Below are 115,343 nucleotides of genomic sequence, written 5' to 3' on the forward strand. Positions count from 1 at the left end.
AATCCACAGCAGTCCAAGCTCGTCCAGCGCATAATGCAGCGTTTTGATCGAGCGCTGCAGAACGGACGCGTAAGCGGCATCGAACGTATAAGCCGATTCGCGCAGGATGCGTCCGGCGTCTTTGGCTTCTTCGATGCCCTGCTCCGTCAGGTCGACGTCCGTCCAGCCGGTAAACAGATTGCGTTTGTTCCACTCGCTTTGACCGTGTCTGATCATGACTACCCGATACATAGAAGCATCTCCTTTTGGCAAAAACTTAACAGGTCTCTCGGATGGATTACAAAAAGAAAAAACTCCTTTCCGCCGGGCCGAAGCCGAAACGGAAAGGAGCGCTTGAACGGATTACTCGGCGGCTTTGATGTCGGTAATCGTCAGGATTTTGGTCTCGGCATCAAACTGTTCTTCCGTATACGTGAACGTGACTTTGGCATCCGCGGGAATCTTGCCGATCTGCGCCTGCGCTTCTTCGGACAGCTGGTAGGCTACCGCTTTGCCTTTGACTTCGATCTCGGCGGTGTGGCCGTCTGCCAGACCGACATATTCGCCTGCCGCCGTTTGCGCGGCTGCAGCGGTATCGGCCGGCTTGGTCTCGGCCGGCTTGGTCTCGGCCGGCTTGGTCTCCGCGCTGCCGTCTTTGGAAGGGGTCGTTGCGGCTGCGGAGCTGTCTTTGTCTTTGTCGTCGTCGCTTGGAACAGGAGTTTCCGTCGTATTGCCCTGCGTCGTCGCGCCTTCATCGATCGTGATGCTCGAATCCTTGGCGTCCGGCAGCTTTTGGGAATCCTTGCTCTCCGGTGTGCCGCCGTTGTCCGTCGTGCCGGCGGCCGGTGCGTCTTCTTCGATGTCGATGTCCGTCTCGTTGGTCGGATGGTTCGAATTGTCTTCCTTGGTCTTGGTTTCTTCCGGAGGCAGCGTAGTCGCATCCGATTCCGATTGCGAGGCGGGTGCCGGCGAATTCGCTTCGTCGCTGCCGCATGCGGCCAATACGCCCGTCAGCATCAAAGTCAGGGCCAGATAGGATAAAGATTTCATTTTATTCATTTAGTCAAACACCTCCAAATGGTTATACGCCAAAGTCTCTCAAAAGTTACACGGCGGCCGGCCGCCGCAGAAACGGCAGGAGTGCGGCCGCGTCTCCGAAGTTTGGGAGCTTCGCGAAAAGTCTTCCTTCGTATTGTTACCCAAAAAGCGAGCCGGATGCAAACTTGCCGCCCCGGAAGAACAAGAAAAGCGGGCTGCGGCTGCGAATTTGTTGGTGCACGGATCTCCATTCCTTCTGCTTCTATAATAGAAGCAACCTAACAGCCAATATCCGGCTGCCTGTCCGGTTTGGACGAATCGGCAGCTTCGGGTTTCGCATTCGCCTTCCGATTGGGTACAATGAATAGGAGTGTTCATTATGCGAATGCCCGGTACCCCCGATCAGGCGGGATGCGCCGGGCGACAATCGAGAGGAGCGTTTGACGATGACCCAAGAGCAGGACCCACAACGACAGCAGCAGGTGCGAGAGGCTGCGGATCTGGCCGCGCATTTCGACGTGACGGTCGAACAGGCGAGAGAAATGCAGTTTGCGGAAGGGCAGACGCTGATCTGGACGGAAGCGTTCAAGCTGGACAGCTGGCTGATTCTGATGAAGCCGACCGACGATCCCCAGCAGCCGGAGCCTTTCTTCGGCAATATGGACGGACACGGTTGGGCCTTTTTGTTTACCGATCCGATGCACGCGCAGGTATTCGGCCGCAACAATAATCTGATCACGCCGGGCGGCAACGTGCTGATCGCCAAGATGAAAGTCGACGCGATGATCGATTGGCTGGAAGAGATCGGCCGGTCGGGGCTGTACGGCGTACGCTTCAACGAAGGCGAGCAGGGCTGGTTCACACCGGTGGACAGCCTGCGCGCCATGCAGGATTACGTGGAGATTCAGGAGACACGCCGGAAAGAGCTGGAAGCGGAAGAGTAAACGGATAGAAGGCTGCGACGAAAAAGGCGACACGGCATTGGGCCGTGTCGCCTTTTTATCTGGGAAGAGATGCAGAAGCTCTCAACCGGGCAGTCTCTTTTATCCGCTTATTCCGACAAGACCGCGGGCATGCCCGTCTGCGGAAGCGTGAACGACCAATCCGCGTCCCGGTACGTATGGTTGACCATCACGCGCCGGAGCGTCAAGGCGCGCGGCGCTTCAGCCAGGCCGCTGACGATGAATTCCCCGTCGAGCGGTTGGTCTTTGCCCATGCCGAAAGCACCGGAATACTTCGCTTCGTAACGTTTGCCGGTCTCGTCTTCCGCGACCCAATCGTTCAAGCCGAAGAAGTTGTTGGACGTGCCGGTTACCCCGATCACCAAAGCCATTTCCGAAGGCTCCACTTCTTTTTTGTGCGCGATGGGAAGAGTCGGATTGCGCATGATTCGCGCTCCCGTCAACACAAGCTTGTCGCCCGAATCTTCGAACTTGGCCGGCTTCTCGGCGGAGAGGGCGGAGGGATCGAACGTTACCGAGGCATCGGATTGTTCCCGGATGACGTAGCTGTCCAGAACGAATTTGATCTTTTGCCGGTCATAATCGAGATTGTCCAATACCTGGAACCAGCGGGCATGTTGGGTCCAGCGGTCGAGGTCGAACGGTTTGTCCGGTTCGTCTTTGGTATCGCTGCCCTGAATTATGCTGCCGCTCTCGTCTTCCAGATGATAGTCGAGCTTGTGGTAAGCCGCCGTGCCGCCGGCCGCTTTGGCGGCGGCTTTGGCGTTCAGCGACGTCTCGTATTCCAGCGAGCCGCCGCTTGGCGTACGCGTCGCTCCCCTCATCTGAATGACCACGCCTTGAGGCGTCGTGTAGCTGTCGGGAATCGGAGTCTGGATCGTATGTGCGGTCGCGTCGCTCAAATCGACGTCGATCGAAAAATTCCAGTTGCCGGAAGCCTGCCGTTTGGGCTTGTAATCGACCCACTTGTCCACCCGGTTGATCTCGGCTTCGATCTGCATCTTTTCGGTCAGGACCGGACGCGTAAAATGCAAATTGTATTTGCTGGTGCTGCCGTCGATGATCTCGCCGCTCCACGTGGCGATCTCCGCGTAATTGCCGTCCGTGATCCGGAACCGGGGATTGACGGAACCGTTGAACGGATCACCGTTCTTGTCGGTAATCGTGAGTCCGACGACGATCCGGTTGGCATCGGCGATCAGCTCGTTGACGGCGATCGTGAAGCCCTGATCTTCGACCCGGATCTGCGGATCCAGCACTTTCCCCGCTGCCCGGACGGCTTTCATGCCCTGATCGGGAGCCATCGGCAGGTCCGTCGCGAACAGCGAGCGGACGCGGTCCGCGATCGTCGGCTGCGCATAGAGCAGCGCTCCGCCGACCAGCAGAATCGCAAGCGCCGCCGCGATCCAGGAGCGCGTCCGCCGGCTTCGCGGCGAAGCCGCCGAAGACCGACGCTTGTCGTCTTGCGGTTCCGCGGCTGCGCTTGGCGGTTCGGGCGCTTCGATCTCTATCCCGCCTAGTTCCGCCATGAACCGGTCGGTGAAGTCTTCCGGCAGCGGCTCTTCGGACAACAGCTCCGTCCAGCGGGCGTCTTCCGCTGTCCCGGTATCCCGTTTGGGCGTATGCGGCGGGACGCCGCCGGGTCCGTTGTTCGCCCGGTTCTGCCCAGCACGGCTGTGCCCGCCAGTCCCGGATGTGTCTTTGGGGTTATGAGCGGTTTTTCCCGCTTCGGTACGCGGCCGAAAATTCATAGGTATGCTCCTCCTTCGCCGTCATCTTTTTACGCAGGCTCCGCTTCGCCCGGTGCAGCGCGTTGTTGACCTGCGGGGCCGTCATGCCGGTCAGTTCGGCAATTTCTTCATGGCTGAGCTGTCCGACATAGCGCAGGACCATGGCCAGCCGGTAATGTTCCGGCAGCGTATCGAGCAGCCGGTCGAGTTCGCTGCGCAGTTCGCGCCGCAGTGCGAGCGACTCCGGCGCGCCGGCTTCCGGGGCGGCTTGATGGCCGGATTCGGCCTGCGGCACCGGCACCATGCGCCGGCCCCGGTCGCGGTACAGATTGAGCGCGATCGCGTGCAGCCAGCCGGAGAAACTTTGTTCCGGCCGGTGCGAAGCCAGCTTGCGGTACGCTTTGAACAGCGTTTCCTGCGTCAGATCCTGGGCGTCCGCTTCCGGCAGGCCCATTTTGCGGAAAAGTCCGTACAGTTTGTTTTTGTAGCGGTCGACGATGCCCGCGTAGGCTTGTTTGTCGCCCGCGAGCACTTCGCCGACCAGCGTCCGGTCATCCGGCAGTTCCATGTGCGCTCCTCCTTTTTCCCATCGGTATACCGATAAGACTCCGCTTCCCGCAAACTCCTCTCACCGGAGCCCGAATTTTTTTGCCGGCCGTTTTGGTATATAGTATAGAGGATTATTTACCGGGCATCGCGAACAGAGAACAACGTGAAGGAGTGAAGTGAATGCGAAGCGCCCTGGAACATATCCGTGCCCACATGGCGGAGCAGGAAGAAGGAGCCGGACCCGCGGGTCCGGACGAAGGCGGCATGCCGGCCTGGCTGCAAATTCTGTCTTCGGCGGAAGAGTATATCGTCAATTACGAACGGATCGGCTCGATCGGCGAAATGGAACGGCTGAATCCGGTGCTGGCCTACGTGGAGCGGAGCCTCGGTCTGCTGGACGGGCAGCGGCTGTCTTTTTGGATCAAGGAACTGCTGGAAGAAGTGCTGGCCTGGAGCGAGACGGCAAAAGGCGGGACAAGGATCGACCGGATCGGCTGGCAGCGGCAGGGCATCAATATTTTCGTACATAACGAAGGGTCGGCGGATCTCTACCTGGCCAAATCTCCGGGAAGCATCGGCGACCGGGAACGGTTGGCCGCGCTGCTGATCCGAACCCACGGACTGCTCGGCCAGTATCTGCGCGGCGAGGTGCCGTTCACTGCGAATCTGCCGCTGCGCGGACCCGTCGACGAGGGGCTGCTGAGCGAGACGGAACTGGCGCGTCTATTGATGGCGCTGAACCGCTGCGTGATCGGCGCCGTCTCCGAAGAGCTGTGGCAGAGCGTCGAACGCGATCTGGAAAACTGCGTGCTGCATGTCTCGCTCGGCACGGTGCCGGAAGGAGACGGACTTGCGCGCCGTCTGCGCAGACTGCGTGCCGACGCGATACTTCGCGGCGAAGATTTCGACGGGGAACTGGCGCGGATCGACGAAGAGCTGCGGGCATCCGGCTCTTCGGGCGGATTGGAAGAAGCTTTTGCGAGACTCGGCGACAAGACGCTCTGGTATGTGGAAGCGGCACTCGGCGAGTTCTCGCTTGAAGAGTTCGCCAAGATGATGCAGCTTGCGCTGCGCGGGGCCGAAGAACGTCCGGAAGCCCGGCATATCAGCTTCGAGCGTCTGATGCACGGGCTGTATTACGACTACAAAGGCATCAAGAAAATCAATCTGTACAAAAAACGGATCATCGAAAAATATTTGCGCGAACTCGATTGGGCGGCGGTTCTGGGCGGAGGCCTGCATACCGACAGTCCGCATCTGCATCACCGGACCAGCCGGGTGAACGGCAACCCGGATACGTGTTTCTTCGGCTTCGCCTTTTCCCCGGCCGCGGAAAAGCTGATCGATTTCTGCGTGGAAGCCGAGAAGTCGCCGCTGTACGAACGGGCCGTGCTGATGCTGATGGACCTGTTCGGACTGCGGCGCGACGCCTACGACCGTTTTCACAACGAAGAAGAATATCTGGAGACGATGAACGGATCCGCGGACGACAAAAAAGTGCTGCTGTCTTACATCGTCGGCTCGCGCGTGCTGGATATCGGGCCGGGCGGCGGGGTGCTGCTGGATCTGATCGAGCGGGAGCTGCCGGAAAAAGAAGCGATCGGCATCGATATCAGCGAGAACGTGGTCGAAGCGCTGGAACGCCGCAGACGGCTGGAAGGCCGAAGCTGGCAGGTGCTCAAGGGAGACGCGCTGAACCTGACGCAGACGATCGAACCGGGCCGTATCGACACCGTCGTTTTTTCTTCCATTTTGCACGAGCTGTATTCCTATATTCCGTTCAACGGGCAAAAGTTCAATCTGGATACGGTACGGGCGGCGCTGCGAAGCGCGTTCGAGCTGATCCCCGCCGGCGGCCGCATCCTGATCCGCGACGGGATCATGACCGAACCCGCGGATCAGACGCGCCGGCTGCTGTTTCGCGATCCCGGAGCCGTGCAGCGCCTCGAACGGTACGCCGCCGATTTTGGCGGACGCCGGATTTCGTTCGAGCGTCTGGGTCCGCAGGAAGTGCGGATGCCTGTCAACGACGCGATGGAGTTCCTGTACACGTACACCTGGGGCGAGGAAGCGTATGTGCATGAAGTGCAGGAACAGTTCGGCTATATGACACCGTCCCAATATGAAGGCTGTATCCGCGAGCTGTTCGGGGACGCGGCGAAGATCGTGTTCAGCCGGTATTTTTTGCAGGAAGGCTATACGGTCGCTCTGCGGGAAAAAGTAACGGTGACGGACGAAGCGGGAAGCGAACTGCCGCTGCCGGACAGCACCTGCCTGATCGTCGTCGAAAAAGTACGCGAAACCCCGGAGACGCCGCGGGCGTAACATAACGGGGACAAAGAGAAACGCTTAACGAATCTCGCCTATCCATCTGTTCAAGGAGGTTCTTCCATGCCAAAATGGGCAAAAACGGTGCTGTACCTGGTGATTGCGGCGGTGCTGACCCGGCTGATTCCTTTTTCGTCGCTGTTTCGCAATCTGAATACCATGATCCACGAATTCGGGCATGCGATTGTGGCGCTCGCCACATCCGGCCGGGTCGCGGGGATCAATCTGAACGCGAACCACAGTGGGGTCACCTATGTCACGACCTTCTCGACCTGGAGTTCCATCCTCGTCTCGCTGGCCGGTTATCTCTCCGCTTCGCTGTTTGCCGTGCTGCTGTTCTACGGCTACTACAAGCGGCAGCAGAAGCAGGGGCTGATCCTGATGACGGCGGTCGCGCTCATTATGCTGATCCTGTACGTGCACGACGGGTTCGGGGTCATCTGGCTGATCGGATTCATCGCACTGAATGCGCTGATGTATTTCGTCTGGGAGCCTGCGCGCAATTTCTATTACATGCTGCTGTGCTTCCTGACGCTGGAAGAGTCGATCTTCAGCTCGCTGTATCTGGCCTGGCTGTCGATAACGTCTCCACGATCGGCAGGCGATGCGGCGCTGCTGGCACAGGAGACATTCGTGCCGGCGATCGGCTGGTCGATCCTGTTCGTGGCGTTCTCGCTGCTGTGTGCAAATTGGGCGATCCGGCTGTTCGTGAAGACGCACGAGACCCGCTCGTCCGGACGGGGCTCCGGCAGCGGGACACGCCGATCCAAATCGAAAGTCCGGGCTTAAACAGCCTTATCCAACAATCAGGCGGCAGCCAAAGGGGAGTGTGCAAGATGACGGATAAAAAAAGCTGGCGGGAACGCGTGACCGATTACGGACGAGACAAATTCGGGGTAGGCGTAGGCAGCGGCGATCCGGCGGCCAAAGCGCAGGCGGAGAACGCGGCGGCACAGCCGATCGACGAAGCGGAATTGAACAAGCGGATCAAAGGCTACGGCAAAGAATATTCGGACGAATCGTTCTGGGACAAGGTCAAGACGGTCGGCAAAAAGGCAGGCGTCAAAGTCGTATACGCCGCGCTGCTGCTGTTCTACACACTCAAGGACGCGGACGTTCCGCCGTGGGCGAAGTCGGTCATTATCGGTGCGCTGGCCTACTTTATCGTTCCGCTCGATCTGCTGCCCGACTTTATTCCGGTCGTGGGCTTCGCGGACGATTTCGGTACGCTGGTCGCGGCGGTCGCGGTCGTCGCCAAGCTGATCAACGACGATACGCGCGGCAAAGCCCGGGCGAAACTGGTGGCTTGGTTCGGCGAGAGCGCGACGCTCGATCTGGGCGAGGTGGAAGCGAAGCTTGCGCCGGTATCGGTCGACCGCGAAGCGATCGTGAAGGAAGCGGACGCAGCGGAAGCCAAAAGCAAAGGACAGCCGAAACCGTAATTCGCCGCCCCGAAGGGAGTAGGGGGTACATGTCCGAAAAGGCCATCTGGAAGCCGGATTTGACCCGAAAAGAATACCAGGTTGCATAAAAAGCAGCGTAGAAGCTCGTTTGGGCCCGATTAGGGGCCGGAACGGCGGCTGCGCTGCTTTTTGGGATACGTAAGTTTAATTATACGCGCTGAGCGGGCTGTACGTTGACAAAAAGGCAATCAAGCTGGCGCATGTATCGGGCTGTTACCCGACCGCTCAGCCCTGCGCGGCTTCGATCCCCAGCGCCAGCGACCCGGCCAGCCCGGCGTTGTCGCCGAGTGCCGGCGGCACGATATAGCGGTCCATGTCGTCCAATACCGCCGAAGCGACGTAGCCGTTCAGGTTCCGCGCAACCTTGGACCGGATCAGCGGGAACAGCTGGCTCTGGTGCATGACGCCTCCGCCGAGAATGATTTTCTTCGGCGAGAGCAGCAGGATCGCGCCGGTCACGGCTTCGGCCAGATAATGCGCTTCGATCTCCCAAGCCGGGTGGTCTTCCGGCAGACTGTCGCTGCCTTGTCCCCAGCGCTTGGCAATCGCCGGCCCCGCGGCCATGCCTTCCAGGCAATCGCCGTGATACGGGCACGCGCCTGCGAACGTGTCGTCCGGATGGCGCCGCATCGGGACATGGCCGCCTTCGGGATGCACCAGTCCGTGTACCCGCCGTCCGCCGACGTATACGCCTACGCCGATTCCGGTGCCGACCGTGTAATAGACGCAGCTGTCGAGGCCGCGCGCCGCTCCCCAGCGCGCTTCGCCGAAAGCGGCCGCGTTGACGTCGGTATCGAATCCGGCCGGCACGTTCAGCTTCTTTTTCAAATGCCCCAGCAGGTCGTAATGGCTCCAACCAGGCTTGGGTGTCGTGGTCACATGGCCGTAAGTATCGCTCTGCGGATCGAGGTCGAGCGGGCCGAAGGAACCGACGCCCAGCGCTTCGATATTTTTGCCTTCGAAATACTCGGCCGCACGTTCCGTCGTTTCTTCCGGTTTTTCGGTCGGAAAGCTGACTCGGTCCAGAATCTCTCCGTTTTCACTGCCGATCCCGCAGACGAACTTTGTTCCGCCCGCTTCGATTGCTCCGATGATCATGATGGTGTCCTCCCGCAAATCGTTTTGGTTTGTTGCCGTATCCTTTGTTTTCGATCCTTTATCTATTATACCTGTACCCGTTTCGCGCATTATGCTATTTTATTGAAGAATGAGGGAAGCGTTATCTTGAAAGGAGCGTACACACATGAGCGGGAACGGCAGCACAGATAATCACGGGACGGACACGATCGAACTGGGAGGAAGCTGGAGAATCAAAGACTTCGCGCCGGGAACGACACCTGCGCAGGAGAACGCGGCGGCGATGCTGGACGACCGGTACTGGATGACCGGCAGCGTGCCGGGCGACGTCCACGGCGCGCTGATCGAGCGGCGGGTGATCGAGGACCCGTATTTCGGGCACAACGATCTCAAAAGCCGCTGGATCGAAGAGCGCGAATGGTGGTACCGCCGCGGGTTCGAATACGGCGGAGCGCTGACGCGGGAACCGGGCGAACGCTTCGAGCTGACGTTCGACGGGCTGGATACGTTCGCGACGGTGTTCGTCAACGGCCATGAAGTGGGCACGTCGCGCAATATGCTTATGCCGCATACGTTCGACGTCACGCGGGTGATCCGGTCCGGCTGGAACGTGATTGCCGTCCGGTTCGACCCGCTGCTCCCGCATCATCAGGGCAAAGAGCGGTTCGATTGGTCTTCGTATACGAAAGAACGTCCATGGCTGCGCAAAGCGGCAATGAATTTCGGTTGGGACTGGGGCCCGCGCCTCGTCACTGTCGGGATCTGGGGCGGAGTGACGCTGAAGCGGCATCGCCTGGCGAAAATCGAAAGCGTATTCGCCCAAACGCGTTCGATCGAAAACGGCGCAGCGAACCTCGCCATCTCGACAGACGTGACGACGTACCGCGGCATGCCCGACGTTCCGCTGACGCTCAGGTTGAGCCTGTCGGACGAGGACGGGCGCCGCGTGTACGAAGCGGAAGTCGCGGAAGACGGAGCGGATCCAAGCCGCTCCACCGAGACAGGCAGCGCGGCCGGGCACGATCCCGGTTCGTCCCCGGCCGCCGAATCGGATGTCCGGCCGGAATCCGGCGAACGCCGTCAGGGCGCTTTGTCCGCAAGTCCGGTGACGCCGGGCCGGCGCTCCGCGCTGCGGCGCCGGGCGGCTTTTCGCACCGAGGCGCTGCTGCCGGACGCCCGGCTGTGGTGGACGCATGATCTAGGGAAGCCGCATCTGTACACGCTGACGGCCGAACTTTATGCGGGAGACGAGCGAATCCATACCGATACCCAGGCGATAGGCGTGCGCACGATCGAACTGCGGACCGAAGACGAAGAGGGGCGCGCGGCGTTCCGCTTTTTCCTCAACGGGAAGTTCGTATATGCAAGAGGGGCCAACTGGATTCCCGCGGACAATAGGATCGGCAGCATCCCGGATTCGCGTTACGGCGAACTGATCGCGCTGTCGGCGGAATCGGGCATGAACATGCTGCGGATCTGGGGAGGCGGCATTTACGAAAAAGAAATCTTCTACGACGAATGCGATCGGCGCGGCCTGTTGGTCTGGCAGGATTTCGCTTTTGCGAACGCGCTGTTCCCTGATTTCAACGCCGACTTCATGGACAATGTGCTCGACGAAGTGGAAGCCAACGTCAAACGGCTGCGCGGACGCGCTTCGCTTGCGCTCTGGTGCGGCAACAACGAGATTGACTGGCTGTACGATATGAAGACGGCAAGCGGCGATATCAAGAGCGACTTCTACGGCGAACTGATCTACCACGAGCTGATCCCCGAAGCGCTGGAGCGGCTCGACCCCAACCGCGCGTATTGGCCGTCCTCGCCGTACGGCCGAAGCGGCGATCAGGACGACAACGATCCGGACGCCGGCGACCGGCACAACTGGCAGGTATGGCACGGTTCCGTCTATCCGAGGGCTTTCGGCGAAGCGCCGGTGCTGGACTACAGCATCCAAGGCGTGACTTTTAAAAATTATAAAAAGGACATGGCGCTGTTCAGCAGCGAATTCGGCATGCACGCGTCGGCCAACCGCTACACGCTGGAGAAAAACATGCCGGAAGACAGTCTGGTCTGGGGCGGGGAAGAGATGGCGTACCGCAACAAGGACACCAACCACCGCAAAGGCATTCTGCTGATGGAAGGCTACACCGGCATCCCGCGGAATATCGAGGAGTATATGAATTTCTCGATGCTGACCCAGGCGGAAGGGCTGCGTTACGGCGTCGAGCATTACCGGCGCAATCCGCGCAGCGGCGGAAGCCTGATCTGGCAGCTCAACGACAGTTGGCCGGGGACGAGCTGGGCGATGATCGATTACGAACTTCTGCCGAAAGCTTCCTATTACTATGCCAAAAAGTTCTACGCGCCGCTGCTGCTGTCGCTCGAACACGAACCGGGCGGTCCGCTGCGGGTCTGGGCGGTCAACGACGGACCGGAGCCTGTCGAAGCGGAAGTCGTACTGGAAGTTTGGCGTTTTGACGGGGAAAAGGTTGGGGAATATGTTTTCCGTTCCGGCGGCGCTTTCCGAGGACCGGTGCTGCTGGGCGAGGTGAGCGAAGCGGACGCGTTAAAAGGCGGCGATGCGGCGGAGACGGTCGTCCGGCTGCGTTTTGCGAAAAGCGGCGGATCGGAAGATCCGGCAGAAGTATTGCGAACGGGTACGGCGGAAGCCGCCGGAACGATGCCGGAATACGAGCAGTTCTATCTGCTGCGCGATCAGCGGGAAGTGAAGCTGGGCCGGTCGGTGCTGGCATGGAGCGTTTCGGCTGAAGAAGATCGAACCGAAGGAACAACGACAGGGGACACGGCAGAAGCCGAACCGCCCGCCTCTGCGGTTAAAGTGACGATCCAAGCTGCGGGTACGCTTGCGCGTATGGTCAAATTGGAGCTGCCGCTCGGCCGGGTACGTTTCAGCGACAATTTCTTCGATCTGCTGCCCGGCGAGCTGCGGGAGGTAGCGCTGTCGCTGCTGGACGGTTCGCCGCTGTCGGAAGAGTCCGTGCGGCACAATTTGCGAGTGAGCGCGATGAACGGTGCAGCACACTCGGAAGTAAGCGCGTTAGAGAAGCGATAAATGGCGGCAGGTAATCATTATGCTGCAAAAGGATAAAAGCGCTTCTGCCATTGAGGGCGGAAGCGCTTTTTGAATTAATCGTATGCGGCCTGCATAAGCCATATATTTATCGCTTATTAAGAGGGAAACCGTACACGCGCGCCTGATATACCGTGATCAATGCGAATGCAATGAATAGAATATTCGCCCACGGAAGAAAAACGGCTCCTAAGACATTGAGCAGGAGAGCTCCAATGACGCTTCCTCCGGCGATTGCAAGATTCCATGACGTGACCAGCATGGATTGCGCGAGATCGGCATTTTCTCCGCCCGCATCCGACACGGCTGTCTGAAGCAGCGTAGCGGCTCCGCCGAACGTCAATCCCCAGATCGCCATCGCCAAGCAGATCGCAAAAGGATGGTCACTAAAGAAAGCGAAGGCTAAGGAAGCTATCCCAAATCCGGCAAGGCTAAACATCACCAGCCGCCGCAGTTTCCCGTCAATCGACGCCCCCGTGCCGATAATGCCTGCCAGAGCGGCGGCTCCGAATAAAAGCAGCAGCAGATCGACACGGCTGTCTAAGCCAGATAGCGTCAAGTAAGGCGCGATATACGTATACAAAATGTTGTGAGCCAGAATCCAAGCGAGCACGGTCAACAGAACCGGCCGTACACCGGGTAGAACGAACACCTGTCGCAGCGGCATGCGCCGTTCCAGAGTCCGCCCGGGAAAGTCGGGTAAGCTTCGCAGAGCCCACAGCAGGAGCAGCAGAGCCAGCAGAGACATCAATCCGAAAACGGCGCGCCAGCCGACGAATCCTCCGATAAAGGTTCCGAGTGGGACGCCAAATGCCAGTGCCAGCGGTGTTCCCGACATGGCTACGGCCATTGCCTTACCCCGTACGGAAACAGGAGCCATTAATCGGGCATATCCGGCTGTAACACCCCATAATACGCCGGCTGTTACCCCGGCGAGAAAACGGACAGCCAGGGTAAGCATGTAATTCGGAGAGAGCGCGGTAACCGTATTGAATACGAGAAATCCGGCGAGGCACAGCAGCAGCAGTCGCTTGCGCCGCCAACCTTGCGTGGCCTGTGTTAGGGGAATCGCAGCAAGCAGCGATCCCAACGCATAAGCCGTCACAAGCTGGCCTGCGGACGCTTCCGAAACACGGAGGCTTTCGCCGATCGGCAGCAGAAGTCCGGCAGGGACAGCTTCCGTCAGGATGCAGACGAAGCCGGACAATGCCAGAACGATGAGCCCGCTCCATGGAAAGCGTTCGACCGCCGCCTCGAAATTTTTCTCGAACATTTTCATCCGTACACCGATTCAGTCAGTTCGGCCGTGAATAGACCGGACATTCCTTCGAAAGCTGTGTTTGTCAGAGATACGACAGTGAGCTTCTCGGCCGGATCGACAAACCAAGAGTGACCGTAAGCGCCGCCCAGTCGCCAGGTTCCGGGCGATTCCTTTGTCTCGGCTGCTGCCGGGTCTCTCAATACCGTGAAGCCCAGTCCAAACCCCCGGCCAGGCCAGCCGTCCAAATGAAGATCCCCTGTCTGAATGCGCGACATTTCGTCTTTCCATTCTTTGGGCAGCAGACGATGGCCTGTTCGAAGTTCCTCAAGAAAGCGCAGGAAGTCCTGTGCGGTCCCGACCATCCCGGCACCGCCGGACGGATAGGCGCTTGGTAGGAAAGCTCGTTCCGGTTGAAAACGAATCCCGGCCGTATGCTCGAATACCTGGGCAATTTCAGTGTCCCCCATTCGTGCGGCTGCAGAATTGGTATTAAGGTACGGAACGGTCGTTTTTCGTCGGTTCGTTGTGAAAAAAGAAGTTTCCGTCATGTTTAGCGGACCCGTTACCTTATCTTGAACGATGTTTTGCAGCGGCGCTCCATATGCTTTTTCCAGCAGCGCTCCCAGAACGTCGGTAGCGATCGAATAGCCCCAAGCCGTACCCGGCATATATTTTAGCGGAGCGGAAGACAGCCTTATCAAGTTTTCTTCCAATGAAAAATCGACCACATCCATGCCGTCTGACACGCCGGCTCGTGCATAAGGTCCGCCTTTTTCGGATTCCAAAAACCCGTATCCCAGTCCGGCCGTGTGCGTAAGCAGCTGCCGTACGGTAATAGTCGGTTCTTGGCCGTTTTCAAGACGCGGCCTAAATTCCGGAAGCCAACGGGTCACTGGATCGTCAAGCTGCAGCGTTCCCTGAGCTATAAGCGCTAAAGCCGCCGTGGAAACGATCGGCTTGGTCAGCGAAGCCAGACGGAAAAGAGCATCTTCCTGCATGGCGATGCCTGCTTCCCGATCCGCATATCCGGCTGCCCGGCTGTAGATCCGCTTGCCATTTCGGGAGATGAGAGTGACAGTACCGACGATTTTTCCTTCTTGGAGCGCTTGGTCGATTACGCCGGCCACCTTTTCAGCCAACGTTTTTTTATCCGAATTTACTATGGTCATTCCTTATGCCTCCTTTTCAATTTACGACTGCCTTAATTGTAGAAAAAGAAGAAAGAGGCTTATATAAGCAAGCATCGAAAAAAAGGGGAGTACGCAAAGGAAACCGGCTTATTTTCATACCTTTTCTTAGGTTTTATCAGCCCTTTACAAATAGCGCTTTCATTTGATTTTTTTAAGACGCTTTCTGTTGTGTTTATTCGAGTACATTGACGGAACGAAGTCAGGAGGACTAAAATCACCCATACAAGAATCATTCAAAGGTACAAATGGTAGATAATCAGCCTATAGGAAAAGGCAAGGAGGCATGAAATGGACAGCGTGGACAAAGATATTCTTATTCAGCTGCAGCAGGACGCGCGGTTATCGATGACGGAGATTGGAAGACGGGTGGGATTATCTCAGCCGGCAGTCACCGAACGAATCAAAAGACTGGAAGAACAAGGAGTTATTGAGCACTACCGTACCGTAATTGCGGGAGAAAAAGTCGGCAAGGCTACCGTTGCTTTTATCTTATTTCGTACCACGCAATGTCTCGATTTCGTTGAGTTTTGCAGGAGCAGCATGCAGGTCGTCGAATGCCACCGTATTAGCGGAGAGTATAATTACTTGGTCAAGATCGTGGTGGAATCCAATCGAGACATCGAGCAATTTGAAAACGAAAGTATGCCATACGGCAGCTCAACGACGCTTGTTTCTTTATCTTCTCCAATCGGCTGTAAAACGCTGCTTCCCGCAGAATCGTTAATCAAGTTATAAAGCATGCTGTGACAGGAAGATGGAAAAGGCTGTCTTTGTCATCAAAAGTGACAAAAACAGCCTTTTTGTTCAGGAAAACTTCTGGTCATATCGGAGGGGATTAAAAAGGCAGGTTTAGCGTTACCGCTTGTCTCCCGGTTCGTCCGGCGGCAGGACAATCGTGACTCCTTCCATATGCCGGCGCTCCATTTTACGGCGTTTTTTGCGGTTTTCTTTGGAATCGAGTACGATGCTGAGATCGTAATCTTCCGGATACAGCGATTCGCGCGGAATATGGGGCTGCAGTCTTTTGCGGGCGATCCGGATTTTTTGGCCCTGAATCTGCAGGCCGATCGTACCCATGGCGTCTTCTTCGGAGTAGACGATGCCCGTTTTGCCGAGATACGGCACGGACACGCTGTCTCCGATACGGAAAAAGTCCGTTTGGCTGCCGGAGCCGTCTTCTTCGCCGCTTTCCGCCTTGTTCTCGCCTGGCGAACCGTTCGTGTCCGGAGCCGGGGGCTGCGGTTCGGCGCGCCGCAGCGAAGCGCCGGGAAGAAGGGCCGGATCGTCGGCCGGCCGGTCTTCCCGCGCTTGGAAGAGTGCGGAGGAAGATTCTGCAGGAGCCGGATTCGCCCGGGGCGCCGCCGCTTCGCTTGAGGCGCGGGAGTCTTCCTTCGGCGTCGGCACGGCGGTGCCAACTGCAGCATCGCCTGTGCCGGAAGCGTCCGTCTGTTCCGGCTTCACTTGGCTCCGCCGCGTCAATTCTTCCGCCCGCCGGGTAACGGCGTCCGGAATGCCGAGCTTCTTGGCGATCGCGAACGCGTAGCTGCGCCCGGCTTCGCCGATCGTCAGCCGGTAGAGCGGCTGCAGCGTCTCGGCATCGAATTCCATCCGCGCATTCTCGCAGCCCGGCGTGGCCGAAGCGAAGGTCTTGATCTCGGTGAAGTGCGTGGTAACGACGACGCAGGTACCGCGCCGGTGCAGTTCTTCAAGCACCGCGATCGACAAGCCGACGCCTTCGCCCGGATCGGTACCGGAGGCCATCTCGTCGATCAGGACCAGGGTACGCCGTCCGGCCGTTTCGAGAATGCCTTTGATGCGGCGGATATGCGCCGAGAAAGTGCTGAGCGCCTGCTCGATACTTTGCCCGTCGCCGATATCGGCTTCGATCCTGTCGAATACGGACAATTCGCCGCCTTCTTCGGCCGGAATCAGGAGACCGGATTGACCCATCAGGGTCAGCAGGCCGATCGTTTTGAGCGCCAGCGTCTTGCCTCCGGTATTCGGGCCGGTGACGATCAGCATCCGGAAACGTTCTCCGAGTTCGAAATTCAGCGGAATCATTCCGCTGCCCATCAGCGGATGCCGGGCGCCGCGCAGACGGATGAGTCCGTGTTCGTTCAGCTTCATATTGACGGCATTCAGCGCCAGTGCGTAGCGGGCTTTGGCGAACAGGAAATCGTATTCGCCCACCAGTTCGGCGTTTACCCGCAGCTCCTGCGCGAACTGCTCCGCCGTGCCGGTCAGTTCGCTGAGAATCTTCGTTTCTTCGCGTCCTTCTTCGGCGCGAAGCAGCTCCATCTCGTCATGGAACTGCCGGATCTCTTCCGGTTCAATATAGAGGGTCTGTCCGCTGGAGGATTCGTCCAGCACGGAACCTTTGACCAGCTTCCGGTACTCTTTGCGGACCGGAATAGCAAATCGGCCGCCGCGCTGCACGGCCAAGTTCTCCTGAAGGATCGAGCGGTGTTTGGCCATCAGTTCGGCCAGGCGGCGCGAGCCGCGTTCTTCGACCGTCGCCATGCGGCGGCGGACTTTGGACAATTCGCGGCTGGCCGAGTCCAGCACGCGGTTGCTGCGGATGCAGCGCTCGATCTCTTCGCGCAGCCGGTCGAGCCGGTGCATACCCGAAGCGTAAGCGGCCGCGTTGGGCGCCCAGTCGGCTTTTCCGTGCATATAGTCGATCAGTTGGGCGCAGCTGCGCAGGAACTGATGCAGATGCGTGAAGTCCTGCTCCTGGAACACATAACCGGAGCCGAGCAGATCGAGAATCTGCTCCATGCCGGTCAGGGAAGGCAGGGGAATGCTGGCTCCGCGGCGCAGCACGCCGGCGGCTTCGTCGGTCTCGTCCAGCCGGCGGCGCAGCGTACGGGCATCGATGATCGGCTGAAGCGCGGCGATATGGCGTTTGCCGAGATAGGATACGGCGTAAGTGGACAGTTCGGTCTTGATGCGTGCGTACTCGAGACGTTCGAGTGTTTGCGGATTAATGTGCGGTTGTACGTTCATTGTGGGTATCGCTCCTTGTGTGTTCGGATGGGAGAAACGGTGCGCCGCCGGCCGTGCAGGTCCGTAAACGCAAAAAGGACGGAAACCGGTCGGTCAGGGGACCGCCGCCGAATCAGGGAAATCCCTGTTTCGTCAGCGGTCTTAAGACCAGCTGGTTTCCGTCCTGTGGGGCCAAGCTTGAACCCTGCCATCTGCCGGCAGGGCTCGCGCCTTCGGGTTCTCGATCTCCGGGCGTCTTCGATCCGCTGCAGCAGCAGCGGCGCCGAACATTCCGAAGGTCTGTCCTTTCGAATGGGACTTTTTCGGCCGGCACCGCTTTCCGCCGCGGCATCTGCCTGCTCCGCTTTCCTGCGCTCGCCGGCAGATGCCGACGAGTGCGGGGAACACGCGGAATAGCCAAAAAGGGCCGCGCTCAGAAAGCAGCGCGGCCCGAAAAGTCGAAAGGATAGGTTGAACCCACCTCAAGCTTATAGGAAAATGATTCGCTGTTCTTAACTGAATTCCGGACAGATTCGAACAGGCATCGCAAAATCAAGCCGCAAATCGCGGGTTGTGCGTGTTTCCCGATGAATGTGTCCCATATGGAATTGATTAGTTAAGAACATACCCCGTCATCAAATTTTCCCCTTTTCACTTGAAAGTTACCCTTATCATAAAAGCGTTTGCCTGTCCGGTCAAGTCCGAATTATTCGTCCTCGTCCGTATACACTTCGTCTTTGTAACCCTGGTCCGTTTCCGAGTCGATCAGATTTCTCTGAACGTCGTCCGGCAGCGAAGCGGGGAACGAACCTTCCCGGAACAGTCCGCTTTCCGGATCGGTGTCACGTTCCGTAATGAGATCATGATTGGGATGATTCCCGTTAGCGTGCTGTACATCGCGGTCGCCGTCCGTAATCAGCGGCCGTGCCGGATCTTCCGATTCGGCAGCCAGCTCGCGGCGTCCTTCTTCGCCTCCGGCTCCGTTCAGCAGATCGGTGCCGTGCGGTTCGTCCTGGGCGGGAGCCGCCGGGTCGACCGGGCTGTCCGGATGAAGGTCGTCAGCGTCCGGCACATCTTCGAGTGTCGGCGAGCCGAGATGCGGATCTTCTTCTGTCCGGTTCGGATACGCTTCCGGATCGGTCAGTGCGGAGTCGGCCGGGGCCGCAGTCTCCTGCACGGTATCGACGTACTCCAGCTCGTCGGCCGGAATATCCCGCTCCGTGTAGTCGTTGTCGCGGGTCAGATTGAAGCGCTCGTGGGCGCGATCGGATTCGTTTCGCGGATCGTAAGCCATGGTTATCGTCTCCTTTGGATGCGTTCTTACATACGCTTTACCCGAATAGGCGGCTTCGTAACCGCCTTCCTTCGCAGCGCCTGCCGCCGCGGAAGAAGAGAACGGTTTCTTCGAAGCTCCCCGGCGCGGCGGAATAAGCCGAATCCGTCCGGATTCAGGAGTCCGGCGCCGCGATTCCCAACAGAACTGCGTTTACCGGAGCCTACCGGAACCTAAGGCTCCAGACGGCTGTTCAACTCTCCAAATCGCCCGGCGTTCCATTGGAAAACGAAACCCAAAGGGAGTAAAATTAACAAGTTGAAAAGATTAGGACGTTTGAAGCGTGACGATTGGGCCGGCGGAGGCATCTCACGCATCTGGACAAACGCCAAATCGGGAAAGAACGCAAGCCGAAGCTTCGGGAAAGGTTCCGCGTGCGCTTCGGGCCGGTTCCGGCGCAGCGGACACCGTTCTCGACAGGAAGGGATGTGCTGACGGATGGAATTTTCATGGAAAAAGAATTTGGTTGTATTATGGGCCGGCGTGTTTTTCTGCAGCATGGCCTACTCGATATCGATCCCTTTTCTGCCGATCTTTATGCACAGCGAGCTCGGCGTCGGGGAAAAATATTTATCGATCTGGGCGGGGTTGGCGTTCGGCATTACGTTTCTGTCGAGTGCCCTGATATCTCCGTTCTGGGGATCGCTGGCGGACAAGTACGGGCGCAAACCGATGCTGGTCCGCTCCGGATACAGCCTGGCGGCGCTCTACTTTATTAATTTCTTCGTTCAGGATCCGGTTCAGCTCGTGCTGCTGCGGCTGTTTCAAGGTCTGCTCGCCGGATTTATTCCGGCGGCGATTGCCCTGGTCGGAACGAATACGCCGGAAGAGAAAACGGGGTATGCGCTGGGCGTCATGTCGACCGCCAGCGCTTCGGGCACCATTATCGGACCGCTGCTTGGAGGCTTGATCAGTTTTACGCTCGATAACCGGAGCGCTTTTCTGTTCTCGAGCGGGATCGTGCTGATTTCGGCGCTGGTCGCGACTTTCCTGGTACACGAAAAAGAATTCAAGCGTCCGAAGGTGCGTTCGAAAATCAAGGACGATCTCAAGCAGGCGGCGGGCATTCCGATCTTCTTCGCGCTGCTTGGACTTGTAGCCATGAGCAACTTCTCGGTCATGATTCTGGAGCCTCTGATCACGATCTATGTCAAAGACATGGGCGTTTCGTCCGACCGTACCTCGCTCGTGTCGGGCATCATCTTCTCGGCGGTCGGCGTGGCGACGGTGATTATGGCTCCCCGGTGGGGCCGGATCGGCGGGAAGATCGGATACGGGAAAGTGCTGCTGATCGGCCTGATCGGCGGCGCGGTCGGCAATCTGCTGCAATTTTTCGTGACGGGTTATGTCGGATTCGGCATTCTGCGCTTCGTGTACGGGCTGTTCTTCGCCGGGGTGTTCCCGGCGGTCAACGCGATGATCGTGCAGGTGACCAAGCCGGAATTCCGGGGCCGCGCCTTCAGTCTCAACCAGTCGGCGACCCAGATCGGCACGATGGCGGGTCCGCTTGTCGGCGGGGTGCTCGGGGCCTTTATGCCGATCCACTGGATCTTCGTCGTGAACGGCGTGGCTCTGCTGATCTGCGCTTTTATCGCCCACTACAAAAAGATCGACCAGACCGCGCCTTTCCGAAGCACGAAAGCGGTCGAGGGCAAATCGCAATAAGCGGGGAAATCCCCGTGAAAACGGCGGTTGACAAGACAGCCGCTTCGTCTTACCATTACCGGAGACTGCGGCGCATTCCGTTAATCGGATAAAGCGCCGTCCGCGCTTCGCGGAAGCCGGGAACGACCGGCTTAACTATAGAAGACCCAGGAGGCGCTTGACAGATGACGACGATACCCAAGGTTTTGACGATTGCCGGTTCCGACACGAGCGGAGGAGCGGGCATCCAGGCCGACCTCAAAACGTTTCAGGAGCTTAACGTATACGGAATGACGGCGCTGACCTGCGTGGTCACGATGGATCCGCAGCGCTGGAGCCACCATGTGACTCCGATGTCGGCGGAACTGCTGGAAAGCCAGCTCGACACGGTCTTGAACGGAATTGGCGTGACTTCGGCCAAGACCGGTATGCTGAGCACGGTCGAGATTATCGACGCGGTGGCGCGCAAGATCGAACAGCGTCCGCTCGAGCACTTCGTGGTCGATCCGGTCATGATCTGCAAAGGCGAGAACGAAGTGCTGAACCCGGATACGGCGGAAGCGATTCTGGAGAAACTGGTTCCGAAAGCGACCGTGGTGACTCCGAACCTGTTCGAAGCTTCGCAGTTGGCCAAGACGGCACCGATCCGGACCATCGAAGACATGAAGGTCGCGGCGGCGAAGATTCATGAACTCGGCGCCAAGCATGTCGTCATCAAAGGCGGAGGCAAGCTGCTGCACGAGAAAGCGGTCGACTTGATCTATGACGGACAAGAGTTCGAACTGCTCGAGTCCGAGCGGATCGAAACCAATTATATTCACGGAGCGGGCTGCACGTTCTCCGCGGCGATCACGGCCGAACTCGCAAAAGGAGCAGACGTACGGACCGCGGTTCAAAATGCCAAAACGTTTGTCACTTCCGCGATTCGCCACGGTTTCCCGATCAACTCTTTCGTTGGACCGACGCTGCACGCGGCTCATCGGCTGTACCGGGATTAAACCGGGCACAAGAACCGAAATAAGCAAAAAGACGAATTTCCGAAGCGGTTCCCCGCCGGAAATTCGTCTTTTTTTCGTCTGCCCCGCCGAAGGAACGTTTGAACACTCCGGTTTTATGTTTACTGGAACATCGGGAACACATAGCGGACGAGGAAATAGAGAATGCCAAAAGTGATGATGATATAGGCCGCATATTTGATAAAAGTTGAAGCAACCAGGCTGGAGTCCGACTTTTTCTCGATTCTGCGTTCTTCGACGTCCACGTCTCGATGCGAATTGTTCATGGGGTTATACCTCCTGGAGCGGCCTCTTTCGCCTTGCGGCGGGCCGGGATCGTGTAAGATGCTTATTTATACACAGGGCCGGACCCGCTGAAACAAGGGCTTTTTGGGTCGAAGGGTACAAAAGGCGAAGGAAGCCGGCAGGGAACGGGGAGTCGGACGGCGAATGTTGAAGGTAGACGGCAAATTGATGCCGGATCGGCTGCAGGGGGTGTTTATGAGAACTTTACCGAAAAGGCTGGCGATTCTGATTGGCATACTGGCTGTCGTCTTTTTGTGCGTGGACGCCTATCCGAGAAGCGGCAGCGAAGCCGAGACGGCCGAGGTCGGGGAATGGCAGTTTCTGTGGGATCCGGGACATTCCAATGCCGTAACGGATACGCCTCCCGAGCAGGTGCTCCATGCTTCAAACTGGACATCGATGAACGAACATACGATGCCGCCGGCGCGTCCGCGGGGAGCGGCTCTGGCCTGGGTACGAATCGATATTCCGCAGCTCGGCTGGCCGATTCCCGCCGTGCTTGTCGAAAAATCGTCCGGCCGCGATGTCGTCGCTTATACCGAGTACCGCAAGCTGTTCGAATCCGATCGAAAATACCGCTATACGATGAACGAGCTGCTGCTGCCTTTGAGAGCGGAAGACGCCGGGGGCTCGCTTTATATTCGCATGCAGATTGCCGAAGAAGGAGCGGGTATCGTGCAGCATATCGCATTCGGAAGTTTTTACGAGCTCCTGACCGTTTATTTGACGCGGGACATGCTCGATATTATGCTCGGCGGTTCGTTTGTTCTGATCGGGCTGGTCATGCTCGTCTGCGCGATCTTCCTGAACCGGAATTATCTGAAGCCGTGGATGTCGCTGGTGTTCGTGATTCTGTCGATCGGTCTGCTGGTCGTCTCGTATTCGCCGTTTTTGTTTACGCTTTATCCGGCTTACGGCGGGATTCTGCAGCGGCTCTTCGATGTGGCCCTGTTTGCGCTGCTGCCTTCGTTCCTGTACTTTTTCCAGACGATCTTCGGCAAAGGACCCCGAAATATCGTCTTCTACCTGGGCCGCTTCCAACTGGCTTACTCGGCGTTCTGCCTGCTTCTTCTGCTGTTGAACGTACTGACCGAAGAACGCTATTTCTCGCTCTATTATCTGCTGACGACAACGGTTCTGGGCGTACTGATGCTTGTCGAACTTCTGACGATGCTCGGCTGCTCCGTTTTGTACAGTCTGCAGCGCAACAAGGATGCTCTCATCTTCAATGGCGGCCTGGCGATTTTTGCGGGAGTCGGCATTCTCGAACTGGTTCTTTATTACGCCAGCAAAGAGCAGTACGATCTGTACTGGTGGAAATGGGGAATGGTCGCTTTCGTGATCTCGCTGATCGTCGTGCTGGGCCGCCGGTTTGTCGAGACGCACAATCAGGTGCTGGAGTATTCCAAAGAACTGGAAATGTTCAACAACGAACTGCAGCGCGCCGAGAAAATGGAGATCATCAGCGAGCTGGCGGCTTCCGTCGCGCATGAGGTGCGCAATCCGCTGCAGGTGACCCGCGGGTTCCTGCAGCTGCTCGGCGAACGGTCGGCGGTATCGGAGAAAGCGTATATCGGGATGGCGCTGGAAGAACTGGACCGCGCTTCGGGCATTATCACCGACTTTCTGACTTTTGCCAAACCGGGAGCCGAGAATATCAAGACGCTGTCCGTTTCCGAAGAATTCCGGCATATCGAAGGGGTCATGACACCGCTCGCGAGTATCCATCACGGCCGGATCCTGCTGGAACTGGAACCCGATCTGTACGTCAGAGGCAATTCGTCCAAGTTCAAGCAGGCGTTTATCAACATGATCAAGAACAGTATCGAAGCGCTCCCGGCGGAAGAAGGCGTCATCAATGTCCGGGCCTCCAAAGAAAACGGGTCGATCGTTATCCGGATTCGGGACAACGGCATGGGCATAGGACCGGAAGAGCTGAAACGTCTCGGGGAACCGTATTTTTCGAACAAAACGAAAGGGACCGGCCTGGGGCTGATGGTTACGTTCCGAATCGTGGAATCGATGCAGGGGACTTTGGAATTCGACAGTGAAAAAGGAGCGGGAACCGAAGCGACGGTCCGTTTTCCCGAAGCTTCCGAGTAAAGACGGAGAGCTTCGGGAAAGGACGCCGCGGGTTTCCCGCTCCTTGCGTGTGAAAGGATACAAATCTCAATGGGGAAGGGTCAGCTTCCGGTGCCCCACATGGCGGCGGGTTCGATCACGAGCCGATCGGTATTCGGCAGAATGGCCGAAGGGGGAGGCGGAATGACCAGGAAGAAGTCGTTGGCCGACTCTTCGACTGCCGTCAGCCGGATATGGTCCGGCAGCTCGATCCCGAAAGCTTCGCGCAGTGCGGTTTTGGGGTCGGCCAGCAGGCTGGCGCGAAACGCCGGATCTTCCCATGCTTTTTGAATCACCTGGGTTTTAATCAAAGCTTCCGTTGTTGTAACTGCCATAACGAATCATCCTCTCGCGTGCGAATGTGGGAGATCGGACATGCGGCGTCGAAGCGATAAACCGTCGAAAATAGGCGACAAAAAGACTTCGGTTTGTGGTGATTGTAGCATGTGTTTTTCGCGGAAGCAAGCCGTTTGCGGCCTTATTCGGAAGGTTCTTCGCGGCCGAGCAGCCAGTAATTGAATCCGCCCAGCGAAAGGGAGTTTTTCTCCTGTTCGATCCCCGCGGCAATCCGTTCCAGATCGCCGGCCAACGCTTCATGAAAGCCGACCAGGGCGGGGAAATCTTCCCGGTAAGCTTCCAGTTCGCGCTGCCGCCGCGCGGCAAGTCCGGCATACGGACTCAGCAGGCCGCGGACGTAGACCGCATCGTCGATTTCGGCGGCCGTAACGGGAACTTCCTCCGGGATCGCATACTCTTTTCTGTAGAAGGAAACGAGGCAGTTGGCGGAGCCTTCGCGCAGGTCTTCGGCGTAATCCGCCCAATCGTCGGCCATCTGCAGGGTGACGAGCGTTTCCCGGACGGCATGCAGCGCACGCCTGCGCCGGGATTCGTTTTCTTCGAACAAAGCAAGCGGACAGAGCAGCAGCGGAGCGGAGCGCGCCGCGATGGCCCGGGGCCGTTCGAACAGCAGCCGATGCTCCTTTTCGGCGGCCAATCCCGACGCCCACTCGGCCGTGCAGAGGCGAAGAGCCTCGCCGAAAGAGGCGGAAGAAGAGAACAGCGAAGCGTAACGGATGTTCATTTCGGCGTTCAAGAGCTGGGACAAGGCGATATGCGTCCGCCCGCTTGCCGCCGCGCGGTCGATCCGTTCGTCTTGCAGGTGGAAGTGAAGCATGCCGAACACATTGGCTTCCGCCAATTTCCGGCAGGTCTCGGTCGCCGCGCCTGCCGCCTCCTGCAGCCAGTAGGGCAGCAGGAGGCAGATGTAGTTGGTCGAACCGGCATGCAGGTCCGGATCGAACCGGTTCAAATACTGGATGCCCGCATTTGCGTAAGGAGCCGGAAAGTTCGAGATCACTTTCCGGCAGTGTTCGAAAGCGAGCCGCGTTTCCCGTTTTGCGGCGGCCGTTAATTGCATCGATAGACCCTCCCCGAACTTTGTTCGTTTCTTTTTTAATATACCTCAGCAGGGAACAAGAAACGCAAAAACCGGTTGGTCGAAACGCCGATAGTATAGTATGCTGAAGTTCAGAAATCTTCAATATGGGAAGGAAGATCCATACTTATGAATCCGAAGAAACCGATAGCCCTGTCCCCGCTCGTCGAGCTGTTGGGACTTGAAGGCCATGTCGAAGGCGGCTGGCATAAAGAACTGTGGAAATCCTCGTTTACCATTCCGCAAAGCGTGCTGCCGGAAGAATATACCGGCGATCGCTTCGCGGCAAGCTCGATCTATTTCCTGCTTCATCCGGGCGAGTTCTCGGAATGGCATGTGGTGCACTCCGACGAGCTGTGGCTGTGGCATACCGGCGGTCCTTTGGCTTTGACGCTCGGAGGCGACGGGGACGAGCCTGTGGAAGGCGAAGAAATCGTACTCGGTCCGGATACGGCAAACGGTCAATCGTTCCAGGGACTCGTTCCGGGCAAACATTGGCAAAAAGCGCGTCCGCTTGGCGACGAGCCGGTGCTGGTAACCTGCATCGTAGCGCCGGGATTCCATTACGACGATTTCAAGCTGGTCGAACGGAAGTAAGATGGGCTGGTACACATTCGGTCAACTGCTGCATGTCATCGAACTCGGACAAACGGCCGAAGCCGCGGATGGAGAACGCCGGATGCAGCTGCTTTCCGAAGGATTGGTCTGGCTGAACGGCCCTTACGCGGGGCAGATTGTACGCGTACAGAACTATTTGCTCAGCGACTTGTGGACGATTGCGGAAAACGAACGATCCGCAGCGCCAAGCGAGGAACGGGTACGGTGGCAGCGCAGGCGTTTGGAAATGTTGGAAAATCAATGGTTCGAACAGCGGGGGCGGCGGTTTGACCGACCGGATGCCGAGGGGGAAATCGAGGGAAGCGGAGGGCATGTAGGTGCCGAAGACAAGACGATTTAATATTCGCACGAAAATCCTGGCCGGGTATTTGTTCATTTTGGTCTGTCTGGGCTTGTCGCTGCTGGCGATTTCGACACAGGTACGCAGCCTGCAGCAGTCAAACGCATTTATCAGCAGCCACGACATTGCCGTTCACGACGAAGTCAGCGCGCTGGAGAAACATACGCTGGATATGGAGACGGGGCAGCGCGGGTATCTGCTGACCGGCGACCGCGATTATCTCGAACCTTACAATGAAGGACGGACCCGGTGGGAGAGCACTTACGGCAAGCTGCTGGGTCTGATCTCCGACAATCCTGCTCAGCAGAGAAATTTGACCCTGATCCGCAGCAATATCGAACAGTGGATTGCCCAAATGGGCGACAAAACGATTCAACTGCAGGATGCCGGAAAGAGCGGGGAAGTGCTGACGTATTTCCGCGGAGATTCCGGGAAGCTTGCGATGGACGAGATTCGCGAACAGCTCGATACGTTCCGGCAGATCGAACAAAATTTGACGGAGACTCGGGTCGCGCAGCTCAAAGCGGCCAGCGACCGGACCATTTATGCGATGACCGGGTTATGGCTGCTGGTCGGGGTCGTCTCTATTCTAGCCGCGCTGACCATAGCCGGCAGCATTTCGAAAACCCTTTCCCGGGTCACGGATGCCATCCGGGTGATGACCACGGGAGGAACGCTCGACAAGCGGATCGAAGTCAGATCGAACGACGAGATTTCCGACCTCGGCCTGGCGACGAACGAACTGCTGGACAAGATCGAGAAAGAAGATTACCACAAGGAGCGGCTGATCATGCTGGCGGAACTTCTGCAGGAGAAATCTTCCGCTTCGACAAGCAGCCTGGCCGAAGCTTTCATGTCCAGCGTCTCGGAGTCGATGAAAATCCCGGTCGGCGTGTTTTACTTGGCCGATTCTTCGCAGGGAGTTTTAACGAAGATGGCTGCGATTGCCGAAGACCGGGAGCATGCCGAACGCAGCGAAGGGGCGCAAATCCGTTTCGGGGAAGGACTGGTCGGACGCTGTGCGGGCGAAGGCCGTATGCTTCATCTGACCCGGGTGCCGCCGGATTACGTGAAAATTTCTTCCGCGGTCGGACAATCCGATTCGGCGGAAGTGCTTCTGATTCCCGTAATGTACGGCGGAACGGTAAAAGCCGTCATCGAATGGGCTTCTTCGTCTCCGTTTACCCAACACGAAATCGAACGGCTGCAGCGAAAGGCGGAACTGCTCGGCAGTACCATGCAGACGATCGAAGCCAGGCAGGAGATCGAGCGCCTGTACCGCGAATCGCAGTCGCTGAACGAAGAGCTGCAGGTCCAATCGGAAGAGATGCAGGTTCAATCCGAAGAACTGCAGGTTCAATCGCAGGAACTGATGACGCAGCGCGACGAGCTGGAGAGTATCAACGAACAGCTCGGCGCCCAGAAGCATGCGGCGGAGCTTGCCGTGGAAGAAGCCGAAAAGTACGCGCAGGAGCTGCAGATCAGTTCCAAGTACAAATCGGAATTCCTGGCCAATATGTCGCATGAACTGCGTACGCCGCTGAACAGCATGCTGATTCTGTCGCAAATTCTGGCCGAGAACGAAGGCCGGAGACTGACACCGAAGGAACAGGAATACGCTTCGAGCATCCACGCTTCGGGTCAGGATCTGCTCAGCCTTATCAACGATATTCTCGACTTGTCCAAAGTCGAAGCCGGGAAAATGCAGATCGAACTCGGAACGGTGGATCTTGGCAAAGTGGCTTCGGACATGAACCGCTACTTCGCCGAACCGGCTGTACGCAAACAGCTCGATTTCCGGATCGAGATCGAAGAAAACGTGCCGGCTTTGATTATCACGGACGAGCTGCGCCTGCAGCAGATTCTGCGCAATTTGCTCTCGAACGCTTTCAAGTTTACGGACCGCGGCGAAGTGGTGCTGCGCATCGGCCGGGTACCGGGCAAGCGGATGAATCCGGAAGGGGCCGCTTACGACCAACTTGCCTTCAGTGTCAACGATACGGGAATCGGGATTACCGAAGAAAATCAGAAGCTGATCTTCGAAGCGTTCCAACAGGCGGACGGGACCATCGCTCGCAAATATGGCGGTACCGGACTGGGACTGTCCATTTCGACGCAGTTGGCGCTGCTGCTCGGCGGAGAGATTACGCTCGACAGCCGTTACGGAGTCGGCAGTACGTTCTGTCTGTATCTGCCCTGCATCAAAGAAGACGGAGAGAATGCGGACCTGTTCGTACCGATCAATGTCCGGCGGAACTGGGCCGGAAATCCGCCTTTGGCGGATCGGCTGCCGGACTCCCGACTTGCTTTCGGAAACGGCGAAGACGACAACGGGGGAATGCAGTCCCATCGCTTGGATGCCGATTATCCGGGTTCGATCCGTATCGTGCCGGATTCGGAAGGCGGCGAACAGGGCGGCCCCTATACGCTGGGTGCGCTGTTCCCTCCGGCCGACAACGAGCCTGAACGGCCGTTCGAAAATATGCGGATGATGATCGTCGATGACGATATTCGGAATGTGTACGCGCTGACCAGCATGCTGGAGAAGCATGGGGTGGACATTACGGTCGCCATGACCGGACTGGACGCACTGGATAAGCTTCAGACGGACGGGCCGTTCGACATGATCTTTATGGATATCATGATGCCGGAGCTCGACGGGCTGGAGACCATGCGTCGGATTCGTCTGGCGCAGACTCCGACTCGGGTTCCGATTCTGGCATTGACGGCAAAAGCCATGAAAGAAGACCGGGAAAAGTGCATGAAGGCCGGCGCTTCCGATTATCTGACCAAGCCGCTCGATATGGATCTGGTTCTGGAACGGATGAAAGTTCTGCTAGGCTTGTCGGGACGGATCGCAGACTGAACATCTGCGGCCTCCAGTCGACAAGCGCTGCGCCGGACAAAGTCAGGAAGCCTGTCCATTGTCAGCAAACCGAAAAGCCCGAGAAACCGGACCAGCGGTATCTCGGGCTTTTTAATGATCCGAACAGGAAACGGATTCTGCTTGCCTTTCCGAACGAATAGGCGTTCGTTTATCCCGCCGGCTTGTCCGCCGGGCGGAACAAGCGGAATTCCGGTCTCCGTACGGCCTTCAGCCGGGAAGCTGCTTCCTTCCCGACTGCCGGGCATGCCGGTACAGTTCGGCGTAATGGCCGCCGCTTGCAAGCAGCTGCGCATGCGTGCCCTGTTCGGTCACCTGGCCTTCCTGCATGACGAGAATGCGGTCCGCGTGCATGATCGTCGACAGCCGGTGGGCGATGACGATCGTGGTGCGTCCCTGCGAGACGGACGTAAGGGCTTCCTGAACGAGCTTCTCCGTCTCCGAGTCGAGGTTGGCGGTCGCTTCGTCCAGAATCAGGATTTTCGGGCGGAATACGACGATCCGGGCGAACGAGATCAGCTGGCGTTCGCCGGCCGACAGTCCGCTGCCGCGCTCCGACAGATGCGTGTCGTAGCCGCTTTGCAGACGCAGCACCATCGGATGCGCGCCGACGAACCGGCAGGCTTCGATGACCTGCTCCCGCGTAATATCTTCCCGGAATAACCGGACATTGTCGACAATCGAGCCGGCGAACAGATACGGATCCTGCTGGATCAAGCCGACGGCTGCATGCAGATCGCTCTGGGCAATATGCCGAATATCGGTCCCGTCGATCTCGATCGAACCCGTATTCACATCGTAGAAGCGGTTGAGCAGACTGATCAGGGTGCTCTTGCCGGCTCCGGTTGTGCCGACGACCCCGATCATCTCGCCGGCTGCGATATGCAGATTCAATTCCTTTAATACCGGACGGTCCGCCCGGTAGCCGAACGTCACATCCCGGAAGTCCAGTTCGCCGCGAATATGCTGCGGGTCGAACGGGCGCCTGGCCGGGGCTTCGGGTTCGCGCACATCGGACTTCGTTTCCAGCACCCGCTGAATGCGTTCGACCGCGACGGTGGTCGACTGGAAGGTGTTCCACTGCATCGTGATCTGGTTGATCGGCTGGAAAAACTGGCGGATATAGCTGACGAACGCGTACAGCACGCCGACTTCCATGCTTTGTCCGAGCACGGCCCGTCCGCCCAGCCACACCATCAGCACGAGCGCGGCGTTGCCGAGAATATCGAAGGTGCGGTTGAACAGGACGTTCGAGCGGATCTGCCGCAGATTGGCGTTCCAGTAATTGCGGTTCTGCTCCGTGAAGCGGCCGAACTGTTCTTCTTCCTGGCGGAACGACTGGATCAGTCCCATGCCCGACAGATTTTCCGCGGTAAAAGCGATCAGCCGCGACAGCCGGCTGCGCGCCTGCTGGTACGTGCTGCGCAGGTACGATCGGAACAGCGCGGCGACGATGAAGATGACCGGCAGGATCAGCATGGAAAAAGCGGCCAGTTCGACGTCCAGGCTGAACATGAGCGCGATGATCAGCACGAGCATCATGCCGTCGCGCACGAGGCTGAGCAGGACCTGGGTGAAGAATTGGCTGATCGTCTCCGTATCGTTCGAGACGTTCGTGACCAGGCTGCCGCTGTGCGTCCGGTCGAAGAACGACATGGACATTTTGGAGATATGCCCGAACAGGTCTTTGCGGATCCGGGCGATGATGCTCTGCCCCGCATACTGCAGCAGATTGTTTTGCAAATAGGTAAACACGAAACTGACGACGGCGATGCCCAGGTACAGCAGACCGAGCTTGGTCAGCGCGCCGCCTTCGCCTTTGACCAGATGGTCGTCGATCGCGATCTGGACGATGAGCGGCTGCAGCAGTTCGGCGGAAATGCCGAGCAGCGCGCAGAAAGCGACGCCGACAAAAGCGAGCCGATGCGGCCGCGCGTAACCGAGCAGCAGCTTCAGCGTCGACGAGGTGGACGGCTTTTCGTCGTGGACCTGGGGAACGGATTCTTTTGAGGCCGGAAGCCCCTTATTCAAGTTCGTCATGATGCAATCCCTCCTCCTGCAGCCGGTGCAGCATCGCATAGGCGCCTTCGCGCCGCAGCAGCTCCTCGTGGGTCCCGTGCTGCACGATCCGTCCTTCGCTCAGCACGACGATTTCATCCGCATGCTTGACCGCGCTGATGCGGTGCGAGATGATGATCGTCGTTTTGCTGCGGCGTTCGCGGACCAGATTGTCGAGGATACCCGTCTCGGTGACGGAATCCACGGCGCTCATACTGTCGTCGAGGATCAGCACCTGCGCTTTCTTGGTCAGGCCGCGGGCGAGACTCGTCCGCTGGCGCTGGCCGCCCGACAGCGTCACGCCGCGCTCGCCGAGCCGGGTGTCGAACCCTTCCGGAAAACGCGAGATGTTGTCGTAGATCATGGCCCGTCTGGCGCCGGTCTCGATCTTTTCGAGCGGCGCTTCCCGGTCGCTGAACGCGATATTGTCGCGAATGGTCGTACTGAACAGAAAGCCGTCCTGAGGCACGTAGGCGAGCCGCTCGCGCAGGCTTTCCAGCGATAGATCGCGAATGTCCGTGGCGCCGAAAAAGAGCGAACCGCGCGGAGGTTCGTAGATGCGCAGCAGCAGCTTGACGAGTGTCGTCTTGCCGCTGCCGGTCCGTCCGACGATCCCGATCGTTTTGCCGGGAGACAAGGTGAGGTCGATATCCTTGAGCGCCGGTTCCCGGCTGCCCGGATAGTGGAAGGTCAGATGCTCGAACCGGATTTCTTCCGGGCGGTCGAGCGAGCGAGCGTCGGCTTCATCCTGCACATCGGGATCTTCGTTCATCAGGCGGTTGACCCGTTCGAGCGAAGCGCCGGAGCGCTGCATCATGTTGATGACGTTGCCGATCTGCTGGAGCGGTCCGACGATGATGCGCATGTACAGCGTCAGCGAAACGAAGCTGCCAAGCGTAATCGTGCCGTTTAGCGTCTGCGTACCGCCGATCAACAGCGCCAGGACAAGCGATAGCGCGCCGAGAAAAGGAATGGCGGCCTGGAACAGCGACGACAGCCGGACGAGAAAGAGCTGGGTAGAGCGGATCCGGTCGACTTTTTCGCCAAAACGATTTTCGGCGATTTCTTCCGTACCGAACGTTTTGGTCACCCGGATGCCGCCGAACTGCTCTTCCGCCGATTCGGTCATGCCCGCAAGCGACTCCTGCACGTGCATGGATCGCTCGCGTACCCGAGGCCCGATACGGACGACGATCAGCGGAATCAGCACGAGCGGACTGATACAGATCAGGATCAACGACAGAGGAATGTCCCCGATCATCATCATGACGATACACGACAGCAGCAGCACGACCGCGTTGGTCGTCTGGGTAACGCCGTTGGAGATCGATTCGCGTACCGACTGGACGTCGTTCGTGACGTAGCTGAGCAGTTTGCCGGTGCCTTGTTTGGAGAAAAAATGCTCGCTCAGCGTCGAGAATTTGCCGAACAGCTTCTGCCGTACCTCGAATTCGAAGCGCCGGCCGAGCCGCATGACCTGATACTGGCCGAATCCGAACAGCACGCCGTACGAGACGCCGATCGCCAGCAGCAGCAGGGCAAAACGGGCGACCGAGTCATGGCTGAGCATACCCCTCTGAAGATCGTCGGTGAAACGTCCGAGCACGAGCGGCAGCGCGGACTGGACAACGTTTGCGACCACGATCAGCAGCACGGCAAGCAGATAGCCCGGAATATGCGCGGTGACGTAATCCTTGAGCAGTTCTTTTCCTTTCAAAAGGCTTCAGCTCTCTTTCGGTTCGCGCCGAATCCTTTTCCGTACTCCGATCCAAGCTTCGAACGGATATTCGGACACGGAAGAGGCAGCGGCAAGCCGCGCGCCGCGCTGCTCGCCCTGCCTATTCGCGAACGATTTCTATTTCATCATATACATAATACGTATTACCCGGGGGAGAAAAAGGCAAACGGATGACGGATTCAAAAAACGGAAATCCCAAGCTCTCCGGTCAGATTCACGCATTACGTATAATGCAGTCCGTACAGGTACGGGAGCGCGATCGGCGTCAACCATGACGGAACGTCGTCCGGGCGGGCCGCATCCGGGTCAAGCAGCAGCGCAAGCCATTCGGAACGCTGCAGTTCGCGGCGGCTCGCTGCGGAGAGTACGCGTCCTTTTTCAACGCGCAGCGCTTCTGTCCACGGTCTTGGCCAAAGCGGCGAAGCTTGATCGAGCAGCATCTGTACATTCGTGACGAACAAAGTGCCGGCATTGGCAGACATTCGGCATTCCGCTCCGGCCTGTTTCATGTAGGTCAGCAGCTCGCGTTCCTGCCACGGGATCGGAATATGAAGTTCGTTCAAGCCGAAAGACCCAGGAAGGCGTTCTAACAGATCGGCCGCATATTCGGGTTCTCCGCCGTAAGAGATCACGGTCGGCGGTTGATCGGTCGGCTGCCCGGAATCGGGAGCCGTCGGAATCGGCGCCGCTCCGCCGTCGGTAAAGCCTCTCACATGATGCGGCACGCCGATGACCGCATAAGCGACGGGCGTATCTTCGATGACGGCCAGAATGACCCGCTGGGTCAGACCGAGCACGCCGCAGTACGCGGCCGCCTCCAATCGCGCGCCGAATCCCGCGGCACTCTCCTCGAAACGCGTACTGCCCGCTTCATGCAGGCGATGCAGGCGCAGCAGGTTCTCCGCTCTTGCTTCGCGCGTTCTTGCTTCGCGAACGATGAGGCCGGGCGGCGAATGCGGTGCATGCAGGTCGCCCCGAAAAGCGAGACTGTCCTGCAGGGCAAGCGGGCGAATCACGGCAGTCGCGGCGCTGCCGAACGGCGAGCAGCCTGCCCGCGTATATAACGAGCGGTCGCCCGAGACGAAGAGCAGCGGAGCTTCCGCTTTGACGGCGTGGGCGAAGCAGCGCTCCAGCAGTCGGCCGGCGAGGCCGACGCCCCGATGCTCGGGAGCGGTGCAGACCGATCCGATCGAGAAAACGCCGATTTGAGCCGCTCCGCCGGCGCGTAACGTCGAAGGAGCCAGCCCCATAAAAGCGGCGAGCGACCCGTCTTCGGCGAACGCTCCGTAAGAATGAGGCATGCCCGGCGCAAACAGGTTCGGGAACATTTCGCCCATCGACGGCTGTTTGCCTTGGCGAAAAACGGAATCCGACAGCCGTGCGGCTTCGGCAAGTTCAGACGTTTGCATCAAGCGGAAAGTAGTCATGGGAACGGCTCCTTTTGGTCATTCGATTGGTCATTCGATAGGTGCCGCGAATATAACAGAAAGCGCTTCGGTTTGCAAAAAAGGGAAGCGAAATAGAAAGCGGAAAAAATTTTGTTTTCGCAAAATTAAGTTGACGTTTTGATTGCTTCCTATGTATAGTAACAAAGTCCTTAATGAATATCTTACAAATATGGCAGGAGGAATATAGGTGGGTTTCCCCGAACTTTTTTCTGGGCCTTACAGCCTAATAACGGGTTTTGTTTTTTGGTATCCTTTCGCAATGGCGCTTTTTTGGATGGCAGGCTCTCTTCTTTTTCTTAAAACGAAAGAATCCAAAAACGATTCTTTGAACATCGAAGAAATCGATTGGCCCATGGTCAGCATATTGGTTCCATGCTATAACGAAGAAGATACGGTCGAAGAGACCGTCCGCAACCTTACCGGACTTTCTTATCCGAAAAAAGAAATCATCTTGATCAACGACGGTTCGAAAGACGGCACGGCCGACATCATCAAAAGATTGTCGGAAGAATACGAAATGGTCAGAGCCATTCAACTTCATGAAAACCGCGGCAAAGCGAATGCCCTGCAAGTCGGCTTATTCGCCTCCAGATCCGAATACCTCATTTGCGTCGACTCCGACGCCCTCCTTGCCGATACAGCCCCCTATTATTTGATTCGTCACTTCTTTAAAGGCGGAGAAAGACTCGGAGCCGTCACAGGGAATCCCGCTATCCGCAATCGCAACAATCTGCTCAGCCGGATGCAACTGGTCGAGTACGCTTCGATCATCGGAGCGATCAAGCGGACGCAAAGGCTGCTCGGAAAAGTCATGACCGTTTCCGGAGTCGTGGTCGCTTTCCGCAAAAAAGCGCTCGTGGACGTAGGTCTGTGGGACCGCGACATGATCACCGAAGACATCGCGGTCAGTTGGAAACTCCAAAAACGCTTTTGGGACGTTCGTTACGAACCGCAGGCCATTTGTTGGATGCTCGTGCCCGAAACCTTATCCGGCATTTGGAAACAGCGCGTCCGCTGGGCGCAGGGCGGCCAAGAAGTCATTCTCCGCCATTGGAAAATCTTGTTCAGTTGGAAGCAGCGCAGAATGTGGCTCATTTACCTCGAACAATGGATCAGCATCCTGTGGGCCTTCAGCTGGCTTTTTGTCACGCTGTTATTGCTGTTCACGGCCGACACGGTAAAAGATACTCTCCTCTGGTTTACGCTCACTTCGTTCGCGTTGGTATTCATCAGTTTGATCCAATTGCTTGTCGCGCTTGGGATCGACTCCCACTATAACCGTGTACTGAAATACTATTTCTGGGCAGCATGGTACCCGGCCATCTATTGGATGGTTAATACATTCGTCGTCATGGCGGCTGTTCCTCGGGCTATTTCATCGCGTCTGAAAGGAGGTTACGCCGTATGGAACAGTCCGGACCGCGGCATGAAGAAGAAAGCTTCCTGATCGTAGGCAATCGATCTCGGCTTCGCACCTGCCTCGATTTTGTTTTTTCATCGATCTTTTGGGTGTACGGCTTGGTCGTGGCCTTTTTTTTCTTGTCGGCCACTTTGGGACTGCATAACGATCTAACAAGAGCGCTGCATGCTTTATTTCATACGATAGATCAAGACGTTCGCAATCTGGTTATCCTGGCCGCCAGCATTTTTGTTCTGTTTTACGCGGTACTTTACATCAACCGTCTATACAACAAAAAAAGATTTGGTACCTTGCGAAGACGAACCTATCCGACTCCCGTCGATAATCTGGAACTCCAAACGCTGGGGCTGCTGGATTTGGAAACAATCGAGAGATTGCAAACCGAGGATTACACCGTTTTCGAGACGAATCCGATCATGGCGCTAGGAAGTAAAAAGCCGTAATCGAAAGAATGGTCGTTTGGCTGACTGCCCCCGCATTCGGTTTACCGTCCGTATGCGCACGCTAAAACTACGGATTCTTCAAGTTCGGTACATCTAAGGAGATCAACGGCTGCCAAACAAGCCGTTTGTCTCCTTTTTTGCGTCCGAATAACAAAATTCGATCGAAAGCCCTGGCCAAATTCGCTGTTGTGGATTTTTAGCGTGCCGAAGCCGGAGATTTTGCGAAATTCGATGGAAATCGCTCGCGGGAAACCTTTCGATCCCGGCAGAACCGTTCCGGAATCGAAAGCTCTGAATGAAGCCGCTTTGTGGATTTTTACAAAATCTTTGACTATGATAAGAAGAGATCTTTTGCAGGCGATATATTTAGTTTACATAAGGACAGAAATCAGGGGGCAAGAGAGAAATGGATGCATTTAGAGAAAAGCTGGAACAATATGCGGAACTGGTCGTAAAGGTAGGGGTCAATATCCAAAAAGGCCAGGTGCTGCATCTGCAATCGCCGATCGAGGCGGCGGAGTTCGCGCGGCTCGTCGTCCAAAAGGCATACGAAGCGGGAGCGAAATACGTCGAGGTCGAATGGGAAGACGAAGCGTCGACCCGGCTGCGGTACGAATACGCGTCGGAAGACACGTTCGATTATTATCCGGCTTTCAAAGCGGAAGCGCTGGAAAAGCTGGCCGAAGGCGGCGGGGCGGTCATGCATATCAAAGTGCCCGATCCCGAACTGTACCGCGGCCTACCGTCTTCGCGCGTAGCCCGGGCGACCAAAGCGGCCGCCGCGGCGCGCAAAGGCTATCAGCAGTTCGTGCGTTCGAACCGCCTCTCCTGGTGCCTAATCAAAGCTCCGACCCGCGCGTGGGCCAATAAGGTGTTCGCCGACCTGCCGGAAGAAGAGCGCATCGACGCGATGTGGGACACCATTTTCCGAATGAACCGGGTAGGCGAAGGCAATGCGGTCGAGAATTGGCGCAGCCATATCGAGACGCTCAAAGTCATGCAGGGCAAGCTCAATGACAAGAAGTACAAAAGCCTGCACTACCGCGCTCCGGGCACGGATCTCAAAGTCGAGCTGGCACAGGATCATCTCTGGCTGGGCGGCGGGGATACGACCGAATCGGGCGTTTACTTCGTAGCCAATATGCCGACCGAAGAGGTCTACACGATGCCGAACCGTACCGGCGTAAACGGCACAGTCACCTCGACGATGCCGCTGAATCTGAACGGACGCCTGGTCGAACGCCTGTCGCTCACTTTCGAAAACGGACGCGTTGTCCATTACGACGCACAGTCCGGACGCGAGCATCTGGAGTCGCTTCTCGATACGGACGAAGGCGCGAAATATCTCGGCGAAGTGGCGCTCGTGCCGTTCGATTCGCCGATCTCGCGGCTGAACCGCGTGTTTTACAATACGGGAATCGACGAGAACGCGTCCTGCCATTTCGCGCTCGGCAGCTGCTATCCGGTCAACATGCAGGGCGGGACGGAGCTGTCGCAGAACGAACTGCTGGCGCGCGGCGGCAATTCGAGTCTGACCCATGTCGATTTCATGGTAGGGTCGGATCAGCTGGATATTGACGGGGAGCTGCCTGACGGAAGCATCGAACCGGTATTCCGCGCAGGCCGTTGGACGATTTGAATTTTGGTTTTGCAAAATCTTTTAATTAAAAATCGATCAATTGGCAGGCCAAATATGATACATTAAACAGAGGAGGGATGGGCATGGAAGAGCAGTATCAGCGTCAGCTCGAGGAGCAGAAACGCCTGTTCAGGCAGCTCGGCATCAAGCTCGACGCTTTGCAAATTCATGAGAAGGATTTTCCCGTCAAAATGCGCGGGTATACGAAAGAGGACGTCGATGCTTTTCTGGACGACATCATTCTCGATTACGAGCGGTTCTATCAGGTCATCTCGGATTTGCTGGACAAGTACAACGCGCTGCAGCGCCGTCAGGGTTACGACTTGGAGAAGAAAGATGCCGAGATCGCGCGTTTGATGGAAAAAGCGAAAGTTCAGGATTATCTGGTGGACCGGCGTATCGTGGAAGAAGCCGTGCAGGACATGGAACGCACGCTGCAGGCGGCCAAGCGCCGGATGCGTCCGGGCGCAGGAGATGCGTATTCCGATCCTTATTGAGCGGAATCGGGCAGGACGTTTCGGCAGTCCGCCCAAGGCCGCAGGCGGCGTTATCGCACGTATATCCATCCGCACGGACGGTCCCGTCCCCGAACCCGAGAGGAGAATGCGGATATGGAACGAATCGAAAGCCTGGAACAATATAACGAACAGATCGGCGGGGAGAAACTGACCGTCATCAAGTTCGATACGAACTGGTGCCCGGACTGCAAAAACCTGGACCGGTTCATCGGCGGCATTATCGAGAAGAACGCGGACAAAGACTTTTTCGCAATGGATGCGGAGAAGTTCCAGGAGATCGCGGAATCGAACGAAGTACGCGGCATTCCGAGCCTGCTCGTGTTCAAGAACGGCGAGAAAATCGCCCATCTGCACAGCAAGTTCGCGAAGACGCCGACACAGGTGTCCGAGTATCTGGAGTCGATCGGCAAGTAAATCAAGGTTCGAAGAGTCTCGGTTCGGCCCAGGCCGGAGCGGCAGGCATTTCGAAGAAAGGGCGGCCTCCGGCCGTCCTTTTTTTGCGTGGAGATCGATGCGGGAGGCGTGCCGGCGAAGCGGCGAAATTTTTTGACCGAAAAAGGAACCGATTTCCGCACTTGCGAGTTCTTATGGGCGAGTGATCACTACAGAGGGGCAAAGGAAGTGAACGACGTTGGAGGATAAAGAGCTGTTCGAGACCTATAAAGAGCCGGTATACCATTATTGTCTGTATATGCTGCGCAATCGTACGGACGCGGAAGACGTCTGCCAGGAAGTGTTCGTCAAGGCGCTGCTGGCGGACCGAAACGGGATCGACTATCTCAAAGCCTGGCTGATGAAAATCGCGGCCAACGAGTGCCATTCGCTGGTGCGGCGCAGAACGAACGGCCGGATGAAGGAAAAGCGGGCTTTTGGGCTTAATCTGCCGCTGCGCTTGCCGCAGTCGGTGGAGCAGACCTACGAACGTACCGAGACGTCGGGCGAATTCGAGGATATGCTGGACCGGCTCAAGCCGAAGCTGCGCGAAGCGCTGCTGCTGTATTATATGGCGGATCTGTCGACAGCCGAGACGGCGCAGGCGCTGGATGTGCCGGTCGGAACCGCGAAATCGAGAATCAGCCGGGGACTCAAAGCCTTAAAAAAGCTGACGGAAAAAGAACCGGCGCCGCCGGAGAAAGAAGGTGACGTTCATGCTTCGAGTTACTGACAAGGAGACCGAACAGAAACTGCGTGGGCTGCGCAAAGAAAATCCGAATTACGACGCGATGTGGAACCGGATTCGGCTGGAAGCGGACAAGCGGGAATCGGGCTGGCAGGAACACCGGCCACAGCCGCAGCCGCGCCGTACCCGCCGGAAATGGACCATGCCGGCCGCATGCGCTTCGCTGGCGGCCGTGATTGCGCTCGGAGCCGCGGCTTCGCAGGGCTACTTTGAGAGCCTGGTTCCGGAAGTCCAATCGGCGCCGCTCGGCCAGTCGGTCGGGGTGCAGGCGGAAGCGGAAGGCATTGTCCTGAAGCTGAATAACGTCGTGCAGGGAACCGACCGCAGCTTCGGCGAGAGCGAAGCCAAAGGCAAGATGATGCTGGATTTCTCGCTCGGCGGTTTCGGCAGCGAGGATCTTCAGGTTGCAGGATTCGACCGCTCGTCGATCACCGATCTGGATACGGGAAAGAAGCTTGAACTCAGTATGGGCGAGTTCAATACGGACGATGTTCGCAGCATTGAAGATTGGGAAACCGGCCGGACGCTGAATACGTCGGCCCGGGTGACCGGCGACTTCAATCAAGCCGAAGGTCCGCATCGCTACCGCCTGGAGGTGTCCGACCTGTACATGATCCGCCGAACCACGGTGCCGGTCAAAGGCAAAGTCAAGCTGGGCGAAGAATATACGGTGCTGCCCGATCAAGACTTCAAAATGAAAATTACGGATATTCGGTGGGACAAGAAGCAGGGGCTGCTGCATATCAAGTTCAGGCCGAACGAAAATATGCCGAAGCTCGAGGCGCAGGATGATACGCTGCTGGCCATGGATCGCGGCAATTCGGTCGGATTGAAGCTCGGCGACCGTGAAATCGGATGGTCCAGTTGGTCGGAGGGGTCAGAGACCACGGAAGTCGAGGGATCGTACAGCGTCAAGGGGATAACGGAAGATCAACTCTCCGACATGACGATGACCTTCACCTACGCCGAACCGGTGCGGGTCGTCGAAGGGCCCTGGACGCTCGACTTTGCGCTCGATCCGTCCAAAGCCGCAGTCCCGACGGAAACGGTACCGGTCGAAGACGACTCCGCCCTGACCGGGCAGACCGGTTGGAAGCTGGGAGATGCAATGCTTGACGCTTACGGCGTTACCATTCCGATCGACCGGGGAACCGACGATCGTTTGCTGCGGGACGGGCAGATCGTCAATTACGGAAACATTACCCTGACGGACGGAGAAGTGACCACTTCCGGCTCGCAGGACCCCACTCCGGACATGAGGATGAACCAATACCGGTCCGACGAGCAGGAATTCATCAAATTCGGTGTGCAGGGCATGATGCGAAATGGGAACGAAAACAAAATGACCTACGACTATTGGGAAAGCTACGATTTCCGCAACAAGCCTCTGACCGCGACATTCAGCGGCGCCTGGATCGCCCATATCGATCCCGATCGCTGGGTCTCCCTGGGCATTCCGACAGCGGAAGAGCGGACCGTCGCCGATACGCTGGCCGACGGCAAAAAGGTTGAGTACATCGTTCACCGGAAAGGCAAGGACGTGTATGTGGCCATCAAAGTACCCGACTATGCCTCGCTGTACGAAGGCACGCGTCTTCGGGTAGACGGCCGGGACTATGCCTACGACACGGAGCCGACGGAAGAAAATTCGATCCAGGATGCTCAAGGCAATTACAGCCGTGTAGATATCTACCGCAATGTACCGGAAGGCGGGAAGTTCGAGATCAACCTTCTGGCTTACGGAACGGTCGACAACACCAAAGACGCCAAGGTCGTCATTCGCAAGTAAAGAAGCAGTCGAAGAACGTCCGGGTCTTGCGACCCGGACGTTCTTTTTTTACGTCACAGCAATAGGAGAGTTCAAAAGGCGGGTGAGCCTATGGTCGTTATTCCTCCGATTGTGGCTATGTCTGGACAGGCGCATTCCTCACTGCGGTTTTTGCGGGAAGATCCGTATTCGAACGAAAGTATATTCCCGGCGGCTTTTTGGTGTGCAGGGCAAACGGGAACCTCTTCGCGGTTTCGTCAGTCCTCTATAAGAAGCGCGCGCTCATTCATCATTCCATGGGCAGGGAGGCAATCGGAAATCGATAAGGATGTGAGGGGAAATGGACGACCTGGAGTTGTTCGAACATTATAAGACCACCGTGTACCGGTACTGTCTGTATATGCTCAAAAATAAAGGCGATGCGGAAGACGTCTGTCAGGAAGTGTTCGTCAAAGCGATGCTGGCGGACCGGCGCGAGCTGCACAGCGAGAAGGCCTGGCTGCTGCGGATCGCGGCGAACGAATGCCACGGGCTGACCCGCCGCAGAAGCCGGGGCCGGGAGAAAGAGCAGGAAGCTTTTCTTCAGACAGCTCCGCTGCACGTTATGCAGTCGGTCGAAAGCGGCTACGAGCGCAGGGAAACGAAGACGGAATTCGGCCTGCTGCTAAAAGAGGTCAAGCCCAGGTTCCGGGAAGTGCTGCTGCTGTATTATATGGCGGATCTGCCTATGGCGGAAGTCGCCGAGATGCTGAATCTGCCGCTCGGAACCGTCAAATCCAGACTGAACCGGGGATTGAAATCGTTAAAAAAGCGGATGGAAGAAGCGGATCGACCATCGAAAAAAGGGAGTGAGTTCCATGTCTCGAATTATTGACTCCGATCTGGAGCACCAACTGCGCGAAGTGGACGACGAAAGTCCGGATTACGCGGGCATGCGCAGACGGATTGTACGGGAAGCGGAGAAGCGGAGAGCGGGCTGGATCGAAGGAACCCCAGGAGGACGGGGGATGCGCCGGAAATGGGCCGTGCCTGCGGCTTCGGGGCTGCTGGCCTGCTCGGTCGCGGCCGGAGTCATCTTCTGGCAGTCTGCGCCTGCGCACGATCCGATCGACACCAAACCGATTTACGGGGCGGCAGTCGGTCAGACGCTGGAAACCTCGGCAGCCGTGGACGGCGTGAAGCTGAAGTTGGATCATGCGATCCGGGGGCATTTTGAAGGGGGAGAAGCGGCAGGCAAGCAGCAGGACGACAAACTTACGCTGCAGACAAGTCTAAGCGGCCTCGATGCGGAGGATGGCGACTATGCGGAGTTCGGCTCGGGCCGTCTGATCGATCTGGACACGGGAGAGACCCAGGCGTTGAACGGGTCCGTCTTCGATCTGCGGCAGGATCTGCGCGATTCGAGCGTACTCGAAGGCAGTTGGGCGGAAGAAGGGAAGAACCGCCGCCTTCGCTTCGAGATGAACGATCTTTATGTGATCCGGCGCCACTCCATTCCTCTTGCAGGAGAGCTGCAGGCCGGCCGAACTTATCCCGTGCCTTCTGTGAAAGGGACATCCGTACGGCTGCTCGATTCCGCGTGGAACGAAGAGGAAGGGCTGCTGAATCTTCGCTACAGACTTGAAGGGAAGGAAGCGGACGCCGCGGCTTCCTATCCCGATTCCCTGCAGGTCGAGGCCGATACCCGGCTGCTGCTGAATACGGGTTCGCGCACGGTCGAATCGACTTCGGGAACGTGGAAAAACAACGAATTTAACCGTAATTACGAACTGTACGATATGGATGCGCAGGAACGCCAGGCGCTGACCCTGACTTACAGTTACGCCGAGAAAGTGCGTGAGATCGACGGCAGTTGGAAAGTAGACTTCACGCTAGACGGATCAAAAGCCGGGGAACAAGCCGTCAAGCTGATTCCTGCAAACGCCGCGGAAATCCAAGACAAGACCGGTTGGACAGTCGGGGAAGCGACGGTAGGGGCTCACGGGGTGTATCTGCCGATTAGCAGAAAGCCGGAAGAGCGGACCGCGCAAGAAGGACTGCTGCTCTATTACGACAAACGGACCCTCATTGCCGACGATTTCGAGTCTGCGGCAGTAGAGCATACGGGCTGGCCGCTTCAGCCGGTCTCCGAGCAGGAGCAGGAAGGTACGGAAGCTCTTGCTTTCCGTCCGCTCAGTCACGAGCTTCGGGATCTGGCGTCGGGTCCTCTGTCTTTACGGCTGCAGGATGCGGTCGTGCTTCGCCGGGCGCCGGACGATTTCTGGACGGCCCTTGCGGCTCCGAAGCCGGAAGAACAGCAGGTCCGGGCCAAACTGCCGGACGGCAGCCGGTTGACTTACCGATATGTGCGCCAGGGCGACGATCTTAAGGTCGTGACCGCCACACCGGATGCGCTGCATCTGCTTCAGGGAACGGAACTGAAGGTGAACGGCGAAGTGCGGAAGCCGGACGGGCCTGCTTCCTATAATCTGTACCGGGAGCAGGGCGATTACCGGATCGACCTTTATCGGAACGTGCCGGAGTCGGCCGAGCTGGAACTCGGACTTGGCCTGTACGGCCAAATCGATCCGTCCCTGAACACGGAGATCGTGCTGCGCAGGTAAGCGTAAATACAGCTATTTTTAATCCATTTCCCTCTCCAAGCTTGGCCAGGTCCGCAAAAGACCTGGTTAGGCTTTTTTTGATTTTTTCAAAAAGCGAACTGTTCGCGGCGTCCGCGAGTCTCTATAACTAGGGAAGAATCCTATCAGAGGGGCGAAGGACGTGAGAAATGGTGGACGATAATACGTTATTTATCACCTACAAAGAAGACGTGTACCGATACTGTCTGCATATGCTGCGAAACCGGACGGATGCGGAAGACATCTGCCAGGAAGTGTTCGTCAAGGCCATGTTGGCGGACCGTGACAAAGTCGAACATATCAAAGCCTGGCTGATGCGAATCGCCGCCAATGAATGCCATTCGCTGATGCGGCGCCGAACGAACAGCAGTCTCAAAGAGAAAAAGGCTTTTACAACCAGTATGCCGCTGCGTTCGCCGCAATCGGTAGAAAAAGAGTATGAAAGCGCCGAAACGGCCGATGAGTTCGGCAGGCTGCTGAGCAAACTGAAGCCCAAGGTACGGGAAGCGATGCTGCTGTATTATATGGCGGATCTGTCGACACCGGAGACGGCAGAAGCGCTGGGCCTACCGCTTGGCACGGTGAAGTCCAGAATCAATCGGGGATTGAAAATGCTCAAGAAACTGTATGAAAAAAGTCCGGAATCGCCGGGGAAAGGAAGTGAGCGGCATGTCTCAGATTACTGAACATCAGATCAAACAGAAAATGCTCGACTTAACCGATGGCAGTCCGAATTATGATGAGATGTGGAACCGGATTCGTTTGGAAGTGGAGCGCCGCCGTTCCGGTTGGAGCGAGCATACGGATGCCCTGCCGGACAAATCGGTGTTGTCGCGTGCACGGCAGTGGACATTGGCCGCTGCCGCTGCGGTAGTCGTTGCAGCAGCAGGAGGAACGGCGGTGTATTTCGATCAGCAGACGGAAGTCGCTCCGACGGTAATGGGGCAGAAGATTGAAGCTTCGGCAGAGGCCGAAGGCATCGAGCTGACCTTGAATAGTGTAGCAATAGGAGTCAAACCGCTGGAGCAGGAGAAACAAATGGCGCTTCACCTGCGTCTGACCGATACGAAAAAACAGGGCTTCGGCACGGTTGAGTTCGAACAAGCGATTTTGACCGATTTGAGCAGTGGGCAGCAGCTCGCCGTATCGCAGGATAAACGAAGCTTGTTCGAGTTTGACGAAGGCAGCGGCACGTCGACTTTGACCCAATCCTTTGAAGGCCGCCTGCCCGTAGACGGTGAGAGCAGAGAGTATCGTTTAACGTTAAAAAATCCGACCTATTCGACGGCTCAAACGATCGATTCCCTCCAGGGCGACTGGACCATCGAATTCACCGTCAAAGGGGAACAGGCCGCTTCGGCAACCTATACGGTGCCTATCGAAGATCAGGCAACGTTTGAAGATCGTACCGGAATGAAGCTGGGGGAAGCACAGATCAGCCCCTTCGACATCAGAATTCCGGTGACTCGTACGCAGGATAGCTCCGCAGATTCAGGAGAGTTTATGTATTACAAGAATTCGACTTTGAAGGTGGACAACATCGGTCTGAAAGGCCAATGGACTCCGCTGCCTGGAAGCGCACAGATCCAATTGGGCCTCGACCCGAACGCTCCGGAAACTCTGCATTTCAATCTTGTAGACAATTCGCTTGAAGATGTGAGAGACAGCTCTTTGACACTGCAGCTGAGAAATGCCGTAATCCAGCGTTCTTACCCGGATATTTGGACGCCAATGGCTCCTCCAGGCGAGAAGGTGCAGTCCATATCGGAAACACTGCCCGATCAGAACGTTATCGCTTATAAAGTGAAGCGGGAAGGCCTGGATATCCATGTGAATATGCCGATAAAAAATGATTTGTCCATGATCAGCGGAACCCGAATTCAGGTCGACGGGAAAACGTACAAACGCAGCGAAAGCGAGTCGTACAGCAAATATACCGGCGATACCGGCTTCCAGGTCGACGTCTTCAAAAATGTACCCGAAGGCAGCGAGTTCTCGATCAACATGGGAACATACGGCGTGTACGATTCCTCGCGGGACATCGACGTTCAGATCCGGTAAGTTTTTATCCGATTCGAGTTTTTTGAGGGGAAATCGCGATTTGAGATTTTAACGGATCGAGGCGATGCTTAGCAGGTGTTTTGGAACATTTGAGAATTTTAACGGATTCAGATGACGCTTAGAAGGGAATCGGGCTTGCTTTTGACGGAAAAAAGGCGATAAAAGACGGCTAACGGATATACGATCCTTTAGCCGAGCCCCCGCCGCGATTGCTCATAAGCGCTGCGCCGCAAACCAAAAGAAGCTGTCCCAAGCCTTATTCATGGCTTTCGGGACAGCTTCTTTTTTTAAACTTCCGCTCCGTTCTCCTTGGCCCACGCCTTCAGCTTCCGGTCGCTTGGCAGCAGGAATGTAATTACGCCGAGCAGCGGCAGAAAGCTGCAAAAGCGCATAACCGCAGCGACACCGGCGGCATCCATCCAACTGCCGAGTACCAGACCGCCGATTCCGCCCATACCGAACGCAAGACCGGTCACGAGCCCCGATACGGCGCCGATCCGGCCCGGAATCAGCATCTGCGCGTAGACGACGGAGACCGAGAAGCTCGACAGCAGGATAAATCCGATCAGCGTCAGCAGAATGCCGGTCCACGTCAGATTGGCATAGGGAAGCGCAAGCGTCAGCGGAGCGGCCAGCAGCATCGAGGCGAACAGGACGTTGCGTTTGCCGAACCGGTCGGCCAGAGGGCCGCCCAGCAGCGTTCCGGCCGCACCGGCCGCAAGGAACAGGAACACATAAATCTGCGCATCGGCGATGCTGACGCCGAATACGTCACGCAGATAAAAGGCATAGTAGCTGCCGATCGACGTGACGTACCACGAACGGACGAATACAAGCAGCAGCAGAAGCAGCATGGCGGACAGAATCCGTTTGCGGGCCGCCGGGTTCAGCGCTTTTCGGACGACGGCTTTCCTGGCCTGGGCCGTCGCTTTGAGCGTGCGTCCGTACCAGCGGGCGATAAAGATCTGAATCACGATGCCGAGTGCGGCCAGGCCCGTGAACCAGATCGCGCCGAACTGGCCGAGCGGGATAAAGATCAGCCGGGTCAGCAGCGGGGCGAGCGACTGTCCGGCGTTGCCGCCGACCTGGAAAATCGACTGCGCAAGGCCGCGGCGCGGGCCGGCGGCCATATGCGACACGCGCGAGCCTTCCGGGTGGAAAGCCGCCGAACCGAGACCCACGAAGATAACCGCGACGATGACGGCGGCGTAGCTCGGCGCATAAGCGAGCAGCAGCATGCCGGTCAGCGTGGAGGCCATGGCCATCGGCAGCAGGGCGGGCGTCGGCCGTTTGTCGGCGAACAATCCGATGACGGGCTGCATGATCGACGCCGTGAAATTGATCGCGAACAGGATCCAGCCGAGCTGTCCGTAGCTGAGCGACATCGACTCCTGCAGAATCGGCATGATGGCGGGAATGACCGCCTGCATCGAGTCGTTGAACAGATGGACGAGGCCGATCGCAAACAGCACGCCGTAGACGGTGCCGCGTGAGCGGGACTCCGGCGTGGGAATCTTGCCGGAGCCTGCGGAATTTGCGGTAGGATCGTCCGCAAGGGCTCCGGATTTGACGGACATGATGGCAGACCTCCTGGGAAATGGGAATGTGTATCATTGTAGGCGAAGCGCCGGAATCGGGCAATAGGGGATGAGGACGCCGGGCGGGCAAGATCGAACATGTTCGAACACGATCTTCGATTCGCTCCAACTCGCTAACGAATCCTCCTACTGCTAAGTTGGCGCTTTTGCCCGATTTTTGAACCTAACGAATCGTCAAAGCGCTATTACTCGGATTTATCGAGAAAAAGCTTTCCGGCGGCCAAATAACGTGCTCGCGATTCGTTAGATCGGAAAAACATTGCAAAAAAGAATAATAGCGTGCCTAGGATTCGTCAGCTTGACGGAAAGTGAACGTCCGGACTGCCAATTCGAGGCTTAACATCTGTTCGTCAGACTCTTAAATACCGAATTTCCGCCTGTTTGCTCAAATTCTCCTATCTGCGAGCCGGACAAAAAATCCGTACCGCTCGCCGTCTCCCGGGATAAAACGGGCGCGGTTCGCTGTACGGATTATTCGTTTACTTCTGGGTACTTCTATCCGCATAGGGCATCACGGACAGACTTGTACGGTCACGCGTCGACCGTAAGGTCAACGAATTCCTTTTCCAACTTAAGCTTCTTCAACCTCAAAGCCGGCCTGTTTCCAAGCCGCCGTTCCGCCGTCGATGAACGCTACGTCGGTAAAGCCCATCAGCTTAAGCGCGTATGCGCCAAGAGCCGCTTGGCCGCCGGCGCCGCACGTCACGAGGATCGGACGGTTGCGGTCGCTCAGGCGCTCGTCGCGAAGTTCGGCGGGAACGCCGAGATCGGCGCGGATCGGCAGCATGCCGAGCGAAATGTTCGCGCTGCTCGGGATCAGTCCGCAGGCGCCGGCATCCGCCGCATCCTGCACGTCGATGATGAACGTGTCCGGGTTGGCGTTGATTTTCTCGCGTGCTTCCTGGGAAGTAACGGCGGGTACGTTGTTTCTGGCCTGGGTAACCATGTCCGTGAATGTCAAAGCCATCTTGGTTCAGCCTCCTAGTGGGTTCTAAGTATAGGTGCCGAACGTTTTCGCAGGGAAGCGGAAGCGTTCGGCGCTTTCCTTATCTATTATACCCATAGAAAAATCCCCGCGTCACTATTGACAGCCAAACCGTCCTTTTTTAGCGGTTGTCCACTTTTTCCGGATACAGATCGTGGTTCGTCAGCCGGTTAAACGCCATTTCTTCGTATTTGGTGCCCGGTTTGCCGTAGTTGGTGTACGGGTCGATCGAGATGCCGCCGCGCGGCGTAAATTTGCCCCAGACCTCGATATAGCGCGGGTCCATCAGCTCGATCAGATCGTTCATGATGATGTTCATGCAGTCTTCGTGGAAGTCGCCGTGGTTGCGGAAGCTGAACAAATACAATTTGAGCGATTTGCTTTCGACCATTTTGACGTCCGGAATATAGCTGATATAGATCGTGGCAAAGTCCGGCTGGCCGGTGATCGGACACAGGCTCGTGAATTCCGGGCAGTTAAATTTGACGAAATAATCGCGGTACGCGTGCTTGTTGTCGAACGACTCCAGAATGCCGGGATCGTATTCGAACGTATATTTTGTGCCCTGGTTGCCCAGCAGCGTCAGGTCTTCGAGACCGTCTTGGCGGGAATGGCTCATGGGAAGGCTCCTTTAATTGTAAAATAGGATGGATATAAAATCAGACGCCGCGCTTGTTGCCCCAGACGAGCGTGTGCAGCTGCGGCAGAGCCCGGGCGTCTTTGAGATCCGGCAGGTCGGACAGACGTCCGATGAGCCATTCGTAGCGTTTCAGCAGCGAAGAGACATGATCCTGCACTTCGCCGGCCACTTCGGGATTGCCGGTCTGCAGAATGAACGGAATGTCCGGATAGCGCCGATGTACGCCGCGGGCGTAAGTCAAGTCGTCTTCGTCGAAAATGACGATCTTGATGCACAGGTCGCGCCGTCCCGGAGCTTCGCCCAGGCGGGACACGATATCGTCCAGCACGTCGAAGTCGGTCTCCATGCCCGAACTCGGCGGCTTGGGCGACAGGGTGACTTCGTCGATCCGTACCAGCCAGTCCTGCCAGCGGGAACCCTGGGTTTCGACGGCGGTCCGGATCCCGCGTTCGCGCAGAAGCTGGACCAGATACGCGATCTGGGGCAGCAGCAGCGGATTGCCGCCGGAGATCGTCACGTGGTCGAACGTATCGCCGCCGAGCGCCAGCAGTTCGCCGACGATCTCTTCGGGACTCAGCATACGGATCTGGTCTTTGGCGCTGCCGTCCCAGGTGAACTTGGAGTCGCACCAGGAGCAGCGGTAATCGCAGCCCGCCGTGCGGACGAACATCGTCTTGCGGCCGATCGACATGCCTTCGCCCTGAATCGTCGGACCGAATACTTCAAGGACGGGAATCGGACGGGAAGAAGCGTTCATTCTGCCATCCACTCCCGTCTGGCTTCCGCGTAGGAAGTAGGCGTTTCGAACAAACGGACGAATTCGGTGCGCGCCCCGAGCTGCGAATAGGCTTCCGAAGTCAGCGCCGATTCCATCTGCTCGTAGATCCAGACGACCATGTTCTCGGCTGTCGTGTTCATAAGCGGGAGCGTCTCGTTCAGATAACGGTGATCCAGGTACGTCTCGATCCGCTCTTTCCAGATCTGTTTGATCTCGCCGAAATCGACCGCGATGCCGTTGGAAGCCGGTACGGCCGAGATGCCGAATACGACTTCGTACGTGTGGCCGTGCAGATTCTTGCATTTGCCTTCGTAGTCGTGCAGATGATGGGCGGCGTCGAACGTAAACGATTTGCTTACCAGCACGCGCTTGCGGTGGTAGCGCAGCTGCTCGCCCGTAATATCTTCTCCGAATACCTGAAGCTGCTGCACGATGTGGAAAGGCCCGGGTTGGCGGCTTTCGCTTTTGCTCATACCGTCGCCTTCCGTTCCGAAACGTATTTCTCGAGACCGGCGCGGCGCAGCAGGCAGGCCGGGCACTCGCCGCAGCCGTCGCCGATCACGCCGTTATAGCAGGTCAGCGTGCGTTCGCGCACGAAATCGAAGGCGCCGAGTTCGTCGGCCAGTCCCCAGGTTTCGGCTTTGTCGAGCCACATCAGCGGCGTATGGATCACAAACGGATAATCCATCGCCAGATTTAACGTGACGTCGAGCGATTTGATAAACGTATCCCGGCAGTCCGGGTATCCGCTGAAGTCCGTCTCGCAGACGCCCGTCACGATATGGCGCGCGCCGGACGTTTTGGCGAGAATGGCGGCGAAGCTCAGGAACAGCAGATTGCGTCCTTCGACGAACGTACTGGGCAGTTCGCCTTCTTCATGCGCGATCTCGATATCGTCGCGGGTCAGGGCGTTGGGAGCGAGCTGGTTCAGCAGGCTCATGTCGAGCACGGTGTGTTTGACGTCCAGCTCTGCAGCAATGGTCCGCGCACAGTCGATCTCCAACTTGTGGCGCTGGCCGTAATCGAACGTAACCGCCTGAACGTCCGCGAATGTCTTTTTGGCCCAGAACAAACAGGTCGTGCTGTCCTGGCCGCCGCTGAATACGACAACGGCTTTTTCGTTTTTAAGCATGCAAAAAACCTCTTTCTTCATCTGGGATGGGAAGGAAAGAGGTTCAGGAACTTGCCGTAAAAAAACAGGTCCGGCCCCATACGGAGCACGTCGGCTTCGTATGGGCGGTACTTGGCGCCGCGAACGGACCCGCACGAAAGCGTCCGAACGGGCCGGGGTGCCCGCAGGAGTTCACGCCAAAGCGTTGCAGGGGCAGCCCGGCCGCACCCGCGTTTCTTCCGGCGGCACCCGAAGGGCGCGCCGAAGAAACCTCGCACTCGGCGGGGCGGCGATTAGTTTTTTATAGAGGGAGTTCTCGAACCTCTCCCGCGCCTGGTTCCGGCACGGATTCTCTTCGTCTATGCAGTTGGCTGCACGCCGGAGCGCCGCAGCGTGATCCATTATAACACAAGCTTCTGCTTGGCGATACGCCGGAATTTGCGCGTCCTTGCAGATCCACAAGACCGGGGCTGCAAAAAGCTCCATTGGCGCCGCTTCGAAACCCGAATAAAAATCCGAATATTTGTTCGTGAAATTCGGGTGTTCGTATTGAGGCGCAAAGGGGGCTGTGGTATGATTGAACCCATAAAGCGCAGCTCGCCTTTGCCAAAAGGCCAAGGCCGGGAAAACGGACAAGCGGCAGCTAGAAGAAAGGACAGCCACGACCATGATGGGAAAAGCTCACTTTATTATCGGGACCGGAGTATCGTTGTCCCTATTGGCGCTGACCGGCGCACCGGTTACGGTCGGAGCCGTGGCGATCGCCGCCGTCAGCTCGATGCTGCCCGATATCGACCACCCGAATTCGCTGCTGGTTACCCGGGCGCTGCCGACCAAACTGCTGCGCGTCCTGCAATCGGCCATGCTGCTCATTGCCGCAGCGCTTCTGTTCTACGCGCCGGTCGAGCAGCCGTGGAACAGCGTGCTGGCCGCGGTTGCGGTCGTCGCCATGTTCCTGCCCGAGCAGGCGCTGCGCAAAGGCGCGTTTGTACTGATCGGGCTAGCCGTTATCGTGTTCGGCGAACGGTACGCCCCGTGGAACCGGATGGGCGGCATTCTGCTGATCGTATTTTCGCTCGCTCCGCACCGCGGCATCACCCATACCTTCTATGCGCTTGCCGCCTGGATGCTGCTGCTGTACGGACTGACAGGTGCGCACGGACCGTCGATCTGGCTGGCCGGAGGACTGGGATATGCCGTGCATTTGGCCTGCGACTCGGTGACGAAGAACGGAATCCGGCCGCTGCCGCCGCTCAAGGCCAAGATTCGGTTCGCGCTGATGACGACCGGCAAGAAATCCGGCAAACGCGTCGAGCGGATCGGGATCTGGATTACGATCATCCTGTTCGCCGGGGTATTCGGCATCCGCCTGATCGAATACGGGGCGAGGCTTTATCTTCGTTTGACCTCCTGATCCCAAGTCGGACTTGGGCGTCTTTCGATTCCGCTGCTGTACAAGGGAGCCTACAATGATGAAAAAAACGTCTTTCTACTGGCTGTGGTCATCCCAGACGATGTCCAATGCAGCCGATATTTTATATGTGACGGCATTGACCGTTCTTGTCCTCCAAGGCACCGAATCTGTCGTATCGACGATTCTCGTGCCCTTTTTTCGTATCTTCTCGCAAATCGTCAGCGGTTTTCTCGCGCCCTTGATGCTCCGCAGATTCCGCCTGCCCCGCCTGATGCTGGTCTCGCAGGGCGGGCAGTTTCTGCTGTTCGCCCTGCTGGCCCTCTACTTGCAGCGGTCCGGAGAGTCGGCTTCGCTGAGCGCGATCTTTGGATTGGTCTTCGCCATGTCGTTTCTCGACGGATGGACGGCGCCGGTGCGCAATGCGCTGGTCCCGAGACTGGTGCCGAGAGACTGGCTGATGCGGGCCAACGGACTGATCTCGGTCAGCGACCAAACCGTACAGTTTGCGGGTTGGGGAGTCAGCGGCGTCTTGGTCGCTTTCGCAGGACCGTCCCGCACGCTGCTGATTGCCGGCGTCTTGTATGCGGCCGCGCTCGTCTTTACCGCGCTCATTCGCGAGCCGTCCGTCCATGGAATTCCGGAAAGGAACGAATCGGCTTCCGGGGCTTCCCGGGCGGCGGAAACGGATCCGAACTGGAGGGAAGCGCTGCTTGAAGGCTGGAAGCTGATCGGACGAAGCCCGAGACTTCGCGGTTTGACGCTGATCGATTCGATCGATATGCTCGGCGGTTCGGTCTGGGTCGGCGCCTTTACCCTCCTGTTCGTACAGGAAGCGCTCGGGCAGGGCGAAGAATGGTGGGGATTCATCAACGCTTCCTATTTTGCGGGGGCGGTTCTTGGCGGGATCCTGGTCGTGACGCTGGTCAAAAAACTGCAAAAGCGGCTGTTCGATTCCATGCTGGCCGGGATTTTCGGTTATTCGGCGATTACCCTCGCCTATGCGGGGACCACTTCGCCGGCCGCGGCGCTGCTGCTGGTACTGGTCATGGGGCCGTTTGCCGAACTGTCGATGGTAGCCAGGCGCACGCTGATCCAGCAGAGCGCAGGCGACGAAGAGCTGCCGAAAGTGCTCTCCGCGCAGGCGACCGTGCTCAACCTGATCTTCTGCGCTTCGCTTCTCGGCATGGCGAAACTGGCGGAATCCGTTGGAGTCGTCAACCTCTATTTCTATGCCGGCGGGATGTCGCTGCTTGCTTTTGCGATCGGACTCGGGGTGCGGCGCCACTTCGCTTCCGAAGCTTCGCAGGAGCGAAATGTCCAATAAATGCCTTTTAGAAAAAGCTTCTTGATGGTAAAGTGAATAAAACGGTTTCCTGCCGAAGAAAGGAAAAGGAGGGGACGGCAATGAGTATCGATCTGCGCAAAAAAGCCGAAGAAAACCTGATTAATCTCTCCAAGACGGCCATTATCTCGCTGGACAAAAAAGGACTCGGAAGCCAGCGGGCGCGCGTTGCGCTGGCGCTCGATATTTCGGGTTCGATGACGGGATTGTTTACGAACGGAATCGTTCAGGCGGTCTGCGAGCGCACGCTGGGACTCGGCATGAATTTCGACGACAACGGAGCGGCGGATGTATTCCTGTTCGGGGTGGACGATTACGAGGTCGGAGAGATCCGCCAGGAAAACTTCTACGAGTTTGTCGGTCGGGAGATCCGGCCGAACTACCCGCTGGAGAACGGCACGCATTACGCGGGCGTTATGCAGCGGATCGCCGACCATTATTTCCCCGGTGCGCTGAGCGTAAAAAAAGGGCTGTTCGGGTTGGGACGCGGCAAAGTGAGCGTGAAAGCTCCGCCGGCCGAAGAACAGCCTGTCTACGTTATTTTCGTGACCGACGGCAACTGCTTTGACGGGGAGCATGCGGCCGAGATCGTACGCCGGACGTCGCATCTGGGAATTTTCTGGCAGTTTGTCGGCGTGGGCCGCGAGAACTTCCAGTTTCTCAAGAAGCTCGACGAGCTGGACGGACGACTGATCGATAACGCGAACTTTTTCCAGGTCAACGACCTCAAGAAAATCTCCGACGAGGAACTGTACGACCGGCTGCTGGGCGAGTTTCCCGACTGGCTCAAAGCGGCAAAGGAGAAATCGCTTATTAAATGAGTTATACTGAAGCTGTGAACGGTTACTTACATCTTAGAATCCGATTCCAGCAAGCTTGACCGTATTCCCGAACAGGCTAGTACCTTGTCAACACTAAAGGTAAGGTTACGCTCCCCTGAATCGCACCTAAAGCGTGTGCGTTTCAGGAAAACGTAAACCTCGGATTAAGAGTTGAAAGGGTATTAGATCCTAATTTCAACCCAATTGGAGGCGCTTAAGATGAGTTCGTTTCAAAGCTGGCTAAACAAGACCAAGACAGGACTGCAGGATCAGGTGAGCCGTTTCAAAAACAAAGACCTGATGGACGCCATCGTGGCGGGCTGCGCGATCGTATCCGTAGCGGACGGCACGGTCGACGCAACGGAGAAACAAAAAATGGCGGGTTATATCGGACGCAACGAGCAGCTCAAAGTGTTTAATATGAGCGAAGTGATCGACCGTTTCAACCATTTTGCCGGCAATATGGAATTCGATGTGATGGTTGGCAAGCAGGAAGCGCTGCGCACCATCGCCAAATTCAAATCGAAACCGGAAGTGGGACGGGTCATCGTGGGCGTATGCTGTGCGATCGGCGCGGCCGACGGCGATTTCGACGAGATGGAAAAATCGGCCGTACGCGATATCTGCAACGTGCTGAATCTGAACCCGGGCGAATTCGGCCTGTAAGTTCGGAGCATTTTCGACATGGAGGAAGAACCTCCGGCCTGTCCGTTTACGGTCACTGCCGGAGGTTTTTTTGCAAAAAGGCTGACGAAATTCAAAAACGCCGAAACCGGGTACATTCCCCGAGCGTATAGATATAGCGTGCAGCCAAGCACAGGACGTTCCGGTTGACGGCCTCGCGTTTGCGCGGAATCGGCGAAGTTGTTTTGTACCCGGACGAACAGGTATAATTCAATTGAGCGACAGCAACCATACCATTCCAATTGGGAGGGCTATAGACAGCAATGACAATTTCTTTGGTAAAAGGCCAAAAGGTCGATTTGACGAAAGGGAATGCCGGTCTGTCCAAGATTACGGTCGGACTGGGCTGGGACCCGGCCGAGTCCGAAAGCCGCGGGCTGTTCGGTATGAAGAAGAAAACGGCAAACATCGACTGCGATGCCTCGGTCCTGCTGCTTAGCGAACAGGGCAAGCTGACGCAGAGCAAAAACGTCGTTTGTTTCCACAACCTGCAGAGCCCGAACGGTTCCGTCGTACACGGCGGAGACAATCTGACGGGTGCGGGAGACGGGGACGACGAGCAGATCCATATCGATCTCGCTTCGGTTCCGGCCGATGTTCACCGCCTGCTCGCCGTCGTCAACATTTATGACTGCGAAGCGCGCAAACAGCATTTCGGCATGATCCGCTCGGCGTTTATCCGCGTCTTCGAGTCGAGCAGCGGCCGCGAACTGGTTCGCTTCAACTTGACGGACGATTACTCGGGAATGACCGCTCTGCTGGTCGGCGAGATTTACCGCCACGGCAGCGAGTGGAAGTTCAGCGCCGTCGGCGAAGGTGCGCAGGCTCCGCATATCGATCTGCTGGCCCGCCGCTACAGCTAAACCGCACGGCCCGTTTTTCGAGCTTCACCCAAACTCCAATAAAGAAAGAAGGAATTATTCATGGCAATCAGCTTGCAAAAAGGTCAAAAAGTCGATCTGACAAAAACAAACCCGGGCCTCAAAAAAGTACTCGTTGGTCTCGGTTGGGACACAAACAAGTATGACGGCGGCAAAGATTTCGATCTGGATTCCTCCGCTTTCCTGCTGGGCACTTCGGGCAAAGTAACAGCCGATACGGACTTTGTATTCTACAACAACCCTAAAAACGCCAACGGCGCTGTCGTACATACAGGCGACAACCGTACAGGCGAAGGCGAAGGCGACGATGAGCAGCTGACAGTTGAACTGGCAAGCGTTCCGGCTGAAGTCGAGAAAGTCTCCTTCTGCATTACGATTCACGATGCAACGGCACGCGCGCAGAACTTCGGTCAAGTATCGAATGCGTTCGTCCGTATCGTGAATGAAGAAACAAACGAAGAACTGATCCGTTACGATCTGGGCGAAGACTTCTCCGTGGAAACGGCGATTGTCGTAGCCGAACTGTACCGTCACGCCGGCGAGTGGAAATTCAGCGCTGTAGGCAGCGGCTACCAAGACGGTCTGGAAGGCCTGGTACGCGACTTCGGCCTGGCCGTATCCTAATCCCTTACACGCATGCGTTTCACCCTTTAGTTTCAACCCCGAAGGCCGTCTGCTACATGGACGGCCTTCGGCCGTAGTGGGGCGCCTGCCGCAGGCGTCCGCTTTTCGGGATTTTGTGTTCAATTTCATTTTCTGACAAGGAAACGGAGGAATTCCCCATGACTATCAGCCTTTCCAAAGGACAACGAATCGACCTGACCAAAACCAATCCCGGCCTCAAAAAAGTCATGATCGGCCTTGGATGGGATACGAACAAATACAGCAGCGGCGCCGACTACGATCTCGACGCTTCGGTATTCCTGCTGCATGAAGACGGACGCGCCAAAGGAATCGAAGACTTCGTCTTCTACAACAATCCGAAAACGCCGAACGGTGCGGTCGAGCATACGGGCGATAACCGGACCGGGGAAGGCGAAGGCGACGACGAGCAGATCCAGGTTGATTTCTCGCTGGTTCCGTCCAACATCACCCGCCTTGGCATCACGGTCACGATTCACGATGCGGAAGCCCGTGCCCAGAACTTCGGCCAGGTATCCAATGCGTTCGTACGCGTGGTCGACACGGCAGATAACCGCGAAGTGCTGCGTTACGATCTAGGTGAAGAGTTCTCGGTCGAGACGGCCGTCGTGATCTGCGAGCTGTACCGCCACGGCGAAGATTGGAAATTCCAGGCGATCGGTTCCGGCTTTGCGGGCGGATTGGCTGCGCTGTGCAAAAACTACGGCCTCGACGCCCAATAATCCGATCCGCAACTTAACCGAAAGGCGGAATTACTTTTGACGACCACAATCATCAGGGGCCAAAAAGCCGACCTGACCAAAACCAATCCCGGTCTCGACCGGATCGTCGTCGGAATGGGCTGGCAGGCTTCGCCGGGAGTCGATATCGACTTCTCGGCGTTTCTGCTGGGTCCGGGTTCCAAGGCGGCGGCCGACGAAGACCTGATCTTCTACGGTAATCCGGCCGGCGCCGGAGGCGCCATGCAGCTGCAGACCGAAACCCGCAGCGCGTATGCCGGTATTACGGACAGCGAACAGGTGTCGATCTCGCTGAGCGGCGTTCCGGCGGCTTACGAGCGCATCGCTTTTTCTCTCACGCTTTACGAAGGAGAGAAGCGTCGGCAGAACTTCGCCGGTGTCAACGGAGTATATCTGCGTATCGTCGATGCGCGCGGCGGATCGGAATTGATCCGGTTTACGCTGGACAAAACATCGGGCGTCGAGACGGCCATTGTCGTCGGCGAACTCTATCGCCATAACGGAGAATGGAAGTTCAATGCCGTCGGCAGCGGCTATACGGGCGGACTCGAAGCGCTGTGCCGCAGCTTCGGCATCGATGTGCAGTCGGAGCCCGAACCGGCTCCCGCACCAACGCCGCCTCCGGCGGCGCAGCCTTCCAAGCCGACGCCGGCCGCACAGCCGTCGCCGCCTGCGCAGCCTCCCGGCGGCAATCCGTCGCCGCTCAATCTGGGCCGTCCTTCGCAGCAGGGCAGCCCGCCGGCTTCCGGCGGCGGACCGGGCGGAGCTTCGCCCCGCGTCTTTCCGCCCGCTCCGGGCGCCGCGCCTTCTCCGGCGCCGCAGGCCGGAACGCCTTCGATCCCTGCGCCGCCGCCCGCTCCGGCTTCCCAGCCTGCGGCGCCAAGCCTGCAGAAGATCGAATTGACCAAACGCGGCGACAAGATCAGCCTGGAGAAGAAAGCGGGTACCGATTCCATCGGCGAGATTCTGATCAATCTCAACTGGAATCAGCGCAAGAGTACCGGCTTCTTCGGCAAAACGGCCGGCGTCGATTTGGACCTGGGCTGTTTGTTCGAATTGAAAGACGGGCATAAAGGCACCGTGCAGGCGCTCGGACGCGCGTTCGGCTCGCTAAGCAGCGAACCTTATGTGATGCTCGACGGCGACGATCGGACCGGCACCAAAGCCGGGGGAGAGAATATGCGGATCAACGGTGCCCACCTGCGCGATATCAAGCGTATTGTCGTTTACGCCTTCATCTATGAAGGAGCGGCGAACTGGGCACAGGCCGACGGGGTCGTGACGATCAAGGGCGGCGGTCCCGATATCATCGTCCGTATGGACGAGCACGGCAGCCGCAAAGGCATGTGCGCCGTTGCCATGATTACCAACGTCGGCGATCAAACGTTCAGCATCGAACGGCTGGTCGAGTACTTCTCCGGCCACCGCGAACTGGACCAGGCTTACAACTGGGGACTTCGCTGGCAGACCGGAAGCAAATAACACACGATTTTTCTGATTTTTATTCCAGACCCGTACGACGGTTCGTTCCGTCCTGTACGGATACGCCGCAGACCTTTCGGAAACGAACCGGGACTGCGGCGTATCCGGTCTCTGCCCGCATCGAATGCCCGCAGTCTCCGCAGCAGGCCGCCTCTGAACCGCCTTGAAGGAGAGAGCGATCATGGCGGATTTTTTTCAGAGTTTCTTCGGCAATTTTGCCGGTTACTTTCAATGGGAACATGTCGGCGCGATTCTGAGCGAACCGGCAACGTGGGGAGTGATCGGCACGCTCGTTATTCTTGAAGGGCTGCTGTCCGCCGACAACGCGCTGGTACTGGCTGTCATAGTCCGGCATCTGCCGCCGAATCAGCGCAAAAAAGCGTTGTTTTACGGGATCATCGGCGCGTACCTGTTCCGGTTTGTCGCAATCGGGGTCGGGACCTTCCTGGTCAAGATCACCTGGGTCAAAATCATCGGAGGTCTCTATCTGCTGTGGATTGCCATGAGCAATCTGTTTGGACTTGAGCTGCGATGGAACCGGGTCGGAGGCCTGCCGCTGATTCCGTCGATCGGGCGCAAACCCGAAACGGACGATACGGAAGGTGCGAAAGAAAACCATTACGGCTTCTGGCGCACGGTGCTTGCCGTCGAACTGATGGATATTGCGTTCAGTATCGACAGCGTTCTGGCGGCCTTCGGAGTCAGCCAGGAAGTCTGGGTGCTTCTGCTTGGCGGCATGATCGGCGTCCTGATGATGCGGGGTGTCGCCCAGCTGTTTCTCAAACTGCTCGAAAAGTTCCCGGAACTGGAACGGGCAGCTTTTATCCTGATTACGATTATCGGATTGAAAATGATCGCGGCCGCGGTATTCGATTACGAACTGCCGCAGGAAGTTTTCTTCCCGCTGCTTATTGCCGTTTTTGTCGGTACGATTCTGTTCAGCCTGGTTCGCCGGCGCCGGGAACATCGTTCGGGTGTGTGAACGCTGTCCCGCAGTCGTACCTGCACAGCCGACCGCATCGCTTCTTTTGTAGGGATGCGGTCGGTCTTTGCGGCAGAGCCTGCTTCCAACCAACCTTATTCCTCCGCACATGGAGAAAGGCTTCCTGCTTCGTACAGTGCCAGCGGCGATTCGCAAGCACGGACAACAGGCAGAACGTTTTTCTCCGTTCGGCGGAGTTTTTTAAAATTTGCCGTGGCTTTGCCAAAGCGGCAGACGATACCGGATCTATCCATGAACGATCTGCCAGGAAATGGACTCAATATCGTGGGAGGAAAGACCATGCGTTATTTCGATTATTTAGAGGTGGAAGAAACCCAGAAATTGTTCCACCTGGCTCCCGCACCTTTTTGCAACCGCTCCGACAAAGACCTGCTGGCCTATGCGCTTGGAGCGGCTTTGTATATGCCCGCAACCCGGCCTGATATCGCGCAGAATTTGAGCACCGGCAAACATATCGGGCTCACTTCCGTGGTTATCGATCTGGAAGACGCCGTCGGCGATCTCAGACTGGAAGAAGCGGAACTTTCGCTCGTCTCGCAGATTCGCAAGCTGCACGATTGGAGCTGCGAAGGGAAGATCGATCCGGAGTCGCTGCCGCTGATTTTTATCCGGATTCGTACACCGGACCAGGCCAAGCGGATCCTTGAACTTCTCGGCGAAGCGGTAATTCGTCTGACGGGACTCGTCTTCCCGAAGTTCGATGTGCCTCTCGGCGAACGTTACCTGGAACTGCTTCATACCTACAATGGGACCCGTTCTGCCGGAAGCCCCGTTCTGTACGGCATGCCGATCCTGGAGAGTCCCGAGATCATTTACGCGGAGACGCGCAGAGAGACGCTGCTCGGAATCAAACGGCTGCTGGACCGGCACCGTCCATACATATTGAATGTACGCATCGGGGCAACCGATTTTTCCAGTCTGTTCGGACTGCGCCGCAAACCGGATATGACTATTTACGATATCGGCGTCATTCGCGATTGCGTTGCCGATATTGTCAACTTGTTCGGACGGGCGCACGACGGTTATGTGATTTCCGGCCCGGTCTGGGAATATTTCAAAAGCGAACGCGTGCTCAAACCCCAACTGCGCGAGACGCCTTTCCAGGAAACGGCGGGACGCGAAGGACTGCTGCTGCGCATGCAGTATATCAACAAGTATGTGGACGGCCTGATTCGCGAGGTGGAACTGGACAAAGAGAATGGAATTGTCGGCAAAACGATCATTCATCCGACTCACATCTGCCCCGTTCAGGCTCTGTACACGGTTACGCACGAAGAGTATATCGACGCTTCGCATATTCTAGACAGCAGCGGCGGCGAAATCGGCGTCGTCAAGAGCGGATACGACAACAAAATGAACGAGATCAAGCCCCATCTGAATTGGGCGCGGCGTATCATGATCCGTTCGGAAATCTACGGGGTGCTCAATGAGAACCAAAACTTCACTGCATTACTCGTTCGATAAGAAAGATTCCAAGCAGCCGGATGTGTACGTCTACGACATGCCCGAAGGATTAACCGTGAAAGTCCGTCTGACCTCCAATCCGCTGGGCCTGCATCCCGATCATCTGTTCCGGATGGCGGCGCGAATCAATAAGAAGCGAAGCTTCCTGTTCGTCAGCCGGATTCTCGGCAAGCATATTCCGGTCGATCCGCATGTTTCTCTGCTCGGCGGAGCAGCGCTGGCCCTGCTGTGGCAGCGCCGCAGCGCGGAATCGGTGCAGGGTGGATCCAGGCAGGCGGCTGAAGCTGCCGGCGCTTACGGTCTGGAAGAAGTCTGCGAAGCGCTTCAGGGCGACGACGAATCGGCCCGTCAGCTGTATGCCCGGCTCAAAGGCGACAAGCTGCAGGTCGAAGAACCGGCATTGTTTATCGCGTTTGCGGAGACGGCGACTGCGCTTGGACATGCCATGTACGATTGTTTCACGGGAGACACGCGCTTTCTGCATACGACCCGCGAAGAACTGGTAGGCAAGCAGCCCGTGCTGAGTTTCGAGGAAGAACATTCGCATGCGACGGCACACCGCTGCTATGCGAGAGAAACTTCCTTTTTCGAAGGGGAAGATACGGTCGTGCTGGTGGACGACGAAGTGACGACCGGCAATACCGCGCTGAATATCATCCGCGATTTGCAGAGCAAACATCCGCGCCGCCGCTACGTTGTCGCGAGTCTGCTGGACTGGCGAGGGGAGGCGGACCGTCTGCGATTCGGCGAGCTCGAAGCGGAGCTTGGGATCGCGATCGAGACGATCTCGCTGATCGAAGGACAGATCGAAGTCGAGGGCGGCCCGGTCGAACGTCTGACGCAGCCTGCGCCGGAAGCGCGTGCGGAAAACGGGACGAAGCTGATTCGGCACGATCTCTCTTCTTATTTCAGTCACCTGGATGCCGTATCCGCCGATCTGTCCGGCCGGACGTCCGATTGTCCGTATCTCGAGTGGACCGGACGGTTCGGGATGCGCGAAGCGGACAATGCCTTGCTGGATCGTCAGGTTCGGGAAGCTGCCGCGTCTTTGGCGGAGAGCCGTACGGGAAGCCGCACGCTCTGTATGGGTACGGGGGAATTTATGTATGTGCCGATGCGGATAGCCGCGGAATTGGGCGAGGGCGTTCGGTACCAGTCGAGTACGCGCAGTCCGATCCATGTGCTCGACGAAGAAGGGTATGCCGTTCGAAGCGGATTTCCGCATACATCGCCGGATGATCCCGGTGTGGCGAATTTCTTCTATAACGTGCCGGAAGGTACGTACGACGAGATTTTCGTTTTCCTGGAACGTATGCCGCTTGAAAAAGATCTGAAGCCGCTGCTTGACGCTCTGGCGCATACGGGAGTCCCGGCCCTGCATCTGGCTGTCGCGGCCAGGGCCGATCGTGCCAACCCACAAGGAGGAAACTGAATATGTCGAACGATACGCTGACTTCCCAGCCCCTGCCGGTTCCCGAGAAGCTCGGCAGCTACAGTCCGGAAGACGTTGTGTTTTTGCTGAAGGATCTGAGTGATGTCCATTTGGAACGTCCGACCGAAGACCGCGAAGAAGCGATCCAGGGCGGCGTACATTATTCGGAGATGCTGCCGGTCGAATACCGGCCGACGCCCGAGTATCTCGCACTGTTCCATGAGACGCTCGATACGACGGCAAAAGACGTATCGCTTGCGGCGGGTATCGTCTCGGAACGCCTGAGAGCCCGTCACGGCACGGATTTCGTTCTTGCTTCGCTTGCCCGCGCGGGTACGCCGGTCGGCATTCTGATCAAACGTTATTTCCGGCAGATATACGGAGCGGAACTGCCGCATTACAGTATCTCGATCATCCGCGGCAAAGGCATCGACGAGAATGCGGTCCTGTATATGCGGCAGCAGAATCCCGGACGCCGCATCCAGTTCGTCGACGGTTGGACCGGCAAAGGCGCGATCCGCAAAGTGCTGGAAGACGCCCGGGAGACGATGTCCGCCAAATACGGCATCGAACTCGACGACGACCTGGCCGTACTGGCCGATCCGGGCCGCTGCTCGGAGACGTTCGGCACGCGCGAAGATTTCCTGATCCCGAGCGCCTGCCTGAATTCGACCGTATCCGGGCTGATGAGCCGCACCGTGCTGCGCGGAGATTTGATCGGACCGAACGATTTTCACGGAGCGAAGTATTACAAAGAATGGCTCGAAGACGACGTCTCCAATCTGTTCGTCGACCGGGTCAGCGGCTATTACGAAGAGATTCAAGCCGAAGCGCTGCTCGAAGCCGCGAAGCTGGAGCAGCTGCCGGAAGCGAATGTATCCAGCTGGCAGGGGATGAAGGACATTGCCCGTATCCAGCAGGATTACGGGATCGAAGACGTCAATCTGGTCAAACCGGGCGTGGGCGAGACAACGCGTGTGCTGCTGCGCCGTGTGCCGTGGAAGATTCTCGTCGACCGGCTCGACAATCCGCATCTGCGCCATATTCTGCTGCTGGCCGAAGATCGCGGCGTTCCGGTCGAAGTCTATCCGGGCCTGACGTATTCCTGCTGCGGCATCATCAAACCGATGAACGGAGGCACGCTATGATTTTCGCAAGCGATCTCGACCGGACCCTGATCTATTCCAAAAAAGCGATGGGCGCAAGCTTCGAGTCTGCCGACGTCATTCCCGTAGAACTGTATCAGGGCGAACACATTTCGTTCATGTCGCCCGAGGCGGCAAGGCGGCTTGCGGAGCTTGCGAAGACGACGCTGTTCGTGCCCGTCACGACGCGGACGATCGAGCAGTACGAGCGGATTTTCTATATTCGGGAAACATTCAATCCGAAGTACGCGGTGACGAGCAACGGGGGGAACGTGCTGGTTGACGGCGTTCCGGACCCGGATTGGCAGCGGCATGTGGCCGAAGCGCTGTCGCGCAGCGAACATGCGGAGAAAGTGATCGAAGCCTTCGGACGTATCTCTTCGCCGGAGTGGGTCAAGTCCTACCGGCATTCCGATAGCTTGTTCTATTCGATCATTCTGGACCGGGACAATATGCCGCTGGACGCCGTCGAAGAGTTCCGCGCGGAACTCGCCGGCATGCGCTGGAATTTGTCGGTACAGGGGCGCAAGATGTATCTGGTGCCGGACGGCGTAAGCAAGGGAGACGGTCTGCTGTATGTCAAAAAGTTGTCCGGCGCGACCCGAATCGCCGCTTCCGGCGACTCGCTGCTGGACGAAAGTCTGCTCAAAGCGGCCGATTACGCGATCGTGCCGCGGCACGGAGAAATTTATGCGGCACATATGGAATCGGGGATCTATTCGTTCACCGAGCGGGACGGCATGGGAGCGGCCGAAGATCTGATCGCGAAGATCGCCGAATGGTTCGCTCTGCCCGTTCCGGAGACCGACGTTCCGTCTGCCGACAAACGCTGAACGAAACCGAACGGGCTTTTCCCGCGTAGTATCCCGTAATTCCGTTAAACATCGCTGTGCCAAAACGCCGAAGAGGAAGATGAACGATGAGAAAAATATGGCTGAACCGCTGGTTCTCGGTCGCTTACCATTATGTGAACCTGATTCGCAACAATGAAGACGGAGAGCGGTTCGAATTTTACGGCACGCATCCGAGTATCGACCACGTTTCGCTGAGTGCTTGCGATGTCAAAGAAACCGAACCCAAAGTCGAAGGCGAAGCCTATATCGAGTTTTGCCTGGACTTTTGCCGCAGACACGGGATTGACCTGTTCATTCCGCGCCTGCATATGGAACTGATTGCCCGGCATATCCGGCGTTTCGAAGAGATCGGCACGCGCGTGATGGTCTGCAGCGACATGGAACTGCTGGAGAATATGATGAACAAAGAAAAGTTCTACCGCTCGCTCGAAGGCAAAGGCATCGTGGAGATTCCGAATTACCGGGTCGTCCGTACGGCCGGACAGTTCGCGCAGGCTTATCAGGAACTGCGGGCGGAAGGCGAGAAAGTCTGCTTCAAACCGACCGAAGCGGAAGGCGGCATGGGCTTCCGGATCATCAAGGAAGAAGCCGGCGATCCGCTGGAAGAACTGTACGGCTGGGTCACGCTTGAGACAACGTACGAAGAAGCCTATCGGACGCTGTCGTCGGTCGAGAGCTTCGACGATCTGATGGTGATGGAAATGCTCGAAGGAGACGAATACAGTATCGACTGCCTGGCGGACGCCGCGGGCAACCTGCTGACGGCCGTTCCGCGTCTCAAGTCCGAAGGGCGCGTGTATCAGCTCGAGTACTCGGAAGAGCTGCTGGCCCTGTCGCGGCGCATCGCGGAAAATTGCCGCATTCCCTATGCTTTTAACGTTCAGGTGAAGTACAATAAAGGTGTGCCCAAACTGCTCGAAATCAATCCGCGCATGTCCGGCGGTTTGTATATTACCTGTTTATCGGGTGTCAATTTCCCATATTACGCGGTCAAAGCGGCGTTCGGCGAAGAGTGCCGGCCGCCCGAGCCGGAGTTCGGCATCAAGGCAAGCTACGTGGAGCAGGCCGTCAGGCTGGATCAAGTTCGCGGCAAAGCGGTTATTTCCGACCTTTGACGCGGGTGCCGGCATAGCGGGTTCGTGCTCTGCTATCAAGCTGGAGGTGTTCAAGCATGATCGATTACATGAAACGTTTCGGGCTGCCTCTTACAGCCTTTATAGCCGGCTGTGCGGTTGCTTTCGTCTCGCAGGGGATTCTGCCGGAAGAGATTTCCATGCTCATTCCCGGAGGTGCGGTGCTGCTCAGCATCGGTGCTTTCAAGCGGAGCAAGCCCAAGGTACTTCCGATCGAGGTATCGCCGCAGTCCCGGCCGCAGCCGGAAGTGCTTCCGCCAAGCGGAAGACGGACCGGTATTCCGGCCGTCGACGAAGCGGTGCAGCGCAGGCTGCGCGAAGAAGCGGCTGCGCGGGGCGAACAGGAACGCAGAAGGGCGGCATACGACGCCGTTCAATCTCCTTCGATCCCGGCTCCTGCCGCCGCTTCCCCGGCTGCAGCCCCGAAGCCGAAATCGGAAGCCGACGAAATGTGGGACCCGGTTCACGAGTATATCTCGGTGATCGAAGAAATGATCATTTCCGAAGGCCAGAAAAACTCGCTGGATGACGAAATCGTCGAGAAAACGATCTCGCTGCTGGCCCGCATTTCCCGCCTCATTCCGCAGCTCAAAGAAATCAATGACAGCAAGATCAACCATAATATTCAGCGTCTGGTGTTCAAGGATCTGAACGGCGCGATCAATCCGTTCCTGAAGCTCAGCGGCGAAGCCAAGCGCAAGAACCGCCGCCTGCTGCTGGACGGAATCAAGGATATCAATTCCCGTCTGTCGCTGTACGTAGAGACGATCGAACATCGCGACCTGATCGAACTGCAAAGCCGTGTCGATCTGATTCAACAGCGCTACCGGACTTCGGACTAACAGCAAATCGCCAAAGGAGGACTATTCATGTCTACGAATCTTTCGGTCGAACTGAAAAAGAACGATATGGAAAAGGTCGAACAGGAAGCGAAGCAGGTCATTCAGAAAGTCGCCAACACCGACAATATGCAGCTCGACGAGCTGATGGACCAGATCGGACGGATGGGCCAGCGCACGATGGAAAAAGCGGGCCAATCGCTGGAGATGCTGCAGCGCCCGGTCAACGATATGGTCGCCGGGAAGCGTTCCGAAGTCGGGAACAATATCCTGCGGCTGCGTACCGAGATCGACTCGCTCAGCAAGAGCAAACAGGTCGGTTTTTTCGATAAGATTATGCGCAAGACCCCGCTCAAAAACTATATTTACAAATACCAATCGGTCAAAACGAATGTCGATGCGATCGTCATGTCGCTGCGCAACGGCAAAGATACGCTGGAAGAAAACATGGCGTATATGCGGAATCTCAAGCGTACCTCTATCGAGGAAGTGTACAATCTGCAGATGCGGATCGCGATGGGCAACCGCCTCAAAGCGTTGTTCGAGGAAGAGATCGCCAAGCCGGAAAATGCGGGCCGCAAAACGACGCTCGAACGCGGTCTCCGCAAAGTGGTCACGCGTATCCAGTCGTTTACCGAGATGATTCTGCTGTATCAGCAGGCAATTGCCGGTACGGATATTATCAACGACAACAATGACAAACTGATCGATTCCGTTGACGCGACGATTGACAAGACTCAGCATCTCATCACCGTGTCGGCCATGATCGCCATGGCGCTGCAGGATCAGATGGAGACGATCGAAGCGGTCAATACGGCCAATCAGACGCTGCAGAACATGTTCGAGGAGAACTCGCGCATGCTGAAAGAAACGACGCAAAAAACGAACGAACTGCTGGGCAAGCCGGCTATGCAGCTTGAAGCGGTCGAACGCGCGATGGGCGATCTGTTCACGGCGATGGATCTGTACGAGCAGTCGAATCGTACGATTATCAAGTCCGCAACGGAACAGACCGGACGCATGACGGAAATCAACCAGAAGATGAGCGACCGTCTGGGACTGATGCAGGGAAGCGGTACGGACTCCGAGCCTGCCCGCGTGGCTGCCGGACAAAGCGAAGCCCAGCGTCTGCAGTCGATCTCCAGCCTGCTGGAGTAGCGGGAAGATTCATACCGAATTAGATCGACGATAAAGGGAGGACTACCGAACGATGAACATCAAGATCCTGACTGCCCGCATGGAACGGATGGAAGACAAGAGCTACAAAGGCAAAGTGGAAGCGGAAGTCGAAGGACATAAAGAACCTTACGAACTGACGATCTACAGCAAAAACGGAAACCTGTGGGAATACAGTTTGCATTTCCTGCAGCAGCCGGGGCCGGAAGAAGAAATTCTGGCGTTTGAAGAACATATCGAAAGCGACGAAGAAGCTTTCGACAAGCTGGTCGATGCGGCTTGGGATACGATGGAACCTCAGGATGAAGAGGATTCGGAGAACGGGGCCGACGAGGAAGCTTGATTGAATGTTAAAAAATAAAGGCCGCTTTTTCCGGGTTAACGGGAAAAGGCGGCTTTTTGGGGTTTGGAGATTTGATTAGCTAAGATCGGGTATGACTTTCAAAAATGGTTTGGAATCGCTCGCTGGAAACCTTTGAACGCGGTTAACCCGTCCGCGTTCAAAGCTGTGAATAAAGTTGCTAATGGAGTTTTGAAAGTCATTTAATAAATACATTCCCGAAGGGGATCGCTTCCCGCAGGATCCGTTTCACCAAGCCGTCATCTTCCATATGTTCTCGAAGCTCCTGGCTGCGGGTGCCGCCGGCTTGAAGAAGCACATGGCCGCGGCCGGTCATTTTCCAATGATAATTCATATGCTGACTGGCCAGATGGTTGCCGTAGACGGCGAGATCAAGTCGGGCATTTTCCGGATAAGCGAGAATACTGCCGGCGTTGACATACAGAGGTTCTTTCTCATGCAGCTCGGCCTGAAAAACGGTGCCCTGCGTCATGATGCCGATCTGTCCTTCGCCGGAAAACTTCATCTTGATCGCGTCCTGCGTAATCAGCATATTCTTAAGCTTGAGGATACGGCTTTTCATTTCGATGCCTTCGGTGTAGAAAAACAGCTGGCGAAAGTCGTAGAGCATGTCGCTGCCGCCGCTGATGCGGAGCGTTTGCAGGCCGAATCCGGCGGGGAGAACGGCCGTAAACGCGCATTCGCCGCGAAAATCGGCGCGGATCAGCTTGCGTTTGCGCATCATGCGGCTGATCTCGAGCAGGCGGTCGCTTCGAAGTTTCGGATTGCCGCGGTACGCGATCACCTGCTGCGGATGCAGCACATGCGCCGTATCGTGCTCGCCCAACTCGAACGTATACGCTTGGGCGCCGAACGAATCGCCGGATTGTTCATGGGTGATGTTCATGCGACTCCTCCGTTCATCGTCTGCCGCGCAGTCCGAAACGCAGAACGCGAATCAGCAGGAAGTAACCGGCGAATAGGCCAATCAGCACGAAAATCACGATTTTCATCGTCTTGGCACTTTGATCGCGTTCCTGCTGGGCTTTATTCAGCAGGGCGACGGTGTCCTGCAGCTGTTTGTTTTGTTCATCCAGCCGCTCGTTCTGTTCGTTCAGTTGGGTGATTTGTGCGCGGTAGGTCTCCATGTCGTCCCGATAGGCTTGAAGATCCGACTTGGCGTCTTCAAGTTGGGTGACAGTCTCATTATAACTTTGACGAAGTTCGTTGACTTCGCTCGGAAGCTCGCCGAACATTTCGATTCCGTTGACAAAATTGTCGAAAGGTTCCCAGGCTTTGGCCTCGCGGCCTGCAGGAAGCAGAAGGAGACCGAGCAGGAGGGCGGCGGGAAAAGACTTGCGCAAAATACGGGAAAATCCATGTCTCATGGCAAGCGGTCACCTCGGTTTCGGGAATCGTATAGAGAGCGGAATAGGTCCGTTTTTGCGGAAAAAGGTTTAATGGACGCATGATCCGGGTATACATTAGAAGATGCGGCACCGGAGATTATTCTCGGTCCGGCCCTTTACTGCGCAAAGGATTGTACGTCATTAAGTGTACCGAAGTTCCGCGTAAAATACCAATCCCGACACAAAAACCAACGCTTTCCCAAGCGTTTTCTTATTCCGAATTATTGAACAGGAGTGAACCGATATGTACTCGACAAATTCAGACTTCAAAAAAATAAAGGTAACCGTAAACGGGCAACCCGTAGGCAACGGACTGGTGCTCGACAGCATCACGTTCCGCCCGATCACCGGAGAATCCGAAGGTCTTGAAACTCTCCGAAAAAGTGCCGTGAAATCGTAAAGCACCTGTCATTTTTTATCCGACTATACCAAAACGCTGTTTTCCCTGATCCGTCCGCCTGCCGGACAAAAAGGGAGACAGCGTTTTTTAATCTTTTTTATCTTCGGCGCGGATTTCGCATTAAGCTTGCGATCAGATTTCGAAGCGGTCTACCAGAGTGAACAAATTTTCGGACAAATGCGAGAGCATCGTGGAAGAAGCCTGGATTTCCTGCATGGAAGCATGCTGATCGCCCGAAGAGCCGGCCAACCGTTAAGCAGGCTCATAGGCTTCGTCGGCAATAGAGGAGCTGAGGCGGGTACGCTGGGCCACCGCATGGGCATCTTCCGCGAGACGTTTCACATCGGCCATTGCGGCATCAGCGCTTGTCAGGGAATCGGACCAAGCGCTGCGGACCGTACCAAACGATTCGGAAGCGGAAGCGACCTGATGCGAGCTATCCCGGACTTCCGTCAAAATGTCCCGAAAGCTTCGCGTCATTCGGTTGAAGTCCGAAGCCAGACGGGCCGTCTCGTCATGCCCCCGAATCTGAAATTCATCCAGGCTGAGGTCTCCCTGCGCCATCAGGGCGACGACTTTCCGATCTTTGCCTTCGCCCGAATAGATCGGCCCATAGCCGGTCTTCAGGCCGACGCCGTCGTAGCTGTAGACCTTTGAATAGGCGCCGTGCGACAGGGAGAGAGCCATTTTGCGGTCTTGGCCGGCGAAGTAAAACGAATCGCCGGCTTTGTAGCCGCGTGCGCTCAAGTTGGAGTCGGCCGCATTTACCAGACCCGCCGTGATATTGGCGCAGCCGACCAGCACGATTCCTACCGCTTCGTCGACCTGACCGTAAGCCGCCCGGTAAGCGAGCGGGCCGACCGCCAGCCCGATGACAAGAAACAGACTCACGATGGCGCTTGTGATTTTTCCGGCTAATTGCCTATCCGTTCATCCCCTAATTATACCGTTGAAAAACGCCGCGTCGACCGTCGCCGTCATTCGTGCAGAAAGCCGGAGTAAACGGAGAATCGGATAAAGACCGAGTTGTTGTCCCATACGTTCATATCCTGCAAGATTAGGGGGACGTCCTGCTGTGAGAAAAGTCGCTGGAACACGCACAATACACAATTTTAACAAAACAAAGCAGCGGATTCGCAAGTAGGAATGTAAAAAAGCGGATGCTTGCTCCGGCAGGAGCAGCATCCGCTTTTTATAAGAACCGAAGTCCGGGTTATTTCTTGACGGTAACGGAGATCGTGACCGTTTTATTGCCGTATTTGCCTTTGATTACAGTCTTGCCTTCGGCAAGCGCCGAAATTTGTCCGGCTGCCGAGATGGAAGCAACGGAAGGTTTCGAACTGGTCCATGTCGTCGAAGCGGCAACTTCAGCCGCAGCACCGGTATCGAAAGCGGCGGTCACGACGATTTTGGACGATGCGCCCGGAGCCAATTTAAGCGTCTTTTCGGCCGCGGTCAACTTGATCAGCTTGGGTACGACCCTGACATCGACACTCAGGGCCTGGCCTTGGTAAGAGCCGCTCAGCGTAGCCGTGCCTTCCGAGATCCCTTTTACCGACGTTGTCGCAATCGACGCGACCAGAGGGTTGGACGATTCCCAGCCGACTTTGCTGGCCAGGGAAACCTTGGAACCGTCCGCGTAGTAACCGGTCACTTTGATCGACTTGCTGGATTTGATATTCAGCTGGATCGAAGTCGGTTCCACGACGATTTTGGTAATTTTTTGCTCGATTTTCACCGGTACGGCAATCGACTTGTTCAGGTAGGTGCCTTTCAGGGAAGCCGAGCCTTTGAGCAGCGCCTTGATCTCCTGGCCTTTGTCGGTTTTCTTGATCACGGCATTGGCGCCGCTGACCGTCCAGGTAATCAGGGAAGAAATGTCTTTCTCCTGCCCGTCTTCCCAGACCGCATTAACGGTAGGAAGAGCGGAGGTTTCGCCTACGATCAAGTCAAGCGATTCGTCCGGACCGATCAGGACGAGGACCTTCTCGTTGACGGTGACTTTGAATTCGACCGTCTTGCTGCGTACCGATACGTCGCCCGAAGGCGTGTTGACGGAAGGAGCTTCCGGCAGGGAAGCGGTCAGCGTAACCGTACCGGCCGACTTGGCCACCACTTTGCCGTTTTCGATCGAAGCGATTTCGTCGTCGCCGGATTTCCATTTGACGTCTCCGCTCAGATCGAGCTTGGAATCGTCAAGTTTGAGTCCGCTGATCTTCGGAAGAGCTTCGGATTCGCCTTTGTACAATTCGGTTTCGGTCTTGGACGACTCCAGCGATTTCAGTGTCGGATAAACCGTGATTTTGATTTCTTTGGAAATGCCGCCGTATTCGGCTTTGATCGTGCTGCTTCCGAGAGCCTTGGCGGTTACTTTGCCGCCTTCGACTGTTGCGGCGAGCAGGCTGCTCGATGTCCATTTGGACTGTGCCGAGACGTCCAGCGAAGAGTTGGCACGGTCGCGGACTTCGGCTTTCATATCGATCGTTTCGCCAATGAACAGGGTTGTCGCTTCCGACGGAACGAGCAGAAGCGCTTCATACGGAGCACGGACGTAAACGTCAAGGCTTGCGCTAACGCCCAGGTATTGAACGGTAATCGTCGCTTTGCCGGCCGATTTGACCGTCAGCACGCCTTTTTCGACGGAAACGATCGATTCGTTGGATGTGCTCCATTCGGCGTCCGCGGTAACTTCGTGCTCGGCGCTGCCTCCGGCAGCCGGAGCGACGGATTTGAGTTTCGTTTCATCGCCGACAAGCAGTTCCAGACTGGAAACGGCTTTGTCCGCTTCGCGGATCTCCAGGGAGGAGTACGGGAGCTCGACGCTGGCTTTGAATGTGCCGGTCTGTCCTTTGTACTTGGCGGTAACGGTAGCCGTGCCTTTGCCGACGAGCTTGACCTGTCCGGCTTCGACCGTCAGCACGTTCGGGTTGGAGCTGGTCCAGGTTGCGAGCGCGGTAACATCGGTAACGGTATCTTTTTCTTCGCCGCCCGTAAGCTTGGCCGTAATCTTCAATTCGCTTTCGGAATCGCCCAGTTTGTATGTACCGCTCTTGGCCGATTCAAGGGCAAGCTTCGTATACGGATAGGAAGCCGAGACTTCAACCGTGGCAATCGCGCCTTCATAAGTGGCGGTAATGATCGCGTCTCCGCTGGATTTCGGAGTGACGAGACCTTTGATTACCTGTGCAACCTCTTCGTCCGAAGAAGTCCACACCGCCGAGGCCGTTATATCTTTTTTGGAAGTGGAGCCTTCGACCGTGGCATACACTTTAAGCTGCTTTGCCGACTGACCGATGACCAGTTCTTTTTTTGCCGTGTCGTCGAACGCAATCGAGGTGACGTCTCCCGTAGCGGCAAATGCATTGGCCGGAAAGACGATGGCGGCAATTACCAGCAGAAGGGCCAGGGTACGCATCACTCTTTTTTGTCGGATCATGATCTTCTCCTTCGATAAACAAGTTTTTTGGATCTGTGGATTGAGCCTCTGCCCAAGCCGTCTTTTCTATTATCGAATAAAAAGTCCTCCAACATTACCTTTTTTATATAAAAAACTGGAAATGGTTAATTTGACCTACGTCCGATTATGCGGGTTTTGGAACGTATGTTCGATCAATGTGCAAAAAAATAAACGCAATCCGCAGGAATACCGCTCCGCAGCAGAAAATGTTCGAAAGATTCGCCCGGGATCGGTTCCGTACCGCTGGTCAGCAGAAGCATCGCAAAGCGGTTGGCCTGACGTTCAAGCTTGCCGGCGCTGAAAAATGAATGTTCTTCGATAAAAAAACGGTTGACGCCTTTGTGCAGACGGTCGTGACCGAGTTCATGCGCACAGACGAAATTGCGCCATTCTTCCGGCAGCTGTTCGTTGATGACGATAAAACGCCTGCGCAGCTTGCAGTAATACAGACCTTTGGTCGACTTGCCGAGATCCATGTAACGGATATGAATACCGAGCGCTTCCGCCATGGCGAACGGATCGGTTGTGCGGGTGGTGCAGATCAGGCGGGTTACGAGTTTCTTCATCGGGTCCACCGTCCATGTCCTCCTTTGGCGGAATGTCTGTCGCAGCACAGTCAAGGAACCGGCCTGCCGTTCTAACTCCTGCGTTTGTTCATTTGTTTCGCTTCCCAGAACAGGCCGGTCAGTACATCCTTGATCCGCTGTTTGTCTTCTTTGTCCAAAGGAATGCCGTCGAACATCAACTCGCCGTCTTCTTCCAGCATCTTCTTGAAATCGCGCTTGTCGCGAGAAGTGGCCCAATCCGGAGCCGAAGTCTCGTGCGCATCGTGCAGATAGCCGGCTTCATTCATCATTTCTTCGTACGAAACGCCGAGCGCCTGGGCAATCTTGGTGATCGTCTGCGGCTTGGGTACGCCGCGGAGCCCGTGCTCGATCCGGGAAATCTGCGACGTGCTGACGCCCGCGGCACCAGCCAGGCGGTTGATGCTCCAGCCTTTGCGTTCGCGAACCTGTTTCAAATAACTGCCGAACCGGTTTTCCATGTGCGCACCCTTCCTCGCTTCGTCAATTTGGCCGATCGCCCTGAGGCGTTCCATCTCTTTTTAATATACCCAATATCCGGTGCCGGGTAAATGTGTTTGCCGAAATATTGCCAAAAGGCGGAAATGACAATTGTCTCTTTACGTGTTTGGAAAAAATGTGGTAAGGTTAAAATAAAAATACGAACAATATGCGAACAGGGATGGGGGTAGAAAAGGATTTTTTTGATCATTTTGTTGCCAAAAGACAATATAAGGGGAGAGGAAAATGGAGCATGCATTGGATCTGCCGAAACTTGACCGCCGCAAGACCCAAGCCGCTATCGAAGGAGCCATGGAAAAATACCGGATGTACAAAACGATTACATTCGAGGAAAGGGAAGCCCGTATTACTTCTTCCTATAATGAAGTGCCTTCCGGATTCACGGGAACGCCCAGCGATTCCACCGCTGCCGCCGCTGTATACAACGTCGATATGCCCGCCGCCCGCGCCGCTTACTGCGAACGGATCGAGCGGATCGCCGAGCGGTTGAACGAGCGGGAACGCCTGCTGCTGCGCGAACGTTACATGAAGCAGGATGACGTATTCGATTACAAGGTATACAACCATGTATTCGATCCGCCGGTCAGCAAGGATACGTACGTCAAGGTAAGAACCGCCGCTTTCTACAAAATGGCGCTGATGCTGTCGGCGACGGGGATGCTTGAATTGGACGGTCTGCTGGCCAAAGCGGCGGAAGGGAAAAAGCGCGAACCGGAGAAGCGGAGATAGGAAAGGAAAGCGCCGGCAACGCTTTTTCGGATACATTCTTTTTTATTCAGCATAAAAGGGAACGATCCCGCTTCTGTCTTGTCTATAAAGTATAGAAGAGGTGAGAAGATGGATAAACCGAAAGAAGGTTCCGGCGAATATATGGAGGCCATGGACCCGGATACCGTCGTGCGCACACACTGGAGCGAGGTGTGGAAATATCTCTTCTTCATGACGGGAAGCCGTTTCGCCGCCGACGATCTGACCCAGGACACTTTCATCAAAGCACTGCGTACGCTGGACGGATTCAGACACGAGTCTTCGCTCAAGACCTGGCTGATGCGTATCGCGCGGAACACGTATATCAACCACAAACGCTCGGCTTTTATGCGGCGCGTCGTTCCGTCGGCAGAGATCGAGCCGGATGCTTCGGCGGCCTCGGCGGAGAAGGAGTATCTGGCCGAAGCGGGAGAGCGAAAAGTCTGGGAGCTGGTCTTCCGTCTGCCGGACAAGCTTCGCGAAACGCTGCTGCTGGAAGCGCACTACGACATGACCGCGCGGGAATGCGCCCGGCTGCTCGGAATACCGGAAGGCACCTACAAATCTCGGCTGTCGCGTGCCAGAAGCCGGATCGATCGCATGATGAAAGAGGAGGAACGCGGATGAACCGATTCAAAACGCCGGAAGACCGCCGGGAAGACGAAGCGGAGAAGAACAGTCGGCCGAATTGGTACGAAGTATTGGCGCGCGAGCCGGGGACGATGAGTACGGAACCCACGCTTGCGCAGATGCGCAAAATCAAGGAGGAATCAGGTATGGAACATACACAGGGATCGGCCAAACGCAGAGGAAAGAAAATAGGAGGCTCTATTCTGGCGGCTGCCGTCGTTTTCGGGGGTCTGTGGGGAGCGAACTCGGCGGGTTGGCTGGACGGAGAAGCGCCCAAAGCCGCGTATACCCAAGCCTCCCCGGGATCGGATCCGGGCGGCGTCCAGACGGGAGGCGGCATAAACTGGCAGACGGAAGAAGAGGTTGCCAAGTCCGAAAAGGAAGCCGAGACCCAGGCTCGGGCTGTCGCCGAAAATTTCAAACGTGAGGATCTGACGGTGACCCAAGCCCAGAAGAAAGTATTCGAACAAGAGTTTCAATATGGTGAACAAAGTATGATCGACTGGATCGACAAACGCCATGCCGAATTGTCCGTATATGCGGAAAAAAGCTTCTTGTCGAGCTATTTTACGAATCGGGCGGGCAACATTCCCTATGAAGCGGCGATCCGCACAGACTCGGAATTGACTGTGGAAAATCTGAAGATGACGACGAGAAGCGTAAAAGTGGAAGTCGGCGAGGTCATCTTCGACTATACGCTCGATCTGGTGTTTTCCGGCGAACAGGAGACGCTGCCGATGACAGGATCGATCCGGATGGAAAAAGGCGAAGACGGATGGAAAGTGCTGAAAGATACGCCGGGCAAAGAAGGATTCCTGGCGCTTTATAAACTGGCATGGCCGGAGCCGTCGCCGCCGGCAGAGGGTACGAATTCCGACGAACCTGCGAAATAAGCGACGACCGATGCAGCGAAACCCCAAGGCCCCTGACTCCGAAAAACCGAAAAGCCGCGATTCCCGATTCGGGAGACGCGGCTTTTTGACGAGGGAATCAGGCGCAGGAAAACCGCCGCGAAGCGGTTTTCCCGAAAAAAGCGAAAAAAAACAGGCGTCGGAAAAATCCGCTGCCTGGTCGTAGAAGTCCGCTAAGCGGACTTGAGCTTACATGTTGTATTTCTTTTTGAAGCGTTCAACTTGGCCGCCGGCATCCAGAATTTTCTGTTTGCCAGTGAAGAATGGGTGCGAATCGGAGCTAACTTCCACTTTGATCAGCGGGTAAGTGTTGCCGTCTTCCCAAGCTACGGTTTCGTTGGATTTACGAGTCGAGGCGCTCAGGAACTGGTGCCCTGTGCTCGTGTCCATGAATACCACGGGTTGGAAGTCCGGATGGATTCCTTGTTTCATTTATTTTCAACTCCTTCTTAAAATAATAAATAATCACATACACTATATAGTAGCATAGGGCAAGCGTGTTGACAATAAACAATTCTAAGAGAAATCGTGACAATATGCAACAGGAAGATAGGCCGTCGTGATAAACGGTCCGTCAAGCAGCGTAAGCCTCCCTATATAGATGAAGAAACAGGTGAGGGAGTTAAGCGGGAAAGGGCGGAAATCGAAGTCGCTCGCATTCCGGAAAAAGCGAAGAAACCGCGCGGCTGCGGGGATTGCCTCGAAGGCCGCCTTTTTCCCGCCGAAAGATCGTCTTTTTCCCTCCGTTTATCGGACGAAAACCGGACGCTTCTCCGTCTTTGTTTGGTGAAAAAGGCGGTAAGATTGTATCATCGGGAAGTTGAGCAAGAGGCCGGGCGCCGAAAGCTCGAAGAAGCTGGAATCACGCAGAAAAGACGGGTGCGGCCCTACGGGGCCAGGCAGCCGTTTTTGTCATGGCTCAAACTCGTACTCCCGAAAAATAGAACTTATCGAAGCGAAAGAAGGGATTAGGAACAGCGAGCCGATTCTCTAAGGAGGTATTGATTGTAGAAAGCTGTAATCAACTATTTGTTAGGAGGTATAAATATGTTAATCGCACTGCTTCTCGTATTGGTCGGAATCGACTGGACAACGGGTTGGACGGCTGCGTGGATGCGCAGAGAGATTAGGAAACGTATCGCGTTTATCGGTATCTTGCGCAAAGCGGCAGTTTTCGCAATCGTTGCAATTGCCCATCTGATTGATGGGGTCTTGGGCGATCTGCATCTTTTTCGTGATGCGGTTGTCTTTTTCTATCTGGCCAATGAGCTGATGTCCGTTATTGAAAATATGGGCAAAATGGGTGTGCCGATGCCAAATTTTCTGCATAGTGCAGTGCGGATTTTTCAATTCAAATCGAATTCGGACGAAAATGTACATTTGGTCGAAAGTAAGCAGCCGGAGGCGGCAGCGCTGGAGACAGAAAATACTACTTCAACTTTCGAAGGTATGCCAGAGTCTTACGAAAAGCCGGATTTTTAAAAGCATGATGTCAGGTCTATGAAGAAAGGAGTATCAAAAATGAATACAAATCTATATTCCATCGAGCGCCGCTACATCGCCAAGCGCCCGAATACCAGACCCGGCCTCCGGCTGACAACCGGAACGCCGGCTTTTTTTGTTGCGCACGATACCGGCAATCCCGGCGCGGGTGCAGACAGCCATTACCGCTACTTCAACGCGCTCACGGACCGTTCCGCTTCGGCGCATACGTTCATCGACGACAAAAAGATTCTCGAAATCATCCCTGCCGGAACGGATAAGGCCCCCGCCGAGAAAGCCTGGCATGTCCTCTACAATGTGACAAGCGACAACGAACGGTTCGGCTATAACGCCAACGATGCCGCGCTCGGCGTAGAGCTGTGCTACGGCGGGAACATCGATTTCGAACAAGCGTACAAGCGGTTCGCCTGGTATTTGGCCTACTGCTGCGCCAGATGGAACAAAGACCCCCGTCTGTTCATTCCGAGCCATAAGCAGCTGGATCCCGCGCGCAAAATCGACTGCGACAACGGGCTTAAGTCCGGCGGGAGAACGCTCAAAGAGCTGATCGCCGACGTGACGGCCGAACTTGCGGAGCCGGCACATGTACCGCACGGCGGACAGGGGGCTTCGGCAGGCGCAGGGAATTCCGGCGGCTGCGCGGGCACCCCGGACCCTTCCGAAGCGGGCGGCGGTTCATCCAACCCGGCGCCGAGTTTGGATTTCACGCCGCTGTCCGCCGATCTCGCGCAGTCGCTGATCGCCGAATATGTGCGACCTGCCTGGGCCGCCGCGCGCGCTTCGCATCAGCAGCCGGAAGCGGAGCATTTTCATCGGCTGGCCGCCAATCTGCGTGCCGCGGCGGGAATCGGCGAGCGGCAGCAGAAGCTGCCGCAGGCCGTCAAGCTGCACAAATCCAACGCCCAGGAGATGATTTTTCGTTGGCTGTCCCCTGCGTGGTACCGTGCCCAAGCGGCAGACGATACGAAAGCGGCCGCTTCCGCGCACGAACGGGCCAATCGTCTTCGCCTGGCCGCAGGGCTTCCCGAACAGTAGAAAAGGTTTATCCGTCCGCTCAAGCGGCAGTCCGTCGAACAAAGGCAGGTCTTCCGATTGCGGAAGACCTGCCTTTTTGCGTGGGATCGGCGGCTTTGTTTGAAACGGTGCGCGATTCTGTGACGCTTGTCCGCGCGCGGATTCGGATAGAGAGGCTAAGCTTGAGAAAACCCATATACATAAGGAGAGAACAGCCCATGCCGAATCCCGCACTTCCCACCCCTTCCGAGCGCGCTTTCGCCCCGAATTCCGATTCTTCTTCAACCCCGGCCGCTCCCAAATCTCCGTTCGCCGTCTTCCTGCTCATCGTCCTGCATCTGATCTTGGCCCTCGGCGCAATCGGCGGCGGCGTGATGCTGATTTTCGATCCGGGCGGAACCTCGATGGGTATGCCCGTTGCGCTGCTGGAACGGGCCTTTTTCCGCAGCTTTCTGATCCCGGGCATTCTTCTGCTGCTGATCTTCGGCTTATTCCCGCTTGCGGTTGCCTACGGACTCTGGCGCCGGCCCGGCTGGGCAGCAGCCGAAGCCGTGAATCCGTACCGCGCCGAACTGCATCCGGTTTGGGTACTGTCGCTCTACGTCGGATTCGGCCAGATCATCTGGATTGCCGTTCAAACCTATATGATGAACCGCGTTTCCGCCGTGCAGCTGCTCTATACGGGACAGGGGCTTGCGATTCTGATCGTGACGCTGCTGCCTTCGGTTCGAAGCCGGTTTTTGAAAAAGTGAAAACGGCCGCCGGTCCCCGATTTTTTGCAGGCTGCCGTACAAACGTTCCCGGATTCAAAGCGATGCCTCTGGTATAATGAATAGCGGATGCCCCAAGCTCTTTTATACGCGGGCGAAAACAGGTATAATCGACTCCAACTGATTCATCAGGCAGAAAGGGCGGGGCTGGAGAGATATGGGTTTGACGGATAAAAGAGAACACCGGCAGCATGCCGAAGACAAACACGAAGCATCGAGGTCCTCGTTCGAACGGGATTATTCGCGGCTTATCCATTCTCCGACATTTCGCCGGCTGCAGGGCAAGTCGCAGGTATTCGGCGCAGGCACGGGAGATTACTACCGCACACGGCTCACGCATTCGCTCGAAGTCGCGCAGATCGCGCGGCAGGCGGCGAAGAATCTCGTGTTCCAATATCCGGAGATCACGCTGGAACGCGCCGACAGCCCGGGATTGGTGCTGGACCCGGAAGTGGTCGAATGCGCGTCGATCGCGCACGATTTCGGTCATCCTCCGTTCGGACACAAAGGCGAGGAAGTGCTGGCGGATATTCTGGACAAGCTGATCGAGGAGAAGACGCGCAAAGCGCTCCGGGGCAAGAAAGAATCCAATGAGCAAAAAAGGGAAAAACACAGCGAGATGCGCTACCGCTACGAACATTTCGAGGGCAACGCGCACAATTTTCGGTTAATGATGTTTTTGGAGAAAAGGGAAAACCTCGACGGGCTCAATCTGTCCGACGCGGTGCTTCTGGGGATCAACAAATATCCGTTCTCCGGACTTGAAAATAAAAAAGGCATGTACCGAAACGAATGGGGCTATATTTCCGCCATCCGCAAAGAATGGGGCATTCCGGAACGCCGGACGACGCTCGAAGCGCAGCTGATGGATCTGTGCGACGATATTGCGTACTCCGCGCACGATTTGGAAGACGGCATTAAGGCGGGCAAGATCGAGGTCCACGAACATTTCATGCATGACGAAGGAACCCACCGTCTGATCCTGGAGAAAATCCAGACGCTCGAAGACCGGGTCTGGCAGGGGATGGAACGCGAAGCGATCAGCATGAAAGTCGGCGCGGTGCTGGACGATTACCTGCAGGCCTGGAATTCGAAGTGGCCGGTATGCGACCGCGACTTTTCCCGAACGCGCCGCGAAGTGAAAGCGTATTGGGTCAACCATTTCGTCAGCAGCTTGGGCGTGATCGACGACGGCGGCTGGAAAAAGGTCACGTTCGTCAAAGACGGCGCGGAAAACGACGACATGCTGCGGACGGTGAGCGTGCTCAAAAGTTTTGCGTGGGTGACCATGATCCGCGATCTTCGCGTTCAGCGCCTGCAAAAACGCAGCGAATGGATCATCCGCCGGCTGTGGGACGCTTTCGTCGATCCGTCCACCGCCACTTCGATCATTCCGGGCGACTGGATCCACCGCTTCGAGCGCGATCAGCGCCAGGCGGTACCGGTCTGGACGTGGGAGCGTATGGTCGTCGATTACATTGCCGGCATGACGGATATGTTTGCCGAGAAAATCTATAACGAACTGTACGGACTCAAGGTCGGGTCCATCTACGATATCGATTAAGCCGGGCAGCGCTCCGCAACGAAAACGAAGATCCCGCGTCGAATAAAGTAAGAGCTTACAGGTGCGGCTGCACAGACCGGCTGCGGACCGGAGAAATCCGGCCGCCAAGGAAGGGGTACGGTATCATGACGAAATTGACATTGGGGATCCTGGATATGTCGCCGCGTCTCGGCGGAGTCTCGGACGAGGAAGCGCTCGCCCAATCGGCCAAACTGGCAGTCAATGCCGAAACGTGGGGATACGGCCGCTACTGGCTGTCCGAGCATCACGGGATGGACTCGCTCGCCTGCACGGCCCCCGAGGTCATGCTGGCGCATATCGGCGCGCGGACCAGCCGGATTCGGATCGGGGCCGGCGCCGTGCTGCTGCCGCATTACAGTCCGCTCAAGGTTGCGGAATGCTTCAACCTGCTGGCGGCTTTGTATCCGGGCCGGATCGATCTCGGCATTGGACGCGCCCCGGGCGGCGACGCGCATACGACGATGGCGCTGAGCGGCAATTTCCTCGCGCATGTAGGCGAGATGCCGGAGAAGGTCCGGCAGCTGTGCGAGCTGATGGGCGGCAGTTACCGCTATGACGGCGAACCGGTCCGGGCACGTCCCGATCCGTCGCAGCCGCCGCAGCTGTGGATGCTGGGTACAAATACGAAAAGCGCGGATATGGCCGCTTCCTGCGGAGCGTATTACGCATTCGGCCAATTTATGAGTACCAGCGAAGGCCCGGAGATCGTGCAGGCTTACCGCGAAGCGTTTGTACCTTCGCCGGATCGGGATAAGCCGCATGTGATAGTCGCAATGCACGCGATCTGCGCGCCGACCGACAGCGAGGCATTGACGCTGGCGGAACAATTCCGGGCGCAGTTTCCCGAATCTCCGGTCGGCCGGTCGGAGCTCAAAGGCAACGACGACCGCATGTCGCTGATTGTCGGCGATGTGCAGCGGGTACGCGAGCGTCTGCTGGAGATCCGCGACTTGTACGAAGCGGATGAGATCATGATCGTCTGCCCGGCGATCCGGTATGAAGATCGGCTGGAATCGTTCCGGCTGACCGCGGAAGCGGCCGGACTTGCCGAGTAAAACGGGCAGCTGACCGGAAAGGAATTCGAATACGGTCCGATAGAAACGAAAGATTTTTCTTTCGTTTCTATCGGGCTTTTTGCCGTGGGCCTTTCTGTGCCATTATTCTCCGCCCCGCTGCGGAAGTCTGCTCCGTCCCGAGGCGTAGAAAACATATAGTCCCGCGCCCCATTCGCAATAACCTCCGTTTCCTTATAATGGATAAGAAAGAGTGAAACGGAGGCGACCGAAATGAACGGAAAGAAAAAAGGGAAAACAGAAGCGGGCGGTAAAAAGACTTTTGCACGGTTGGCGGGGTACATAAGAAATTACAAAGGGCTGTATGCCGGACTTGGCGCCGCAACCCTGGTCAAGATTGCGGTCAGTCTCGGCATCGCCTGGTTCCTGTCGCTGGTGACCGATGCGGCCGTCTACGGTTCGCCTTACGGATGGCCGACTATCCTTGCGATCGGAGGAAGCATCCTGCTGCTCGACGTGATCGTGCACTACATCGATCAGGTGCTGCGTACGAAAGCTTCGGCTTCGATCCGCAAAGACCTGCGCGAAGATACGCTGCATCATGTGCTGCGGCTGCCGGCGGGGTATACCGACAAACGGCATTCGGGCGAATTCCTGTCCAGAATGACGAGCGACAACCAGGCGGTCGGCGAAGCGATGGGCACCATGCTGCTTGGCCTGATCAGCAATCCGCTGCTGGCGCTGGCTGCGTTTGCTTATCTGCTGACGATCAGCTGGCCGATGGCGCTGCTCTGCTTTGCGATGGGGCCGGTCATGATCGCGATCGGAGCGGTGACGGGCAAAGCGATGCGCCGGAGCGCGGCCGGACAGCAGGAAGCGATCGGCGAAGCTACCGTGTATTTGCAGGACGTATTCGGTGCGCCGTCGGTAGTCAAAGCTTACGGCATGGAGCGCCGGACCTTCGACTCGTTTGTCAAACGAAGCCGGGCCATTCTCGGCTGGGAACTGCGCAGCGGCCGTATCCAGGGAGGCAGCGCGGCGTCCAGCGCTTTTGCGGGAAATCTGATGTTCGTAGGGGCTATCGTCGCCGGAGCTTATCTGGTCCAGGTCGGTTCAATCACGGTCGGTTCGATGTTGGCCTTTATTCAGCTGATGAATTATCTGGTTATGCCTTTTACGACGCTGCCCGGCATGTGGGCAAGCATGCAGCAGGGTCTCGGGGCGGCGGACCGGATCTTCGAGGTGATCGATGCGCCTGCCGAAGCGGAGCAGCTGCGCGAGAACGGCGAGAAAGCCCCGCTGCTGAATGAACTGCGGATCGAGAACCTGAGCTTTTCGTATGCCTCCGAAGGAGAGAACGCAGAAGAAAGCAAAGGGCTGAGAGAATTGAGTCTGGAAGCCAAAGCCGGGGAGACAGTTGCGTTGGTCGGCGAAAGCGGAGGAGGCAAAACGACGCTGTTCAAACTGCTGCTCGGGCTGTATCCGCCCAATGAAGGCCGGCTGCTGCTGAACGGAGAATCGGCGGAAAACATGGATCTGCATCGCCGCAGGAGTTATTTTGCCTGGGTGCCGCAGGAGGCGCATCTGTTCTCCGGCACGATCCGCGACAATATTGCGGACGGGCGTCCCGGCGCAGGCGAGGACGAGATCGAATGGGCGGCCCGCATGGCGGAAGCCTACGAATTTATCCGGGAATTTCCGGAAGGCTTCGATACGAAGATCGGCGAACGCGGCGCCCGGCTGTCCGGCGGACAGCGGCAGCGTATCGCGATTGCGCGGGCACTGCTGCGCGACGCGCCGGTGCTGCTGCTCGACGAAGCGACGTCCGCTTTGGATAATGAATCGGAACGCAAAGTACAGAAGGCGCTCGATCAACTGAAACAGGGGCGGACGACTTTCGTCATCGCCCACAGGCTGTCGACCATACAAGGAGCGGACCGGATTATCGTCATGGAGCAGGGCTGCGCGGCGGAGAGCGGTACGCACGACGAATTGATGGCGCTTGGAGGCCGATACTGCGCGCTGTACCGGGCGCAGCTGCGGGAAGAGCAGTCCGAACCGGCTGCAGCGGTCGTTTAAGGCAGAAGCCGGGCATTCCGGGAGAGCTGCAGCTCCGCATAGGCCCGCAGCCGCCCGATGCCTTCCGCGATCCGGCGTTCGTTGAGCAGCGAATAGCTAAGGCGGATATGGCGGTCCGGCCGGCCCGAAGGGTCGAAGAACGAGCCCGGCACAAACGATACGCTGTCGTCGCCGGTTCCGGTATTCAGAGCGTCGGCCAGCAGCCGTTCGGGCTCGATTCCTTCCGGAAGTTCAACCCACAGATTCAGTCCGCCTTCGGGCGACTGCCATCGCCAACCGGAGTCGTTCAGCGCCGCTTCCATCGCTTCCTTGCGAAGCTGAAGCGCGGTACGCAGTTTGTGCAGATGTCGGCGCGAGCGTTCCGACTGGAAATGATGAACGAACACTTTCTGGTTCAGCAGGGGAGTTCCGCCGCCGCTGCGGGCTTTGGCGGCCAGCAGGCGCCGCATCAGATCCGGCCTTGCGGCCGCACAGCCGATGCGCAGACCGGGAAACACATATTTGCTGAAGCTCCGGATATAAATCGTATGCCCCGACATATCGTAACCGTAGACCGGCGGCGGAGGCGGCGAACCAAAATGAATATCCCGAAAAGCATCGTCTTCAACCAAGATACAGCCGTAGGTTTCCGCCAGATCGACAAGCTGTTTGCGCTGCTCGGAAGGGACGCACCAGCCGGTCGGATTATGGAAAGTCGGATTTATATAAAAAAGCACGGGGCGATGACGGCGCATGAGCGCTTCGATCTCGTCGATCCGGTAACCGTCCGGCCGGATATCGACCGGCAGGATTCGGGCATTGCGATGCCGGAAAATCTCGATCGCCACGCTGTAACTCGGCTGTTCGATCAGTACCGGATCGCCGGGGCGGACCAGTGCTTCGCAGGCCAGATGAATCGCTTCCTGCGCACCGCCTGTCACAAGCAGCTCTTGTTCGTCCGGCTGAAAACCGCATTCCGCGGCCAGATAAGTCTGCAGCGCATGCAGCAGTTCTTCGTCGCCGCGCAAAGGGGCATAGGTACCGAGCACCCGGGGATACCGATCGAATACCTGCTTGGCATGTTCGGCCAGATAAGAGTTGGGCAGCAGCAGCGGATCGATCAGCGCCTGGGAGAACTGGTAGCGGCAGTCCAGACTGTGCAGTTCGCCGAGCAGGGCCGGAACCGGGAAATCCGTTTCCGGTACGCCGCTCGCAGGCGGAGCGCTATACATGCCGCCGAATCCGGGTTCGAGCGATTTGCGCGGAACGGTCAGATAATAACCGGATTTTTCGCGCGCTTCGATCAACCCTTCATTTTTGAGCATCCCGTAGACTTTGAACACCGTCAGGCGGTGCAGCCCGGTTTCTTCGGCCAGCCGGCGTACGGAAGGCAGCTTCTCGCCTTCGAGCCAGTCGCCGCGCGCGATACGCATACGCAGGTCGGCGGCCAGCCCGCTTGAAGATACGGGCGCCGCGGAAGCGGTCTTCCCAAGCGGTCTGCCGGATTCGGAACTGTAGGTTGAAGGCAATTCTTGGTCGGAATATCGAAGCACGGCCAACTCTCCTTTTGTAAAGTACGGGCACGGAGGTCCCGAACGTTCTTTGTCGCCTATCCAGCCTGCACCGATTCTAGCCGATAAGGCGGAATGCGGTTCATCATCTGTTCTGTTATCCGTCATCTGTTCTATCGACTTCCTTCTACAATAAAACAAACGAAGGAGGAAGAACAGATGATCCTGCTGGGCTATTTAATCATGTGCCTGATTTTCGGAACGACTTTTCTGGCGATCAAACTCGGTGTCGAAGCGGGCCTGCCGCCTTTCTTCGGTGCCGGAGTCCGTTTTTTCGCGGCGGGCCTGCTGATGATGCTGTGGATGGCGGCCAGGCGCAAAGCGGGATTCTCGCTGCTGCTGCGCAAAGAAACGCTATTTACCGGGTTCGGCTTGACGTTCTGCACCTTCGCGGCGCTTTATTGGGCGGAACAGTATATTTCGTCCGGACTCGCATCGGTGCTTTCTGCGACCGGGCCGGCTTTTATTCTGCTGCTGCAGGCGGGCGTCTCCCGGATCCGCATTCCCCGGCTGGCTCTGACCGGCACGCTGGTCGGTACGTCCGGCGTGGCGCTGCTGCTTCTGCCCGGAGCGGAGAACGAAGGCGGAAGCCTATGGCTGCTCGCGGGACTGGTGGTCGTGGCAGGTGAAGTCGGCTATGCGGCCGGAGCCCTGCTGGCAAAGCATGCAAGCGCCAAATTCCCGGAAGCTTCGCCCGTAGCGCTGAATGCGGCCCAGATGATGCACGGCGGCTGGCTTCTGCTTCTGCTGTCGCTGCTGACGGAACGCGCACCTCTTGCGCTCGCCGATACGTCCCAGGCGCTGCTGTCGCTGCTGTATCTGACGCTGATCGGCTCTATGGCGGGGCATACGCTGTTCTACTGGCTGGTATCGCGCACACATCCCGTGTTTCCGACGACCTGGCTCTACGTCTCGCCGTTTATTGCTCTGGCCTTGGGAGCCAAGTTATCCGGAGAAGCGCTGCACTGGAATGCGGCGGTCGGATCGTGCGTCGTGTTGGCGGGTGTGCTGCTGACCAATTGGGTGCCGATGCGTTCGCTGCTGCGGCTGCGCAAAGCCGATCGAACCCTCCGAAGCGATCCCTGAACCGTACTAGAAAAAGGAATAGCTGCAAAAACAAAAAGACCCAAGCGAGGATGCCCGGGTCTTTTTGCTTTTTTTCTACTATATAATAGACGCAAATTCGCAGAACCGATTTGCTCTTGATGTTTGCCTGTTCAAGGCGGCGATCAATACTTTTTCGAGTAGTCGACCAGGTTGCGCGGCAGCGTATTTCCCTGAACGAAAGCGCGCAGATTGTCGAGGAAAATCTCGGCAGCCCGCACATTGTAATGATCCGTGTTGCCCGCGACGTGGGGGGTCAGGATCACGTCTTCGCGTGTCCACAGCGAGTGATCTTCCGGCAGCGGTTCCTGTTCGAAGACGTCAAGCGCGGCACCGGAGAGGATACCGGAATCCAGAGCTTCGATCATCGCTTCGGTATCGACGCTTTGGCCGCGGCCCACATTGATAAACAGGGAGCCTTTTTTCATATAACCAAAGCTCTCGCGATCGAAAAAGTGACGGGTCTCGTCGGTCAGAGGAAGAATGTTTACAATCACATCACCCTGGGCAAAAGCTTCGCGAATTCCGTCCGTGCGGTACATCTCGTCGATCTGGTCTTCCGGCCGGCCCGAGTGGCGGACACCGATCGTGCGCATACCGAAAGCTTTGGCGAGTTTTGCGGTGGCGCGTCCGATATGGCCGGTGCCTACGATGACCATCGTCAGGCCGGAAACTTCTCCATACGATCCGCTTTTATCCCATTTCCCCAGCGCCTGGCTGCGAATATTGCCATGAAGATTGCGCGACATGGCCAGCAGAACGGCGAAAATATGCTCGGAGATCGGGATAGCGTGTACGCCTCCGGCGTTGGTCAGCAGCACCTTTTTCTCGGCCAAACGGTCCAACGGGAAATAATCGACACCGGCGGACCAGGCCTGCACCCATTTCAGATTCTCGCTTTCCACGGCATCGGGCTCCAGCTTGCGATTCCAGCCGACCAGAATGTCCGCTTCGCGGATCTGTTCGGGAGTGACTTCTTTGATCGGCGCGCTTTTCAATTCGTAATCCGGCGCAATCTCCCGGATCTGCTGCGCTTGTTCTTCGGGGAATTCGTACAGGGTCAAAATCGTCGGCATTTCGGATACTCCTCCTTCGGGTTCGGAAATCTACCTTTCCATCTTAACAAAGTTCAATTCATAAATCCTCCTGCGGCCTGTTCGAAACGGGGCATGCGGTCAAAAACGGGTATAATACGAGTAGGCAAGGGAGCGCAGGGAAAACGGTGTATTCGAATAGGCCCTGTATGGAAATCCGGCCAAATAACCCTGAAGGAGCGCCCATGATCGGAAAATATGCAATGTACGCTTTTGATTTCGGGTATCGGTTGTTTGTGCGTATTCGCGACGACGAAGTCAGCGGAATCGGTGCCCAACTGGCTTACTATTTACTGCTGTCCTTTTTCCCGTTTCTGATTTTCCTGGTTACGCTGGTCGGCTATGTCGATCTGTCGATCGAAGAAATGCTCCGTCTGGCCCGTCAGTTTGTTCCGCAGGCCGCGATGAATACGGTAGAAGGAATTCTGAGCGAAGTGACGCAGGGCGGCGGCGCACTGCTGTCGATCGGGATGATCGCTACTTTATGGACGGCTTCCCGGGGAATCAATGCGGTGATCAAAGGATTGAACAAAGCCTATGATGTCGAAGAAAATCGCAAATTCTGGCAGATCCGGCTCGTCTCGATGCTGTCTACATTGGTGCTTGGCGTGGTGCTGCTGGTGAGCGTTCTGCTGCTGGTCTTCGGCAGTTGGATCGGCGGTCAGTTGAACCGGCTGCTGTCGTATCCGCCGGGATTCGAGCGCATGTGGAGTCTGATTCAATATTCGATTCCGCTGGTGGTCCTCGTAGCCGTGTTCAGCGCTTTGTACTGGATTGCGCCGAATCGGCAGATCCGGCTGCGCGAGGCGGTTCCCGGTGCGGTGTTCGCTACTGTGGGATGGATCTTGACATCGCTTGCTTTTTCTTTCTATGTGAACAACTTCGGCAATTTTACCAAAACGTACGGCAGTCTGGGCGGTATTATCATTCTGCTGACCTGGCTGTATCTGAGTTCGATCATCCTGATTGTCGGGGGAGAGATCAATGCGACCCTGAAAGCGGGAAAAGTCGGGACTTCAACAGGAAGACAGGCGACAAAAAGGACCTGAAGCCGGAGAGCGCGGAAGGGAATACCGGGAAAGGAGGAGCAGCGATGACAAACGGGGAGCACCCGAAAATCCCGGAACGGCGTTCGGCCGATCCGGGTCAAGCGGAGAAATGGCGGGTATTCGCAGCGGTTCCGATCGGTTCGGAAGCGGCGGACCGACTCGCCGATTGGGCAGTAGGCGGCTTTGGAACGGAAGCGTTCCGGCGCTGGACCGATCCCCGGGATTACCATCTCGGCGGCATCTGGCAGGAGGGGCACATCCGGGCCGGACAATCGGATCAGGACTGGCGGATCGGCACGCACAATTCGCAGAGCCCTTCCGGCAGCAGCGAACCGGTATAACGCTCGACAGTCGGCCGCTCGTCCAGGCGGATGCCCGCTTCGAGCAGGGCGGGAAAAGCGGATGACCAAACTTCGTTTACGCCTTGGGGCGTATGCGCCGTTTTGAATACGGCATAGGTGCCGCCGGGGAATTCTCCCAAGCGAAGAGAAGTATCCTGCAGATCGCCGATTTCGCTGGCGCCGGCTTCCCGGATAATCAGACAGGCGTCGTAGCGGCATTGCTCCGGCGGCGTATGCTGCGGATTGTCCTGCGCGATCCCGAGCAGAGTCGCCGATTCGCGGAGAAGGTTCCGCCGCCGGGCCCACGCTTTCAGATATTCCATGGTTTCTTGATTCCCTGGACCGTAGGGCCCGGTTTTTCTTGCGAAAATCATCCGGGCTGTCGGCATGTGTTCGATTGTGAATGTCATTTCTATTCTCCCTTTCTGCAGCCTGACTGCGCCGCAAATGAAATCTAACATGCTTTAAAATTAATTTCACCAATTAATTTTAAAAAAATGGAAAATAAGAAAATCATAAAAGCCCCTGCATCCTTAGGCCGAAAGGCTGGAATTCAGGGGCTTTTATGATTGATTTTGTCGGCACTGCCGAGAGCGGACGAAAGGCCCGGGGTAGTCCGGGTCTTCCATCCTGCCTCTTCCGGCTGTTAGCCGTTAAGCTGAGCGGCCATTACCATACGTCCTCGCGGCTGTTTGCCTTCGGCATCCGGTTCCAGCGTAATGGCAACCGTATCGTAATCGTCGGGCTCTATCGCGAGCGACAATCCTCCGCTGCCGCTGTCGGACATAAAGGTCCCGGCATTTTGCGGCGGCTGCCCGTCCTTGATCAACCAGATCTGGTAAGCTTCGCTGCCGCTGAGCGAAGGCATGTTCTCGGCTTGAACGACCAGACGCATGCCATTTTCGTCGCGGATCATCGAAGCCATGCCGAACGCATCGGGATCGTCTTCGCCGCCTTTCAACCGTACGCTGTTTTCGACCTTCGCACCGACGGGAGGCTGCGCCGCGGAAGCCAGCTGCCGTTCCATATCCGCCGTCTGCTGCTGCATCGCGGTCATATCCGAGCGCATGTCGCTCATCGAGGCTTGCAGTTGGGCGGAGTAGATTCCGAGCACGGCTGCCGCCGCAGCCATGACCGTCGCCGCTCCGGCCCACAGGCCGCGGGAAGCGCGTGCCCGGGAAGCCCGGCGCGCCATTTCAGGCTCGGCCACAGCCGTATCGGCAGAGACGCTTCGCTGCGCGGCGCCGCGTGCCGTGTCGTTTCCGGCCGGGCGTTCTTCAACGGCCGGAGCCGCGGAACTTCTGTCGGTCTTGACGACAGCCGGCTCGCCGCTTCCGTCGATTCCGCTCTTCGCTTCCGCCGCACGGCGGAATTCGTCGACTTCTATCGTCTGCCTTGCCTGCTCCAGCTGCTGCTGGGTCTCCGGAGCGGCAGGCGCTTCACTGCCCAACACCCGGGCCAGAATTCTTCGTTTCATACCACTCGGGGGAGCCGCCGGCGTCAGGGCCAGGGGCAGCATGCCGACCGTGCCGCGCAGCTCGGCCGCACGCTTCCGTTCGTTGGCGTCATCCAGCAGATAGGCTTCGTATTCCGCCGATTCCGCTTCATCCAGTCCACCGAGCGCATAGGCTTCGGCCTGGTCCATTATCGATTCTTTGCGTTCGTTCATACTCGCGATTCCCCCCTTTCCATTCCCGACAGGCGCTTGTGCAGCTGTTTGAGCGCCAGCCTTACCCGGCTTTTGACCGTCCCCAGAGGGATGGAGCAGCGATCGGAAACCTCCTGCTGCGTCAATCCCTTGTAATAAATCAATTCGATGACCTGCTGTTGTTCTTCTCCCAGTTCGTTCAAAGCGGCTTTGACGGATTCGCCCTGCAGCGTCTGTTCCACTGCGAGTTCCGTATCGGCCGACACGTCCACGATCGCTTTCAAATAGTCGTCTTCCACAGGGACCGATGCCGCGCGTGCGCTTCGTCTGCGGAGCATATCGATCGAAATGTTGCGCGTGAGGGCAAACATCCAGGTCGACAGCTTGCCGTAGGACGAATCGTAGCGTTCTGCGTTGTTCCATATCCGAAGGAACAGCTCCTGCACCGCTTCTTCCGCCGCCATCGCGTCGTTCAAAAGGCGGTAAGCCAGAGCGTACAGAGGCCGTTCATAGGCGTCGTACAATTGTTCGAGCGCTCCCGCATCTTTGCCGGCAATTTGCCGAATCAGCTGCAGGTCTTCCGATTGTTCATTCATCCAGGAGCTCCTCTCGATATTCATGCTCCTATTATAACGTTCGCAAAATCTTTTGCCATGGATGATACTGTTTCAAAATAAATTTTTAGCAAAATTTTTCGCAAGGTCTCTATGTTTGCCGCCGGGGGATCGCAATTTGTAAAAAAGCAAAGGAAGAGCAGCCGGAATTCGGCACAAACGTCGAAGGCTGTACCAAAAAAAAATTTACGAGCGGCAAGAAAAGAGAGGGATAGGCGGGAAAAGCGCGGAATCCGGCCGTTTTCGAGCGCAAACAGAGTTGAAACACGCAGGAAAAGCAGAGAAGGATCGACCGTGAAAAAACATGAAAATTGAAAAAAAGATGAAAAAAACGCAGGACTGAGTTATAATAGGCTTTGTGCTTTTTTTTGCGCGCCTCTTCCCGAATGTAAAATTACCGGAAAAAGCGAACATGCTTTCGGTAAAAACCGGATTCAAACCGGATTTGAACGGTTACATAGGAAGGGAGTATGCCGAGAGCTAGGAGGATATATATGGAACAACTTAAAAATAATCGTTGGGTCGTGCTGCTGGTCGGCGTGATTTTGATTTTCATTTGTGCAGCGACGGTATGGGTATCGAACGGCGTTCGCCCTTCTTACGCAGAAGCGGCAGGCGTGGGCATGGGGGCCTGCGAATTGACCGATATCGCGTTCGACGAAGTGTTACATCCAGAATTTATAGCAAGGCCTACCGCCTGGGTACAAAAAGAAAGTCGCACAGCAACTGTATCTGCGGACAACAAGACTCAAAGTCCGGATTCCGCCACCGACAAAAAGGCTGTTTCTTCGAATCAGACTCAGAAATCGAAGACGAACAAACAGGCCGAAGCTTCTTCGAACGTCTCCGATCAACCGAAAACACAACCAATCCAATCCAAATCCAAGAGCGAACCAAAAACGGCTGCGACCCCTTCCGTTTCCGCTCAAAAATCCGCGTCCGCGGTTCAAGCCGAGGTTAAAAAAGACAAACCGGCCCAAACCGGCAAAGCAGCTGTCCAAACAGCCGCCAAGGAAACGGCATCATCCCAAACTCCCCCAAACCAACTGTTCTTCACCACGACCGCGCTGCTCGGCCAGGATCAAGCCTCACAAGCGACCTGGACTTACGCACTGGCCGATGAAGAAGTGCTTCTGCTCGAGCGAATCGTCATGGCAGAAGCCGAAGGCGAACCGTACGCAGGCAAAGTGGCTGTCGCCAACGTTGTCCTGAACCGGCTCCGGTCCGCCAACTATCCCGATACCATCCGAGATGTCATTTACCAGAGATATCAATTCTCGCCTGTTCAGAACGGCCGTTTCGACCGTGTCGTCCCATCCGGGGATTCCGTCAAAGCCGTGGCCGAAGCGCTCAACGGCCGCAAAGAAGTGCCGGATGATACGTATTATTTCGTGTCCCTGGAACTTGCGACCGATATGACGGTTCCGAATACGCGCACGCCGGTCAAAAAGATCGGTCATCATACGTTTTTCAAATAAGTCTTATTCCCGTACAAACGAACTTGGCAGCCATGCTCAATTCTTCGATTGCAAATTTGGTATACATACTTTCACGCGATATAATGAAGCGAAAGCCGTATACAAAACCCTGTCTGCGAACACGGAACGAACTTCTATGTCCGAACCGTTCTTCAAACAGGCCAAATCGAACGCGAAAGGGGTATTTCGTTTATGAAAATCACGTATCTCGGACACTCGGCACTGCTCGTGGAAGGCGGAGGAAAATCCGTCATTATCGACCCGTTTCTGACCGGCAATCCGAATTCCGGGGTCAAGCCCGCGGATATCAAAGTGGATGCCGTCCTGCTTACGCATGCGCACAACGATCACTTCGGAGACACGATCGGGATTGCCAAAGCCAACGACTGCCCGGTTGTCGCTCCCGTGGAACTTGCGAATTACTGCACGGAGCAGGGAGTAAAGACCGTAGGCATGAATATCGGAGGTTCGCATCAATTCGACGGCTTCAAAGTAAAATATACGCTGGCGTTCCACAGTTCGTCGCTGACCCTGGAAGACCGTATCGTATACGGCGGGGAACCGGCCGGCATCCTGCTGACTCTGGGCGGCAAGACGCTGTATCATGCCGGAGACACGGCTTTGTTCGGCGACATGAAGATCATTGGAGAATTGAACAAGATCGATATCGCGGCGCTGCCGATCGGGGATTTCTTCACGATGGGACCCGAAGATGCGCGGATCGCCGCCAAATGGATCGGCGCACCGAAAGTGCTGCCGCTGCATTACAACACGTTTCCCGCCATCGAGCAGGATTCGGAAGCTTTCTGCGCGGGGCTGAAGGAAGACGGCATTGAAGGAATCATCCTGAACAGCCGGGAAAGTCTGGACGTTTAGTTTCGGGCTTCGGCTTCCGGGGAATGCGGCCAAGCGCCGTACGGCTTCCGGGGAAGACCCGGCCGGCGTATCCGTATGCAGAAGGTCCTTTCCGCCGCGGCGGAAAGGGCCTTTTTTGAACGGAACGGGAAGAGACGCTTATTTGATGAAATCTCTTGCTATTCCGAAAATGATATGATAAATTGAAATTGACCGAATGACCGTTTTGTACTTATAGTCAATCACGATAACTTCAAGAAGAAGAGGAGGGGGCATATGGCTGTCGTCGACCGCCGCGAGCAGGTTCTGCATGCGGCTGCCCAGTCGTTCTCGCTGTTCGGATACAAAGCGACCACGATGGACCAGGTTGCGAAGATCGCCAATGTGGGCAAAGGGACCATTTACACCTTTTTCGAAAACAAGGAAGAGCTGTTCGACGAGATTCTGCTGGGTGCGATCCGTGAATTGAGACGCAGAGCCGAAGCGGAAATTCATGCGGAACGTCCGTTTTTTGAAAATGTCTACCAGGCGCTGGACGCCATTCTGGAATTCCGGGAAGAGCACGAACTTTTTATCAAGCTGTCCCAGGAGCTGCGGGATATCGGCACGCTTCAGGCCAAAGCCGCTTTGTTCAAAGTCGAGAGCGTCGTGCTGGAATTTCTGGAACGCGTCATTCGCGAATCGATGGACAAAGGCGCGATTCGCCAGGGCAGTCCGGAAGTGATCGCGTTCGGCATGCTGAAGCTGTTCATAGCGCTGACCGGCGAATGGGAGATGCATCACGAGCCCATGTCCAAGGAAGAGCTGAAGCGTCATATGTTTACCTTTTTGACCGAAGGATTTACCGCCGCACCTTGAAGGATTCAAAAGCGACGGGCCTGCTGAAGAAGCGGGCCGTTTTTTTGCTCTAAAATGACCATATGATCGAAACAGTCATTCGGTTCTGTTGAAAGATCGGACAAAGAGAAGAACGAAGTCGAGGAGAGAATCGCATTGAAATCTTTAACTGTATTTTTTCACGATTTGAAGACGCACCTGAAAAACCCGAAAATTCTGATTCCGATTATCGTTGTCTTGTTCATTCCGGTGCTGTACAGCGGGCTGTTTCTGAAAGCATTCTGGGACCCGTACGGAAAAATGGACGAGATTCCGGTAGCCGTCGTCAATTTGGACCGGGGCGCGGAGTATGACGGACAGACGCTGCAGGCGGGCAAAGATCTGGTGGACGAGCTGAAAGAAGACGGATCGTTCGATTGGCGGTTCGTCGATGAGGCCGAAGCGGCCAAAGGCATGGAAGACGAGAAGTATTACATGCGCATCACCGTTCCGGCGGACTTCTCGGAAAAAGCGACAACCGTGCTGGACGAAAAGCCGCAGCCGGCGCAGATCGAATTCTCGCCGAACAAAGGCTATAACTTCCTCGCCGGGCAAATCGGCGAGACGGCGATGAAAGAAATCAAAACGAAAGTCTCCGAAGCGGTTACCAAGACGTATACCGAGAAACTGTTTGCCAAGCTGGATACGATCTCGGAAGGCTTTAACGATGCCGGCGAAGGTGCGGGCAAACTCAAAGACGGCGCCGGGGATCTGGGCAGCGGAGCCGGCGAACTCAAAGACGGCGCTTCGAAGCTCAAAGACGGCCTCGCCCAAGCCGGAGAGGGCGCGGCGGCGCTCAAGAACGGCGCTTCGAAGCTGCAGGGCGGAACCCTGCAGCTCAAAGAAGGAGCAGGCGTGCTCCAGACCAATCTGGACAAGTTGGCCGCCGGTGCGGTCACTTTGCAGCAGGGCCAGGCCAAACTGCAAAACGGAGCCGCCCAGTTGAAGACCGGAGCGGACTCGCTGCAGGCGGGAGCGGGCAAACTGGCCGGCGGACTGGACCAGCTGTCGGATGCGCACGGGTCGATCGAGACCGGAGCTTCCAAATTGACCGAAGGAGCGAAACAGCTCCAGGCGGGAATCGGCTCGACCGCGGATGGAGCGTCACAGCTTCGCGATGCGCTTAAAAAAAGTGCGGCCGGCAGTGCCCGGCTCAAGGAAGGGCTGGCCGCTTCGAGTACGGCAAGCGAGCAGCTCAGCGCAGGTGCGCAGGGGGTAGCCGACGGTCTGGAGCAGCTGCTTCAAGCGGCGCCCCAACTGGCGCAGAGTCCCGAAGCGCAGAAGCTGCTGGCCGGTGCCAAAGAGGTAGCTTCCGGCAGCGGACAGCTGAGTGCCGGACAGGCGAAGCTCAGCGCAGGTGCCGCGCAGCTTGACGGGGCCCAGCAGCAGATGCTGACCGGAGCGGAGAAACTCGCGGCTGGCGGTTCGCAGCTCAAAGCGGGTGCGGACAGCCTCGCAGCCGGTCAAACGCGGCTTGGCAGCGGACTGAAGCAGTTCGGCGCCAAGCTGGACGAAGCGGCAGCCGGCGGACAGACGCTGAGTGCCGGAGCGGGCAAGCTTGCCGCAGGCGGCAAACAGCTGCAGGCCGGACTCGGCCAAGCGGCTTCCGGAGCCGGAACATTGGCTTCCGGAGCCAAGCAGCTCAGTGCAGGCGCCGGCAAGCTCGGCAGCGGAGCGGGCGAACTCGCTTCCGGAGCGGCGCAGCTGAGCGCAGGTACCGACACGCTCTCTTCGGGAGCGGTCAAACTGCAGGACGGAGCGGGCAAGCTTGAGGACGGAGCCGTGCAGCTGAAGGATGGAGCGGGCAAGTTGGCCGACGGTTCCGGCGAACTGCAGACCAAGCTGAACGACGCGGCCGCCGAAACGGCCGACGTGAACAAAGGGGACGCCAATGCGCAGATGTACGCGGCTCCGGTCGAACTAAGCGAAACGGTCTACCATGATGTACCGAACTACGGTACGGGCTTTGCGCCGTACTTCCTGTCGCTGGGTCTGTTCGTGGGTGCGCTGATTTCGACCCTCGTTGTGCCTCTGCGCGGATCTTCCGTCAAAGACGCGACAGGCTGGAACCGGTTCGTCAGCCGTTTCCTGTCGTTCTTCGGCATGAGTCTGCTGCAGTCCGCACTGGCGGTTGTCGTCACGCTCTTCATGCTGAAACTGGAAGTTCAGAGCGCAGCCCTGTTCTGCCTTTTCACCTGGGTGACCAGCTTCTCGTTCACCATGATGGTTCAGGCATTCGTCACCTGGTTGGACAATCCGGGACGGTTCATGATGCTGCTCCTGCTGATCTTCCAGCTGACAACCAGCGCGGGAACGTTCCCGCTGGAACTGATTCCCGATTGGATGAAAGCTTTCAACCCTTGGATGCCGATGACCCATACCGTGACCGGCTACAAAGCGGCCATCTCGACCGGCATAACGGATGTGGTCCGGAACCAGTCTATTTTGATGGGCGCGATCGGTGTCGTCTGTGTGCTGCTGACCTTGGTCTACTTCCTGCGCGAACGCGATGTGCGTACGCCGGAGACGAGTACGGGAACGGCTCCCGCACACGCCTAAGCCGCGGGTTGGGACGGCCGTTTCTATTCGCTGTATTCTGTTCAAGAAGTCCGGCTGCTGCCGGACTTCTTTTTTGTAGGAAAGGACGGGGAGGCGGTATGCGGGAGCCGCAGCTTTATGCCGCGCCTTTATAATGAAGGTAAACCTTATTGTTAATCGGTATCGGACGAAGATTCGTACCGGAGGCTTGAATCGCTGTTCAACCTCCAACGTTCGCTTTTGCACATTTTGCATCATTGCTTGGACAAATTGCTTCTTCCATAGGCAAAGCGTAAATTTTGTCGTATAATGACTCAAAATCATGCCGCTCCCTGCGCTGCAGCCGCTGCGGCGACGCGATTGTCCGGTTCGGCACATCAATGCGCTAATGCTTCGCCGCAAAAGGAAGTTTTATCGGGCAGATAAAAGATTTAAATTGCACGGCGTGGAAGCTGAATGTTACAATGGGGAAACCAAAAATCCAACTGCGAACCCGCTTTTCGCGGGATGTGGAAGACTGCTTTTTGACCCCAGCGGAGCATCCGCCGGGTGCGAAAAGGAGTCTGTTCTCTTATATCCGAGGCTTTTCGGTGGTCTGCCACGCGCAAGCGCCTTTACCTCCCGTCGGGATGAATGAATTTCATTATAGAAAGGTTGTTTGATGAAATGACTGGATTGCCTCCGAAACAGGGTCTTTACGATCCCCAGTTTGAAAAAGACGCCTGCGGCATGGGCTTTATCGCCAATATCAAGGGAGCACCCGCACACGATATCGTCAGCCGCGCGCTGACCATGCTCGAGAACATGGAACACCGCGGCGGCCAGGGAGCCGAGCCGAACTCCGGCGACGGAGCAGGTATCATGCTGCAAATTCCGCACGAATTTTTCGCTTCCGAGGAGCTCGGATTTACGCTGCCGGCCGCCGGGGATTACGGAGTCGGTATGCTGTTCCTGTCGACCGACGACAAAATCCGTGCCCGTCACGAATACCTGCTCGGCGAGATCATTCAGGCCGAAGGACAGAAGCTGCTCGGCTTCCGCACGGTTCCGACCGACGACGGCACGCTTGGTTTTTCCGCCAAAGCGGCCAAGCCCTGCGTACGCCAGGTGTTTATCGGACGCGGTGCCGTAAACGGCACGGACGATCTGGCTTTTGAACGAAAATTGTATGTGATTCGCCGTCTGGCCGAGATGTCGATCCGCTATGCGGAAGGCGAAGGCGCGGAGTCTTTCTACATTCCGAGTCTGTCGAGCCTCAAGATCGTCTACAAAGGCATGCTGACTACGGCGCAGGTTGGACAGTTCTATCCGGATCTGCGCAACGAGAAGCTTAGTTCGGCGATCGCGCTGATTCACTCGCGTTTCAGCACGAATACGTTCCCGAGCTGGGACCGTGCGCACCCTTACCGTTTCATGATCCACAACGGCGAGATCAATACGATGCGCGGCAATGTGAACTGGATGCATGCGCGCCAGACCCTGTTCGAGAGCGAAGTGTTCGGTCCCGACCTCGACAAGGTCAAGCCGGTCATCAACCCGGACGGTTCCGATACGGCGATGTTCGACAACACGTTCGAATTCCTGTATCTGAGCGGACGCTCGCTGCCGCATGTGGCCATGATGATGGTGCCGGAGCCTTGGAGCAAGCACGAGACGATGGACGATACGAAAAAAGCGTTCTACGAATATCACAGCTGTCTGATGGAACCGTGGGACGGCCCCGCCGCGATGGCGTTTTCGGACGGCGTGCAAATCGGCGCGATCCTTGACCGCAACGGGCTTCGTCCGGCACGCTACTACGTGACCAAAGACGATACGATCATCCTGTCCTCCGAAGCCGGTGTGCTTGACGTAGCGCCGGAAGACATCTTGTACAAAGACCGTCTGCGTCCGGGGCGGATGCTGCTGATCGATACCAAGGAAGGCCGGATCATTTCCGACGAGGAAGTCAAAGGCCTGATCGCTTCCGAGCGTCCGTACCGCGAATGGCTGGACGAGCACATGATCAATCTCGACGAGCTGCCGGATGCCCAGGAACCGCCGGCTCCGAAGCACGAGAACGTGACGCAGCTTCAGCTGTCGTTCGGTTATACGTTCGAAGAACTGCGGAAAGTGTTGGAGCCGATCGCTTCGACAGGAATCGAAGCGACGGGGTCGATGGGCTACGACGCCCCGCTCGCCGTGCTGTCCGATAAGCCGCAGCGTCTGTACAACTACTTCAAGCAGATGTTCGCGCAGGTAACCAACCCGCCGATCGACGCGATCCGCGAGGAAATCGTCACGTCGGCTTCGACGGCAATCGGTGCGGAACGCAATCTGCTGCTGCCGGAACCGGAAAGCTGCCGGATGATTTCGCTGGATACGCCGGTATTGTCGAACGAAGATTTTGCGAAGATCCGTCATGTGCACCGTCACCGTCCGGGCTTCCGCGCGATGACGATTCCGATCTTCTTCGAAGCGGCGCGCGGCGCCGACGGCCTGCGCGATGCGCTGGACGCCATGTGCAAAGCGGCTGACCGCGTCATCAAGAAAGGGCATAACATCCTGATCTTGTCCGACAAAGGCGTGAATCGGGACAATGCGGCCATTCCGGCGCTGCTTGCCGTTTCGACCATGCATCACCATTTGATTCGCCAGGGAACACGCACCAAAGTCACCCTGCTGCTGGAATCCGGCGAACCGCGCGATGTGCATCACTTTGCGCTTCTGCTTGGATACGGCATCAGCGCCGTCAATCCTTACCTGGCGTTCGAGACGCTGCAGGATATGATCGCGCAGGGTATGCTTAGAGGCATCTCGCACGAAAAAGCGGTCAAGAACTTTATCAAAGGCATGACCAAGGGCGTGGTGAAAATCCTGTCCAAAATGGGGATTTCCACGATCCAGTCGTACCGCGGTGCCCAGATCTTCGAAGCGGTGGGTCTCAAGCCCGAATTTGTGGATCGCTACTTCACCTGGACGCCTACTCGCATCGGCGGCATCGGGCTCGAAGAAGTGGCGTTCGATACGCTGCTGCAGCACAACCGGGCTTTCTCCGACAAAGACGGCATCGACAAGGTGCTCGATTCCGGCGGCGAATATCAATGGCGAAGCGACGGCGAAGACCATTTGTTCAACCCGCAGACCATTCACCTGCTGCAGCATGCCGTTCGCACAGGCGATTACGAAACGTACAAGAAGTATGCACGCCTCGTCGAAGGGGAGTCCAAACAGCATCTGACGCTGCGCGCGCTGCTGAACCTCAAACCGGTCGGCGAACCGGTTCCGCTGGACGAAGTCGAACCGGCTTCCTCCATTATGAAACGCTTCAAGACCGGAGCGATGTCGTTCGGTTCGATCAGCAAGGAAGCGCATGAATCGCTTGCGATCGGGATGAACCGGATCGGCGGCAAGAGCAATACCGGCGAAGGCGGCGAAGATCCGGCGCGCTTCATTCCGGATGCCAACGGAGATTCCCGCCGCAGCGCGATCAAACAGGTCGCTTCGGGCCGCTTCGGCGTGACGTCGAACTACCTGGTCAACGCCGACGAGATCCAGATCAAGATGGCGCAGGGGGCCAAGCCGGGCGAAGGCGGACAGCTGCCGGGCCGCAAAGTTTATCCTTGGGTCGCGGAAGTTCGGGGTTCGACGCCGGGCGTAGGTCTCATCTCGCCGCCGCCGCACCATGATATCTATTCGATCGAAGATTTGGCCGAATTGATCTACGATCTGAAAAATGCCAACCCGCGCGCGGATATCAACGTGAAACTGGTCTCCGAAGTCGGGGTAGGCACGATTGCGGCCGGCGTTGCCAAAGGCCGCGCCGACATTATCCTCGTCAGCGGTTACGACGGCGGAACCGGCGCATCGCCGCAGGGTTCGATCCGCCACGCGGGCATGCCGTGGGAACTGGGTCTGGCCGAGACGCATCAGACGCTGATTCTCAACAATCTGCGCGACCGCGTCGTACTGGAGACGGACGGCAAAATGCTGTCGGGCCGCGATCTGGCTGTCGCCGCTCTGCTCGGAGCGGAAGAATACGGCTTCTCGACCGCGCCCCTGATCGCCGTCGGCTGTATCATGATGAGAGTATGCCAGCTGGATACCTGTCCCGTCGGCGTAGCGACGCAGAATCCGGAACTGCGCAAGAACTTCATGGGCGATCCGGAACATGTCGTCAACTTCATGAAGTTTGTCGCGGAAGATCTGCGCGAGATCATGGCACAGCTCGGCTTCCGCAGCATCCAGGAGATGGTCGGACGCACGGACTGCCTCGATGCGGTGGATGCTTCGCATCATTGGAAGAAAAAAGGTCTCGATCTGACGCCGCTGCTGCATGTGCCGACGCTTCCGGAAGGCAGCACGCCTTTCCGTTCGCAGACCCAGAATCACGGTCTGGAACATACGCTCGACATGCGCGAACTGCTGACGGCTGCCGCCCCTGCGCTTGAACGCGGAGAGAAAGTCGACGCACACTTCAAGATCACGAACGTGGACCGGGCCGCCGGCACGATTCTCGGCAGCGAAGTTACGCGCAAATACGGCGCGGCCGGGCTGCCGGACGATACGATCAGCCTGCGTTTCACCGGTTCGGCCGGCCAGAGCTTTGGCGCGTTTGTACCGAAAGGCATCACGCTTGAAGTGTCGGGCGATTCCAACGACTACGTGGGCAAAGGTTTGTCGGGCGGCAAGTTGATCGTGAAACCCGATCCGAGAGCGACGTTCAAGTCGGAAGAAAATATTATCATCGGCAATACGGCGCTCTACGGCGCGACTGCGGGCGAAGCTTATATCAGCGGAATCGCCGGCGAACGTTTCGCGGTCCGCAACTCGGGTGCGAAAGTGGTCGTGGAAGGTACGGGAGATCACGGCTGCGAATACATGACAGGAGGACGCGTAGTGGTACTCGGCGCGACGGGACGCAACTTTGCGGCCGGCATGTCGGGCGGCGTCGCTTACGTCTATGACGGAGCGGGCGATTTCGTCGACCGCTGCAACCTGGAAATGGTGCTGCTTGAGACACTTGAAGACGCAGCGGAGAAAGAAGAAGTCCGCGAACTGATTCAGCGTCACGCGGAGCTGACCGACAGCGGCGTAGCCAAGCTGATTCTCGACGGTTGGGAACAGACGTCGGGCCGTTTCGTCCGCGTCATCCCGAAAGATTACAAGCGCATGCTGGAACAGATCGAAAAAGCCGAATCGACCGGTCTGACCGGCGATGACGCGCTCTTGGCCGCTTTTGAAGCCAATATGCGCGAGCTGGCCCGTGCAGGCGGCTGATTGCCGGATTCCTTTTTCGGATAGATATTGATGTTGTGAAGTTTGAATTTTATCAAGCGAAAGGCCTACCCGTTTCTTTCAAGAGAAGCGGGTAGGCTTTTTTAATGGGAAATAATAGGATGAGACCGCCAAGCTATGTTACATTGGTAACGAAGAGTTCTTTTGAAGAAAACAGACCAAAGCGAGCCGGAGGCGAACGCGCAGAGTCGGAAGACTCGGCATTCAAAGACATGAACGGGAAGATTGGTTCGGAAGTGAATGTTCGGTACATTTGACGCTATTCAACCCTTCGGGTTTTGCGTAAGCGGGGATTTGGAATCTTACGCCCGGTACGCCAGCGGCATATGGGCCGACGAATTTCCGGGGCATGAGATGCTTCAGGAGAAGCAGCTGCTTGAACGTGAAAAAAGACGGGATCAGACCTTGGTGAGCTTCTTCGAGCGGGCAGCCGCAAGCGATAAGAAAAGGATAAAAAAGAGGTGACTGTTACCTTGTCAACCCTAAAGGTAAGGTTACGTTTTCCTGAATCGCACCTAAAGCGTGTGCGTTTCAGGAAAACGTAAACCTCTGATTAAGAGTTGAAAGGGTACTAGGAATGAGAAGGAGGAATATAGCTTATATGGAAATCATCAGCGACAAAATGCCTGTTCCGGGCAGCAAAAGCAAGATAACCGGAGAACCCGTCGTCCGTTTCGACAACGTGGTCAAGCAGATCGGCCGCAAAACGATTATCGAAGGCTTGACGCTCGACGTACCGCCGGGACAAGTCTTCGGTTTCCTTGGACCAAACGGTTCGGGCAAAACGACGACGATTCGAATGATGACGGGGCTCATGGCGCCAAGTTCCGGAGATATCGTCATCGACGGCCGCAGCATCACGCAGGATTTTGAACAGGCGATTTCTCAAGTGGGAGCGATCGTGGAGAATCCCGAGATGTACAGCTACCTGAGCGGTTATCGCAATCTGAAGCAGTATGCACGTATGCGCTCCGACGTGACGAAGGAACGGATTGACGAGGTCGTTCAGTTTACGGGGCTGGATCGCCGGATTCATGACAAAGTATCGACTTATTCGCTTGGCATGCGCCAGCGCCTTGGCGTCGCACAGGCCATTCTGCACCGTCCCAAACTGCTGATCCTCGATGAGCCGACCAACGGACTCGATCCCCAGGGAATCCGGGAGCTGCGCGATTACCTGAGAGAGCTGACGCGCAAAGAAGGCACGACCGTATTCGTATCGAGCCACCTGCTCAGCGAAATGGAACTGATGTGCGATACCGTGGCGATTATCCAGGCCGGCAAATTGATCGATGTACGGGAGCTGCACGGCGAGGCGGATATCCATGCGACACTCGAGACGATATTCGATGTGGGCGAGCGGATCGAAGAAGCGCTGACCCTGCTCGGAGGCGGAGAAATCCGAAACGGCCAGTTGGTCGTACGGACGAACCGCGAGGGAATTGCGGAGATCAATACCCGTTTCATTCAGGCGGGAATACCGGTCTACGGCATACGCCCACTCACCCGCACGTTGGAAGATCAATTCCTGGAGATGACGGGAGGCGGCGGAATTGTTTGATTTTCTCGGACTCGTACATAATGAAAGTATTAAAATTTACGCGCGTATACGCACTTGGATCATGCTCGGCGTATTGGGGCTTGTTGCGCTGTTGATGCCGGTTCTTTTCTCTTTTGTCGGCGAAGATATGGGCATGTGGAACTCGCTTAATACGCTGCTGCAGTTCTGGTTCCTGCCGACCGTATTCGCGGTTGCTGTCGCTGCGGATACGGTCGCGGGCGAATTTTCGCGCGGCACGATCAAGCTGCTTCTGATCCGTCCGTGGAGCCGCATCAAAATTCTGCTGTCCAAATACGTGGCGGTCCTGTTGTTCATGATTGCGTTGTACGTGATGCTCACGGTACTCGGTATGGTGATGTCGGCCCTGCTGTTCGGAACTCCCGCTGACCCGGATGGTCTTTCGGGGCAGCTTACGCTCAGTCTTTCCGAGTTTTTCTGGTGGTCGCTGCTGTATCGGCTGATCGACTGTCTGATTTATGTGACGATGGCGTTCATGTTCTCGTCCATATTCCGAAGCAATTCGCTGTCGGTAGCGCTGACGATCATCCTCCTGTTCATGGGAAGTCTAATTACGCTGTTGGTCGATCCTTCGAAATACGCGATCGGCCGCTACCTGCTGTTTGCGAATATGGATTTGAGCCAGTATATCGTTTCATCGACGGGTAGTTACGGGGGGATGTCGCTCGGCTTTTCGCTGGCGGTTCTGGCCGTCTACTATGTCGTATTCCTGGCTCTGACGTTCTGGGTTTTCAAAAAAAGAGACGTCGCCGCGTAACAGGAACATCGGTCTCCATTATGAATCCCGCTTTCGCGTTTGCGAAAGCGGGATTTTTGCGTACGCTGGCCAAGTAGGAAGCGGGGTGCCCTCAGTGAATTTTTTGCGCTATAATGAATAAATCAACAGACCGGCCGTTTGTAAGACACACTGCGCCGGAAGGAAAGCGAAGGTGAAACGGAGCGTGCAGGCAGATAAAATAAGCAGCAGAAAATGGATCTCGCGCAATGAAGAGGATACGGCAGCCCTGGCTGCGTACTTTGCATCGTTGGCGAAGCCGGGAACGGTGATTGCGCTCGACGGGGATCTGGGTGCGGGCAAAACGAAGTTTTCGCAGGGATTTGCCGCCGCGCTGGGAGTTCGGGGGATCGTAAACAGCCCGACCTTTACCTTGATCAAGGAATACGAAGGCAGGCTGCCTCTTTACCATATGGACGTCTACCGGATTACGCAGGATGAAGCCGAAGATCTGGGTCTCGACGAATATTTTGAAGGCCGGGGGGTGTCGCTGGTGGAGTGGGCTTCGATCATTCCCGACCTGCTGCCGGCAGGCCGATTGAATCTGCATATCGAGCATAACGGAGAAGCCAACCGTGTGATTCGCTGTGAAGGAATCGGCGCGCCGTATGCGAAATGGGTGGAAGAGATGCCGGATTCCGGTGCGGATACAGAATCGGGACAACGAAAATTGAATGAAGATGGGGAATTTGAATATGACGAAAAATAACGCGCGGCCCGGCCGGATTCTGGCGCTCGATACGTCCAGCGCTTCCCAGGCCGTAGCGGTACTGGAAGGAAGCGGGATCCTGTTCGAAAGCAGCAGTCTGGCCGAACGGAATCATTCCGTGAACCTGCTGCCGGAAATCGAGCGGGCGCTTCGGCAGTCCGGTACCGACAAACAGGCGCTTGCGGGTATCGCCGTAGGCATCGGACCGGGTTCGTATACGGGCGTTCGTATTGCCGTCACGACGGCGAAGACGCTGGCCTGGGCGCTGAAACTGCCGGTAGCGGCCGTGTCTAGCCTGGAAGCGCAGGCCGCCTCGGGACTCGAAGCGTCCGGTCTTCAGGGGAAGATCTGGATCGTTCCCCTGGTCGATGCACGGCGCGGACAAGCGTATACGGCTTTGTTTGAAACGCATCTTCCGTCCGTCGGCGGCCGGGATGAACGGCTTGTGCTGGACCGGACCGCGGAAGATGCCATTTTACAGGTACAGGACTGGACGGTTCAACTTGCCGCAAGGCTGCGGGAACTTCCTGCAGGCGAACGGCCCGACCATATCCTGTTTACCGGAGAAACGGAAAAACATGCGGATACCGTACGTGGGCTTGCCGAGATAGCTGGACTGCCGCAGGACCGTATTGCCCTGCAGGACTGTGCGGCCGAAGCGAGGTGGATCGGCCGGATCGGCCTGCGCAAGCTTGAGAGCGGCGATACGGTTGACGCGCATGATCTGCTGCCGAACTATACGCAGGTCACGGAAGCGGAAGCGAATCTGCTGCGCGCCAAGAACTAGAACATCCGGAACCTTCGGGAACCGGGAGATTGAATCGTATAGGAAAGGAGGCTGCATGGGATGCAGCACCGAGAGACCGAATCTGCACAATCTTCGGGCGAACCGTCCGTTCATTTTCGAACCATGGGGCTCGAAGATATCCCGGATGTTATGGTGATCGAACACGAATCGTTTTCGCTGCCCTGGACCGAGCAGGCCTTTCGCAGCGAGATGACGATCAATCATTTCGCGCGCTACCTCATTATGGAATTGGACGGCGAAGCGGCCGGTTACGCGGGAATGTGGACGGTTATGGACGAAGCGCATATTACGAATATTGCGGTACGTACCGCTTATCGCGGACGCAAATTGGGTGCCCGTCTGCTGGACGAGCTGCTCGGCATGGCGGAATCGCTCGGTCTGGAAAGAGCGACGCTGGAAGTGCGGGTCAGCAACGAAGTCGCCCGCCGGTTGTACGTCAAGATGGGATTCCGCGAAATCGGGGTCCGCAAAGGCTATTATTCCGACAATAACGAAGATGCCGTCATTATGTGGATAGACCTGAAAGACCGTTCCAGAGCGGCGGGGAATACGGAAGGAAGCGTGTAACGGGAATGGATAAGGAACTGCAGCAGGAAGCGCAGGGCAAGACGCGCGAAGGTACGTATATCTTGGCGGTGGAGACCAGCTGCGACGAAACGTCCGTCGCGATTGTCAAAAACGGACAGGAAGTGCTCGTGAATCTGGTCGCCAGCCAGATCGAGACGCACAAAGCGTTCGGCGGCGTTGTCCCCGAAGTGGCTTCGCGCCAGCACGTCGAGTGCATCACGCGCTTGATGGAGCAGGCGATCGAGGAATCGGGGCTTGAAGCACGCGAATTGACGGCGATTGCCGTAACGGAAGGTCCCGGGCTTGTCGGGGCGCTTCTGGTCGGGATTATGGCCGCCAAAGCGCTGGCTTTTGCACTCGACAAGCCGTTGATCGGTACGCATCATATCGCCGGGCATATCCATGCCAACCAACTGACGGATGAGATTCAATATCCGTCGATCGCACTCGTCGTCTCCGGCGGCCATACCGAGATCGTGCGAATGGAGAGCGAAGGGCGGTTCGAGGTTGTCGGGCAAACGCGCGACGACGCCGTGGGTGAAGCCTACGACAAAGTAGCGCGTTCGCTCGGCTTCCCGTATCCGGGAGGTCCGTACGTCGACAAAGCGGCGCAGGCCGCCGATACGGCTGCCGCGCTGCCCCGGGTGTGGCTGGAAGAAGGCTCGTACGATTTCAGCCTGAGCGGACTCAAATCCGCGGTGCTGAATCTGGTTAACCAGAGCCGGATGAAAGGACAGGAAGTCGATACGGGCGCAATCGCGCGCGGATTCCAGGAATCCGTCGTGGAAGTGCTGGTCGCCAAGGCGATTCGTGCCGTGCATGAATTCGGTGCGAAGCAGCTGCTGCTGTGCGGCGGTGTGGCGGCGAACGGCGGCCTGCGAAGCGAACTGACCGCGCGCTGCGCGGCAGAAAATATTCCGCTGGCGATCCCGCCGCTGAAGTACTGCACGGACAATGCCGCGATGATCGGCGCCGCCGCTTACGTGAAATGGACGCGCGGCGAAATCAGCGATCTTTTTATTAAAGGAGAGCCGGGCATGTCGCTGGAAAACTGGTCGGTCGGAGAATCGGCTGCCCGGTAAAGCGCAAAGCGTATGTCCGGATGACGGATACGGGTGATGTCTGCAAATCGGCCGTGCGCGCAAGAGGGCTTCTTCCATACCGGAAGAGGCTCTTTTTGTGTAGAGAGAAGCTTTTTTGACATCAACGGGATTCGGACTTTTGTAAAGCTGTGTAAAATGTAGAAGTCGGCCCTGCCTATTTTTACTCACGCTTAACCTGCCCTTGTCAATCCCTGAATAATCTTATCCACATATCCCCTTATCGTTGTGGACAAGTAGGCTCAACCCGCGCGGAATGCCTGCTTCGAATTTTATGTAAAAGGGGATATGTTTTTCAAAAAGGAAAAGCGAAATCTGTGGATAATGTGCATAACAAAGTGGATAAAATTGGTTTCAAGGTGAAAGTGGCGGTTTGGAAAGCAAAAAACCGGCCATAAAGGCCGGTTAGTAGGCGAAACACGTGATAAAACTGTGGATAACGCAGTGGATAACGGGGATAGATCAAAATGTTCACTTGACAAAAAAATTATTCCGCAGCGAGCGTTTCCCATTCTTCGTAGGCCGAGGCAAGCTGGGTTTTGTTCGTATCAATCGCATTTTGCCGTTCCTGGATCGCCATATAGTCTTCGTAAATTTCCGGAAGTGTCAACTCCAGTTCAAGAGCGGCAACCGAGCTTTCGAGTTCCGCAATCAGCGTCTCGAGCTGTTCCATCCGGCGCTGCCGGCTGCGTTCTTCTCGTTTGGCCTGTTTGCTTTCTTCAAAAGCGACCTGGGCATTTTTGGATTCTTCGGTCTCGCCCGCCTGGACGGAAGCCGAAGATTTGCTGCGCGCCGAGCCAAGGACCGCATTCTCGCGCGCGATCTCTTCGAGTTCCTGCTTCTTCTCGACGTAGTCGTCGTAGTTGCCCAAATAGCCGGTAATGCCGCTTGGACCCAACTCGATCACGCGCTCGGCCATTTTGTTGAGGAAATAGCGGTCGTGGGAAATGAACAGCAGGGTCCCGTCGAAATCGATCAATGCCGATTCGAGCACTTCTTTGCTGTACAGATCCAAATGGTTGGTCGGTTCGTCGAGAATAAGCGTATTGGCTTCGAGCAGCATCAGCTTGGAGAGCAGCACCCGCGCTTTCTCGCCGCCGCTGAGTGCGGAGATTCTCTTGAGCACGTCTTCTCCGCTGAACAGGAAACTGCCGAGCACCGTCCGGATGCGGGCTTCTTCCATATGCGGGTACGCGCTCCACAATTCTTCCAACACGGTGTTCTGCGGATTGAGCGTGTCCTGCTGCTGGTCGTAGTACCCGATTTGGACTTTGGCTCCCCAGGTGATGCGTCCTTCGTCCGGCTTGAGCCGGCCGATCAGCGCTTTGAGCATGGTGGACTTGCCGACGCCGTTGGGTCCGATCAGCGCTACCGTTTCGCCGCGGGACAGAGAAAACGACGCATCGCGGAACAACTTGTTGGCGCCGTCGTAAGAGGCGGATACGCCGTCTACATTCAGGACGTCTTTGCCCGAGGTGTAAGCGGCCTGGAACGAGAAGTTGGCCCGTTTCAGATCGCCGGCCGGCCGATCCAGCCGATCCATTTTCTCCAGCGCTTTGCGCCGGCTCTGCGCACGCTTGGTCGTCGAGGCCCGAACGATATTCTGCTGAATAAACGTTTCCATCTTCGCGATTTCGCCCTGCTGCTTCTCGTATTGTTTCATGTCGGCTTCGTACTCGGCGGCCTTGAGCTCGGTGTAGCGGCTGTAATTGCCCGTATAGCGGCGCGCCCGGTGGCGTTCGATCTCCACGATCGCCGTGACCGTTTTGTCGAGGAAGTAGCGGTCGTGGGAAACGATCAGCAGCCCGCCGTCATAACCGCGCAGATAATCTTCCAGCCAGGTCAGGGTCTCGATATCCAGATGGTTGGTCGGTTCGTCGAGCATGAGCAGATCCGGAGCTTGAAGCAGCATTTTGGCCAGGGCCAGACGGGTCCGCTGTCCGCCGCTGAGCGTGGACACGACCGTGGAAGGATCGAAACTGCCGAAGCCCATCCCGTGCAGGACGCTGCGGATCTTGGTGCCGATCTCGTAACCGCCGTGGTCGCGGAACCAGTCCGAACGCACCGCATAGCGGTTCAGCAGATCCTGATAGGCTTTGTCCTGTTCGGAATGCGAGGAGCCTTCGGTGATCTCGAGTTCCATCTCGCGGATCTCCCGTTCGGCATCGAGCAGGTCGGCAAACACGTCCAGCATTTCTTCCTGGATAGTCCGCTCCGACTGCAGCCCGCTGTTTTGGGCAAGGTAGCCGATCGTCGTTTCTTTGTTTTTGAAGATTTGACCTTCGTCGTGGGACATCTCGCCGGCCAGAATCTTCAGCAGCGTCGACTTGCCCGCCCCGTTGACTCCGACGAGTCCGATTCGTTCGCGTTCCAGGATTTGAAAGGTAATGCCTTCCAGAATGCTCTGGACGCCGTATCTTTTTGCGATTCCCGTTGCTTGAAGCAGCATAATTCAGAGTCCTCCGTGCTGTTGAAATAGTCTAAGATCACTTTATTTTACCGTAGAATCGGCGAAAAACCAAAGAGAGGCTGCATAAATTCGGGGGTTCGTTCCCAAAAGTCCAAATCCCCGTCCAAACAGCAGGCCCTATTTTCCCCGGAAAAGCCGGATCAAGGCTTCGCGGGACCTTCCCGGCGGTGGTTATTTGCGCAAAACAATGATAAACTTGAGCATGTGAGAACAAAAAAGAGAACAGAAGAGAATGCGGGAGGCGAGCGCTATCGAACCTTTACCGGATAAGGCGGCGTTTCGGCGCCGTATGGAACAGGTGAGAGCGGATTTGTCCGAATCGCTGCGCGCGCAGCAATCCGCCTTCGTCTGCCGGATGGCGGCGGATCGCCTGGAAGTCCTGCGCAGACGCAAAGGCCAACCCCTCGTGCTGCTCGGTTATCTGCCTTATCGGGGAGAGCTGGACCTGCGTCCTCTGCTTCAAGACTGCCGACGGCACGGGGATATCGTACTGGCGCCGCGGATCGACAAGACTTCGCGCCGCATGCGGCTTTTGGAGATCCGGCGGGCGCAGGACGAAGTTCCCGGCAGTTGGGGAATTCCCGAGCCGGCCGCCGATCTTCCCGAATGGCCGGAAAACAGGCTGGGCGGAATCGATGTCGTGCTCGTTCCCGGATTGGCATTCGATCCCGCGGGAGGACGAATCGGTTACGGAGGCGGCTTCTACGACCGGCTCCTGGAACGCTTCGGCGCTGCCGGAGCCAAGCCGGAGCTGTGGGCGCTCGCTTTTGACGGGCAGGTTGTGGATCAAGTGCCGATGGAACCGCACGACTTCCTGCTGGATCTTCTGATCGTGCCGGCGGGCATGACGAATATAACGGGCCGTGCCTGAAGAAGCGGCTTCGGCCGTATAGATGGGGAACGGAAAGCAAGAAGAGCGATGGATGAGAAGAGGTGACCTCATGCTGTGGAAAGTGGCAATCTTGACAGCCAGCGACAAGGGAGCACGGGGCGAGCGGGAGGATACGAGCGCGCAGGTGATCCGGGAGCTGGTGGAAGAAGAAGTAGGCGGAGAAATTATCGAGTACCGGATCGTGCCCGATGAATCGGACGAGATCGTTGCGGCATTGATCGAAATGACGGATTATTTCCAGGCGGATCTTGTGCTGACGACCGGAGGAACCGAGCTTGCGAACCGGGATGTGACGCCGGAAGCGACCAAGCGCGTCATCGAGCGGGAAGTACCGGGGATGGCCGAAGCGATGCGGATGAATGTCATGCAGAAGAATCGGGCAGCCATGCTGTTTCGCGGCATCTGCGGAATACGGGGCCGTTCGCTGATCGTCAATCTGCCGGGCACGCCCAAAGGCGTACACGAGAATTTGGCGGCGATCATGGATCAACTGCCGGAAGCGCTGCTGATGGTGACGGGGCAGTACCGGCAGTAGACGCAAGACCCGCAGCGCCGCCGGATCGCGGCGGCTTCGGGAGACCTTGGCCGATCCGGCGCGGACGGCACACAGGAAAGGCGACCCTGGAGAGCGGGGTGTCTTTTTTTGTGAGGGGGGACTTGAAATTTTGCGCAGAGACTAGTAATATAAGACTTGGCTGTTAGCACTAGACGTCGTCGAGTGCTAACGAAGAAATTTTGAGGCTTATCAATCTACCTTTACAAGGAGGCTATTTTTCATGATCAAACCGTTGGGTGAACGCGTACTCGTAGAACCGATTCAGCAGGAGGAAACGACTTCGTTCGGTATCGTGCTTCCGGACGCTTCGAAAGAAAAGCCGCAGGAAGGCAAAGTTATTGCCGTAGGCAGCGGGACCCTGAAAGACGGCGTCCGTACTCCGCTCGAAGTGAAGGAAGGCGACGTTGTCCTGTTCTCGAAATATGCAGGCACCGAAGTGAAATACGAAGGCAAAGAGTATCTGATTATGAAAGAAAGCGACATTCACGCCATTCTGGCTTAAGTGTCCCCTTACACATACGTTTTTGAACGAAAAATCGCAATTCCATATCCCAGGGAGGTTATTCGACAATGGCTAAAGAAATTCTGTTCGGAGAAGAAGCCCGTCGCTCGATGCTTCGCGGCGTAGATGCACTTGCAAATGCGGTAAAAGTAACGCTCGGTCCTAAAGGACGCAACGTGGTGCTGGAGAAAAAATTCGGCAGCCCGCTGATCACGAACGACGGCGTAACGATCGCGAAGGAAATCGAACTGGAAGACGCTTTTGAAAACATGGGCGCCCAGCTCGTCAAAGAAGTCGCAACGAAAACGAACGACGTAGCCGGCGACGGCACGACGACCGCTACCGTTCTGGCTCAAGCGATGATCCGCGAAGGTCTGAAGAACGTAACGGCAGGTGCGAACCCTATGGTTATCCGCAAAGGGATCGACAAAGCGGTCAAAGCCGCGGTTCTCGAACTGCAAAATATCGCGAAGCCTATCGAAGGCAAACAGTCGATCGCTCAGGTTGCGGCAATCTCCGCAGCCGACGAGGAAGTCGGCGAACTGATCGCCGAAGCGATGGAAAAAGTGGGCAAAGACGGCGTGATCACCGTTGAAGAATCCCGCGGATTCGCAACCGAACTGGAAGTCGTGGAAGGCATGCAGTTCGACCGCGGCTACATTTCCCCTTACATGATTACCGACACGGACAAGATGGAAGCGGTTCTCGACAACCCTTACATCCTGATTACCGACAAAAAAATCAGCACCACGCAGGAAATTCTGCCGCTGCTCGAGAAAATCGTTCAGCAGGGTCGCGCTCTCGTGATCGTGGCTGAAGATATCGAAGGCGAAGCGCTTCCTATGCTGGTCCTGAACAAACTGCGCGGAACATTCAACGCGGTTGCCGTCAAAGCTCCGGGCTTCGGCGACCGCCGCGAAGCGATGCTGCAGGATATCGCCGCTCTGACCGGTGGACAAGTGATCACCGAGAAGCTCGGTCTGGAACTGAAAGCGACGACGATCGAGCAGTTGGGTTCGGCTCGCCAGGTTCGCGTAACGAAAGAAAACACGACGATCGTGGACGGTGCCGGCGTGAAGACCGACATCGACGCTCGCGTGAACCAAATTCGTTCGCAGCTGGAAGAAACGACTTCCGAGTTCGACAAAGAAAAACTGCAGGAGCGTCTGGCTAAACTTGCCGGCGGCGTAGCGGTTGTCAAAGTGGGCGCGGCAACGGAAACCGAACTGAAAGAACGCAAACTGCGTATCGAAGACGCGCTGAACGCGACTCGCGCAGCCGTTGAAGAAGGTATCGTATCCGGCGGCGGCACGGCCCTGGTTAACGTATACAAAGCCGTAGCGGCTCTGACGGTAACCGGCGACGAAAGAACGGGCGTCAACATCGTTCTGCGCGCTCTGGAAGAACCGATCCGTACGATCGCGGCTAACGCCGGCGAAGAAGGTTCCGTAATCGTGGACCGTCTCAAAAAAGAAGAAGTGGGCATTGGCTACAACGCCGCTACCGGCGAATGGGTCAACATGTTCGAAGCGGGGATCGTCGATCCTGCGAAAGTGACGCGTTCCGCTCTGCAAAACGCGGCTTCCGTAGCGGCTATGTTCCTGACAACGGAATCCGTCATCGCCGACAAGCCA

The 115,343-nt window shown here is 56.9% G+C and carries 101 protein-coding genes and 1 riboswitch (2 of these 102 running past the window's edge); of the genes, 67 read left to right on the forward strand and 34 right to left on the reverse strand.

Translation table 11 applies throughout. From position 1 onward, the window contains the following. Nucleotides 1–231: the 5' portion of a 2,3-diphosphoglycerate-dependent phosphoglycerate mutase gene (gene gpmA, locus HOP44_RS06600; protein ID WP_172251800.1), read on the reverse strand. The gene continues 519 nt to the left of window position 1, outside the view; 231 of the gene's 750 nt are visible here — the first part of the coding sequence; the start codon lies at nt 229–231; the stop codon falls past the left edge of the window. A gap of 111 nt (nt 232–342) precedes the next feature. Further along, nucleotides 343–1,038: a hypothetical protein gene (locus HOP44_RS06605; protein WP_172251802.1), complete on the reverse strand. Its 696-nt coding sequence runs from the start codon at nt 1,036–1,038 to the stop codon at nt 343–345. A gap of 425 nt (nt 1,039–1,463) precedes the next feature. On the opposite strand from HOP44_RS06605, the gene HOP44_RS06610 reads away from it, so the two are divergent. Then, on the forward strand, nt 1,464–1,961 hold the full coding sequence (locus HOP44_RS06610) for a hypothetical protein (RefSeq protein ID WP_172199339.1): 498 nt from the start codon (nt 1,464–1,466) through the stop codon (nt 1,959–1,961). Nucleotides 1,962–2,068: 107 nt separating this feature from the next. Here HOP44_RS06610 and HOP44_RS06615 read toward each other — a convergent pair whose 3' ends face one another. Together HOP44_RS06615 and HOP44_RS06620 are read right to left on the reverse strand one after the other, a co-directional pair. Further along, nucleotides 2,069–3,730, reverse strand: a complete 1,662-nt coding sequence (locus HOP44_RS06615) for a DUF4179 domain-containing protein (RefSeq protein WP_172251804.1) — start codon at nt 3,728–3,730, stop codon at nt 2,069–2,071. Next, nucleotides 3,687–4,277, reverse strand: coding sequence for an RNA polymerase sigma factor (locus HOP44_RS06620; RefSeq protein WP_172251806.1), 591 nt, complete (start codon nt 4,275–4,277; stop codon nt 3,687–3,689). The genes HOP44_RS06615 and HOP44_RS06620 overlap by 44 nt, the downstream gene beginning before the upstream one ends. Nucleotides 4,278–4,438: 161 nt before the next feature. Here HOP44_RS06620 and HOP44_RS06625 point away from each other — a divergent pair, with 161 nt between their 5' ends. From HOP44_RS06625 to HOP44_RS06635, 3 genes are all read left to right on the forward strand, one after another. Then, nucleotides 4,439–6,583: a class I SAM-dependent methyltransferase gene (locus HOP44_RS06625; RefSeq protein ID WP_172251808.1), complete on the forward strand. Its 2,145-nt coding sequence runs from the start codon at nt 4,439–4,441 to the stop codon at nt 6,581–6,583. Between the two features lie 66 nt (nt 6,584–6,649). Beyond that, nucleotides 6,650–7,375, forward strand: coding sequence for a M50 family metallopeptidase (locus HOP44_RS06630; protein WP_172251810.1), 726 nt, complete (start codon nt 6,650–6,652; stop codon nt 7,373–7,375). Nucleotides 7,376–7,422: 47 nt separating this feature from the next. Next, nucleotides 7,423–8,028: a YkvA family protein gene (locus tag HOP44_RS06635; RefSeq protein WP_172251812.1), complete on the forward strand. Its 606-nt coding sequence runs from the start codon at nt 7,423–7,425 to the stop codon at nt 8,026–8,028. A 246-nt stretch (nt 8,029–8,274) separates the two neighbouring features. Here HOP44_RS06635 and HOP44_RS06640 read toward each other — a convergent pair whose 3' ends face one another. Next, on the reverse strand, nt 8,275–9,147 hold the full coding sequence (locus HOP44_RS06640) for an ROK family protein (RefSeq protein ID WP_216667500.1): 873 nt from the start codon (nt 9,145–9,147) through the stop codon (nt 8,275–8,277). A gap of 145 nt (nt 9,148–9,292) precedes the next feature. Here HOP44_RS06640 and HOP44_RS06645 point away from each other — a divergent pair, with 145 nt between their 5' ends. Beyond that, nucleotides 9,293–12,196 (forward strand): beta-mannosidase, encoded by a 2,904-nt coding sequence (locus HOP44_RS06645; RefSeq protein WP_172251814.1) that lies wholly within the window; start codon nt 9,293–9,295, stop codon nt 12,194–12,196. Between the two features lie 106 nt (nt 12,197–12,302). Here the strand turns inward: HOP44_RS06645 and HOP44_RS06650 are convergent, their stop codons facing one another. Both HOP44_RS06650 and HOP44_RS06655 read right to left on the reverse strand, forming a co-directional pair. Beyond that, nucleotides 12,303–13,487 carry an MFS transporter gene (locus HOP44_RS06650; RefSeq protein WP_246369666.1) on the reverse strand — a complete coding sequence of 395 codons (1,185 nt, stop codon included), beginning with the start codon at nt 13,485–13,487 and terminating at the stop codon, nt 12,303–12,305. 2 nt (nt 13,488–13,489) lie between these two features. Further along, nucleotides 13,490–14,644: a serine hydrolase domain-containing protein gene (locus HOP44_RS06655; RefSeq protein ID WP_172251817.1), complete on the reverse strand. Its 1,155-nt coding sequence runs from the start codon at nt 14,642–14,644 to the stop codon at nt 13,490–13,492. 309 nt (nt 14,645–14,953) lie between these two features. Here HOP44_RS06655 and HOP44_RS06660 point away from each other — a divergent pair, with 309 nt between their 5' ends. Next, on the forward strand, nt 14,954–15,400 hold the full coding sequence (locus HOP44_RS06660) for an Lrp/AsnC family transcriptional regulator (protein WP_172251818.1): 447 nt from the start codon (nt 14,954–14,956) through the stop codon (nt 15,398–15,400). A 120-nt stretch (nt 15,401–15,520) separates the two neighbouring features. On the opposite strand, the gene HOP44_RS06665 is transcribed toward HOP44_RS06660, so the two are convergent. After that, the gene (locus HOP44_RS06665; protein ID WP_172252962.1) at nt 15,521–17,653 is read right to left on the reverse strand and encodes an endonuclease MutS2; all 2,133 of its coding nucleotides are present in this window, start codon (nt 17,651–17,653) and stop codon (nt 15,521–15,523) included. A 703-nt stretch (nt 17,654–18,356) separates the two neighbouring features. Then, a complete protein-coding gene (locus HOP44_RS06670; protein ID WP_172251618.1) occupies nt 18,357–18,944 on the reverse strand; it encodes a hypothetical protein in 588 nt (195 codons plus the stop codon). 477 nt (nt 18,945–19,421) lie between these two features. Here HOP44_RS06670 and HOP44_RS06675 point away from each other — a divergent pair, with 477 nt between their 5' ends. Together HOP44_RS06675 and pdxK are read left to right on the forward strand one after the other, a co-directional pair. Next, the gene (locus HOP44_RS06675) at nt 19,422–20,648 is read left to right on the forward strand and encodes an MFS transporter (protein ID WP_172251819.1); all 1,227 of its coding nucleotides are present in this window, start codon (nt 19,422–19,424) and stop codon (nt 20,646–20,648) included. A 164-nt stretch (nt 20,649–20,812) separates the two neighbouring features. Next, entirely contained in the window at nt 20,813–21,625 is an 813-nt protein-coding gene (pdxK, locus tag HOP44_RS06680) for a pyridoxine/pyridoxal/pyridoxamine kinase (protein WP_172251820.1), read from the forward strand. Nucleotides 21,626–21,744: 119 nt separating this feature from the next. Here pdxK and HOP44_RS06685 read toward each other — a convergent pair whose 3' ends face one another. After that, complete coding sequence (locus tag HOP44_RS06685) at nt 21,745–21,909, reverse strand: hypothetical protein (protein ID WP_172200370.1); 165 nt, start codon at nt 21,907–21,909, stop codon at nt 21,745–21,747. 163 nt (nt 21,910–22,072) lie between these two features. Between HOP44_RS06685 and HOP44_RS06690 the strand changes: the two genes are divergently transcribed. After that, the gene (locus tag HOP44_RS06690; RefSeq protein ID WP_246369667.1) at nt 22,073–24,031 is read left to right on the forward strand and encodes a sensor histidine kinase; all 1,959 of its coding nucleotides are present in this window, start codon (nt 22,073–22,075) and stop codon (nt 24,029–24,031) included. An 80-nt stretch (nt 24,032–24,111) separates the two neighbouring features. On the opposite strand, the gene HOP44_RS06695 is transcribed toward HOP44_RS06690, so the two are convergent. Both HOP44_RS06695 and HOP44_RS06700 read right to left on the reverse strand, forming a co-directional pair. Continuing rightward, nucleotides 24,112–24,384 carry an NHLP leader peptide family RiPP precursor gene (locus tag HOP44_RS06695; protein WP_172251821.1) on the reverse strand — a complete coding sequence of 91 codons (273 nt, stop codon included), beginning with the start codon at nt 24,382–24,384 and terminating at the stop codon, nt 24,112–24,114. A gap of 143 nt (nt 24,385–24,527) precedes the next feature. After that, nucleotides 24,528–25,466, reverse strand: a complete 939-nt coding sequence (locus HOP44_RS06700; protein ID WP_172251822.1) for a hypothetical protein — start codon at nt 25,464–25,466, stop codon at nt 24,528–24,530. 147 nt (nt 25,467–25,613) lie between these two features. Here HOP44_RS06700 and HOP44_RS06705 point away from each other — a divergent pair, with 147 nt between their 5' ends. From HOP44_RS06705 to HOP44_RS06715, 3 genes are read left to right on the forward strand one after another with little or no spacing between them, the layout of a single operon-like run. After that, nucleotides 25,614–26,081 (forward strand): cupin domain-containing protein, encoded by a 468-nt coding sequence (locus HOP44_RS06705; RefSeq protein WP_172251823.1) that lies wholly within the window; start codon nt 25,614–25,616, stop codon nt 26,079–26,081. Nucleotide 26,082: 1 nt separating this feature from the next. Further along, nucleotides 26,083–26,442 carry a hypothetical protein gene (locus HOP44_RS06710; protein WP_172251824.1) on the forward strand — a complete coding sequence of 120 codons (360 nt, stop codon included), beginning with the start codon at nt 26,083–26,085 and terminating at the stop codon, nt 26,440–26,442. After that, a complete protein-coding gene (locus HOP44_RS06715) occupies nt 26,420–29,308 on the forward strand; it encodes a CHASE3 domain-containing protein (protein ID WP_172251826.1) in 2,889 nt (962 codons plus the stop codon). The genes HOP44_RS06710 and HOP44_RS06715 overlap by 23 nt, the downstream gene beginning before the upstream one ends. A gap of 228 nt (nt 29,309–29,536) precedes the next feature. Here HOP44_RS06715 and HOP44_RS06720 read toward each other — a convergent pair whose 3' ends face one another. From HOP44_RS06720 to HOP44_RS06730, 3 genes are all read right to left on the reverse strand, one after another. Continuing rightward, on the reverse strand, nt 29,537–31,366 hold the full coding sequence (locus HOP44_RS06720; protein ID WP_172251828.1) for an ABC transporter ATP-binding protein: 1,830 nt from the start codon (nt 31,364–31,366) through the stop codon (nt 29,537–29,539). Next, on the reverse strand, nt 31,350–33,101 hold the full coding sequence (locus HOP44_RS06725) for an ABC transporter ATP-binding protein (protein WP_172251830.1): 1,752 nt from the start codon (nt 33,099–33,101) through the stop codon (nt 31,350–31,352). Before HOP44_RS06725 ends, HOP44_RS06720 begins: the two co-directional genes overlap by 17 nt. A 242-nt stretch (nt 33,102–33,343) precedes the next feature. Beyond that, nucleotides 33,344–34,549 carry a GNAT family N-acetyltransferase gene (locus tag HOP44_RS06730; RefSeq protein ID WP_172251832.1) on the reverse strand — a complete coding sequence of 402 codons (1,206 nt, stop codon included), beginning with the start codon at nt 34,547–34,549 and terminating at the stop codon, nt 33,344–33,346. Between the two features lie 295 nt (nt 34,550–34,844). Here HOP44_RS06730 and pgaC point away from each other — a divergent pair, with 295 nt between their 5' ends. From pgaC to HOP44_RS06785, 11 genes are all read left to right on the forward strand, one after another. Continuing rightward, entirely contained in the window at nt 34,845–36,017 is a 1,173-nt protein-coding gene (pgaC, locus tag HOP44_RS06735; protein WP_246369669.1) for a poly-beta-1,6-N-acetyl-D-glucosamine synthase, read from the forward strand. Next, a complete protein-coding gene (locus HOP44_RS06740; protein ID WP_172251836.1) occupies nt 35,975–36,433 on the forward strand; it encodes a hypothetical protein in 459 nt (152 codons plus the stop codon). The genes pgaC and HOP44_RS06740 overlap by 43 nt, the downstream gene beginning before the upstream one ends. Before the next feature lie 406 nt (nt 36,434–36,839). Then, complete coding sequence (locus tag HOP44_RS06745; protein ID WP_172251838.1) at nt 36,840–38,072, forward strand: aminopeptidase; 1,233 nt, start codon at nt 36,840–36,842, stop codon at nt 38,070–38,072. 83 nt (nt 38,073–38,155) lie between these two features. Further along, nucleotides 38,156–38,569 carry a DivIVA domain-containing protein gene (locus tag HOP44_RS06750; RefSeq protein ID WP_172251840.1) on the forward strand — a complete coding sequence of 138 codons (414 nt, stop codon included), beginning with the start codon at nt 38,156–38,158 and terminating at the stop codon, nt 38,567–38,569. A gap of 114 nt (nt 38,570–38,683) precedes the next feature. Next, nucleotides 38,684–39,004 (forward strand): thioredoxin family protein, encoded by a 321-nt coding sequence (locus HOP44_RS06755; RefSeq protein ID WP_172251842.1) that lies wholly within the window; start codon nt 38,684–38,686, stop codon nt 39,002–39,004. Nucleotides 39,005–39,221: 217 nt separating this feature from the next. Beyond that, on the forward strand, nt 39,222–39,755 hold the full coding sequence (locus HOP44_RS06760; RefSeq protein ID WP_172251844.1) for an RNA polymerase sigma factor: 534 nt from the start codon (nt 39,222–39,224) through the stop codon (nt 39,753–39,755). Further along, nucleotides 39,739–41,559 carry a hypothetical protein gene (locus HOP44_RS06765; RefSeq protein ID WP_172251846.1) on the forward strand — a complete coding sequence of 607 codons (1,821 nt, stop codon included), beginning with the start codon at nt 39,739–39,741 and terminating at the stop codon, nt 41,557–41,559. The genes HOP44_RS06760 and HOP44_RS06765 overlap by 17 nt, the downstream gene beginning before the upstream one ends. 319 nt (nt 41,560–41,878) lie before the next feature. Continuing rightward, a complete protein-coding gene (locus HOP44_RS06770; RefSeq protein WP_172251848.1) occupies nt 41,879–42,412 on the forward strand; it encodes an RNA polymerase sigma factor in 534 nt (177 codons plus the stop codon). After that, nucleotides 42,396–44,141: a hypothetical protein gene (locus HOP44_RS06775; protein WP_172251850.1), complete on the forward strand. Its 1,746-nt coding sequence runs from the start codon at nt 42,396–42,398 to the stop codon at nt 44,139–44,141. Before HOP44_RS06770 ends, HOP44_RS06775 begins: the two co-directional genes overlap by 17 nt. Nucleotides 44,142–44,308: 167 nt before the next feature. Continuing rightward, nucleotides 44,309–44,845, forward strand: coding sequence for an RNA polymerase sigma factor (locus HOP44_RS06780; protein WP_216667502.1), 537 nt, complete (start codon nt 44,309–44,311; stop codon nt 44,843–44,845). After that, nucleotides 44,829–46,220 (forward strand): hypothetical protein, encoded by a 1,392-nt coding sequence (locus HOP44_RS06785; protein WP_172251852.1) that lies wholly within the window; start codon nt 44,829–44,831, stop codon nt 46,218–46,220. Before HOP44_RS06780 ends, HOP44_RS06785 begins: the two co-directional genes overlap by 17 nt. Before the next feature lie 287 nt (nt 46,221–46,507). Here the strand turns inward: HOP44_RS06785 and HOP44_RS06790 are convergent, their stop codons facing one another. The 6 genes from HOP44_RS06790 to queC form a co-directional block, all read right to left on the reverse strand. Continuing rightward, nucleotides 46,508–47,797 carry an MFS transporter gene (locus HOP44_RS06790; RefSeq protein WP_172251854.1) on the reverse strand — a complete coding sequence of 430 codons (1,290 nt, stop codon included), beginning with the start codon at nt 47,795–47,797 and terminating at the stop codon, nt 46,508–46,510. Between the two features lie 592 nt (nt 47,798–48,389). Beyond that, a complete protein-coding gene (locus HOP44_RS06795; protein ID WP_172251856.1) occupies nt 48,390–48,785 on the reverse strand; it encodes a rhodanese-like domain-containing protein in 396 nt (131 codons plus the stop codon). A 139-nt stretch (nt 48,786–48,924) separates the two neighbouring features. After that, nucleotides 48,925–49,422, reverse strand: a complete 498-nt coding sequence (queF, locus tag HOP44_RS06800) for a preQ(1) synthase (RefSeq protein WP_037283726.1) — start codon at nt 49,420–49,422, stop codon at nt 48,925–48,927. A 40-nt stretch (nt 49,423–49,462) separates the two neighbouring features. Continuing rightward, on the reverse strand, nt 49,463–50,200 hold the full coding sequence (gene queE / locus HOP44_RS06805) for a 7-carboxy-7-deazaguanine synthase QueE (RefSeq protein ID WP_172251858.1): 738 nt from the start codon (nt 50,198–50,200) through the stop codon (nt 49,463–49,465). Beyond that, entirely contained in the window at nt 50,197–50,694 is a 498-nt protein-coding gene (queD, locus tag HOP44_RS06810; protein ID WP_172251860.1) for a 6-carboxytetrahydropterin synthase QueD, read from the reverse strand. Before queD ends, queE begins: the two co-directional genes overlap by 4 nt. Beyond that, a complete protein-coding gene (gene queC / locus HOP44_RS06815) occupies nt 50,691–51,353 on the reverse strand; it encodes a 7-cyano-7-deazaguanine synthase QueC (RefSeq protein WP_172251862.1) in 663 nt (220 codons plus the stop codon). Before queC ends, queD begins: the two co-directional genes overlap by 4 nt. 272 nt (nt 51,354–51,625) lie before the next feature. Then, nucleotides 51,626–51,663: riboswitch (PreQ1 riboswitch) on the reverse strand. 336 nt (nt 51,664–51,999) lie between these two features. Here queC and HOP44_RS06820 point away from each other — a divergent pair. From HOP44_RS06820 to HOP44_RS06900, 17 genes are all read left to right on the forward strand, one after another. Further along, complete coding sequence (locus HOP44_RS06820; protein ID WP_172199984.1) at nt 52,000–52,746, forward strand: metal-dependent hydrolase; 747 nt, start codon at nt 52,000–52,002, stop codon at nt 52,744–52,746. A 58-nt stretch (nt 52,747–52,804) separates the two neighbouring features. Next, nucleotides 52,805–54,070: an MFS transporter gene (locus HOP44_RS06825; RefSeq protein WP_425501851.1), complete on the forward strand. Its 1,266-nt coding sequence runs from the start codon at nt 52,805–52,807 to the stop codon at nt 54,068–54,070. Nucleotides 54,071–54,150: 80 nt separating this feature from the next. Further along, nucleotides 54,151–54,909, forward strand: coding sequence for a VWA domain-containing protein (locus HOP44_RS06830; protein WP_172251866.1), 759 nt, complete (start codon nt 54,151–54,153; stop codon nt 54,907–54,909). 219 nt (nt 54,910–55,128) lie between these two features. Continuing rightward, on the forward strand, nt 55,129–55,575 hold the full coding sequence (locus HOP44_RS06835) for a tellurite resistance TerB family protein (RefSeq protein ID WP_172251868.1): 447 nt from the start codon (nt 55,129–55,131) through the stop codon (nt 55,573–55,575). A 281-nt stretch (nt 55,576–55,856) separates the two neighbouring features. Beyond that, a complete protein-coding gene (locus tag HOP44_RS06840; protein ID WP_172251870.1) occupies nt 55,857–56,456 on the forward strand; it encodes a TerD family protein in 600 nt (199 codons plus the stop codon). Nucleotides 56,457–56,516: 60 nt separating this feature from the next. Further along, nucleotides 56,517–57,098, forward strand: coding sequence for a TerD family protein (locus HOP44_RS06845; protein ID WP_172251872.1), 582 nt, complete (start codon nt 56,517–56,519; stop codon nt 57,096–57,098). A 158-nt stretch (nt 57,099–57,256) separates the two neighbouring features. Next, nucleotides 57,257–57,838, forward strand: a complete 582-nt coding sequence (locus HOP44_RS06850) for a TerD family protein (protein WP_172251874.1) — start codon at nt 57,257–57,259, stop codon at nt 57,836–57,838. Nucleotides 57,839–57,874: 36 nt separating this feature from the next. Next, nucleotides 57,875–59,338, forward strand: a complete 1,464-nt coding sequence (locus HOP44_RS06855) for a TerD family protein (RefSeq protein WP_172251876.1) — start codon at nt 57,875–57,877, stop codon at nt 59,336–59,338. A gap of 178 nt (nt 59,339–59,516) precedes the next feature. Further along, nucleotides 59,517–60,320: a TerC family protein gene (locus HOP44_RS06860; protein ID WP_343059830.1), complete on the forward strand. Its 804-nt coding sequence runs from the start codon at nt 59,517–59,519 to the stop codon at nt 60,318–60,320. 300 nt (nt 60,321–60,620) lie between these two features. Further along, entirely contained in the window at nt 60,621–61,805 is a 1,185-nt protein-coding gene (locus HOP44_RS06865; protein ID WP_172251880.1) for an HpcH/HpaI aldolase/citrate lyase family protein, read from the forward strand. Beyond that, a complete protein-coding gene (locus HOP44_RS06870; RefSeq protein ID WP_246369671.1) occupies nt 61,768–63,237 on the forward strand; it encodes a phosphoribosyltransferase family protein in 1,470 nt (489 codons plus the stop codon). The genes HOP44_RS06865 and HOP44_RS06870 overlap by 38 nt, the downstream gene beginning before the upstream one ends. A gap of 2 nt (nt 63,238–63,239) precedes the next feature. After that, the gene (locus HOP44_RS06875; protein WP_172251882.1) at nt 63,240–64,385 is read left to right on the forward strand and encodes a cysteine protease StiP family protein; all 1,146 of its coding nucleotides are present in this window, start codon (nt 63,240–63,242) and stop codon (nt 64,383–64,385) included. Next, the gene (locus tag HOP44_RS06880; RefSeq protein ID WP_172251884.1) at nt 64,382–65,215 is read left to right on the forward strand and encodes an HAD family hydrolase; all 834 of its coding nucleotides are present in this window, start codon (nt 64,382–64,384) and stop codon (nt 65,213–65,215) included. The genes HOP44_RS06875 and HOP44_RS06880 overlap by 4 nt, the downstream gene beginning before the upstream one ends. An 86-nt stretch (nt 65,216–65,301) precedes the next feature. Then, entirely contained in the window at nt 65,302–66,351 is a 1,050-nt protein-coding gene (locus HOP44_RS06885) for an ATP-grasp domain-containing protein (protein WP_172251886.1), read from the forward strand. Nucleotides 66,352–66,407: 56 nt separating this feature from the next. Continuing rightward, nucleotides 66,408–67,211, forward strand: coding sequence for a hypothetical protein (locus HOP44_RS06890; protein WP_172199902.1), 804 nt, complete (start codon nt 66,408–66,410; stop codon nt 67,209–67,211). 27 nt (nt 67,212–67,238) lie between these two features. Continuing rightward, on the forward strand, nt 67,239–68,366 hold the full coding sequence (locus HOP44_RS06895; protein WP_172251888.1) for a toxic anion resistance protein: 1,128 nt from the start codon (nt 67,239–67,241) through the stop codon (nt 68,364–68,366). Nucleotides 68,367–68,418: 52 nt separating this feature from the next. Further along, nucleotides 68,419–68,727 carry a hypothetical protein gene (locus tag HOP44_RS06900; protein WP_172251890.1) on the forward strand — a complete coding sequence of 103 codons (309 nt, stop codon included), beginning with the start codon at nt 68,419–68,421 and terminating at the stop codon, nt 68,725–68,727. A gap of 196 nt (nt 68,728–68,923) precedes the next feature. Here HOP44_RS06900 and HOP44_RS06905 read toward each other — a convergent pair whose 3' ends face one another. The 6 genes from HOP44_RS06905 to HOP44_RS06930 all read right to left on the reverse strand — a co-directional run bounded on the left by HOP44_RS06905 (nt 68,924) and on the right by HOP44_RS06930 (nt 75,035). Further along, a complete protein-coding gene (locus HOP44_RS06905; RefSeq protein WP_172251892.1) occupies nt 68,924–69,631 on the reverse strand; it encodes an AIM24 family protein in 708 nt (235 codons plus the stop codon). A gap of 13 nt (nt 69,632–69,644) precedes the next feature. Next, nucleotides 69,645–70,112 (reverse strand): hypothetical protein, encoded by a 468-nt coding sequence (locus HOP44_RS06910; protein WP_172251894.1) that lies wholly within the window; start codon nt 70,110–70,112, stop codon nt 69,645–69,647. A gap of 673 nt (nt 70,113–70,785) precedes the next feature. Beyond that, nucleotides 70,786–71,424: a methyl-accepting chemotaxis protein gene (locus tag HOP44_RS06915; RefSeq protein WP_172251896.1), complete on the reverse strand. Its 639-nt coding sequence runs from the start codon at nt 71,422–71,424 to the stop codon at nt 70,786–70,788. A 322-nt stretch (nt 71,425–71,746) separates the two neighbouring features. Further along, nucleotides 71,747–73,969: an Ig-like domain-containing protein gene (locus tag HOP44_RS06920; protein WP_172251898.1), complete on the reverse strand. Its 2,223-nt coding sequence runs from the start codon at nt 73,967–73,969 to the stop codon at nt 71,747–71,749. A 173-nt stretch (nt 73,970–74,142) separates the two neighbouring features. Continuing rightward, nucleotides 74,143–74,556 carry an ImmA/IrrE family metallo-endopeptidase gene (locus HOP44_RS06925; RefSeq protein ID WP_172252970.1) on the reverse strand — a complete coding sequence of 138 codons (414 nt, stop codon included), beginning with the start codon at nt 74,554–74,556 and terminating at the stop codon, nt 74,143–74,145. Between the two features lie 71 nt (nt 74,557–74,627). Continuing rightward, nucleotides 74,628–75,035, reverse strand: coding sequence for a helix-turn-helix domain-containing protein (locus HOP44_RS06930; protein WP_172251900.1), 408 nt, complete (start codon nt 75,033–75,035; stop codon nt 74,628–74,630). A 265-nt stretch (nt 75,036–75,300) separates the two neighbouring features. Between HOP44_RS06930 and HOP44_RS06935 the strand changes: the two genes are divergently transcribed. The 3 genes from HOP44_RS06935 to HOP44_RS06945 all read left to right on the forward strand — a co-directional run bounded on the left by HOP44_RS06935 (nt 75,301) and on the right by HOP44_RS06945 (nt 77,345). Then, on the forward strand, nt 75,301–75,804 hold the full coding sequence (locus tag HOP44_RS06935; protein WP_172251902.1) for an ArpU family phage packaging/lysis transcriptional regulator: 504 nt from the start codon (nt 75,301–75,303) through the stop codon (nt 75,802–75,804). A gap of 108 nt (nt 75,805–75,912) precedes the next feature. After that, nucleotides 75,913–76,449, forward strand: coding sequence for an RNA polymerase sigma factor (locus HOP44_RS06940; protein WP_246369673.1), 537 nt, complete (start codon nt 75,913–75,915; stop codon nt 76,447–76,449). Then, a complete protein-coding gene (locus HOP44_RS06945; protein ID WP_172251904.1) occupies nt 76,446–77,345 on the forward strand; it encodes a hypothetical protein in 900 nt (299 codons plus the stop codon). The genes HOP44_RS06940 and HOP44_RS06945 overlap by 4 nt, the downstream gene beginning before the upstream one ends. Nucleotides 77,346–77,552: 207 nt before the next feature. Here HOP44_RS06945 and HOP44_RS06950 read toward each other — a convergent pair whose 3' ends face one another. Next, entirely contained in the window at nt 77,553–77,795 is a 243-nt protein-coding gene (locus HOP44_RS06950) for a type B 50S ribosomal protein L31 (protein ID WP_141448844.1), read from the reverse strand. A 588-nt stretch (nt 77,796–78,383) separates the two neighbouring features. On the opposite strand from HOP44_RS06950, the gene HOP44_RS06955 reads away from it, so the two are divergent. The 6 genes from HOP44_RS06955 to HOP44_RS06980 all read left to right on the forward strand — a co-directional run bounded on the left by HOP44_RS06955 (nt 78,384) and on the right by HOP44_RS06980 (nt 85,327). After that, the gene (locus HOP44_RS06955; RefSeq protein ID WP_343059832.1) at nt 78,384–78,845 is read left to right on the forward strand and encodes a phage holin family protein; all 462 of its coding nucleotides are present in this window, start codon (nt 78,384–78,386) and stop codon (nt 78,843–78,845) included. A gap of 39 nt (nt 78,846–78,884) precedes the next feature. Next, entirely contained in the window at nt 78,885–79,901 is a 1,017-nt protein-coding gene (locus HOP44_RS06960) for a peptidoglycan recognition protein family protein (RefSeq protein WP_172251908.1), read from the forward strand. 197 nt (nt 79,902–80,098) lie between these two features. Next, a complete protein-coding gene (locus tag HOP44_RS06965; RefSeq protein WP_246369675.1) occupies nt 80,099–80,632 on the forward strand; it encodes a hypothetical protein in 534 nt (177 codons plus the stop codon). Between the two features lie 175 nt (nt 80,633–80,807). Further along, complete coding sequence (locus HOP44_RS06970) at nt 80,808–82,214, forward strand: deoxyguanosinetriphosphate triphosphohydrolase family protein (RefSeq protein ID WP_172251910.1); 1,407 nt, start codon at nt 80,808–80,810, stop codon at nt 82,212–82,214. Between the two features lie 125 nt (nt 82,215–82,339). After that, nucleotides 82,340–83,290, forward strand: coding sequence for an MsnO8 family LLM class oxidoreductase (locus HOP44_RS06975; RefSeq protein ID WP_172251912.1), 951 nt, complete (start codon nt 82,340–82,342; stop codon nt 83,288–83,290). A 231-nt stretch (nt 83,291–83,521) separates the two neighbouring features. Continuing rightward, entirely contained in the window at nt 83,522–85,327 is a 1,806-nt protein-coding gene (locus HOP44_RS06980; RefSeq protein ID WP_172251914.1) for an ABC transporter ATP-binding protein, read from the forward strand. On the opposite strand, the gene HOP44_RS06985 is transcribed toward HOP44_RS06980, so the two are convergent. Further along, a complete protein-coding gene (locus HOP44_RS06985; protein WP_343059801.1) occupies nt 85,324–86,859 on the reverse strand; it encodes an aminotransferase-like domain-containing protein in 1,536 nt (511 codons plus the stop codon). The two genes, HOP44_RS06980 and HOP44_RS06985, sit on opposite strands and share 4 nt — an antisense overlap. 177 nt (nt 86,860–87,036) lie before the next feature. Between HOP44_RS06985 and HOP44_RS06990 the strand changes: the two genes are divergently transcribed. Further along, nucleotides 87,037–87,963 carry a DMT family transporter gene (locus HOP44_RS06990; protein ID WP_172251917.1) on the forward strand — a complete coding sequence of 309 codons (927 nt, stop codon included), beginning with the start codon at nt 87,037–87,039 and terminating at the stop codon, nt 87,961–87,963. A gap of 143 nt (nt 87,964–88,106) precedes the next feature. On the opposite strand, the gene HOP44_RS06995 is transcribed toward HOP44_RS06990, so the two are convergent. Beyond that, entirely contained in the window at nt 88,107–89,057 is a 951-nt protein-coding gene (locus tag HOP44_RS06995; protein ID WP_172251918.1) for a D-2-hydroxyacid dehydrogenase, read from the reverse strand. A 203-nt stretch (nt 89,058–89,260) separates the two neighbouring features. Between HOP44_RS06995 and HOP44_RS07000 the strand changes: the two genes are divergently transcribed. Both HOP44_RS07000 and HOP44_RS07005 read left to right on the forward strand, forming a co-directional pair. After that, a complete protein-coding gene (locus HOP44_RS07000; protein WP_172251919.1) occupies nt 89,261–90,124 on the forward strand; it encodes a YihY/virulence factor BrkB family protein in 864 nt (287 codons plus the stop codon). 44 nt (nt 90,125–90,168) lie between these two features. Next, on the forward strand, nt 90,169–90,465 hold the full coding sequence (locus HOP44_RS07005) for a 2'-5' RNA ligase family protein (protein WP_172251920.1): 297 nt from the start codon (nt 90,169–90,171) through the stop codon (nt 90,463–90,465). Here the strand turns inward: HOP44_RS07005 and HOP44_RS07010 are convergent. The 3 genes from HOP44_RS07010 to HOP44_RS07020 all read right to left on the reverse strand — a co-directional run bounded on the left by HOP44_RS07010 (nt 90,402) and on the right by HOP44_RS07020 (nt 92,709). Then, on the reverse strand, nt 90,402–90,926 hold the full coding sequence (locus HOP44_RS07010; RefSeq protein WP_343059802.1) for an AraC family transcriptional regulator: 525 nt from the start codon (nt 90,924–90,926) through the stop codon (nt 90,402–90,404). The genes HOP44_RS07005 and HOP44_RS07010 overlap by 64 nt on opposite strands. 185 nt (nt 90,927–91,111) lie before the next feature. Beyond that, entirely contained in the window at nt 91,112–92,134 is a 1,023-nt protein-coding gene (locus HOP44_RS07015) for an anti-sigma factor (protein ID WP_172251922.1), read from the reverse strand. After that, nucleotides 92,131–92,709: an RNA polymerase sigma factor gene (locus tag HOP44_RS07020; protein WP_172199629.1), complete on the reverse strand. Its 579-nt coding sequence runs from the start codon at nt 92,707–92,709 to the stop codon at nt 92,131–92,133. Before HOP44_RS07020 ends, HOP44_RS07015 begins: the two co-directional genes overlap by 4 nt. A gap of 512 nt (nt 92,710–93,221) precedes the next feature. Between HOP44_RS07020 and HOP44_RS07025 the strand changes: the two genes are divergently transcribed. From HOP44_RS07025 to tsaD, 11 genes are all read left to right on the forward strand, one after another. Continuing rightward, a complete protein-coding gene (locus HOP44_RS07025) occupies nt 93,222–94,205 on the forward strand; it encodes a cell wall hydrolase (RefSeq protein ID WP_246369676.1) in 984 nt (327 codons plus the stop codon). 192 nt (nt 94,206–94,397) lie between these two features. After that, on the forward strand, nt 94,398–95,081 hold the full coding sequence (locus tag HOP44_RS07030) for a metal-dependent hydrolase (protein ID WP_172251923.1): 684 nt from the start codon (nt 94,398–94,400) through the stop codon (nt 95,079–95,081). A gap of 255 nt (nt 95,082–95,336) precedes the next feature. Beyond that, nucleotides 95,337–95,918 carry a TetR/AcrR family transcriptional regulator gene (locus tag HOP44_RS07035; RefSeq protein ID WP_172251924.1) on the forward strand — a complete coding sequence of 194 codons (582 nt, stop codon included), beginning with the start codon at nt 95,337–95,339 and terminating at the stop codon, nt 95,916–95,918. Between the two features lie 135 nt (nt 95,919–96,053). After that, nucleotides 96,054–98,495 (forward strand): YhgE/Pip domain-containing protein, encoded by a 2,442-nt coding sequence (locus HOP44_RS07040; protein ID WP_172251926.1) that lies wholly within the window; start codon nt 96,054–96,056, stop codon nt 98,493–98,495. 645 nt (nt 98,496–99,140) lie between these two features. Further along, a complete protein-coding gene (gene gltB / locus HOP44_RS07045) occupies nt 99,141–103,733 on the forward strand; it encodes a glutamate synthase large subunit (protein WP_172251928.1) in 4,593 nt (1,530 codons plus the stop codon). 619 nt (nt 103,734–104,352) lie between these two features. After that, nucleotides 104,353–105,312 carry an ABC transporter ATP-binding protein gene (locus HOP44_RS07050; RefSeq protein ID WP_172251930.1) on the forward strand — a complete coding sequence of 320 codons (960 nt, stop codon included), beginning with the start codon at nt 104,353–104,355 and terminating at the stop codon, nt 105,310–105,312. Next, entirely contained in the window at nt 105,305–106,087 is a 783-nt protein-coding gene (locus tag HOP44_RS07055) for an ABC transporter permease subunit (RefSeq protein WP_172251932.1), read from the forward strand. The genes HOP44_RS07050 and HOP44_RS07055 overlap by 8 nt, the downstream gene beginning before the upstream one ends. Nucleotides 106,088–106,271: 184 nt before the next feature. After that, on the forward strand, nt 106,272–106,814 hold the full coding sequence (tsaE, locus tag HOP44_RS07060; protein WP_343059803.1) for a tRNA (adenosine(37)-N6)-threonylcarbamoyltransferase complex ATPase subunit type 1 TsaE: 543 nt from the start codon (nt 106,272–106,274) through the stop codon (nt 106,812–106,814). Then, on the forward strand, nt 106,801–107,601 hold the full coding sequence (gene tsaB / locus HOP44_RS07065; RefSeq protein WP_172251934.1) for a tRNA (adenosine(37)-N6)-threonylcarbamoyltransferase complex dimerization subunit type 1 TsaB: 801 nt from the start codon (nt 106,801–106,803) through the stop codon (nt 107,599–107,601). Before tsaE ends, tsaB begins: the two co-directional genes overlap by 14 nt. A 60-nt stretch (nt 107,602–107,661) precedes the next feature. Then, nucleotides 107,662–108,189: a ribosomal protein S18-alanine N-acetyltransferase gene (gene rimI / locus HOP44_RS07070; RefSeq protein ID WP_172251936.1), complete on the forward strand. Its 528-nt coding sequence runs from the start codon at nt 107,662–107,664 to the stop codon at nt 108,187–108,189. Between the two features lie 5 nt (nt 108,190–108,194). Then, complete coding sequence (tsaD, locus tag HOP44_RS07075; protein WP_172251938.1) at nt 108,195–109,271, forward strand: tRNA (adenosine(37)-N6)-threonylcarbamoyltransferase complex transferase subunit TsaD; 1,077 nt, start codon at nt 108,195–108,197, stop codon at nt 109,269–109,271. 505 nt (nt 109,272–109,776) lie between these two features. On the opposite strand, the gene HOP44_RS07080 is transcribed toward tsaD, so the two are convergent. Next, complete coding sequence (locus HOP44_RS07080; protein ID WP_172251940.1) at nt 109,777–111,738, reverse strand: ABC-F family ATP-binding cassette domain-containing protein; 1,962 nt, start codon at nt 111,736–111,738, stop codon at nt 109,777–109,779. A gap of 253 nt (nt 111,739–111,991) precedes the next feature. On the opposite strand from HOP44_RS07080, the gene HOP44_RS07085 reads away from it, so the two are divergent. From HOP44_RS07085 to groL, 4 genes are all read left to right on the forward strand, one after another. After that, entirely contained in the window at nt 111,992–112,630 is a 639-nt protein-coding gene (locus HOP44_RS07085; RefSeq protein WP_281367778.1) for a 5-formyltetrahydrofolate cyclo-ligase, read from the forward strand. 70 nt (nt 112,631–112,700) lie between these two features. Continuing rightward, a complete protein-coding gene (locus HOP44_RS07090; RefSeq protein WP_172199660.1) occupies nt 112,701–113,186 on the forward strand; it encodes a MogA/MoaB family molybdenum cofactor biosynthesis protein in 486 nt (161 codons plus the stop codon). A gap of 241 nt (nt 113,187–113,427) precedes the next feature. Beyond that, a complete protein-coding gene (gene groES, locus HOP44_RS07095) occupies nt 113,428–113,709 on the forward strand; it encodes a co-chaperone GroES (RefSeq protein WP_172199662.1) in 282 nt (93 codons plus the stop codon). 68 nt (nt 113,710–113,777) lie between these two features. Further along, nucleotides 113,778–115,343 carry the 5' portion of a chaperonin GroEL gene (groL, locus tag HOP44_RS07100; protein WP_172251942.1) on the forward strand. 63 nt of this gene lie beyond the right edge of the window, so only the first 1,566 of its 1,629 coding nucleotides appear in the window; it begins with the start codon at nt 113,778–113,780; its stop codon lies off the right edge, out of view.

It is taken from the genome of Saccharibacillus deserti (assembly GCF_013618475.1).
GTDB lineage: Bacteria > Bacillota > Bacilli > Paenibacillales > Paenibacillaceae > Saccharibacillus > Saccharibacillus deserti.

Excerpts from the sequence above, each read along its gene's own strand:
- HOP44_RS07025 (WP_246369676.1), top strand. The coding sequence starts at position 93,222 with ATGGAACAACTTAAAAATAATCGTTGGGTCGTGCTGCTGGTCGGCGTG.
- HOP44_RS06780 (WP_216667502.1), top strand. The coding sequence starts at position 44,309 with ATGGTGGACGATAATACGTTATTTATCACCTACAAAGAAGACGTGTAC.
- HOP44_RS06755 (WP_172251842.1), top strand. The coding sequence starts at position 38,684 with ATGGAACGAATCGAAAGCCTGGAACAATATAACGAACAGATCGGCGGG.
- HOP44_RS06890 (WP_172199902.1), top strand. The coding sequence starts at position 66,408 with ATGATCGATTACATGAAACGTTTCGGGCTGCCTCTTACAGCCTTTATA.
- groES (WP_172199662.1), top strand. The coding sequence starts at position 113,428 with ATGATCAAACCGTTGGGTGAACGCGTACTCGTAGAACCGATTCAGCAG.
- HOP44_RS06895 (WP_172251888.1), top strand. The coding sequence starts at position 67,239 with ATGTCTACGAATCTTTCGGTCGAACTGAAAAAGAACGATATGGAAAAG.
- HOP44_RS06630 (WP_172251810.1), top strand. The coding sequence starts at position 6,650 with ATGCCAAAATGGGCAAAAACGGTGCTGTACCTGGTGATTGCGGCGGTG.
- HOP44_RS06870 (WP_246369671.1), top strand. The coding sequence starts at position 61,768 with ATGAGAACCAAAACTTCACTGCATTACTCGTTCGATAAGAAAGATTCC.
- HOP44_RS07000 (WP_172251919.1), top strand. The coding sequence starts at position 89,261 with ATGATCGGAAAATATGCAATGTACGCTTTTGATTTCGGGTATCGGTTG.
- HOP44_RS06980 (WP_172251914.1), top strand. The coding sequence starts at position 83,522 with ATGAACGGAAAGAAAAAAGGGAAAACAGAAGCGGGCGGTAAAAAGACT.
- HOP44_RS06610 (WP_172199339.1), top strand. The coding sequence starts at position 1,464 with ATGACCCAAGAGCAGGACCCACAACGACAGCAGCAGGTGCGAGAGGCT.
- HOP44_RS06930 (WP_172251900.1), bottom strand. The coding sequence starts at position 75,035 with ATGGAAAACCGGTTCGGCAGTTATTTGAAACAGGTTCGCGAACGCAAA.
- HOP44_RS06990 (WP_172251917.1), top strand. The coding sequence starts at position 87,037 with ATGATCCTGCTGGGCTATTTAATCATGTGCCTGATTTTCGGAACGACT.
- HOP44_RS06825 (WP_425501851.1), top strand. The coding sequence starts at position 52,805 with ATGAAAAAAACGTCTTTCTACTGGCTGTGGTCATCCCAGACGATGTCC.
- HOP44_RS06875 (WP_172251882.1), top strand. The coding sequence starts at position 63,240 with ATGTCGAACGATACGCTGACTTCCCAGCCCCTGCCGGTTCCCGAGAAG.
- queD (WP_172251860.1), bottom strand. The coding sequence starts at position 50,694 with ATGAGCAAAAGCGAAAGCCGCCAACCCGGGCCTTTCCACATCGTGCAG.
- HOP44_RS06995 (WP_172251918.1), bottom strand. The coding sequence starts at position 89,057 with ATGCCGACGATTTTGACCCTGTACGAATTCCCCGAAGAACAAGCGCAG.
- HOP44_RS06945 (WP_172251904.1), top strand. The coding sequence starts at position 76,446 with ATGAACCGATTCAAAACGCCGGAAGACCGCCGGGAAGACGAAGCGGAG.
- HOP44_RS07050 (WP_172251930.1), top strand. The coding sequence starts at position 104,353 with ATGGAAATCATCAGCGACAAAATGCCTGTTCCGGGCAGCAAAAGCAAG.
- HOP44_RS06640 (WP_216667500.1), bottom strand. The coding sequence starts at position 9,147 with ATGATCATCGGAGCAATCGAAGCGGGCGGAACAAAGTTCGTCTGCGGG.
- HOP44_RS06635 (WP_172251812.1), top strand. The coding sequence starts at position 7,423 with ATGACGGATAAAAAAAGCTGGCGGGAACGCGTGACCGATTACGGACGA.
- HOP44_RS06935 (WP_172251902.1), top strand. The coding sequence starts at position 75,301 with ATGGAGCATGCATTGGATCTGCCGAAACTTGACCGCCGCAAGACCCAA.
- HOP44_RS06625 (WP_172251808.1), top strand. The coding sequence starts at position 4,439 with ATGCGAAGCGCCCTGGAACATATCCGTGCCCACATGGCGGAGCAGGAA.
- HOP44_RS06740 (WP_172251836.1), top strand. The coding sequence starts at position 35,975 with ATGGAACAGTCCGGACCGCGGCATGAAGAAGAAAGCTTCCTGATCGTA.
- HOP44_RS06795 (WP_172251856.1), bottom strand. The coding sequence starts at position 48,785 with ATGGCTTTGACATTCACGGACATGGTTACCCAGGCCAGAAACAACGTA.
- HOP44_RS07010 (WP_343059802.1), bottom strand. The coding sequence starts at position 90,926 with ATGTTAGATTTCATTTGCGGCGCAGTCAGGCTGCAGAAAGGGAGAATA.
- HOP44_RS06765 (WP_172251846.1), top strand. The coding sequence starts at position 39,739 with ATGCTTCGAGTTACTGACAAGGAGACCGAACAGAAACTGCGTGGGCTG.
- HOP44_RS06910 (WP_172251894.1), bottom strand. The coding sequence starts at position 70,112 with ATGAGACATGGATTTTCCCGTATTTTGCGCAAGTCTTTTCCCGCCGCC.
- HOP44_RS07015 (WP_172251922.1), bottom strand. The coding sequence starts at position 92,134 with ATGAACGAACGCAAAGAATCGATAATGGACCAGGCCGAAGCCTATGCG.
- HOP44_RS07090 (WP_172199660.1), top strand. The coding sequence starts at position 112,701 with ATGCTGTGGAAAGTGGCAATCTTGACAGCCAGCGACAAGGGAGCACGG.
- HOP44_RS06970 (WP_172251910.1), top strand. The coding sequence starts at position 80,808 with ATGGGTTTGACGGATAAAAGAGAACACCGGCAGCATGCCGAAGACAAA.
- tsaB (WP_172251934.1), top strand. The coding sequence starts at position 106,801 with ATGACGAAAAATAACGCGCGGCCCGGCCGGATTCTGGCGCTCGATACG.
- HOP44_RS07005 (WP_172251920.1), top strand. The coding sequence starts at position 90,169 with ATGACAAACGGGGAGCACCCGAAAATCCCGGAACGGCGTTCGGCCGAT.
- HOP44_RS06820 (WP_172199984.1), top strand. The coding sequence starts at position 52,000 with ATGATGGGAAAAGCTCACTTTATTATCGGGACCGGAGTATCGTTGTCC.
- HOP44_RS06925 (WP_172252970.1), bottom strand. The coding sequence starts at position 74,556 with ATGAAGAAACTCGTAACCCGCCTGATCTGCACCACCCGCACAACCGAT.
- HOP44_RS07080 (WP_172251940.1), bottom strand. The coding sequence starts at position 111,738 with ATGCTGCTTCAAGCAACGGGAATCGCAAAAAGATACGGCGTCCAGAGC.
- HOP44_RS06675 (WP_172251819.1), top strand. The coding sequence starts at position 19,422 with ATGGAATTTTCATGGAAAAAGAATTTGGTTGTATTATGGGCCGGCGTG.
- HOP44_RS06710 (WP_172251824.1), top strand. The coding sequence starts at position 26,083 with ATGGGCTGGTACACATTCGGTCAACTGCTGCATGTCATCGAACTCGGA.
- HOP44_RS06785 (WP_172251852.1), top strand. The coding sequence starts at position 44,829 with ATGTCTCAGATTACTGAACATCAGATCAAACAGAAAATGCTCGACTTA.
- rimI (WP_172251936.1), top strand. The coding sequence starts at position 107,662 with ATGCAGCACCGAGAGACCGAATCTGCACAATCTTCGGGCGAACCGTCC.
- HOP44_RS07085 (WP_281367778.1), top strand. The coding sequence starts at position 111,992 with ATGCGGGAGGCGAGCGCTATCGAACCTTTACCGGATAAGGCGGCGTTT.
- HOP44_RS07020 (WP_172199629.1), bottom strand. The coding sequence starts at position 92,709 with ATGAATGAACAATCGGAAGACCTGCAGCTGATTCGGCAAATTGCCGGC.
- HOP44_RS06850 (WP_172251874.1), top strand. The coding sequence starts at position 57,257 with ATGACTATCAGCCTTTCCAAAGGACAACGAATCGACCTGACCAAAACC.
- queC (WP_172251862.1), bottom strand. The coding sequence starts at position 51,353 with ATGCTTAAAAACGAAAAAGCCGTTGTCGTATTCAGCGGCGGCCAGGAC.
- HOP44_RS06960 (WP_172251908.1), top strand. The coding sequence starts at position 78,885 with ATGAATACAAATCTATATTCCATCGAGCGCCGCTACATCGCCAAGCGC.
- HOP44_RS06650 (WP_246369666.1), bottom strand. The coding sequence starts at position 13,487 with ATGTTCGAGAAAAATTTCGAGGCGGCGGTCGAACGCTTTCCATGGAGC.
- HOP44_RS06885 (WP_172251886.1), top strand. The coding sequence starts at position 65,302 with ATGAGAAAAATATGGCTGAACCGCTGGTTCTCGGTCGCTTACCATTAT.
- pgaC (WP_246369669.1), top strand. The coding sequence starts at position 34,845 with ATGGCAGGCTCTCTTCTTTTTCTTAAAACGAAAGAATCCAAAAACGAT.
- HOP44_RS06645 (WP_172251814.1), top strand. The coding sequence starts at position 9,293 with ATGAGCGGGAACGGCAGCACAGATAATCACGGGACGGACACGATCGAA.
- HOP44_RS06835 (WP_172251868.1), top strand. The coding sequence starts at position 55,129 with ATGAGTTCGTTTCAAAGCTGGCTAAACAAGACCAAGACAGGACTGCAG.
- HOP44_RS06965 (WP_246369675.1), top strand. The coding sequence starts at position 80,099 with ATGCCGAATCCCGCACTTCCCACCCCTTCCGAGCGCGCTTTCGCCCCG.
- HOP44_RS06700 (WP_172251822.1), bottom strand. The coding sequence starts at position 25,466 with ATGCAATTAACGGCCGCCGCAAAACGGGAAACGCGGCTCGCTTTCGAA.
- HOP44_RS06840 (WP_172251870.1), top strand. The coding sequence starts at position 55,857 with ATGACAATTTCTTTGGTAAAAGGCCAAAAGGTCGATTTGACGAAAGGG.
- HOP44_RS06770 (WP_172251848.1), top strand. The coding sequence starts at position 41,879 with ATGGACGACCTGGAGTTGTTCGAACATTATAAGACCACCGTGTACCGG.
- HOP44_RS06900 (WP_172251890.1), top strand. The coding sequence starts at position 68,419 with ATGAACATCAAGATCCTGACTGCCCGCATGGAACGGATGGAAGACAAG.
- HOP44_RS06745 (WP_172251838.1), top strand. The coding sequence starts at position 36,840 with ATGGATGCATTTAGAGAAAAGCTGGAACAATATGCGGAACTGGTCGTA.
- gltB (WP_172251928.1), top strand. The coding sequence starts at position 99,141 with ATGACTGGATTGCCTCCGAAACAGGGTCTTTACGATCCCCAGTTTGAA.
- HOP44_RS06975 (WP_172251912.1), top strand. The coding sequence starts at position 82,340 with ATGACGAAATTGACATTGGGGATCCTGGATATGTCGCCGCGTCTCGGC.
- HOP44_RS06705 (WP_172251823.1), top strand. The coding sequence starts at position 25,614 with ATGAATCCGAAGAAACCGATAGCCCTGTCCCCGCTCGTCGAGCTGTTG.
- pdxK (WP_172251820.1), top strand. The coding sequence starts at position 20,813 with ATGACGACGATACCCAAGGTTTTGACGATTGCCGGTTCCGACACGAGC.
- queF (WP_037283726.1), bottom strand. The coding sequence starts at position 49,422 with ATGAGCCATTCCCGCCAAGACGGTCTCGAAGACCTGACGCTGCTGGGC.
- queE (WP_172251858.1), bottom strand. The coding sequence starts at position 50,200 with ATGAACGCTTCTTCCCGTCCGATTCCCGTCCTTGAAGTATTCGGTCCG.
- HOP44_RS06655 (WP_172251817.1), bottom strand. The coding sequence starts at position 14,644 with ATGACCATAGTAAATTCGGATAAAAAAACGTTGGCTGAAAAGGTGGCC.
- HOP44_RS06720 (WP_172251828.1), bottom strand. The coding sequence starts at position 31,366 with ATGACGAACTTGAATAAGGGGCTTCCGGCCTCAAAAGAATCCGTTCCC.
- HOP44_RS06905 (WP_172251892.1), bottom strand. The coding sequence starts at position 69,631 with ATGAACATCACCCATGAACAATCCGGCGATTCGTTCGGCGCCCAAGCG.
- HOP44_RS06695 (WP_172251821.1), bottom strand. The coding sequence starts at position 24,384 with ATGGCAGTTACAACAACGGAAGCTTTGATTAAAACCCAGGTGATTCAA.
- HOP44_RS06690 (WP_246369667.1), top strand. The coding sequence starts at position 22,073 with ATGTTGAAGGTAGACGGCAAATTGATGCCGGATCGGCTGCAGGGGGTG.
- HOP44_RS06950 (WP_141448844.1), bottom strand. The coding sequence starts at position 77,795 with ATGAAACAAGGAATCCATCCGGACTTCCAACCCGTGGTATTCATGGAC.
- HOP44_RS06775 (WP_172251850.1), top strand. The coding sequence starts at position 42,396 with ATGTCTCGAATTATTGACTCCGATCTGGAGCACCAACTGCGCGAAGTG.
- HOP44_RS06620 (WP_172251806.1), bottom strand. The coding sequence starts at position 4,277 with ATGGAACTGCCGGATGACCGGACGCTGGTCGGCGAAGTGCTCGCGGGC.
- HOP44_RS06845 (WP_172251872.1), top strand. The coding sequence starts at position 56,517 with ATGGCAATCAGCTTGCAAAAAGGTCAAAAAGTCGATCTGACAAAAACA.
- HOP44_RS06605 (WP_172251802.1), bottom strand. The coding sequence starts at position 1,038 with ATGAATAAAATGAAATCTTTATCCTATCTGGCCCTGACTTTGATGCTG.
- HOP44_RS06865 (WP_172251880.1), top strand. The coding sequence starts at position 60,621 with ATGCGTTATTTCGATTATTTAGAGGTGGAAGAAACCCAGAAATTGTTC.
- HOP44_RS07030 (WP_172251923.1), top strand. The coding sequence starts at position 94,398 with ATGAAAATCACGTATCTCGGACACTCGGCACTGCTCGTGGAAGGCGGA.
- HOP44_RS06920 (WP_172251898.1), bottom strand. The coding sequence starts at position 73,969 with ATGATCCGACAAAAAAGAGTGATGCGTACCCTGGCCCTTCTGCTGGTA.
- HOP44_RS07035 (WP_172251924.1), top strand. The coding sequence starts at position 95,337 with ATGGCTGTCGTCGACCGCCGCGAGCAGGTTCTGCATGCGGCTGCCCAG.
- tsaD (WP_172251938.1), top strand. The coding sequence starts at position 108,195 with ATGGATAAGGAACTGCAGCAGGAAGCGCAGGGCAAGACGCGCGAAGGT.
- HOP44_RS06830 (WP_172251866.1), top strand. The coding sequence starts at position 54,151 with ATGAGTATCGATCTGCGCAAAAAAGCCGAAGAAAACCTGATTAATCTC.
- HOP44_RS06790 (WP_172251854.1), bottom strand. The coding sequence starts at position 47,797 with ATGTCCGTCAAATCCGGAGCCCTTGCGGACGATCCTACCGCAAATTCC.
- HOP44_RS06685 (WP_172200370.1), bottom strand. The coding sequence starts at position 21,909 with ATGAACAATTCGCATCGAGACGTGGACGTCGAAGAACGCAGAATCGAG.
- HOP44_RS06670 (WP_172251618.1), bottom strand. The coding sequence starts at position 18,944 with ATGGCTTACGATCCGCGAAACGAATCCGATCGCGCCCACGAGCGCTTC.
- HOP44_RS06730 (WP_172251832.1), bottom strand. The coding sequence starts at position 34,549 with ATGACTACTTTCCGCTTGATGCAAACGTCTGAACTTGCCGAAGCCGCA.
- HOP44_RS06615 (WP_172251804.1), bottom strand. The coding sequence starts at position 3,730 with ATGAATTTTCGGCCGCGTACCGAAGCGGGAAAAACCGCTCATAACCCC.
- HOP44_RS06750 (WP_172251840.1), top strand. The coding sequence starts at position 38,156 with ATGGAAGAGCAGTATCAGCGTCAGCTCGAGGAGCAGAAACGCCTGTTC.
- HOP44_RS06940 (WP_246369673.1), top strand. The coding sequence starts at position 75,913 with ATGGATAAACCGAAAGAAGGTTCCGGCGAATATATGGAGGCCATGGAC.
- HOP44_RS06880 (WP_172251884.1), top strand. The coding sequence starts at position 64,382 with ATGATTTTCGCAAGCGATCTCGACCGGACCCTGATCTATTCCAAAAAA.
- HOP44_RS06660 (WP_172251818.1), top strand. The coding sequence starts at position 14,954 with ATGGACAGCGTGGACAAAGATATTCTTATTCAGCTGCAGCAGGACGCG.